The sequence below is a fragment of the Mesorhizobium sangaii genome, from assembly GCF_014207355.1.
GTDB lineage: Bacteria > Pseudomonadota > Alphaproteobacteria > Rhizobiales > Rhizobiaceae > Mesorhizobium > Mesorhizobium sangaii.
In genome coordinates, this window is the sequence record NZ_JACHEF010000001.1 from 331,374 (window position 1) to 445,156 (window position 113,783).

Annotated in this window: 102 protein-coding genes, 1 tRNA gene and 1 pseudogene (1 of these 104 only partly in view); 47 read left to right on the top strand and 57 right to left on the bottom strand. The window is 62.4% G+C overall.

Going from position 1 to position 113,783, the window contains the following annotated elements:
* Window positions 1-185 precede the first annotated feature (185 nt).
* From HNQ71_RS01785 to HNQ71_RS01805, 5 genes are all read left to right on the top strand, one after another.
* Window positions 186-851, top strand: a complete 666-nt coding sequence (locus tag HNQ71_RS01785) for an alpha/beta hydrolase (RefSeq protein ID WP_184870901.1) — start codon at window positions 186-188, stop codon at window positions 849-851.
* Between the two features lie 161 nt (window positions 852-1,012).
* Complete coding sequence (locus HNQ71_RS01790; protein WP_184870902.1) at window positions 1,013-2,092, top strand: toxic anion resistance protein; 1,080 nt, start codon at window positions 1,013-1,015, stop codon at window positions 2,090-2,092.
* An 11-nt stretch (window positions 2,093-2,103) separates the two neighbouring features.
* Window positions 2,104-3,675: a VWA domain-containing protein gene (locus HNQ71_RS01795; protein WP_184870903.1), complete on the top strand. Its 1,572-nt coding sequence runs from the start codon at window positions 2,104-2,106 to the stop codon at window positions 3,673-3,675.
* 14 nt (window positions 3,676-3,689) lie between these two features.
* Entirely contained in the window at window positions 3,690-4,304 is a 615-nt protein-coding gene (locus tag HNQ71_RS01800; RefSeq protein WP_184872197.1) for a 5-bromo-4-chloroindolyl phosphate hydrolysis family protein, read from the top strand.
* Complete coding sequence (locus HNQ71_RS01805; RefSeq protein WP_184870904.1) at window positions 4,304-5,413, top strand: type 2 periplasmic-binding domain-containing protein; 1,110 nt, start codon at window positions 4,304-4,306, stop codon at window positions 5,411-5,413. The genes HNQ71_RS01800 and HNQ71_RS01805 overlap by 1 nt, the downstream gene beginning before the upstream one ends.
* 3 nt (window positions 5,414-5,416) lie before the next feature.
* Here the strand turns inward: HNQ71_RS01805 and sthA are convergent, their stop codons facing one another.
* On the bottom strand, window positions 5,417-6,805 hold the full coding sequence (sthA, locus tag HNQ71_RS01810) for a Si-specific NAD(P)(+) transhydrogenase (RefSeq protein ID WP_184870905.1): 1,389 nt from the start codon (window positions 6,803-6,805) through the stop codon (window positions 5,417-5,419).
* A gap of 210 nt (window positions 6,806-7,015) precedes the next feature.
* On the opposite strand from sthA, the gene HNQ71_RS01815 reads away from it, so the two are divergent.
* The 3 genes from HNQ71_RS01815 to HNQ71_RS01825 all read left to right on the top strand — a co-directional run bounded on the left by HNQ71_RS01815 (window position 7,016) and on the right by HNQ71_RS01825 (window position 9,406).
* Complete coding sequence (locus HNQ71_RS01815) at window positions 7,016-7,486, top strand: RDD family protein (RefSeq protein WP_184870906.1); 471 nt, start codon at window positions 7,016-7,018, stop codon at window positions 7,484-7,486.
* Between the two features lie 140 nt (window positions 7,487-7,626).
* A complete protein-coding gene (locus HNQ71_RS01820) occupies window positions 7,627-8,391 on the top strand; it encodes an arginyltransferase (RefSeq protein WP_184870907.1) in 765 nt (254 codons plus the stop codon).
* A 118-nt stretch (window positions 8,392-8,509) separates the two neighbouring features.
* Window positions 8,510-9,406: a DMT family transporter gene (locus HNQ71_RS01825; protein ID WP_184870908.1), complete on the top strand. Its 897-nt coding sequence runs from the start codon at window positions 8,510-8,512 to the stop codon at window positions 9,404-9,406.
* 18 nt (window positions 9,407-9,424) lie between these two features.
* On the opposite strand, the gene HNQ71_RS01830 is transcribed toward HNQ71_RS01825, so the two are convergent.
* Complete coding sequence (locus HNQ71_RS01830; RefSeq protein ID WP_184870909.1) at window positions 9,425-10,639, bottom strand: AI-2E family transporter; 1,215 nt, start codon at window positions 10,637-10,639, stop codon at window positions 9,425-9,427.
* A gap of 197 nt (window positions 10,640-10,836) precedes the next feature.
* The gene (parC, locus tag HNQ71_RS01835; RefSeq protein ID WP_184870910.1) at window positions 10,837-13,089 is read right to left on the bottom strand and encodes a DNA topoisomerase IV subunit A; all 2,253 of its coding nucleotides are present in this window, start codon (window positions 13,087-13,089) and stop codon (window positions 10,837-10,839) included.
* On the opposite strand from parC, the gene HNQ71_RS01840 reads away from it, so the two are divergent.
* Both HNQ71_RS01840 and HNQ71_RS01845 read left to right on the top strand, forming a co-directional pair.
* On the top strand, window positions 13,045-13,389 hold the full coding sequence (locus tag HNQ71_RS01840) for a hypothetical protein (RefSeq protein WP_184870911.1): 345 nt from the start codon (window positions 13,045-13,047) through the stop codon (window positions 13,387-13,389). The genes parC and HNQ71_RS01840 overlap by 45 nt on opposite strands.
* A 27-nt stretch (window positions 13,390-13,416) precedes the next feature.
* Window positions 13,417-14,607, top strand: a complete 1,191-nt coding sequence (locus HNQ71_RS01845) for a hypothetical protein (RefSeq protein ID WP_184870912.1) — start codon at window positions 13,417-13,419, stop codon at window positions 14,605-14,607.
* A 117-nt stretch (window positions 14,608-14,724) separates the two neighbouring features.
* On the opposite strand, the gene aspS is transcribed toward HNQ71_RS01845, so the two are convergent.
* The 3 genes from aspS to HNQ71_RS01860 all read right to left on the bottom strand — a co-directional run bounded on the left by aspS (window position 14,725) and on the right by HNQ71_RS01860 (window position 18,948).
* Window positions 14,725-16,515 (bottom strand): aspartate--tRNA ligase, encoded by a 1,791-nt coding sequence (gene aspS, locus HNQ71_RS01850; protein WP_184872198.1) that lies wholly within the window; start codon window positions 16,513-16,515, stop codon window positions 14,725-14,727.
* A gap of 166 nt (window positions 16,516-16,681) precedes the next feature.
* Complete coding sequence (locus tag HNQ71_RS01855; RefSeq protein WP_184872199.1) at window positions 16,682-17,962, bottom strand: D-tagatose-bisphosphate aldolase, class II, non-catalytic subunit; 1,281 nt, start codon at window positions 17,960-17,962, stop codon at window positions 16,682-16,684.
* The gene (locus tag HNQ71_RS01860; protein ID WP_184870913.1) at window positions 17,962-18,948 is read right to left on the bottom strand and encodes a tagatose kinase; all 987 of its coding nucleotides are present in this window, start codon (window positions 18,946-18,948) and stop codon (window positions 17,962-17,964) included. The genes HNQ71_RS01855 and HNQ71_RS01860 overlap by 1 nt, the downstream gene beginning before the upstream one ends.
* A gap of 310 nt (window positions 18,949-19,258) precedes the next feature.
* Between HNQ71_RS01860 and HNQ71_RS01865 the strand changes: the two genes are divergently transcribed.
* From HNQ71_RS01865 to rnd, 6 genes are all read left to right on the top strand, one after another.
* Window positions 19,259-20,578 (top strand): ABC transporter substrate-binding protein, encoded by a 1,320-nt coding sequence (locus HNQ71_RS01865; RefSeq protein ID WP_425492157.1) that lies wholly within the window; start codon window positions 19,259-19,261, stop codon window positions 20,576-20,578.
* A gap of 231 nt (window positions 20,579-20,809) precedes the next feature.
* A complete protein-coding gene (locus tag HNQ71_RS01870) occupies window positions 20,810-21,580 on the top strand; it encodes an L-iditol 2-dehydrogenase (protein ID WP_184870914.1) in 771 nt (256 codons plus the stop codon).
* A 42-nt stretch (window positions 21,581-21,622) separates the two neighbouring features.
* A complete protein-coding gene (locus HNQ71_RS01875; RefSeq protein ID WP_184870915.1) occupies window positions 21,623-22,636 on the top strand; it encodes a zinc-dependent alcohol dehydrogenase family protein in 1,014 nt (337 codons plus the stop codon).
* Window positions 22,637-22,789: 153 nt separating this feature from the next.
* Window positions 22,790-23,797: a LacI family DNA-binding transcriptional regulator gene (locus HNQ71_RS01880; protein WP_246461302.1), complete on the top strand. Its 1,008-nt coding sequence runs from the start codon at window positions 22,790-22,792 to the stop codon at window positions 23,795-23,797.
* 152 nt (window positions 23,798-23,949) lie between these two features.
* Window positions 23,950-25,194, top strand: a complete 1,245-nt coding sequence (locus HNQ71_RS01885) for an MFS transporter (RefSeq protein WP_184870917.1) — start codon at window positions 23,950-23,952, stop codon at window positions 25,192-25,194.
* A gap of 75 nt (window positions 25,195-25,269) precedes the next feature.
* On the top strand, window positions 25,270-26,421 hold the full coding sequence (gene rnd / locus HNQ71_RS01890) for a ribonuclease D (protein WP_184870918.1): 1,152 nt from the start codon (window positions 25,270-25,272) through the stop codon (window positions 26,419-26,421).
* A gap of 19 nt (window positions 26,422-26,440) precedes the next feature.
* Here the strand turns inward: rnd and HNQ71_RS01895 are convergent, their stop codons facing one another.
* From HNQ71_RS01895 to guaB, 3 genes are read right to left on the bottom strand one after another with little or no spacing between them, the layout of a single operon-like run.
* On the bottom strand, window positions 26,441-26,860 hold the full coding sequence (locus tag HNQ71_RS01895; RefSeq protein WP_184870919.1) for an MAPEG family protein: 420 nt from the start codon (window positions 26,858-26,860) through the stop codon (window positions 26,441-26,443).
* 24 nt (window positions 26,861-26,884) lie between these two features.
* A complete protein-coding gene (locus tag HNQ71_RS01900) occupies window positions 26,885-27,508 on the bottom strand; it encodes a hypothetical protein (RefSeq protein WP_246461146.1) in 624 nt (207 codons plus the stop codon).
* On the bottom strand, window positions 27,459-28,961 hold the full coding sequence (gene guaB / locus HNQ71_RS01905) for an IMP dehydrogenase (RefSeq protein WP_184870920.1): 1,503 nt from the start codon (window positions 28,959-28,961) through the stop codon (window positions 27,459-27,461). Before guaB ends, HNQ71_RS01900 begins: the two co-directional genes overlap by 50 nt.
* Before the next feature lie 301 nt (window positions 28,962-29,262).
* On the opposite strand from guaB, the gene HNQ71_RS01910 reads away from it, so the two are divergent.
* Window positions 29,263-30,684 (top strand): MFS transporter, encoded by a 1,422-nt coding sequence (locus HNQ71_RS01910; RefSeq protein ID WP_184870921.1) that lies wholly within the window; start codon window positions 29,263-29,265, stop codon window positions 30,682-30,684.
* Between the two features lie 20 nt (window positions 30,685-30,704).
* Here the strand turns inward: HNQ71_RS01910 and HNQ71_RS01915 are convergent, their stop codons facing one another.
* Both HNQ71_RS01915 and HNQ71_RS01920 read right to left on the bottom strand, forming a co-directional pair.
* The gene (locus HNQ71_RS01915) at window positions 30,705-31,457 is read right to left on the bottom strand and encodes an RlmE family RNA methyltransferase (protein ID WP_184870922.1); all 753 of its coding nucleotides are present in this window, start codon (window positions 31,455-31,457) and stop codon (window positions 30,705-30,707) included.
* A 136-nt stretch (window positions 31,458-31,593) separates the two neighbouring features.
* Entirely contained in the window at window positions 31,594-32,943 is a 1,350-nt protein-coding gene (locus HNQ71_RS01920; protein ID WP_184870923.1) for a Ppx/GppA phosphatase family protein, read from the bottom strand.
* A gap of 379 nt (window positions 32,944-33,322) precedes the next feature.
* Between HNQ71_RS01920 and HNQ71_RS01925 the strand changes: the two genes are divergently transcribed.
* The 3 genes from HNQ71_RS01925 to HNQ71_RS01935 all read left to right on the top strand — a co-directional run bounded on the left by HNQ71_RS01925 (window position 33,323) and on the right by HNQ71_RS01935 (window position 36,061).
* Window positions 33,323-34,255: a lysylphosphatidylglycerol synthase domain-containing protein gene (locus HNQ71_RS01925; protein ID WP_184870924.1), complete on the top strand. Its 933-nt coding sequence runs from the start codon at window positions 33,323-33,325 to the stop codon at window positions 34,253-34,255.
* Window positions 34,256-34,432: 177 nt separating this feature from the next.
* Window positions 34,433-34,506: transfer RNA gene (locus HNQ71_RS01930), tRNA-Gln, on the top strand.
* A 583-nt stretch (window positions 34,507-35,089) separates the two neighbouring features.
* A complete protein-coding gene (locus HNQ71_RS01935) occupies window positions 35,090-36,061 on the top strand; it encodes an IS1595 family transposase (RefSeq protein ID WP_184870925.1) in 972 nt (323 codons plus the stop codon).
* Between the two features lie 45 nt (window positions 36,062-36,106).
* Here HNQ71_RS01935 and HNQ71_RS01940 read toward each other — a convergent pair whose 3' ends face one another.
* From HNQ71_RS01940 to HNQ71_RS01960, 5 genes are all read right to left on the bottom strand, one after another.
* Entirely contained in the window at window positions 36,107-36,886 is a 780-nt protein-coding gene (locus tag HNQ71_RS01940; RefSeq protein ID WP_184870926.1) for a hypothetical protein, read from the bottom strand.
* Window positions 36,887-37,168: 282 nt separating this feature from the next.
* A complete protein-coding gene (locus HNQ71_RS01945) occupies window positions 37,169-37,330 on the bottom strand; it encodes a hypothetical protein (protein WP_184870927.1) in 162 nt (53 codons plus the stop codon).
* Window positions 37,327-37,956, bottom strand: a complete 630-nt coding sequence (locus tag HNQ71_RS01950; RefSeq protein ID WP_184870928.1) for a hypothetical protein — start codon at window positions 37,954-37,956, stop codon at window positions 37,327-37,329. Before HNQ71_RS01950 ends, HNQ71_RS01945 begins: the two co-directional genes overlap by 4 nt.
* Window positions 37,957-38,008: 52 nt before the next feature.
* Window positions 38,009-38,197, bottom strand: a complete 189-nt coding sequence (locus HNQ71_RS01955) for a hypothetical protein (protein ID WP_184870929.1) — start codon at window positions 38,195-38,197, stop codon at window positions 38,009-38,011.
* Window positions 38,198-38,259: 62 nt separating this feature from the next.
* Window positions 38,260-38,469 (bottom strand): hypothetical protein, encoded by a 210-nt coding sequence (locus HNQ71_RS01960; protein WP_246461148.1) that lies wholly within the window; start codon window positions 38,467-38,469, stop codon window positions 38,260-38,262.
* A 93-nt stretch (window positions 38,470-38,562) separates the two neighbouring features.
* Between HNQ71_RS01960 and HNQ71_RS01965 the strand changes: the two genes are divergently transcribed.
* Window positions 38,563-38,886, top strand: coding sequence for a hypothetical protein (locus HNQ71_RS01965; protein WP_184870930.1), 324 nt, complete (start codon window positions 38,563-38,565; stop codon window positions 38,884-38,886).
* Window positions 38,887-39,392: 506 nt separating this feature from the next.
* Here HNQ71_RS01965 and HNQ71_RS01970 read toward each other — a convergent pair.
* From HNQ71_RS01970 to HNQ71_RS01995, 6 genes are all read right to left on the bottom strand, one after another.
* Window positions 39,393-39,677: a MurR/RpiR family transcriptional regulator gene (locus HNQ71_RS01970; protein ID WP_210333724.1), complete on the bottom strand. Its 285-nt coding sequence runs from the start codon at window positions 39,675-39,677 to the stop codon at window positions 39,393-39,395.
* A 30-nt stretch (window positions 39,678-39,707) separates the two neighbouring features.
* Complete coding sequence (locus HNQ71_RS01975) at window positions 39,708-40,718, bottom strand: Gfo/Idh/MocA family oxidoreductase (RefSeq protein WP_184870932.1); 1,011 nt, start codon at window positions 40,716-40,718, stop codon at window positions 39,708-39,710.
* Between the two features lie 32 nt (window positions 40,719-40,750).
* The gene (locus HNQ71_RS01980) at window positions 40,751-41,545 is read right to left on the bottom strand and encodes a hydroxypyruvate isomerase family protein (protein WP_184872202.1); all 795 of its coding nucleotides are present in this window, start codon (window positions 41,543-41,545) and stop codon (window positions 40,751-40,753) included.
* Between the two features lie 78 nt (window positions 41,546-41,623).
* On the bottom strand, window positions 41,624-42,412 hold the full coding sequence (locus tag HNQ71_RS01985) for an ATP-binding cassette domain-containing protein (RefSeq protein ID WP_184870933.1): 789 nt from the start codon (window positions 42,410-42,412) through the stop codon (window positions 41,624-41,626).
* Window positions 42,412-43,515 (bottom strand): ABC transporter permease, encoded by a 1,104-nt coding sequence (locus tag HNQ71_RS01990; RefSeq protein WP_184870934.1) that lies wholly within the window; start codon window positions 43,513-43,515, stop codon window positions 42,412-42,414. The genes HNQ71_RS01985 and HNQ71_RS01990 overlap by 1 nt, the downstream gene beginning before the upstream one ends.
* Before the next feature lie 107 nt (window positions 43,516-43,622).
* Window positions 43,623-44,573 (bottom strand): sugar ABC transporter substrate-binding protein, encoded by a 951-nt coding sequence (locus HNQ71_RS01995; RefSeq protein ID WP_184870935.1) that lies wholly within the window; start codon window positions 44,571-44,573, stop codon window positions 43,623-43,625.
* Between the two features lie 178 nt (window positions 44,574-44,751).
* Here HNQ71_RS01995 and HNQ71_RS02000 point away from each other — a divergent pair, with 178 nt between their 5' ends.
* Both HNQ71_RS02000 and iolE read left to right on the top strand, forming a co-directional pair.
* Entirely contained in the window at window positions 44,752-45,747 is a 996-nt protein-coding gene (locus HNQ71_RS02000; RefSeq protein WP_184872203.1) for a LacI family DNA-binding transcriptional regulator, read from the top strand.
* Window positions 45,748-45,834: 87 nt separating this feature from the next.
* Window positions 45,835-46,758, top strand: coding sequence for a myo-inosose-2 dehydratase (gene iolE, locus HNQ71_RS02005; RefSeq protein ID WP_184870936.1), 924 nt, complete (start codon window positions 45,835-45,837; stop codon window positions 46,756-46,758).
* Between the two features lie 227 nt (window positions 46,759-46,985).
* On the opposite strand, the gene HNQ71_RS02010 is transcribed toward iolE, so the two are convergent.
* Window positions 46,986-47,885, bottom strand: coding sequence for a LysR family transcriptional regulator (locus HNQ71_RS02010; RefSeq protein ID WP_184870937.1), 900 nt, complete (start codon window positions 47,883-47,885; stop codon window positions 46,986-46,988).
* 105 nt (window positions 47,886-47,990) lie between these two features.
* On the opposite strand from HNQ71_RS02010, the gene HNQ71_RS02015 reads away from it, so the two are divergent.
* The 8 genes from HNQ71_RS02015 to HNQ71_RS02045 all read left to right on the top strand — a co-directional run bounded on the left by HNQ71_RS02015 (window position 47,991) and on the right by HNQ71_RS02045 (window position 52,581).
* Window positions 47,991-48,263 carry a GlcG/HbpS family heme-binding protein gene (locus tag HNQ71_RS02015; RefSeq protein WP_281391349.1) on the top strand — a complete coding sequence of 91 codons (273 nt, stop codon included), beginning with the start codon at window positions 47,991-47,993 and terminating at the stop codon, window positions 48,261-48,263.
* Window positions 48,263-48,394, top strand: coding sequence for a heme-binding protein (locus HNQ71_RS35445; RefSeq protein WP_281391350.1), 132 nt, complete (start codon window positions 48,263-48,265; stop codon window positions 48,392-48,394). Before HNQ71_RS02015 ends, HNQ71_RS35445 begins: the two co-directional genes overlap by 1 nt.
* A 38-nt stretch (window positions 48,395-48,432) precedes the next feature.
* Window positions 48,433-49,236 (top strand): SDR family oxidoreductase, encoded by an 804-nt coding sequence (locus tag HNQ71_RS02020; RefSeq protein WP_184870938.1) that lies wholly within the window; start codon window positions 48,433-48,435, stop codon window positions 49,234-49,236.
* A gap of 55 nt (window positions 49,237-49,291) precedes the next feature.
* Window positions 49,292-49,801, top strand: a complete 510-nt coding sequence (locus HNQ71_RS02025; protein ID WP_184870939.1) for a nuclear transport factor 2 family protein — start codon at window positions 49,292-49,294, stop codon at window positions 49,799-49,801.
* A 95-nt stretch (window positions 49,802-49,896) separates the two neighbouring features.
* Complete coding sequence (locus HNQ71_RS02030) at window positions 49,897-50,532, top strand: SDR family oxidoreductase (RefSeq protein ID WP_246461150.1); 636 nt, start codon at window positions 49,897-49,899, stop codon at window positions 50,530-50,532.
* Window positions 50,533-50,670: 138 nt separating this feature from the next.
* The gene (locus tag HNQ71_RS02035; protein ID WP_184870941.1) at window positions 50,671-50,967 is read left to right on the top strand and encodes a putative quinol monooxygenase; all 297 of its coding nucleotides are present in this window, start codon (window positions 50,671-50,673) and stop codon (window positions 50,965-50,967) included.
* 238 nt (window positions 50,968-51,205) lie between these two features.
* Window positions 51,206-51,667: a VOC family protein gene (locus tag HNQ71_RS02040; RefSeq protein WP_184870942.1), complete on the top strand. Its 462-nt coding sequence runs from the start codon at window positions 51,206-51,208 to the stop codon at window positions 51,665-51,667.
* A gap of 68 nt (window positions 51,668-51,735) precedes the next feature.
* Window positions 51,736-52,581 carry an oxidoreductase gene (locus HNQ71_RS02045; protein ID WP_184870943.1) on the top strand — a complete coding sequence of 282 codons (846 nt, stop codon included), beginning with the start codon at window positions 51,736-51,738 and terminating at the stop codon, window positions 52,579-52,581.
* A gap of 70 nt (window positions 52,582-52,651) precedes the next feature.
* Here HNQ71_RS02045 and HNQ71_RS02050 read toward each other — a convergent pair whose 3' ends face one another.
* Together HNQ71_RS02050 and HNQ71_RS02055 are read right to left on the bottom strand one after the other, a co-directional pair.
* Window positions 52,652-52,957 (bottom strand): hypothetical protein, encoded by a 306-nt coding sequence (locus HNQ71_RS02050; protein ID WP_184870944.1) that lies wholly within the window; start codon window positions 52,955-52,957, stop codon window positions 52,652-52,654.
* 18 nt (window positions 52,958-52,975) lie between these two features.
* A complete protein-coding gene (locus HNQ71_RS02055; protein WP_184870945.1) occupies window positions 52,976-53,701 on the bottom strand; it encodes an SDR family oxidoreductase in 726 nt (241 codons plus the stop codon).
* Between the two features lie 166 nt (window positions 53,702-53,867).
* Between HNQ71_RS02055 and HNQ71_RS02060 the strand changes: the two genes are divergently transcribed.
* Window positions 53,868-54,749 (top strand): AraC family transcriptional regulator, encoded by an 882-nt coding sequence (locus HNQ71_RS02060; RefSeq protein WP_184872204.1) that lies wholly within the window; start codon window positions 53,868-53,870, stop codon window positions 54,747-54,749.
* Between the two features lie 224 nt (window positions 54,750-54,973).
* Here HNQ71_RS02060 and HNQ71_RS02065 read toward each other — a convergent pair whose 3' ends face one another.
* The 16 genes and pseudogenes from HNQ71_RS02065 to HNQ71_RS02140 all read right to left on the bottom strand — a co-directional run bounded on the left by HNQ71_RS02065 (window position 54,974) and on the right by HNQ71_RS02140 (window position 74,963).
* Complete coding sequence (locus HNQ71_RS02065) at window positions 54,974-56,182, bottom strand: HlyD family secretion protein (protein WP_184870946.1); 1,209 nt, start codon at window positions 56,180-56,182, stop codon at window positions 54,974-54,976.
* Window positions 56,183-56,193: 11 nt separating this feature from the next.
* A complete protein-coding gene (locus tag HNQ71_RS02070; RefSeq protein WP_184870947.1) occupies window positions 56,194-56,397 on the bottom strand; it encodes a DUF1656 domain-containing protein in 204 nt (67 codons plus the stop codon).
* Window positions 56,394-58,337, bottom strand: a complete 1,944-nt coding sequence (locus HNQ71_RS02075) for an FUSC family protein (RefSeq protein WP_184870948.1) — start codon at window positions 58,335-58,337, stop codon at window positions 56,394-56,396. The genes HNQ71_RS02070 and HNQ71_RS02075 overlap by 4 nt, the downstream gene beginning before the upstream one ends.
* A gap of 16 nt (window positions 58,338-58,353) precedes the next feature.
* Window positions 58,354-58,500, bottom strand: coding sequence for a hypothetical protein (locus tag HNQ71_RS02080; protein WP_184870949.1), 147 nt, complete (start codon window positions 58,498-58,500; stop codon window positions 58,354-58,356).
* Between the two features lie 222 nt (window positions 58,501-58,722).
* Window positions 58,723-59,184: a MaoC family dehydratase gene (locus tag HNQ71_RS02085; protein ID WP_184870950.1), complete on the bottom strand. Its 462-nt coding sequence runs from the start codon at window positions 59,182-59,184 to the stop codon at window positions 58,723-58,725.
* Between the two features lie 17 nt (window positions 59,185-59,201).
* Window positions 59,202-60,866: a fatty acid--CoA ligase gene (locus HNQ71_RS02090; RefSeq protein WP_184870951.1), complete on the bottom strand. Its 1,665-nt coding sequence runs from the start codon at window positions 60,864-60,866 to the stop codon at window positions 59,202-59,204.
* 80 nt (window positions 60,867-60,946) lie between these two features.
* Entirely contained in the window at window positions 60,947-61,912 is a 966-nt protein-coding gene (locus tag HNQ71_RS02095; protein WP_184870952.1) for a 3-hydroxyacyl-CoA dehydrogenase NAD-binding domain-containing protein, read from the bottom strand.
* 22 nt (window positions 61,913-61,934) lie between these two features.
* Window positions 61,935-62,804 (bottom strand): 3-hydroxyacyl-CoA dehydrogenase, encoded by an 870-nt coding sequence (locus HNQ71_RS02100; RefSeq protein WP_246461152.1) that lies wholly within the window; start codon window positions 62,802-62,804, stop codon window positions 61,935-61,937.
* Between the two features lie 87 nt (window positions 62,805-62,891).
* Window positions 62,892-63,674 (bottom strand): enoyl-CoA hydratase, encoded by a 783-nt coding sequence (locus HNQ71_RS02105; RefSeq protein ID WP_184870954.1) that lies wholly within the window; start codon window positions 63,672-63,674, stop codon window positions 62,892-62,894.
* A 31-nt stretch (window positions 63,675-63,705) separates the two neighbouring features.
* Window positions 63,706-64,932 carry a CaiB/BaiF CoA transferase family protein gene (locus tag HNQ71_RS02110; RefSeq protein WP_184870955.1) on the bottom strand — a complete coding sequence of 409 codons (1,227 nt, stop codon included), beginning with the start codon at window positions 64,930-64,932 and terminating at the stop codon, window positions 63,706-63,708.
* A gap of 26 nt (window positions 64,933-64,958) precedes the next feature.
* Complete coding sequence (locus HNQ71_RS02115; protein WP_210333726.1) at window positions 64,959-65,801, bottom strand: enoyl-CoA hydratase-related protein; 843 nt, start codon at window positions 65,799-65,801, stop codon at window positions 64,959-64,961.
* A gap of 62 nt (window positions 65,802-65,863) precedes the next feature.
* Window positions 65,864-67,069, bottom strand: coding sequence for an acyl-CoA dehydrogenase family protein (locus HNQ71_RS02120; RefSeq protein WP_184870956.1), 1,206 nt, complete (start codon window positions 67,067-67,069; stop codon window positions 65,864-65,866).
* A 152-nt stretch (window positions 67,070-67,221) separates the two neighbouring features.
* Window positions 67,222-68,742, bottom strand: coding sequence for a mechanosensitive ion channel domain-containing protein (locus HNQ71_RS02125; protein ID WP_184870957.1), 1,521 nt, complete (start codon window positions 68,740-68,742; stop codon window positions 67,222-67,224).
* Window positions 68,743-69,014: 272 nt separating this feature from the next.
* A pseudogene (locus HNQ71_RS02130) lies at window positions 69,015-69,625 on the bottom strand (response regulator transcription factor).
* Window positions 69,626-69,717: 92 nt separating this feature from the next.
* Entirely contained in the window at window positions 69,718-70,089 is a 372-nt protein-coding gene (locus HNQ71_RS02135) for a response regulator (RefSeq protein ID WP_184870958.1), read from the bottom strand.
* Window positions 70,086-74,963 carry a PAS domain-containing protein gene (locus tag HNQ71_RS02140; RefSeq protein WP_184870959.1) on the bottom strand — a complete coding sequence of 1,626 codons (4,878 nt, stop codon included), beginning with the start codon at window positions 74,961-74,963 and terminating at the stop codon, window positions 70,086-70,088. The genes HNQ71_RS02135 and HNQ71_RS02140 overlap by 4 nt, the downstream gene beginning before the upstream one ends.
* Before the next feature lie 189 nt (window positions 74,964-75,152).
* Here HNQ71_RS02140 and HNQ71_RS02145 point away from each other — a divergent pair, with 189 nt between their 5' ends.
* From HNQ71_RS02145 to HNQ71_RS02175, 7 genes are all read left to right on the top strand, one after another.
* Complete coding sequence (locus HNQ71_RS02145; RefSeq protein WP_246461154.1) at window positions 75,153-75,383, top strand: DUF1127 domain-containing protein; 231 nt, start codon at window positions 75,153-75,155, stop codon at window positions 75,381-75,383.
* A 93-nt stretch (window positions 75,384-75,476) separates the two neighbouring features.
* Entirely contained in the window at window positions 75,477-76,235 is a 759-nt protein-coding gene (locus HNQ71_RS02150; RefSeq protein ID WP_184870960.1) for a sulfite exporter TauE/SafE family protein, read from the top strand.
* A gap of 203 nt (window positions 76,236-76,438) precedes the next feature.
* On the top strand, window positions 76,439-77,221 hold the full coding sequence (locus tag HNQ71_RS02155; RefSeq protein WP_184870961.1) for an alpha/beta fold hydrolase: 783 nt from the start codon (window positions 76,439-76,441) through the stop codon (window positions 77,219-77,221).
* Between the two features lie 351 nt (window positions 77,222-77,572).
* Window positions 77,573-78,874, top strand: a complete 1,302-nt coding sequence (locus HNQ71_RS02160) for an epoxide hydrolase family protein (RefSeq protein ID WP_184870962.1) — start codon at window positions 77,573-77,575, stop codon at window positions 78,872-78,874.
* 115 nt (window positions 78,875-78,989) lie between these two features.
* Entirely contained in the window at window positions 78,990-79,796 is an 807-nt protein-coding gene (locus HNQ71_RS02165) for an SDR family NAD(P)-dependent oxidoreductase (RefSeq protein WP_184870963.1), read from the top strand.
* A gap of 781 nt (window positions 79,797-80,577) precedes the next feature.
* Window positions 80,578-81,048 carry a nucleoside deaminase gene (locus tag HNQ71_RS02170; protein ID WP_184870964.1) on the top strand — a complete coding sequence of 157 codons (471 nt, stop codon included), beginning with the start codon at window positions 80,578-80,580 and terminating at the stop codon, window positions 81,046-81,048.
* Window positions 81,049-81,284: 236 nt separating this feature from the next.
* A complete protein-coding gene (locus tag HNQ71_RS02175; RefSeq protein ID WP_184870965.1) occupies window positions 81,285-82,970 on the top strand; it encodes a tetratricopeptide repeat protein in 1,686 nt (561 codons plus the stop codon).
* A gap of 9 nt (window positions 82,971-82,979) precedes the next feature.
* On the opposite strand, the gene HNQ71_RS02180 is transcribed toward HNQ71_RS02175, so the two are convergent.
* On the bottom strand, window positions 82,980-83,666 hold the full coding sequence (locus tag HNQ71_RS02180; RefSeq protein ID WP_184870966.1) for a D-lyxose/D-mannose family sugar isomerase: 687 nt from the start codon (window positions 83,664-83,666) through the stop codon (window positions 82,980-82,982).
* A 291-nt stretch (window positions 83,667-83,957) separates the two neighbouring features.
* Between HNQ71_RS02180 and HNQ71_RS02185 the strand changes: the two genes are divergently transcribed.
* Window positions 83,958-85,016 (top strand): D-TA family PLP-dependent enzyme, encoded by a 1,059-nt coding sequence (locus HNQ71_RS02185; protein WP_184870967.1) that lies wholly within the window; start codon window positions 83,958-83,960, stop codon window positions 85,014-85,016.
* 33 nt (window positions 85,017-85,049) lie between these two features.
* Here the strand turns inward: HNQ71_RS02185 and HNQ71_RS02190 are convergent, their stop codons facing one another.
* The 9 genes from HNQ71_RS02190 to hutI form a co-directional block, all read right to left on the bottom strand.
* The gene (locus HNQ71_RS02190; protein WP_184870968.1) at window positions 85,050-85,814 is read right to left on the bottom strand and encodes a heme ABC transporter permease; all 765 of its coding nucleotides are present in this window, start codon (window positions 85,812-85,814) and stop codon (window positions 85,050-85,052) included.
* 254 nt (window positions 85,815-86,068) lie between these two features.
* Window positions 86,069-87,850 carry a glucan ABC transporter ATP-binding protein/ permease gene (locus HNQ71_RS02195; protein WP_184870969.1) on the bottom strand — a complete coding sequence of 594 codons (1,782 nt, stop codon included), beginning with the start codon at window positions 87,848-87,850 and terminating at the stop codon, window positions 86,069-86,071.
* Between the two features lie 515 nt (window positions 87,851-88,365).
* Window positions 88,366-96,948 carry a glycoside hydrolase family 94 protein gene (locus HNQ71_RS02200; protein WP_184870970.1) on the bottom strand — a complete coding sequence of 2,861 codons (8,583 nt, stop codon included), beginning with the start codon at window positions 96,946-96,948 and terminating at the stop codon, window positions 88,366-88,368.
* Window positions 96,949-97,215: 267 nt separating this feature from the next.
* Window positions 97,216-97,803, bottom strand: a complete 588-nt coding sequence (locus tag HNQ71_RS02205; protein ID WP_184870971.1) for a HutD/Ves family protein — start codon at window positions 97,801-97,803, stop codon at window positions 97,216-97,218.
* Between the two features lie 11 nt (window positions 97,804-97,814).
* Window positions 97,815-99,488 (bottom strand): urocanate hydratase, encoded by a 1,674-nt coding sequence (gene hutU, locus HNQ71_RS02210; RefSeq protein ID WP_184870972.1) that lies wholly within the window; start codon window positions 99,486-99,488, stop codon window positions 97,815-97,817.
* A 91-nt stretch (window positions 99,489-99,579) separates the two neighbouring features.
* On the bottom strand, window positions 99,580-99,858 hold the full coding sequence (locus HNQ71_RS02215; protein ID WP_184870973.1) for a hypothetical protein: 279 nt from the start codon (window positions 99,856-99,858) through the stop codon (window positions 99,580-99,582).
* Between the two features lie 23 nt (window positions 99,859-99,881).
* Entirely contained in the window at window positions 99,882-100,694 is an 813-nt protein-coding gene (gene hutG, locus HNQ71_RS02220) for an N-formylglutamate deformylase (protein WP_184870974.1), read from the bottom strand.
* Between the two features lie 2 nt (window positions 100,695-100,696).
* Window positions 100,697-102,235 carry a histidine ammonia-lyase gene (gene hutH, locus HNQ71_RS02225; RefSeq protein WP_184870975.1) on the bottom strand — a complete coding sequence of 513 codons (1,539 nt, stop codon included), beginning with the start codon at window positions 102,233-102,235 and terminating at the stop codon, window positions 100,697-100,699.
* The gene (gene hutI, locus HNQ71_RS02230) at window positions 102,232-103,467 is read right to left on the bottom strand and encodes an imidazolonepropionase (protein ID WP_184870976.1); all 1,236 of its coding nucleotides are present in this window, start codon (window positions 103,465-103,467) and stop codon (window positions 102,232-102,234) included. Before hutI ends, hutH begins: the two co-directional genes overlap by 4 nt.
* Before the next feature lie 98 nt (window positions 103,468-103,565).
* On the opposite strand from hutI, the gene HNQ71_RS02235 reads away from it, so the two are divergent.
* Together HNQ71_RS02235 and hutC are read left to right on the top strand one after the other, a co-directional pair.
* A complete protein-coding gene (locus tag HNQ71_RS02235) occupies window positions 103,566-104,918 on the top strand; it encodes a formimidoylglutamate deiminase (protein WP_184870977.1) in 1,353 nt (450 codons plus the stop codon).
* On the top strand, window positions 104,915-105,655 hold the full coding sequence (hutC, locus tag HNQ71_RS02240) for a histidine utilization transcriptional repressor HutC (RefSeq protein WP_184870978.1): 741 nt from the start codon (window positions 104,915-104,917) through the stop codon (window positions 105,653-105,655). Before HNQ71_RS02235 ends, hutC begins: the two co-directional genes overlap by 4 nt.
* A 114-nt stretch (window positions 105,656-105,769) precedes the next feature.
* Here the strand turns inward: hutC and HNQ71_RS02245 are convergent, their stop codons facing one another.
* Complete coding sequence (locus tag HNQ71_RS02245; protein ID WP_184870979.1) at window positions 105,770-106,114, bottom strand: RidA family protein; 345 nt, start codon at window positions 106,112-106,114, stop codon at window positions 105,770-105,772.
* Window positions 106,115-106,342: 228 nt separating this feature from the next.
* On the opposite strand from HNQ71_RS02245, the gene aztA reads away from it, so the two are divergent.
* The 4 genes from aztA to HNQ71_RS02265 all read left to right on the top strand — a co-directional run bounded on the left by aztA (window position 106,343) and on the right by HNQ71_RS02265 (window position 109,457).
* Window positions 106,343-107,155, top strand: a complete 813-nt coding sequence (gene aztA / locus HNQ71_RS02250) for a zinc ABC transporter ATP-binding protein AztA (protein ID WP_184870980.1) — start codon at window positions 106,343-106,345, stop codon at window positions 107,153-107,155.
* The gene (gene aztB, locus HNQ71_RS02255) at window positions 107,155-108,030 is read left to right on the top strand and encodes a zinc ABC transporter permease AztB (RefSeq protein ID WP_095085859.1); all 876 of its coding nucleotides are present in this window, start codon (window positions 107,155-107,157) and stop codon (window positions 108,028-108,030) included. Before aztA ends, aztB begins: the two co-directional genes overlap by 1 nt.
* A 28-nt stretch (window positions 108,031-108,058) precedes the next feature.
* Window positions 108,059-109,000: a zinc ABC transporter substrate-binding protein AztC gene (aztC, locus tag HNQ71_RS02260; RefSeq protein ID WP_184870981.1), complete on the top strand. Its 942-nt coding sequence runs from the start codon at window positions 108,059-108,061 to the stop codon at window positions 108,998-109,000.
* A gap of 118 nt (window positions 109,001-109,118) precedes the next feature.
* Window positions 109,119-109,457 (top strand): protein tyrosine phosphatase family protein, encoded by a 339-nt coding sequence (locus HNQ71_RS02265; RefSeq protein WP_184870982.1) that lies wholly within the window; start codon window positions 109,119-109,121, stop codon window positions 109,455-109,457.
* Between the two features lie 13 nt (window positions 109,458-109,470).
* Here HNQ71_RS02265 and HNQ71_RS02270 read toward each other — a convergent pair whose 3' ends face one another.
* Window positions 109,471-109,938, bottom strand: coding sequence for an Lrp/AsnC family transcriptional regulator (locus tag HNQ71_RS02270; RefSeq protein WP_184870983.1), 468 nt, complete (start codon window positions 109,936-109,938; stop codon window positions 109,471-109,473).
* Between the two features lie 138 nt (window positions 109,939-110,076).
* Here HNQ71_RS02270 and hppD point away from each other — a divergent pair, with 138 nt between their 5' ends.
* Window positions 110,077-111,189: a 4-hydroxyphenylpyruvate dioxygenase gene (gene hppD / locus HNQ71_RS02275; protein ID WP_184870984.1), complete on the top strand. Its 1,113-nt coding sequence runs from the start codon at window positions 110,077-110,079 to the stop codon at window positions 111,187-111,189.
* A gap of 52 nt (window positions 111,190-111,241) precedes the next feature.
* On the opposite strand, the gene HNQ71_RS02280 is transcribed toward hppD, so the two are convergent.
* From HNQ71_RS02280 to HNQ71_RS02295, 4 genes are all read right to left on the bottom strand, one after another.
* Window positions 111,242-111,784 carry a DinB family protein gene (locus HNQ71_RS02280; protein WP_184870985.1) on the bottom strand — a complete coding sequence of 181 codons (543 nt, stop codon included), beginning with the start codon at window positions 111,782-111,784 and terminating at the stop codon, window positions 111,242-111,244.
* A 4-nt stretch (window positions 111,785-111,788) separates the two neighbouring features.
* Window positions 111,789-112,082: a hypothetical protein gene (locus HNQ71_RS02285; RefSeq protein ID WP_184870986.1), complete on the bottom strand. Its 294-nt coding sequence runs from the start codon at window positions 112,080-112,082 to the stop codon at window positions 111,789-111,791.
* A 4-nt stretch (window positions 112,083-112,086) separates the two neighbouring features.
* Complete coding sequence (locus tag HNQ71_RS02290) at window positions 112,087-113,100, bottom strand: fumarylacetoacetate hydrolase family protein (RefSeq protein WP_184870987.1); 1,014 nt, start codon at window positions 113,098-113,100, stop codon at window positions 112,087-112,089.
* Window positions 113,101-113,190: 90 nt separating this feature from the next.
* Window positions 113,191-113,783 carry the 3' portion of an MBL fold metallo-hydrolase gene (locus HNQ71_RS02295; protein ID WP_184872207.1) on the bottom strand. 262 nt of this gene lie beyond the right edge of the window, so the window shows 593 of its 855 coding nt (coding positions 263-855); the start codon falls outside the window, past its right edge; it ends in the stop codon at window positions 113,191-113,193.

Here is a 113,783-nt window from a genome sequence, read left to right on the forward strand (position 1 = left end):
AGCTGGTTGTTCATGCCGGCAATGCGACCCCCGGCGCACCGCTTCGATTCCTCCCGCAGGAATATATCGGCGAAGAAACGGACAGTAATGCGCCCGGTTCAATCAACTTTCGCGGAGCTTGAAAATATTGCGTTTTGAAGCCGGCAAACTGACCGGAACCGTCATGAAATCAAAAGGATGAGGCCATGACCAATGAGACCTCACAAGATGGTGCGTTACGGCGTGATCTCGCCTTCTGCTACCGCATTTACAGGCCCGCGGATTCAACAGGCGAATGCTTCTTCCTGCTGCATGGGTCGGGCGTCGACGAGACGACATTGGTGCCGCTGGCACGAGAGATCGCGCCGCACGCCACGCTGATCGCAGTGCGCGGCCGCATCGTCCAGGAGGATGGTTTCCGCTGGTTCGCGCGCATCACGCCGACGCAATTCGAACAGCACAGCATCCGCACCGAAACCAACGCTTTTGCAGGCTTCGTCACCGATGTGGCCACACGCCACAATCTCGATCTCTCGCTGGCGATTTTTCTCGGCTATTCGAACGGCGCCAATCTGCTTTCGAGCCTGATGCTGCTGCATCCGGGCCTCGTCGAACGCGCCGCGCTGCTGCGGCCGATGCCGGTGCTCGACGACGTGCCGGCGACGGATCTTTCAAGCGTGCGGGTGCTGATCGTCGCCGGCGCCGCCGACCTTACCTATGCGCCCTTCGCACCGGCTCTGGTGACTTTGCTCAGCCAACATGGCGCCGTCATCGACGCCAGGATCGTTCCATCGGGTCATGAATTCGGCAGCGCCGACGCTGCAATCGCAAGGCAATGGTTGAAGGCGGTGACTGCAACTGCCGGCGAATAACTTGTCCACTGCGTCGATTGCCAACCAATCGTGCTGGTTTCAGTCCGAAACCAGCGGATTTCGCGCCCAACGTCTGACAAGCCTCTTCCCTTGTGCACAACACCGACATATCCCTGTCACATACAACCTATGGAGATACTGTTCACTGAGGGGAGGTCTGCATGGCCGACAAGAACAGCATCACTCTGCTCGACGACACATCAACATTGCCGGCAATCGTTGCCAGCCCGTCCGACATCGCCAGGATCGAAAGCACGATCGACGTCCGGGATCGCGCCGGCATTTCGGTCTATGGCGACCGCGCCCAGCAGGCCGTCAGCGACTATGCCGACAAGATCCTGGGCCAGTTGCGCAATCGCGATCTCGGCGACACCGGCAATCTCCTGACCGACATCATCATGAAGGCCAAGAACCTCGATCCCGCTTCGCTGAAGGACGAAGGGTTTCTCGGCAACCTGTTCTCCTCGTTCAAGGCGCGGCTCGAGCGCTTCAAGGAAAAGTATGAGGACGTCGCCGGCCAGATCGACCGCATCGGCCTCGAACTCGACCGCCACAAGGACACGCTGCGGCGCGACATCGCCGTACTCGACGACCTGCATGAGCAGACCAAGGATTCCATCCTCAAGCTCGACGCCTATGTGCAGGCGGGCAAGAAATTCGTCGAGGACTACCGTACGAATGAATTGCCCAAGCTGAAAGCCGCGGCGGATGCGGCCGGTGGCGATGTCGGCGGCACGCTGGAGGCACAGACCTACCAGGATGCGGTGCAGGCACTGGATCGACTGGAAAAGCGCGTCTTCTACTTGGTGCAGGCGCGCCAGCTCGGCATCCAGCAATTGCCGCAAATCCGGATCGTCCAGTCCGGCGACGAGACGCTGATCGAGAACCTGCAGGCGACCTCGGCGCTGACCGTGCCGGCCTGGAAGCAGAAAATGGTCATCCTGCTTGGGCTGACCAATCAGAAGTCGGCGCTGGAACTGCAAAAGACGGTGACCGATGCCACCAACGAAATGATCCGCCAAACCTCCAAGATGATGAAGGAGCAGGCGATCTCGATCGAGGAGCAGGCACAGCGCGGTATCGTCGACGTAGAAACGCTGGCGCAGGCCAACCGCGACCTCATCGACACGGTGCAAGGCGTGCTGAAGGTCCAGCAGGAGGGCCGCCAGAAACGGGCCGACGCCGAAAAGCAGATGGACCAGATGACGATCGATCTTAAGAAAGCGCTGACCCAGGCCTGATCGGAACCGCCATGCCGAAGACGCTGACGTCCGTTCTGCTGCTGGCCTTGGCGGTGCTGCTGGCGGCCTGCAACGCCAGCAACGTCAAGTTCTCGATCGTGTCGGGTTCGGAAAACACCGTGCTGCAGCCGATCGTCCAGGAGTTCTGCGACAAGCAGGGCGCCACCTGCACCTTCGCCTATGAGGGCTCGCTCGACATCGGCCTTGGCCTGCAGCGGACTGGCGGGCTCGACCAGGACGCGGTCTGGCCGGCCTCGAGCGTGTGGGTCGATCTGTTCGATTCCGGCCGCAAGGTGCGCAACCTGACTTCGATCGCGCAGATGCCGGTCATTCTGGGGGTGCGCAAATCCAAGGCCGCCGAACTCGGTTGGGTCGGCAGGGATGTGTTCATGAAGGACATCCTGGCCGCGGTGAAGGACGGCAAGCTGAAATTCCTGATGACCTCGGCGACGCAGTCCAATTCAGGCGCCAGCGCTTATCTGGCGATGCTGTCCAGCGCGCTCGGCGGCAAGGAAGTCATCGAGCCCGGCGATCTCGACAATCCGAACGTCCGCGAAACGGTGAGCGCGCTGCTGCAGGGCGTCGAGCGTTCGTCCGGCTCGTCGGGCTGGCTTGCCGATCTCTATGTCGACAGCGCCAGCAAGGGCACTGTCTACGATGCGATGTGGAACTATGAGGCGACGCTGAAGGAGACCAACGACAAACTGAAGCAGATGGGCAAGGAGCCGCTCTATGCCGTCTATCCGGCCGACGGCGTTGCGGTCGGCGATTCGCCGCTCGGCTTCATCGACCACGGGCGCGGCCCGGAGGTCGAAAAATTCTTCACCGACCTGCTCGCCTATCTGCAGTCCGACGCGGTGCGCAAGCGTATCGCCGACACCGGTCGGCGGCTGCCGCTTGGCGGCTCGGCGATCCAGGCCGCGGCCGAACCCGACTGGAATTTTGATCCGGGCAAACTGGTGACCTCGATCCGCATGCCCGAGCCGGCGGTGATCCGCAAGGCTCTCGATCTCTATCAGGAAGCCCTGCGCAAGCCGTCGCTGACGGCTTTGTGCTTCGACTTCTCCGGCTCGATGGAAGATCAGGGCGAGAAGCAGTTGCAGGCCGCGGCGCAGTTCCTGTTCACGCCGGAAAAGGCCAGTGAGGTGCTGGTGCAATGGACGCCGTCCGACCACATCTTCGTGCTGCCGTTCGACAGCGTCGTGCGCGCCAATTTCGAAGCGACCGGCGATGCGGCCGGGCAGGCCCAGCTGCTGGCTGCCGTTGCTGACCAGCATGCCGGCGGCGGCACCGACATGTATGCCTGTGCCCAACAGGCGCTGCAGCAGATCACGGCGACGGCCGATCTGTCGAAATATCTGCCGGCGATTGTCATCATGACCGATGGCCGCACCGACGGCAGCGCCGACCTGTTTTTGAGCCAATGGCGCAGCGCACCGGTGCGCGTGCCGGTGTTCGGCATCACCTTCGGCGACGCCGACAAGAGCCAGCTCGACAGCCTTGCCAAGGCGACTTCGGCGCGGGTATTCGATGGCAGCGGCGATCTGGCCGGCGCCTTCCGTGCCGCCCGCGGCTACAACTGAGATGCGTGGCTAGGATGCGCGGCTTCGGCAACGACTGGAACTGGATCGTGGCGGGCCTGGTCTCGGCGGCGCTGCTGGTCGGCTTGAGTTTCCTGACGCATTTTCCGTTCCTAGTGTCGGCGGTCATCGCCGCGCTGGTCTTTGCCGGGCTTGTGTTCGTGCTGGCGCCGCGCCAGCTCTTCGAAGGCCTCGACCTCAGCTCGCTCAGCGGCAGCCGGGTCGCGTTTGCGCGCGAGTTGCTCGCGCAAGCCCAGCCGGCGGCGGACCGGCTTGCCGCAGCCGCCCGCACCATTTCCGACAAGGACATGGCTGCCAAGGTGAAGAACCTGTCGGACATCGCCGCCGATGTGATCGCCAGGGTCGAAACCAAGCCTGAAAGCGCGCCCGCCGTGCGGCGGTTCCTCACCTACTATGTGCCGCAGGCGGCCGAAGTGTCGGAGGGCTACGCGGCGTTGGCGAACCGGCGCGTGCCAAGCCAGGCGCGACTGGCCAATGTCGGCGCGGTGATCACCAAGCTTCAGGACGCCTTCGTGCACTATGCCGACAGCCTCGCCGACAGTGAACTCGGCACGCTCGACGTTGATCTGCGACTCATTCAGGAGTCGCTGAAAGAGGATATCGGTCGCTGATGGCCATTTCGCGCCGCGCTTTCGGACTGGGTCTGCTGGGTGCCGCCGCCGCTGGCACCGGCGGCTATCTGACGCTCAAGGATCGCCCCGAATTCCGCGGCTATCTCGGCAACAAGGCGCATCTGTTCGGATTCATCGGAGGCGAGAAACAGGCGTTCCTGGCCGACCCGGATGTCGTCCATGCGCTCGGTGGCTACGGGCTGGAGCTCGACGCACGTGTCGCGGGTTCGGTCGAGATGGTACGCGAATCCGCGCTGTTGTCGCAGAAGCCGCAGTTCCTGTGGCCATCGTCGTCGATCATGGTCGACCTGGCGCGCAAAAGCGGCGTGGCGATCCGCAACGACCAGGTGGTGCTCAACTCGCCGATGGTCGTCTACACCTGGGGGCCGGTGGTCGATGGCCTGAAGAAGAGCGGACTGGTTACGACCGCCGCCAAAGGTGGCTACAACCAGCTCGACCTCAAGGCATTGCTCGATGCCATACTGGCCGGCAAGAACTGGTCGGATCTCGGCATTGACGAACTCTACGGCCGGTCGCGCATCGTCTCGACCGATCCCAACCGGTCAAACTCCGGCTTCATGTTCGCCGGGCTGGTGCTCAGCCTGATGAGCGGCGACGTGGCGACGCAGGAACTGCTGGCGCAGCATGGAGACGAGGCCAAGGCCATCTTCCGCAGCATGGGGCTGAAGTCGTCATCGTCGGGAAAGCTGTTCGACCAATACATCGCCGGTGGCCTCGGCGCCGAACCGATGGTGATTGGTTATGAAAACCAGCTGGTCGAATGGGCGCTCGCCGATCCGGCGCGCTGGCAAAGGGTACAGGCCGGCACGGGCGCCAAGCCTGAGATCCTCTACCCCAGACCGACCGTTTACTCGGCGCATCCGCTGATTGTCATCGATCCGACGGTCGACAGGCTGCTGGAGGCCCTGACCAGCCCGAAGCTGCAGGAGCTGGCCTGGTCGAAGCACGGTTTTCGCGGGCCGCTCGGCACCGTGACCGGCGGCGCCGATGCCGCGATCGCCGGCGTCCGGCCGGCGGAGATCGAGGCCGTGCTGCCGATGCCTTCGGCCGATGTGATGCTGGCGCTGCTTGCCCAGATGGAAGGGTAAAGCCTACCCTCGTCCCATCCGGTTCCAGGCATCCAGCCCGGCGATCTTGTAAGCTTCGGCGAGCGTCGGATAGTTGAAGGTGTTGTTGACGAAGAAGTCGACGGTGCCGCCGAGATTGATCACCGCCTGGCCAATGTGGATAAGCTCCGTGGCGCCCTCGCCGATGATATGCGCGCCGAGCAGCCGGCGCGTCTCGATCGAGAACAACAGCTTCAGGAAGCCGGTGTTGACGCCCATGATGTGGCCGCGCGAGGTTTCGCGGAAACGCGCCACGCCGACCTCATAGGCAGCGCCACTTTCACGCACCTGTTCCTCGGACTGGCCGACCGTCGAGATTTCCGGCACCGCATAGATGCCATAGGGAAAGGTTTCCGGTGGCGGCGGTAAGGGCACGCCGAAAGCATGACAGGCCGCCACCCTGCCCTGCTCCATTGAGGTCGAGGCCAGGCTCGGAAAGCCGATGACGTCGCCAGCGGCGTAGATGTTGGGCACGCTGGTCTGGAACGACTGGGGATCGACCTTGATCCGCCCCCTTGAGTCGGCGTCGATTCCGACGACATCCAACCCCAGGCTGCCGACATTGCCGGTGCGGCCGGCTGCGTAGAGCACCACCTCGGAGCGAATGGTGCGGCCATCGGTCAGTTCGACCTCGGCGGCGTCCGGCTTGGACCGGATCTCCTTCACGGCACTGCCGAGCCGGATCGTCATGCCGCGATCGCGCATCTGATGGATGAAATCGTCAACGATCTCGCGGTCGACGAAATCGAGGATGGAGTTGCGCGGCTCGACCAGCGTCACCGGCACGTCGAGCGCGGAAAAGATGGTCGCATATTCGACCCCGATGACGCCGGCGCCGATCACCGTCAGCGTTCGCGGCAAACGGTCGAGTTCCAGCATCTCGTCGCTGTCGAAGATGCGGGTCCTGTCGAAAGGCACGTCGCGCGGCCGGTGCGGCCTTGTGCCGACCGCGATCAGCGCATTGGCAAAACCAACCTCGCTATAGTCGCCGGTGTCGGTGGTCAGGCTGACCTTGTTGGGGCCAAGAAACTTCACGTCGGCGCGGGCGCTCTTGACAGTGTTGCGCATGAACTGGTGCTGCAGCACCTCGACCTCGTGGTCGAGCGTCTTGTGCAGGCGCTCGACCAGATCGCCGACCGAAATATCCTGCTTGACGCGGTAACCGCGCCCATAGAAGCCGCGCTCGCGCCAACCCGAGAGGTTGAGCACGGTTTCGCGCAGCGTTTTCGATGGAATGGTGCCGGTATGCACCGAGACGCCGCCAAGACGCCGGCCGCGGTCGACCACCAGCGCCGATTTACCGAGCTTGGCCGACTGCACCGCAGCGCGCCGGCCCGAGGGGCCGCTGCCGATGACCAGCATGTCGTAGTCCATATTGCCCCGTCCCTCTGCCCCTGAGCGCTTTGTTGCGCCGCAGCAAGCTAATGCCATCCGCGCCGCAAATTCAACCGATTCGGATTGCGTCTTGTGCCGCTCGCGTCTTGCGTGCCGCAAGAAGCTCGATCTTGATTCCGCTGCGCGCCTTCACCATTTCATTACCGAGCGGCCCGCACCCTATGTCGGGCCTTGTTACGAGGAAATGACATGAACGCGCGCGTTCTTGACGGCGAAATCATCCCCACCAGGCTCGACGATGTCCGGGCCTATGACGGCGTGCGCACGCGGCGCATCCTGGCCTTCGTGATCGACTACATCATCGTCGCGCTGCTCACCATTCCATTCGCCATACTGGTATTCTTCCTCGGCATCTTGACCCTCGGCCTTGGCTGGATGCTGTTTGGCGCCCTGGTGCCGGCCGTGGCCATCCTCTACATCTGGAACACGCTGGGCAGCGCCGCTCAGGCCACCACGGGCATGAAACTGATGGGCATCCGGCTCGACCGGCTCGATGGCAGGCCGATCGACGGTCTCACCGCCGTCGTCCATTCGGTGCTGTTCTGGGCCGGCAACGTCATCCTGTCGCCGCTGGTCCTTCTGGTGACCTTGTTTGCCGATCGCAAGCGCACGCTGCACGACCTTTTGCTCGGCACCGTGGTCAGCCGCACCGACCGCTGAAACGGCCCCCGCAAGACCAGTCACGGCCGATTGAGTGTAAATGTGAAGGCGTCTAGTCAACCACGCCCTCACAATCCTGTTGAATTTTTCGCCATCCGCGCCAAAGGTAGAGCGATTCGAAGGAGTGTTTCCAAGGCTCGATGACGCAGCATCCGACCCAGTCGCCGCAGTTCTTCCTGACCGCGCCGTCGCCGTGCCCGTATCTCGACGGCCAATTCGAGCGCAAGGTGTTTACGCATCTGGTCGGCGACAAGGCGGCGGAGATGAACGACCTGCTCACGCAAGGCGGCTTCCGGCGCTCGCAGAACATCGCCTACAGGCCAGCATGCGAGACCTGCCGCGCCTGTGTTTCGGTACGCATCCTCGCCCAGGAGTTTACCGCCAGCCGCAATATGAAGCGGGTCCTGCAGCACAATGCCGACCTCATCGGCCACATGCACAATGCCGAGCCCTCGACCGAACAATATTCGCTGTTTCGCAGCTACCTCGACGCCCGCCACCGCCGTGGCGGCATGTCCGACATGACGGTGCTCGACTATGCCATGATGGTCGAGGACACCCATGTCGACACCAAGGTGATCGAATACCGGCGGCGCGGGCCTGATACTTTCATCACCGGCAAGGGACAGGGCGAACTGATAGCGGTGGCGCTCACCGACAAGATGGCCGACGGCCTGTCGATGGTCTATTCCTATTTCAATCCCGATTTCGACGAGCGTTCGCTCGGCACGTTCATGATCCTCGATCACATCGCCCGCGCCCGGGCGATGGGCCTGCCCCATGTCTACCTCGGCTACTGGGTCAACGGCTCGCGCAAGATGAATTATAAGATGCGCTTCATGCCGCAGGAGCATCTCGGCCCGAAAGGCTGGGAGCGCTACACCAACGAAGCGGTTTCACGCTGAGTTTTCCCACGATCCACCCATAACTGGTTCAAGGCGGGGGATGCTGGTCTTTCAGCCGTTTGGCTGGAGAGTGCGCCATTGCGCCGGTCTACCTGCATTTCATTGCGAAAGTTGCTGCATGTCCTCCCACGATGACCACCAGAAGGGCCTTCTGATAACCGCCATCGGCGGCTTGGCGCTGACCGTCGACATTCCGCTGATCCGGCTCGCCGACGGCGGCGCCTGGACGATCCTGTTGCTGCGCACCGGCACCACCTTCCTCGCGGCCATGATCATCTGGTCGATCTGGCGCGCGCTCAGCCGGAACGCCCCGCAACTCATCCCCGGCTGGTCCGGCCTTGTCGTGGCGATTTGCTACGGGCTGACCTCGATCACTTTCATCACCGCCGTCTTTCACACCTCGACCGCCAACCTGGTGTTCATCCTGGCCTTCAACACCGTGTTCGCGGCGTTGCTGTCCTGGATATTCCTGAAAGAGAAGCCACGGCTGGTGACGATCGTGGCGATGCTGGTCATGATCCTCGGCGTGCTGGTCATCGTCGGCGGCTCGGTCGGCACCGGGCACTTGTTCGGCGATTTCATGGCGCTGTGCTCGGCTTTCTTCATCGCGGTCGCCATCACCATCTCGCGCGCCAGTGGCAAGGATATGGGATTCACGGCGCTGGTCGGCGTCCTTCTGCCGCTGGCGCTGGCGGCTTTCATGGTCACTGGCGAAGGGTTTCAGGTGAACGCGCCATGGTGGATCATCTTCAACGGCGCCGTCATCATGCCGATCTCGTTCTTCTGCCTAGCCAACGGTCCGAAATACATTTCAGGTCCCGAAGTGGCGATGTTCTACCTGCTCGAAACCGTGCTGGCGCCGGTCTGGGTGTGGATGATCTTTGCCGAGACACCGACCCGCAACAGCCTGATCGGCGGCGCGATCCTGATCGTCACGCTGATCGCGCATTCGCTGTGGCAGTTGCACGACGGACGCAAGCGCCGTGGCGACCTTGCGGTGCATCACCCGGCCTAACCGAGCCGGATCGCAGAATCAGGCGCTGGCTTTCTTCACCACGCTGTGTTCGGGCAGAACCTCGATCTGTGGGCCAGCTTCGATTTCAACCGGCGAACCCGACAGGATTTCGTCGGTCAGTTCCACCTCGCGCAGCCATTCGCGCCAGATCGCGACCAAAAGGGCCATCAGCACCGGGCCGATGAACAGGCCGAGAAATCCCATGGTCTTGACGCCGCCTATCAGGCCGAAAAAAGTCGGCAGGAAGGGTAGCTTTATCGGTCCGCCGACCAGCTTCGGGCGCAGCGTCTTGTCGACGATGAACAGCTCGACCGCACCCCAGATGAACAGGGCCAGCCCGGCCATCGGCGACCCGCTGGCGGCGAGGTAGATCGAGACCAGGGTGAAGGACAGCGGTGCGCCGCCGGGGATGAGCGCCATCACGCCGGTCAGGGCGCCGAGTGTCACCGGAGACGGCACGCCGGCCAGCCAGTAGGCAATGCCCAGCACCAGCCCTTCGCCGATGGCGATGACGGTCATGCCGGTCACGGTCGAAGAGATCGTCGCCGGCACGACGCGCGAGATCCGCTCCCATCGCGCCGGCAGAATGCGTTCGCCGAGGCGGTCGATCTGGCCGGCGAAATGTTCGCCGTCGCGATAGGCGAAGAACAGCGCGATCATCATGAACAGCAGCGTCAGGAGCAGGCCGAAGGCGCTGCCGCCGGCGGCAAGCACGCCGCGATAGATGCTGCCGATGTTGGCGCCGCTGACCAGCTGGATCAGTTCGCCAATGCCGCCAGGATGGCCAAAATTGGTCGTCCATTGTTCGTTCAGCCACTCGCCCACGACAGGCATGGTGGCGATCCACTGCGGCGTGACGGCCCCGTGCCGGTTGGTCTCTATCGCCCAGCCGACCCACTCGCGCACCTCGTTGATGGCGTAGGTACCGGCAAGCGCGATCGGCACCACCAGGAAGGCGAGGATGAACAGGATGGCAAAGGTCGCGGCGATGGTGCGGTTGCCGCCAACCGCGACAAGCAGGCGCCGGTAGAGCGGCCAGCTGGCAAAGGCGATGACCAGCGCCGCCAGCACCGGAAACAGGAAGCCGTGGAAGAAGTAGACACCGGCGGCGACGATCAGCACCAGCAGCCAGCGCGCCGCCGACAGCGGCGGAATGACGGCCGACCGCAGCGGCGTGGACAGGCCAAACAGGCGCTGCTGCCGTTCCGGTTTCTGGATTTTTGCTTCCTTCAAACGCCTGCCTCTCCCGGACACCTTTCCTGCTTATGCACTGATATAGTGCAGCAATCGTGACGATAGTCCAAATGGTGATGGTGAAGTTGTAAGGGTGAGATGCGGCTGCAGCCGGAGTGGGGGCGCCGCGTATGAAACGCCGACCGACCCCTCTGTCGCGTTCGGCGACATCTCCCCCTCGAGGGGGAGATTAGCAGCTATCCAAACTTCCCTGTCCTCGGAAAGCCCTTCGGCACCATGCGGCCGGCCGAGGCACGGGCGCCGATCCATTCGGCCAGCTCCTCGCGCGACCGGATAAAGGTGCGGTCGGCCGAATCCTGCCAGGACAGGCCGCTCTCCAGCGTGAACGGCTTGAGATCGAGAAGGCCGCCGTCCTTGTATTTCTGCAGGCGAACGCCCTTGCCGCGTCCCATCTCCGGGATGTCGGAGAGCGCGAACACCAGCATCTTGCGATTCTCGCCGACGATGGCGAGATGGTCGCCAGTGACCGGGATGCAGCGCTTGGCCTCGTCGGGCGCCTTGACGTTCATCACCTGCTTGCCCTTGCGGGTGTTGGCGACGACTTCCTCCTCCGGCACGATGAAGCCATTGGCGTCATACGAAGCCAGCAGAAGCTTGCGCTTCGGATCGTGGACGAAGGCGGTGACGATGTCCTGGTCATTGTCCATGTCGACGATGATGCGGATCGGCTCGCCATGGCCGCGGCCACCGGGCAGCCGGTCGGCGCCGATGGTGTAGAACTTGCCACCGGTGGTGAAGACCAGCACCTTGTCGGTGGTCTGGGCATGGAAGGCGAGCTTGAGGCTGTCACCCTCCTTGAAGGTCAGCGTGGAAAGATCGGCCAGATGCCCCTTCATCGCCCGCAACCAACCTTTTTCCGAGACGACCAGGGTGACCGGCTCGCGCTCGATCATGGCGTGCGCAATGTCGGTCAGGTCATGCTCGGGCGCATCGGCGAACTGGGTGCGGCGCTTGCCGAGCTCGGTCTCCGGGCCGAACTTGTCGCGGATGTTGGTGACTTCCCACTTGATCGTCGCCCATTGCTTTTCGTTTGAAGCAAGCAACGCCTCGATCTGCTTCTTCTCGGCGCTCAGACCGTCGAATTCCTTGCGGATCTCGAACTCTTCCAGCTTGCGCAGAGCGCGCAGCCGCATGTTGAGGATGGCTTCGGCCTGGGTGTCGGTGAGCGACCAGCGGGCCATCATCACCTGCTTGGGCTCATCCTCCTCGCGAATGATCCTGATCACCTCGTCGATGTTGAGATAGGCGATCAGGTAGCCGGCGAGAATCTCCAGCCGTCTTTCGATCTCGCCGAGGCGATGTTTCGAGCGACGGATCAAAACGTCGCGGCGGTGTTCGAGCCATTCCTGCAGCACGCCCTTCAGCGACAGGACGTTGGGCACCTTGCCGCGCGACAGGACGTTCATGTTGAGCGGGAAGCGGCTTTCGAGCTCGGTGAGCTTGAACAGCGATTCCATCAGGATGCCCGGGTCGACCGAGCGGCTCTTCGGCACCAGGACGACGCGGATGTCTTCCGCACTTTCGTCGCGGATATCCTCGAGCAGCGGCAGCTTGCGCGCCATCAGCAGCTCGGCGATCTTCTCGATCAGCCGCGCCTTCTGCACGCCGTACGGGATTTCGGTGACGACGATACTCCAGGTGCCCCTGCCCTGGTCCTCCTGGATCCATTTCGACCGGACACGGAAGCCGCCGCGCCCGGTTTCATAGGCTTCGAGGATGGAGGCGCGGCTGTCGACGATGATGCCGCCGGTCGGGAAATCCGGGCCCTGGACGAAGTCCATCAGCTTCGCCACCGGCGCATCCCGATGCTCGATCAGGTGGAGTGCCGCATCGCAAAGCTCGGCAGCGTTGTGAGGCGGGATCGATGTCGCCATGCCCACCGCAATGCCGGACGAGCCGTTGGCGAGCAGGTTCGGAAAGGCGCCGGGCAAAACCACCGGCTCCTCGTCCTCTTCATTGTAGGTCGGCCGGTAGTCGACGGCGTCTTCGGTGATGCCGGACAACAGCTCGGTCGCCACATCAGTCATGCGCGCTTCGGTGTAGCGCATGGCAGCGGCGTTATCGCCGTCGATGTTGCCGAAATTGCCCTGCCCGTCGACCAACGGGTAGCGCATCGAAAAATCCTGCGCCAGCCGCACCAGCGCGTCATAGATCGACTGGTCGCCATGCGGGTGGAACTTGCCCATCACCTCGCCGACGATGCGGGCGCATTTGGCAAAGCCCTGGTCGGGGTTCAGCCGCAGCAGACGCATGGCGTGCATGATGCGGCGATGGACCGGTTTCAGTCCGTCGCGCACGTCCGGCAGCGCCCGGTGCATGATGGTCGACAGCGCATAGGCCAGATAGCGCTCTTCCAGCGCCTTCTTCAGATCGACCGGTTCGACATGATCGCCACCGCCATTTTCAGGCGGCAAAAGCCTTTTTCCCATGGGCTGGACCTAGCCGAGCGGGTGATTCGCGGCAAGGGGCCGGCAGATGTACCTGGGCTTCTGCAACATGAAACCGCAGGCCAACGGATGTCGACCAACATCAGCCTGTTACATCAGGCCTCTATGGCCAAGCGTGATGATATCAGGCAACCGGCTCTTCATTACAAATTCACCGGTTTGCGCAAAGACGGTGGGATCGAGTTTGCCTTTCACCGTGATTTTCGACCATTGTGCCGGGACACGCCTTTTTCCCGTCCAGTTCGTCACGGAATGGTGATGGCGCAAAGAATTGAAAAATAATTTCAGGACACTCTCAGGGACCTTGCGATGACAATCAAACGCTCAACTCTCCAGAAGTTCGCCTTTTCGACCTTTTTGCTCACGCTGCCGCTGAACGCGGCCCTCGCCCAGGACGCAGCGGTCGCCGACCGGCTGAAGGCTGCACTTTCCGCCCAGGGCGTCGACATTTCCTGGACCGGCGTGACCGGCGACAACACCAGCATGGTGCTGCAGGGCGTTGCCATCAAGCCGGCGGCGGAAAAGGAAGCGCTTCCCATCGGCGACGTCAAGCTCGAGGGCGTCACCGAGGCAAATGGCGGCTATGATATCGCCACCGTTTCGACGTCGGCATTCGAACACTCGAAGGACGGCGTCACCCTTAACCTCAGCCCCTTCGTCATCCACGACATGTCGGTTCCGGCCGACGGCTCCACCGGTCCGCTGGGCTCGCTGATGATGTACAAGTCGGCCGAACTCTCAAACATGACCGTCAAGGTCGCCGACAAGACCGCGTTCTCGATGGACGGACTTGCCGTCGAGATCACGCCGCCGGCGGACGGCAAGGCGATGGAATTCACCGCCACCACGGAAAAGTTCAATGCCGACCTGACGCTGGTCGACGACCCCAAGTCCAAGGAAGTGATCAACGCGCTCGGCTACCAGAACATCGCGGGCAATCTCGAGATGGCCGGCACCTGGCAGCCCACGGACGGCAAGATGGAACTGTCGAAATACGACATTTCCGTCGAGAACGCCGGCACGCTCGGCATGACCTTCGACCTCGGCGGCTACACGATGGACTTCATCAAGTCGCTGCAGGAAATGCAGAAGAAGATGGCGGCACAGCCCGAAGGCGCCGACAATTCGGCGCAAGGCATGGCCATGCTCGGCCTGTTGCAGCAGCTTTCGTTCAACAGCGCCTCGATCCGTTTCGACGACGATTCGCTGACCAACAAGGTGCTGGAATATGTCGGCAAGCAGCAAGGCATGTCGGCCAAGGACATCGCCAACCAGGCCAAGGCGATCGTGCCATTCGGCATGGCGCAGCTCAACAATCCGGAACTGACGGCGCAGGTGACCGCCGCAGTCGGCAAGTATCTCGACGATCCAAAGAGCCTCGAAATCTCGGCCGAACCGCCGGCATCGGTGCCGTTCGCGCTGATCATGGCGGGCGCCATGTCCAACCCGCTCGAGCTGCCGAAGACGCTCGGCGTCGCCGTCAAGGCCAACGAAGACTGATCGAAGCGACCTCAATACGCGAAAAAGCCCGGCAGCGATGCCGGGCTTTTTTGTGGGATTAGCGAATCGAAAGAATCGCTTCGGGCGGTTCTTTAAAGTATCGCCCGAAGCGCGCGATCAGGCGTCCTTCTTGGGCGCGGCGACGCGCAGCGCCAGTTCGCGAAGCTGCTGCGGGCTTGCTTCCGAAGGCGCGTTCATCAACAAATCGTAGGCCTGCTGGTTCATCGGGAACATGGTGATCTCACGCAGGTTCTTCGCACCGACCAGCAGCATGACGACACGATCGACGCCGGCGGCCATGCCGCCATGCGGCGGCGCGCCGTACTGGAAGGCGCGGTAGAGGCCGCCGAAGCGCTCCTCGACCGTGGCACGATCCAGCCCGACCGTCTCGAACGCCTTGACCATGGTTTCAGGCAAGTGATTACGGATACCGCCAGAGGCGATTTCGAAGCCATTGCAGACCATGTCGTATTGGAACGCCTTGATACCGAGCAGATCCTCGCCATTCAGCGCATCGATGCCGCCCTGCGGCATCGAGAACGGGTTGTGGGCGAAGTCGATCTTCTTCTCTTCCTCGTTCCATTCGAAGAACGGGAAGTCGACGATCCAGCACAGTTCGAAACGATCTTGGTCGACAAGGTTCAGCTCCTCGCCGGCGCGGGTGCGTGCGGCACCTGCAAACGAGACGAACTTCTTCGGGTCGCCGGCGACAAAGAAGGCGGCGTCGCCGTCGGCAAGGCCGAGCTGTTGGCGGATCGCCTCGGTACGCTCCTCGCCGATGTTCTTGGCGAGCGGACCGGCGCCTTCGATCTTGTCGCCTTCCTTGCGCCAGAAGATGTAGCCCAGCCCGGGCTGGCCCTCGCCTTGCGCCCAGGAGTTCATGCGGTCGCAGAAGGCGCGGCTGCCGCCGGTCTTTGCCGGAATGCCCCACACCTCGGCCTTCGGGTCGTTGGCCAGGATGTTGGCGAACACCTTGAAGCCGGAATCGCGGAAGTGATCGGAGACAGCCTGCATCTCGATCGGGTTGCGCAGGTCCGGCTTGTCGGAACCGTATTTGCGCATGGCGACATCATAGGGGATGCGCTGGAATTTCTGCGTCACCGGCTTGCCGTTGGCGAACGTCTCGAAGACGCCGCGCAGAACCGGTTCCATGGTCGACAACACGTCGTCCTGCTCGACGAAGCTCATTTCGAGGTCGAGCTGGTAGAATTCGCCCGGCAGCCGGTCGGCGCGCGGGTCTTCGTCGCGGAAACACGGCGCGATCTGGAAGTAGCGGTCGAAGCCCGAGACCATGATCAGCTGTTTGTACTGCTGCGGCGCCTGCGGCAGTGCGTAGAAGGTGCCGGGATGGATGCGCGACGGCACCAGGAAGTCGCGCGCGCCTTCCGGCGACGAGGCGGTCAGGATCGGCGTCGAGAATTCGGTGAAGCCGACCTCGCCCATGCGCCTGCGCATTTCGGCGATGATTTTTGTCCGCGCGATGATGTTCTTGTGCAGAGTCTCACGGCGCAGGTCGAGGAAACGGTATTTCAGCCTTATATCCTCGGGATAGTCCGGTTCGCCGAACACCGGCAGCGGCAACTCCTTGGCCGCCGACAGCACCTCGATCTCGCGCGCGAAAATCTCGATCTCGCCGGTCGGCAGGTTGGCGTTCGTGGTCTCGGGCAAGCGCGCCTTGACCTCGCCATCGACGCGGATGACCCACTCGCCACGTACGGTCTCGGCAACCTTGAAGGCCGGCGAATCCGGATCGGCGACGATCTGGGTCAGGCCATAATTGTCGCGCAGGTCGATGAACAGCAGGCCGCCATGATCGCGCACGCGATGCACCCAGCCAGACAGGCGAACGGTCGAGCCGACGTCGCTCTTCCTCAACTGGGCACAGGTATGGCTGCGGTAACGGTGCATTGTCATTGGTAAGTCCGGGGTGCTGGGTTGCCGGCCGAAGCATCACAGCCCCGGCCTCAAAATTTGCGCGAAAAGCGCATGGGAGGCCGGATTTGTCAAGGCAAGCGGCGCGGGGCGCCGCCCGACAGGCACAGCGAACCCTTTGGCTATCCACCGCGCGACGGATTCAGGCGGCGTCGCCGCGGCAGGCCGCGTCGTAGTCGGCCAGCACCTGGCCGATCGCGGCGTGAAGGATAGTCTCGGGATCCCCGGCGGGGCCGAGTTCGGCCGGCACCATCGGCAGGAATTGCCGCATCAGCGTTTCGGGAATAGCGACGCCGTTGAGCACCTCGCGCAGGCGGCCGACGGCAACGCCGGCAGTGGGTTTGCTCCAGTAATAGCGGATGCGGTCGCTGTAGCTGTAGTGCCGCTGGAGGTACAGGCTCGCGTCGCTGCCGTGATAGTGACTGTGCCAATGGCCAGGTGACGCCAGCATCACCCGCTCCATCGTGCGGGCCAGCGACCTGTCACCATAGTCCGCGACCATTTCGGACGCGATCAGGTCAAGCCCGTAAAGTGCCTCGCGCAAGGCGAATGTCAGGCCCGGGCCGACCTTGAGGATGGGAAAGCCGTTGCCGACAAGTGCCGTCAGCGCCCCGCGACTCTGATAGTCGGTGGAATGCGCCTCGTAGACGAGCGACAGTTCCTCATCGAGCAGTCCGGTCAGCGCCTTCGACGCCTGTGGCCTGTAGGCGACGACGTTCTGGCTGCCGAATTCGACGCCCGGCTGCACGACCACAGCAATGACTCGGCCAAACGCTTCGGCCAGGCCTTCCCGGGCAAAGATCTCGCGATGCAAGTCGATCGTGCGGCGCGCCGCCGCCGCTTCGGTTGGCTTCAGGTCGCTGATCGTGTGATCGACGCCGCCAGGGGCCGGAACCTCGGTGCCGATGATGTAGACCGGCAATGCACCACCACGCGCGCGCGCCGCCTTTTCGGCCGCCTTGGCCAGCCGCGCCGCCCGAATGGCGATCGTCTCGTCATCCAGGGCAGCCGGCTCGCCGGCGCATCCCATCGACGCGTCGAGATGAATCTTGCTGAAGCCGGCCCAGACATAGGCGGTGACCATGGCCTCGGCCTTGCTCATCGCCTGTGCGGCCGGCTCCGCGCGCCACGGGTTCGGTCCAAGGTGGTCGCCACCGAAGATGATGCGCGAGGCCTCGAGACCTTCCCTGCTGGCGATCTCCTGCACGAAGGCGATGAACAGGTCCGGCGTCATCCCGGTGTAGCCGCCGAACTGGTTGACCTGGTTGCAGGTCGCCTCGATCAGCAATGTGGTTTCCTTGTCCTGTACGGCGCGCCTTATAGCCGTCTGGATCACCAGCGCATGGGCCGAACAGATCGAGGTGATGCCGTAAGGCGATCCGTTTCTGCGGGCGGCGGCGAGGCCTGCAAGGGGGTTGGCCATCATGTCGCCCTCTGTGTCCCGGCGATGAAACCGTCAAGCACATCGAAGCCGGTGACCCCTTCCATGGGTCCGCGCCGCGTGACGTTGCGGGCGCCGGCGGCATTGGCATAGAACAGCGCCTTGCCGGGCTCCATCCCCTGGCGCCGGCAGGTCAGGTAGGTCGCGCCGAAACAGTCGCCGGCTCCGGTCGGGTCCACTTCCTCCACCAGGAAGCCGGCGCAGTCGATCCTGCTGCCATCGGCGGCGAACCGGGACGACCCGGCCGCCCCTCGCTTCAGCACGATCTCGCCGACGCCCCTGGCGATCAACGCCTTCACCGCCTGGCATTCATCGTCGACCCCTGCCGCGGTGAGCAACTCTTCGCCGGAGGGAAGCAGCAGATCGGCATCGTCGACCAGGGCTGAAAATTGCGTGCCGTCGGCGCCGTCGATTAGTTCCTTGCGCACATTCGGATCGAAGGAGGTCGAACCGCCGCGGGCGCGCACCGCCTTCGTGGCATAGGCAACGATGTCCCTCAGCCCGGCTACGGACAAAGTGGATCCCATGACATGCAGGTGGCCGGCCCTGTCCGCCAGTTGGCGCGCCTCATGCGTGAGGCGGATTTGCCCGGCGGCGGATTCGGCGATGTTGTAGACGAAATCGCGACCGCCATCGGGCCTGTAGCGAACGAAGGCGCTTCCCGTCGGGTAGCGGTCGCTGACGGCGACGGCGGACACGTCGACGCCGTCGCGCTGGAGCCGTTCCAGATTGATCGTGCCAAAATCGTCGCGGCCGACGCAGCCGATCAGCCCGGCGCTGCCGCCCAGCCTTGCGACCTGGTCGATGAAGATGGCCGGAGCACCGCTCGGGTAAGGACCGACCAGCGTCAGCGGTTCGAGGAACCCCAGACCCCGGTCCGTCGCCATGATCTCGACCAGGATTTCGCCGGCGGCAATCGTCGGACCAACGGATTCGGACGCGATCTCCCTTCGGCGGGAAAGGCTCATTCCTGTAATTCCTTCTCTCCCCAGCCGGAGCGGACGCGGATCGCGTCGGCGTGCGGGTTGCACGAACGCCCCTGACTGTAGCCGAGGTAATTCGCATCGAGGGCGAAGTCAACACAAACTGCACGTACGTTCACTTTCCTTGCTACGCACGCACCTTTCTTGATGCGCCAAGCGGCAAGATGCGATGCGTCGGGCTCGGCCCATCCGCCAAATATCAAGTTCCATGCAGCTTGACTTGGGTGTTCTCAAGCGCAATAAAATATACACGCATGTTCACTTACACATGCGCATTCGTAAAGGAGGAGACGAAATGCCAATTGGTAAGCGTATTGGAATTCTCGCCGCGTCGGTCACCGCTTCCGCACTGACGGCGACTGCCGCGCTGTCCGCGGAGATCACGGTCGCGACGGTCAACAATGGCGACATGATCATCATGCAGAAGCTGTCGCCGGAATGGGAGAAGGCGACGGGAAACAAGGTCAACTGGGTGGTGCTCGAGGAGAACGTCCTGCGCGAGCGGGTCACCACCGATATCGCCACCAAGGGCGGCCAGTTCGACGTGCTGACCATCGGCGGCTATGAAACGCCGATCTGGGGCAAGAGCGGCTGGCTGACATCGCTCAACGATCTTGGCGACGATTATGACTATGACGATCTCATCGCGCCGGTGCGCAGCGGCCTGACGGTCGATGGCAAGCTCTATGCCGTGCCCTTCTACGCCGAAAGCTCGTTCACGCTCTACCGCAAGGATCTGTTCGACGCTGCCGGCCTGAAGATGCCGGAGCAGCCCACCTATGACCAGATCACCGAATTCGCCGACAAACTCACCGACAAGTCAAAGGAGCAATACGGCCTGTGCCTGCGCGGCAAGCCGGGCTGGGGCGAAAACATGGCGTTTGTCGGCACGCTGGTGAACACGTTCGGCGGCCGCTGGTTCGACATGGACTGGAAGCCGCAGATCAATTCGGATGCGTGGAAGAAGGCGATCGGCTGGTACGTCGACACGATGAAGAAGGATGGACCTCCGGGAATAAGCTCCAACGGCTTCAACGAGAACCAGACCTTGTTCGCCTCGGGCCATTGCGCCATGTGGATCGACGCCACGTCGGCGGCGGGTCGTGTTTATGATCCGAAGCAGAGCAAGGTTGCCGACAAGGTCGCCTTCGCCAAGGCGCCGGTGGCGGTCACGCCCAACGGTTCGGCCTGGGGTTGGGCTTGGAGCCTGGCCATCCCGGCGAGTTCCACCAAGGCGGATGCCGCCAAGTCGTTCGTGAAGTGGGCGACGTCGAAAGCCTATGTCCAGCGCGTCGGCGAGACCGAAGGCTGGGTCGCGGCACCTCCGGGAACGCGCAAATCCACCTATGCCAGCCCGGACTACCAGAAGGCGGCGCCTTTCGCCGCGACGGTGCTTTCGGCGATCGAATCCGCCGATCCGACCAAGCAGACCAAGGATCCGGTTCCCTATACCGGCATCCAATTCGTCGCCATCCCCGAATTCCAGGGCATCGGCACCGAGGTCGGCCAGGCGATAGCCGCTGCTGTCACCGGCCAGCAGTCGGTCGACGATGTGCTCAACGGCGCCCAGACCGCCGTGGAAAAGACGATGACGGAGGCGGGTTACATCAAATAGGCGGGTTCAAGCCCAAACAGGTGAGCTAGGAGGTTGAATGAGCACGGCCTCCTGGCGATCCGGGCCTGACAAGCCTCCCGTTGCAGAAGGCCTGGAGGATGCACGGATCCGCCACAGCGGGTCCGTGCGTTTCTCGGGAGGGGAAATCCGATGAGCCAGGTCTCCCATGACGTCGCGCCGGTCGCCATCCGGCCGCTATGATAGCGTTTTCAGAAACTCTCGGAATTGGACATGAAACTGAACAACAAGATTGCCCTCATAACAGGCGGTGCGCGCGGCATCGGCCTGGGTTTCGCGCAAGCCTTCGCCCGCGAAGGCGCCAAGGTGGTGATTGCCGATATCGACATCGAGCGCGCCACGCGCGCCGCCGGCGCGATCGGTCCGGCGGCCCGCGCCATCCTGCTTGACGTCACCGACCTCGGCGCGATCGACAAGGTGGTGGCGGAGGTCGACCGCGATTTCGGCGGCATCGATATCCTCGTCAACAACGCGGCCATCTTCGACATGGCGCCGATAACCGACATCACCGAAGCGAGCTATGACAGGGTGTTTGCCATCAATCTCAAGGCGCCGCTGTTCATGATGAAGGCCGTGGCCAATGTAATGATCGCGCGCGGTCGTGGCGGCAAGATCATCAACATGGCGAGCCAGGCCGGTCGCCGCGGCGAAGCGCTGGTGACGCTCTACTGCGCCTCCAAGGCAGCGATCATTTCGGCAACGCAATCGGCCGCGCTGGCACTGGTCAAACACGGCATCAATGTCAACGCGATCGCACCCGGTGTCGTCGACGGCGAGCATTGGGATGTTGTCGATGCGCACTTCGCCCGATGGGAAGGCTTGAAGCCGGGCGAGAAGAAGGCGGCCGTGGCCAGATCGGTTCCGATCGGCCGCTTCGCGCAGCCCGAGGATATTGCGGGGCTTGCAGTGTTCCTGGCATCGCCCGACAGCGACTACATCCTTGCGCAGACCTACAATGTGGACGGCGGCAACTGGATGAGCTGACGCGTCATTCAGGATAAGGTCGTCCAAGCAGGGGAGACTGACATGAAGGCCATCCGATTTACCGCCGCAGGCGTTGCCGGCATGGCGGAGCTAGAGATGCCCGCGATCAAACCGGGGCATGCGCTGGTAAGGGTCCGCGCGGCCGGCCTTTGCCACACCGACATCGAGGTGCTGCATGGCCGCTACGGCGAAGGCGCGTTTCCGCTGGTCCCAGGCCACGAATATGCTGGCACCGTCGAGGCGGTCGCCAGCGATGTCACCACCGTCAAGCCTGGCGATCGGGTCGCTGTCGATCCAAACATCCCGTGCGGGCATTGCCCGGCCTGCAGGAAGGGCCTGACCAATCTGTGCGCCAGCCTGAAAGCCTATGGCGTGACCGAGAATGGCGGCTTCGCCGAGTTCAGCATGGTTGCCGTCGACCATCTGCATGGGATCGGCGACCTCGGTTTCGCCACGGCGGCACTCGCCGAGCCGCTCGCCTGTGTCCTCAATGGTCTCGGTGCGGCCGGGCTTGGAGCCGGCAACAGCACGCCTGGCACCGCGCTGGTCTTTGGCGCCGGGCCGATCGGCCTGCTCTTGGCCCTCTCGCTCAGGGCCAAGGGCGTCGCCAGCGTGGCCGTCGCCGATATCAGCGAACAGCGCCTTGCCTTCGCAGAGGCGCTCGGGCTGGAACCGCTGGTGTCGGGATCGCAGGCGCTGTCGGCGCGGGCGCGGGGCTTCGATTTCGTCGCCGACGCCACCGGTGTCGCCAAGGTGGTCGAAGGCATGATCGGTCTCACCGCCGATGGCGGCACGGCGCTCATTTTCGGTGTCTGTGCACCCGATGCCAGGATCTCGGTCGCTCCGTTCGAGATTTTCCGCCGGCAGATCAGGTTGGCGGGGTCGCACTCATTGAACCGCAACATCCCGCAGGCGCTCGACATTCTCAGCCAAGACGACGGCACGATGGCGCGGCTTGTCAGCCACCAGCTGCCGCTTTCCGAACTGTTGCCGTTCTTCGCCAAAGCCAGCGGCGACCCAACGACGATGAAAGTACAGTTTTCCTCCGAGCCGTAATTTCAAACAGTACAGCCGCGCGCATGGACCACAGGTGGTCTCCCGCGCTCGGAAAGAACATCCCGCCTCCTTTCCGCAAAAAGGTGACTCAAGTAGACAGTGGCGACGGCAGTTCGAGCAGGGAGCCAGTGAATGGCCAAGACGATCAGGACGATGGAGGACTTCTCGGCCTTTGTCGGCTTGTCCCGCACGACGGTATCCAAATATTTCAACGATCCCAGCTCGGTACGGAAAAACACTCGAATCGTGATCGAGGCCGCGCAAAGGAAGTCCGGCTTTCGGCCGAGCATGTTCGCCGTCAATCTCAATCGCCGACGCAGCAACATACTCGGCGTCATCATTCCGAATTCGACGGATCCATTCTACATGGCGCTGACGCGCCGTATCGAAACGATCGCCAACGAGGCCGGTTTCCTGGCGTTTGTGCTGTCTTCGGACGGACGCGCCGAAATGGAAGACCAGGCGATCCAGACGTTCAAGTCGATGAACATTGCCGGCGCAATCATCGCGCCGCTCGGCGTGCAGTCCCATCACCGGATCCTGGCCGAACTCGGATCGAGCATCCCGCTGATCTATGTCGACTCGCCACTCGACGAGACCTCGTCGTTCGTCGGCACCGACAACAGGCAGAGCTTCAGGCTCATCGTCGACTATCTCTGCAGGTCCGGCGAGCCGCCCTGCTACTTCGCCATGCCGCTGGTCAACAACAACGCCCAGGCCAGACAGGACGCCTATGTCGAGGCCATGCAGCAGTTCAAGATGACGCCTGAAATCGTGCCCGTCGTCGACGCGCGGTCATGGGATTTCGAGAAATTCGGCTTTGACGAAGCGCTTCGTATCCTGAAGGGGCAAGGTTTTCCGACCAGGACCGTGCTTTGCGCCAACGACCGTGTTGCCTTCGGCGTGATCGCGGCCGCGTATCAGCTGGGGCTGAAGGTGGGCCATGGGGCGGACTGCGACATGCGGGTCGCGGGACACGACGACCATCCCTTGTCGCGCTACGCCTGCCCGCCGATCACCACGGTAGCGCAGAACTACAACGAGATCGGCCGCCTGGCCATCGAACTTCTGCTGGAGAGGCTGGATGAAAAATCCTCGGCCAAACCAGAGGGCGGGCGTATCCTGCTCAACGCGGAACTGATGCTGCGAAGCTCGGCTTGAACAGGCACAGGCTGAGCACCACGCCATGGGCCGATGATCTTCCTTTTTTTGCAACCCGGTTGTCCGCGCGCCCGGGCTTCGCTGGAATTGCCGCTGGCATTGACGGAAGCGATGGTTCAAGAAGGATCAACGACAAGCGGTTGTTTTCCTTCATGTCCTCCATCCGCCCGCTGATCCCGCTTCTGCTCGCCGCCGGCATCCTGCTTGGCGGCAATGGGCTGCAGAGCACGCTGATCGCGCTACGCGGTGCGCAGGAAGGGTTTTCCGCCTCCGACATCGGTCTGATGGGCACCTTCTATTTCGCCGGCTTCCTGCTCGGCTGCCTGGCCATCACCCGCATCTTGAAGGCGGTCGGCCATATCAGGGCCTTTTCGGCACTGGCGGCAATCGCCTCGGTCGGCACCCTGCTGCTGGTGCTGGTTCTCGATCCGGTAATGTGGTGCGCGGTGCGCTTTGCCGGCGGGTTCTGCTTTGCCGGGCTGTTCACCATCGTCGAAAGCTGGCTGAATTCCGGCGTCAGCAACAACGACAGGGCGCGCGTGCTGGCGATCTACAGGATGGTCGACACCGGTTCGGTGACCGGCGCCCAGTTCCTGATCCCGGTCTTCGGCGCCGGCGGCTTCACCATCTTCGCCATCATGTCGATCATGATCACGCTCTCGCTGGTGCCGGTCTCGCTCGGCGACCGCTCCAACCCGAGGCCGCCCGAGGACGTCAAACTCGACCTGGCGCGTGTCTGGCGGATTTCGCCGCTGGGCTGTTTCGGCTGCATGGCCGTCGGTGTCACCAACAGCGCCTTTCGCACATTGTCGCCGGTCTATGCCGAGCAGATCGGCATGTCGGTCGCCGATGTCGTCACCTTCGTCAGCGTCGGCATCTTCGGCGGCGCCATCATCCAGTATCCGCTCGGCTACCTCTCCGACCGCTGGGACCGGCGCCGGGTGCTGTTGATGACCACCTGCTGCGCGATGCTCTCGGCACTGGCGCTGGTGTTCATCGCCGGCAGCAATCCGCTGCTCAACTTCGTCATCATCTTCATCTTCGGCTGTTTCGCCATGCCGCTCTATTCGCTGTCGGCGGCGCATTCCAACGACCGCGCCGACACTGGCGAGTTCGTGCTGATCAACGCCGCCTTGATGTTGTTCTATTCCTTCGGTGCCATTGGCGGGCCGTTCGCAGCCTCGACGGCGATGCAGCATTTCGGACCGAGCGCGCTGTTCGTGTTCAGCGCCGTCGTCTACGCGATCTTCATCGCCGTCATCCTCTACCGGATGCAGGCGCGGTCCAGCGTGCCGGCAGGCAAGCGCAGCCGGTTCACCGCGCTGTTGCGCACATCGACGATTTTCGCACGGCTGGCCAGAAGAAACGGCGATTCCGATGGGCCGGAAACCCCATGACGATGGCGCCAAAGCTTGACGAAAGCGCCTCCGGCTGAAATCTAGGAAGACCTTACTCCTGTCAAAAGCGATTTGATGCACGTCATCACCACCCAGAAAGAACTCGAGACCGTTCTCGCCGCTTTCGAAAAGTCGGATTTCGTCACCGTCGATACCGAATTCATTCGAGAAACGACCTTTTGGCCGATCTTGTGCCTGATTCAGATGGCCGCACCCGGCGTGACGGCGCTGATCGATCCGCTGTCGCCCGAGATCGACCTGACGCCATTCTTCAAGCTGATGGCCAACGAGGCGGTGGTCAAAGTCTTCCACGCCGCGAGGCAGGACATCGAAATCATCGTCCATCTCGGTGATCTCGTTCCGCATCCGGTGTTCGACACGCAAGTCGCGGCGATGGTCTGCGGCTTCGGCGACAGCGTTTCCTACGATCAGCTCGTGCAGCGGATCACCGGCGCGCGGCTCGACAAGTCATCGCGCTTCACCGACTGGCGCCACCGGCCGCTTTCCGACAAGCAGCTCGACTATGCTCTGGCCGACGTCACCCATCTGATCGAGGTCTACCAGCACCTCAGCGCCGAGTTGGTGCGGGAAAACCGCGCTCACTGGCTGAACGAGGAGATGGATGTCCTGACCTCGCGCGAGACCTATGATCCGCATCCCGAGGACGCCTGGAAGCGGTTGAAGATGCGGCTGCGCAAACCGCAGGAACTGGCGATCGTGCAGGCCGTGGCCGCATGGCGCGAACGTGAGGCGCGAGAACGCGACGTACCACGCGGCCGCGTGCTCAAGGACGATGCAATCTACGAGGTCGCACAGCAGGCGCCGCGCGACGCGGCGGCCCTTGGCAAGCTGCGCACGACCCCAAAAGGCTGGGAGCGCTCCTCGACAGCCACGGCCCTGCTAGGCGCGGTCAACGCCGCGCTGGCCTTGCCCAAGGAGCAGATGCCGAAGCTGCCGAAGAACTTCCAGCCGCCCGAAGGCTCGAGCGCGGCGGCGGAACTGTTGAAAGTGCTGCTCAGGATCGTCGCCGAAAAGGAAGGCGTCGCCTCGAAAGTGCTGGCCTCCAGCGACGACATCGACCGCATCGCGGCCGAGGGCGAGGAGGCCGACGTGCCCGCCCTGCAAGGTTGGCGGCGCGCGGTGTTCGGCGAGGCCGCGCTGAAACTGGTGCGCGGCGAGATCGGCTTCAAGTTCGACAAGCGCAAGATCGCGGTTTTCGACCTCTAACGTGGCCGGCAGCGCGGCCCTATACGGCTCCGAGCAGATGCAGCGCAAACCAGATCCAGGCCAGCGCCAGCACACCCGCACCGAGGAAGAAAGAGCGGCTGCGCAGGCGCAGATTGTTGCTGGTCAGGTGGACCCAGGCGTGGAAATAGCGTGACGCGACAAAAATCCACATCAGCGCCAGGGTCAGGTAGTTGACGCCGTTGGTCACGTGCAGCGTCAGGCACAGCACGTAGAACAGCACCGGCAACTCGAACTGGTTGATGAGATTGCTGGCAACGGTGATGCTGGAGGCCGGCTCGGTCGAGCGTACCTTGTACTGACCGGCCTTGGCTTCACCTGACCTGACCGCGCCGTGTCTGCGGTGACCCAGGACGATGTAGACGATGTAGATCAGCAGCACGTGCGCCAGCATCGGCCAGAAGATCGTGGTCTGGTTCATGAACTGCCCCTGCCCTGTCTGTCGTCAAGCCTGGTGTTTCTGGCCCGCCAGCCAGAAAGCGGCGATGACGGTCAGCGGGATGGCGAGAAGCGCGAATTTGGTGACGATCAGCGCCGAGGCGAGAGACAGCGAATCCGGATTGGCCGACAGGAAATCGGACAGCAGGCTCGCCACCGCGATGTTCTGGGCATAATCGGCCAGCATGTAGGGCAGCACCAGAATCAGCGCGAAGATCGACTGCAGCTGTCCCGGCAACACGCGGAAATTCGTCAATCGCCGGCCGGTGGCCAGGATCAGGCTGACCAGTGTCACCGACAACAGCGCCGGGAACAGCAAATCGAAGGTCAGATAGTGCCAGACGAGAATGATCTCGCCGCCGCGCCGGCCGAGCGCCGTCAGCCAGGCCATGCCTTCGTCCGGCGTGAAACCGAGAAAGCGCATGTCAAGCGACGCCAGGCCGCCGCTCAACTGGCGGAAATAGAAGAATTCCAGCACCGTCATGGCGATGAAAACCGCCGCGGTCAGGAAACAAAGCGCGGCCGCGTGGCGCGACAGCCGCAGGATCGTTGCGGTCAGGTTGCGCCAGAGCCCGTACGGATCAGGCTCCGCCGGGATAGTTCGGGCTTTCGCGGGTAATCGTGACGTCATGGGCGTGGCTTTCACGAAGTCCGGCGTTGGATATGCGTACAAAAGTGGCGCGTTCGCGGAAATCGGCAAGGTCGCGACCGCCGACATAACCCATAGCGGCTTTCAGCCCGCCTGCAAGCTGGTGCAGCACGCCAGACACAGGTCCTTTGTAGGGAACTTGCCCCTCGATGCCTTCCGGGACCAGTTTCAGCGTGTCGCGCACCTCGGCCTGGAAGTAGCGATCGGCGGAGCCGCGCGCCATGGCGCCGACCGAACCCATGCCGCGATAGGCCTTGAAGGAGCGGCCCTGGTGCAGATAGACCTCGCCCGGGCTTTCATCGGTGCCGGCCAGCAGCGAGCCGATCATGGCTGCACTGGCGCCGGCGGCGAGCGCCTTGGCCAGATCGCCGGAATATTTGATGCCGCCATCGGCGATCACCGAGACGCCTGATTTGTGCGCCGTCTCGACCGCCGACATGATGGCCGAAAGCTGCGGCACACCGACGCCGGCGACGATGCGGGTGGTGCAGATCGAGCCCGGGCCGATGCCGACCTTGACGGCATCCGCACCGGCATCGATCAGCGCCTGCGTGCCTTCGGCGGTGGCGACGTTGCCGGCCAGGATGCGAACCGAGTTGGAGAGCTTCTTGGCGCGCGTCACCGCGTCCAGCACACGCTGCGAATGGCCGTGCGCGGTGTCGATGACCAGAAGGTCGACGCCGGCATCGATGAGACGTTCGGCGCGCTCGAAACCGTCATCGCCGACGCTGGTGGCGGCGGCGGCGCGCAAGCGGCCCTGCGCATCCTTGGTGGCGTGCGGGTTGAGCTGCGACTTCTCGATGTCCTTGACGGTGATCAGCCCGACGCAATTGCCTCGGCTGTCGACGACGACCAGCTTTTCGATGCGGTGCTGATGCAGGAGGCGCTTGGCCTCGTCCTGGTCGACATTCTCCTTGACCGTGATCAGGTTCTCACGCGTCATCAGTTCGTAGACCTTCTGCGCGGGATCCGACGCGAAGCGCACGTCGCGGTTGGTCAGGATGCCGACCAGGCGACCGATCTTCTGGCCGCCGGTGCCGCCATTCTCGACCACCGGAATGCCCGAAATCGAATAGGTGCGCATCAGCGAAAGCGCGTCGGCAAGGGTGGCGTCGGGGCCGATGGTGACGGGATTGATCACCATGCCGGATTCGAATTTCTTGACCTGCCGAACCTGCTCGGCCTGCTCGGCCGGCGAGAAATTGCGGTGGATGACGCCAATGCCGCCGGCCTGGGCCATGGCGATGGCAAGCCGCGCTTCGGTGACGGTGTCCATCGCCGCCGACAGGATCGGCACATTGAGGTCGATGTCGCCGGCAATGCGCGTGCGGACATCGGTCTCGCCTGGCATCACCTCCGAATGACCGGGCTGCAGCAGCACGTCGTCAAAGGTAAGCGCCAGTGCGCCGGTGGACGTTTCGATGATTTTTGCCATGGCCAGTCCTCGGAATACAGAAAAAGCGCTTGACCAGAATGGACAGCGCCGACTCGTCTTCTTCCCTTTCAGGATTGGCGCTGGCTCGTAACACGTCCCGCCGCCGATGAAAAGCCGATGATTTCACGCTCCCGTAAAGGTGACTTGACGCCGAAGGACGCCATCTGTGGTGGCGGTCGCACAAAAGTGACAGCAAATTAATGCGACATCGGCCCCAAGCCGTGATAACCGCCCTTCGTGTCGGCTCGCCCCCAAGGTCGGCAAGCAATTGACGACGAAACATTCAGTTCGGACGCGTTCCTTGAACCGCACCATTCCGCTCATCCTGGCGGTCGCACTTTTCATGGAGAACATGGATTCGACCGTCATCGCGACGTCGCTGCCGGCGATCGCCATCGACATCCATACCAGCCCGATCGCGCTCAAGCTGGCGCTGACCGCCTATCTGGTGTCGCTGGCGATCTTCATTCCGATCAGTGGCTGGATGGCCGACCGCTTCGGCGCCAAGAACGTCTTTCGGGCCGCGATCGCGGTCTTCATCGTCGGCTCGATCGCCTGCGCCCTTTCCGGTTCGCTGCCGGCTTTCGTGGTTTCGCGTTTCCTGCAAGGCATTGGCGGCGCCATGATGACGCCAGTCGGGCGACTGGTGCTGGTGCGCGCGACGCCGAAAAGCGAACTGGTCGCGGCGATGTCCTGGCTCACCGTTCCGGCGCTGGTCGGGCCGCTGGTCGGACCGCCGATCGGCGGCTTCATCACCACCTATTTCACCTGGCACTGGATCTTCCTGATCAATGTGCCGATCGGGCTGATCGGCATCTGGCTGGCGACGCGTTTCCTGCCGCAGACCGAACCGACACAGAACCCACCACTTGATTTCATCGGTTTCGTGCTGAGCGGGCTGGCGGCATCCGGCGTGGTGTTCGGCCTGTCGGTGGTCAGCCTGCCATATCTGCCGCCGATCGTCGGCATCATCACGGTGGCGGTCGGCCTGGCGTCGGGAGCACTCTATTTGCTGCATGCGCGCCGCGCCAAGAATCCGCTGCTGGCGCTCGAGTTGTTCCGCAACCAGGTGTTCCGCTCTTCAGTGCTCGGCGGCTCACTGTTCCGCATCGGCATCGGCGCTGTCCCGTTCCTGCTGCCGCTGATGTTCCAGATCGGCTTCGGGCTGACGCCCTTTCAGTCGGGCATGATCACCTTCGTCTCGGCGATCGGCGCCATCGGCATGAAATTCGTCACCGCGCTGATCTTCCGCGTCGCCGGCTTCCGCCGCGTGCTGGTCGTCGGCTCGCTGGTCGCCGCGGCGTCGATTGCCATCAACGGGCTGTTCACACCCGACACGCCCTATCTGCTGATGCTGGCCATGCTGCTGGTCGGCGGCTTCATCCGCTCGATGTTCTTCACTGGCGTCAATGCGCTTGCCTATGCCGAGGTTTCGGCTGAAGACACCAGCAGGGCGACGCCGATCACAGCCGTCTTCCAGCAGCTTTCGATCGCGCTCGGCGTGGCACTGGCCGGCGGCATCCTGGAAGTTTCGACGTCAATCCATGGCGGTCCGCTTTCGCTGGACGACTTCCACATCGCCTTCTTCATCGTCGCGGCCGTATCAGCGGCGGCGGCGCTGTCGTTCGTGCGGCTGGCTCCCGATGCCGGCAACGCGGTCTCCGGCCATGGCCGGCTGAGCACGCCCAAGACGCTGGAACCAGTGAGCCCGCCAGGCAATTGACCGGGCCCGGAAGGCAGCCGTCAGCCTTCGGATGGCTCCTGCTCAGCGCCTTCACTTTGGGCACCATCCGGCGCCGTGCGTCCCTTGAAATCCTTGGCCAACAGATAGAGCTCGACTGATTCGTCGCGCGACGCCGGCGGCTTGACGTGATGGACCGAGCGGAAGTTGCGCTTGAGCATGGAGAGCAGTTCGTTTTCGGCGCCGCCCTGGAAGGTCTTGGCGAGGAAATGCCCGCCCGGCTTCAGGACCGACAGCGCGAAATCGGCCGCCACCTCGCACAGATGCATGGTGCGGATATGGTCGGTTCTCTTGTGGCCGGTGGTGGGCGCCGCCATGTCGGACAGCACGACATCCGGATCACCGCCCAGCGCCTCGGCCAGTTTCTGCGGCGCCAGCGGATCGAGGAAATCCATCAACAGCACCGGTGCGCCGGGAACGGCATCCATTTCCAGATAGTCTATGCCGACGACATGCGGCTTGTCGGCCGTCGATTTCGTGCGCGCCGCCGCAACCTGGCACCAGCCGCCGGGGGCAGCACCCAGATCGATCACCTTCATGCCGGGTTTCAGCAGATGATGCTTGTCGTCGATCTCGATCAACTTGTAGGCCGCGCGCGAGCGATAGCCATCCGCCTTGGAGCGCTGGACATAGGGGTCGTTGATGTGGCGCTGCAGCCAGCGGCGCGACGATTCCTTCAGGCCGCTCTTCTTCTTGATCCGCGTCTTCAGCACGCGAATGCTGGCAGACCCTGGTTTTTCCGGTTTCTTGGTCATTGCCTAATTTCTTGCCTGAGCATGATCTCTGCCGAAAACCGGGCGCCACTTTTCGCTGACGCGGTCCTTCGGTTCGGGATCATGACTTCTTGCTTGAGCATGATCTCTTCCAAAAACCGGGTCCCACTTTTCGGGGTCATGCTCTGCCACGTCCATCGTTGCGCCACACGCCGTCATCGGCCATCAGTTCGCTCAATATGCCCTCGCGCAGGCCGCGGTCGGCGACACGCAGCCGCTCTGACGGCCATACCGCACGGATCGCTTCGAGGATAGCGCAGCCGGCCAGCACCAGATCGGCGCGATCAGCCCCGATGCAAGGGTTGGCGCAGCGCTGCTGGAAATCCCAGCCGACCAGCTTTTCGACCATGCGGTCGACGCTATCGCGGTCCATCCACAGCCCATCGACCCGCCGGCGGTCGTAGCGTTCGAGGTCAAGGTGGACACCGGCCAGCGTCGTCACCGTGCCCGACGTACCGAGCAGGTGGAAATTCGGGCTGGCCTTGAGATGGCTCAAGCGGTCGCGACCGTCGAAGCTGGCCAACCGGCCGGCGACGTCGTCGACCATGGCGGTAAAGATCTCGCGTGTCACGGTGCGGCCCCCGAAACGCTCGGCCAGCGACACGACGCCGACCGGCAGTGACGTCCACGACACGATATGGTGGGCGAGCCGCGGCGAACGGCGGCCGCGGAGGTCGATCAGCGCGATTTCGGACGAACCACCGCCAATGTCGAACAGGACGACGCCTTGCGTGTCGCGCTCGACCAGCGAACCGCAGCCGGAAACCGCCAGCCGCGCTTCGGTCTGGCGATCGATGATCTCGAGCTTCAGACCGGCCTCGCGCTCGACGCGATCGAGGAATTCGACGCCGTTTTCAGCCGAGCGGCAGGCCTCGGTGGCGATCAGCCGGGCTTTTCTGATCTTGCGGTTGCGCAATTTGTCGCCGCAGATCTTCAGCGCCTCGACCGCGCGGTCCATCGCCGGCTGGCCGAGCCGGCCGTTGGCTGTGAGCCCCTCGCCCAGCCTGACGATGCGCGAAAAGGCATCGATGACGCGGAACTGGCCATGCCGCGTCGGCACCGCAACCAGCAGCCGGCAATTGTTGGTGCCGAGGTCGAGTGCAGCAAACACCGGAAGCTCCTGCAGCGGCGGCCGGTGGGCGCCCGGTTCGTGCCGTGCCGGCGCAACGGCGGGCAAGACCACCGAATTGGGCAGTTTCGTCGCTCCGGCTGCCGAAGTAGCATTGCCGGGAACAGGCGATCGATTCGCTGTGGGATGCGCCTCGTCACGCGCAAAAACCTTGCGCCCGCGCCTTCGCTTGCGCCGCTTCTTGGGCTTGCCCTTCTGGTTATGGGTTGCGTCGCCCGCCTGCCCGTCGGCGGAGCGGGACTCCGTCGGCCGGCTTTGCCGCCATGAGCCTGCTGGCCCTGGGGAAGCGCTGGACGCACCCACCTCCGGCGCGCCGGCGCCGGTGTCGCGGTCTTCCACTGTCGTTCCTTCCGGCGCCGCGCGAACCGATGACGGACGCAGCAGGCGCTTTGGCGTGTTTTAAGTTGCCGCCAGACTAACAGTGCCGCGCCCGATCACCAAGAGCCGCGCGCTCAATTTTGCCGGCTCGGCGCGTGAACCGCCTTTGAGGCCGCGCCACGCAATGTTCCGGTAAGCCTCGATTGGTAGGCGCAATGCCGGCTGGCGTCCCGTTGGGCCGCCCTCGACGCAGACAATTCCCGCCAGCCGCCGCAACGCAAACCGTTCGCGGTTGAATAGCCGGCTTCAATGAGGCATTTCTGAAATGAGCGTAAGAATCCGGCGCAACCGGCCTCTCGACAGCAAAGGAAGCGGACCCGCAACGCATGGCAATCAGGCAATGAACTGGAGACGCTATTTCTGGCCGGTCGTCGGCATTGCGGCGGTGATCTTCTCGCTGCTCCTGCTCTGGCACGAACTGCGCGGCATCTCGCTCGACGATGTCTGGGGTGGCATTTCCGCGATTCCAGCCCGCCGCTGGATTCTCGCGGCGCTGTGTTCGGTCGTCGCCTATGCCTCGCTTGCCGGCTACGACCACATCGCGCTCTTGCATATCGGCAAGAAAGTGTCGTGGCTGTTCGTCACGCTCTGTTCCTTCACCACCTATGCGCTGTCGCACAACATCGGCGGCTCGGTGTTCTCCGGCGCCGTCATCCGCTACCGCGCCTATGGCACCAGGGGCCTGACCGGCCAGGATGTCGGCGTGCTGGTGGCGATCTGCTGGATCACCTTCGTGCTGTCGACGATTCTCGCGTCCGGCCTCGTCTTGGTCTTCGAGCCTGAGATTCTCGACCGATTTTCAGGCATCGCCCATCACGGCCTGTCGGAAGCGGCGGGGATCGTGATGCTGCTGCTCGTTGCCGCCTACATATTCGGCAGCTGGCTGCATCTGCGCCCGCTGAAGATCGCCAGCTTCCAGTTGCACTATCCGGCGCTGCCGATCGTCGCGCGACAATTGCTGATCGGCCCGGTCGAGCTGCTGGCGGCGACCGCGATCATCTTCTTTGCCCTGCCATCGATCCACAATCCCGGCTATTTTGTCGTCCTCGGCGTTTTCCTGGTCTCGTTCTCGATCGCGCAGATCTCGCATGCGCCGGGTGGGCTCGGCGTGTTCGAAGTCGTGTTCCTGGTGGGGCTGTCCGACATGGATCCGGTGGGCGTGCTGGCGGCACTGCTGGTGTTCCGGCTGTTCTACCTGGTCATCCCGCTGATTCTGGGCCTTGGTATCGTGCTGTTCTTCGAACGGTCGCAGTTCAGCCGAAGCGAGAGCTGAGGCCGGGTGGACTTGGCGCCGCCGGGCCACGCAATGCGTGGAACCAACTTACAAAGCGGACTGACAAAACGTTGCAATTGAACTGCCGAGCAGGCTTGACTATTTTCCGCTGGCGGCTACAAGGCAGCGCTCAAGCGGCTTGGCCGCTCGGCCCGCGCGGTTCATGACCGCGCCTGCTGGGGAATAGGTTAACGGTAGACCCACGGACTCTGACTCCGTTAGTCCTGGTTCGAATCCAGGTTCCCCAGCCAAACAATTTCAATCACTTAGCTGCCAAAACCGCGAAAAACCATGTTGCTAGGATCGTGTAACGTGTAGCAACATAAGTCGTTGAATTGTAACGATTGGTAATGGTTGCGGGAAATCGCGATAGCAACATGGTTGGCGACATGGCCCGATATGAAAAAGCCCGCCCCGTTCGATTCTAACCTAAACCTTCGTTTAAGCAGCAAGACCTTTCGCACAATTGCGGCGAGGCACTGCGGGGGTTAGTTTCCATCTGTCGGCGGTTCTTTTTCCTCCCATTCAGATCGCCTGACCCCAGCGCTCACCCCACGCCTCCCCCCGTGGTAGTGAGCTATTTAATAACCCGCTGCCATCCCCCTCGGCAGCGGGTTTTTTGGCCGTCTGGCGCCAAGGCGCTCGGCATCAGCAGCACCGAGATCGAGGAAGAGACCGTTAGCGTCTACAACACGATCTATGCAATCGTGCATTATGAGTCTGGCTTGCCCGAATAGCCATTGCCAGCGAGATCTAGGCGAGGAATATAATCCTAATTATATACGTGACAAAGTACGGGCGATCTGCTAGAAAGATGGCAGGGAGCAGATAGCCATGAAACTCGACAGCCCAATCTTCCAAGACGCCGACGCAGCCCGCATCCATTTGGAAGCGCAGCGTTGGCCGCATGGTCCTAACTGCCCGCATTGCGGCAATGCCAATCCCGACCGTATCACCAAGATGGTAGGCAAGGCGCATCGTCCCGGCCTGTACAACTGCATGGAATGCCGCGAGCAGTTCACTGTCACTGTCGGCACCGTTTTCGAGCGTTCCAAGATCGCCTTGAACAAGTGGCTTCTGGCGACATTCCTCATGGCTTCGTCCAAGAAAGGCATGTCTGCTCACCAGCTGCACCGTATGCTTGGCGTCACCTACAAGACCGCTTGGTTCATGGCGCATCGTATCCGTGAGGCGATGGCGGAAGACGTTAAGTCCGCTGGCCCGCTTGGTGGCGAAGGCAAAACCATTGAAGCTGACGAAACCTACATTGGTCGCGTCGACCGCGATTACCTTTCACCGAAGCGCAAAGGCCAGCCGCGCTTGAAGCGCAAGATGAAGCCGAAGCGCACCGTTATCGGTCTTGTCGAGCGTGGCGGCAAAGCCCGCATGGTTCACGTCCAGCACGCCACCAAGGCCGTTGTGCGCGATATCCTTGTGCGCAATGCCGACCGCAATTCGACGCTCTACACCGACCAGTCGAAGCTCTACACCGTGACTGGCGAGGAATACGCTTCACACAAGACGACCAATCATTCCGCTGGCGAATACGTCCGTTATGAGGACGGCGCGGCGATCCATTCGAACACGATTGAGAACGTGTTCTCAGTCTTCAAGCGCGGCATGGTTGGCGTCTACCAGCATTGCGGCGAGGCCCATCTTCACCGCTATCTGTCGGAATTTGATTTCCGCTACAATCGCCGCACCGCTCTTGGCGTCACCGACACCGAGCGCCACGACCAGTTGCTTGCCATGATCGAAGGCAAGCGCCTCACCTATCGGCGGATTGGTGAAGCCAGTCACGCCTAGGCAAAAGGCGGCGGCATTCATCCGCTGGAGAAAACGCCGCCAAGGCTAGTCCTTTGGCGCTGCTGCTTTGCTTATAGATTCAATGCGCGAGATAAGCGGTTCCTGCGAAAACCCAACAAAGGCCCCAAAAATGAATGCGGAAAGGCCATTTGCATCGAACTGCGACAAGTGAACCTCGCCTATCGATATCTCGAAAACGCCAGCCTTTAGGAAGGCGCCGGTTAGGAAGAGAAGTATCAGTGCGAAGATTGCCCGCATTGGCGGCGTGAACCGATCAGCGTCGATAGCATGCAGATCAAAGAACGTCACAGCACGGCAACGCAAGAAAGACGAAAAAGAGAGGCCAGCAAGAAGGCCAGGCAGCACCAGGATCAATGGCAGATGGCTTTTGATTGGATCCTGATCAATCCCCATCAGCCAATTAACTCCACAGACAGCGAGAGTTCCGGCGACCCCTACCGCAAGCAGGATGAAGAAGAGCCAACCGATGATTTTCTGCATGTGCGCGCTGATCATTCGTCCCTTCTCCGTATCGAAGACGCGCTCTTGCAGGTTCTGCAGAGTCCCCATGGCGAGAACAGGCTGCGCAGTCTCACCGACAAGCCCATATCGAGAAAGCCCCAACAATTCCTCGTAGTAACCTCGGAAGCGCGCATCCTTGGGCTGAAACATTCCTCGTAGGACCATGAGCGTGCGTTCGGCTTGATGCTTCAGAATCCCTTGCTCGCTCGGGACTTCCGTTGCGTCTTTCGTGAGCTGAAACGCAATGTCGTAGGGTTGCTCCGCATCTTTAGGATACGGATATACGATGTAGCGTCCTGTCATTTTTTAGACTTACTTGCCGCAGCAAGGGCAGTTATCTGGAGAGAATGAAATGGTAGTATCGCTCTTAATCTCGCGATTTGTGATTGACGCTCCCAATTCACGCTCCAATTGGTCCGCGATGCTGGCAATGGCATTTCCCCTAGTGGTGTTGGCCACTACTTGCCCGCTGCGAGACTGCCGCGAAAACTCACGAAGCATTCGCCTAAAGCGATCGACTTGCATAAACCCCTCCCGTTTTCAGCCCAATACAACGGGCATGCTAGAGCATTTCCAGTAACAAGGCTATCGGTTGCTCTTTGGGTTTTGGGCGTGCGCTGGTTCGGGCTTGGCCTTTTTCTTTTCGGTCGGACTCTTTGCAACCTTGTCGCTATCGTGCGCCTTTGGCGGCGTCTTCAGCATCCGCTTCAGCGTCTCGTTGAATCTTTTTTCGTCGGCACCCATCATTGGAGATCACCACTTAGTTGCTTCAATGTTTCCATCAGTTCCCATGCCACTTGCCGCACGGACGAAGCTATCAGATTTGTAACCGGTTCAATTCTCCCGTCGGCATGTTTCAGTTGCCAGCCGGCACCTTTCTTGAGGTGAACATACACACCATCAGTAAGATTGCCTATGTGACTACCGCCGTCCTGATGGCGAAGGGCAAGAACTAGACGCATGCGATTCAACTGCCCCGACGCCTTCTCCTGGTAGATCAGTTCGTTCTTCCACCAGTCATCAAAAGGAACGTGGCGATAGAGGGGCGGCCCATTTCCAAGCTTTGGAATGAAGCGAGAGCCGGCATTGTCACGCCGCATGATTAATAGCGACGGCATCGCAACGGAGGGCGGCGGTAGACCCGTCGGCATTCTGCCCGACGACACGAACTTGAGAGTCTCCTTCACGCCAAGCCGGGTTAACAGGGAAACAAGTGGCCCGCCGTCAAATACCAGATTGAAAATGGTTGTCGAAAGCCTCTCGGCTTCCCATTCCTCACCGGTATCAAAATTTGTCGAGGACGCCTCTAGCGCCTTCGTCTGCCCCTTGAACAACTGCACCAGTTCTTCGCGAGTACGATTTTGACCTGCCATGCGCCGCCCCCAAGCCGGGGTAGAGACTACATGACGGATCAACCAGATGAAACTAGCGAGTTTGCGCCTGAGACATTGCGCGAAAAACCGCAGCGGCAATTTCGCCGGCAACATCTGCTCCACAGATGCCTATGTCCTCGACAAGCACGCTTTCGCCCGCCGCAATCATTTCGGGCGTAACCAAAACTTTCTCAGTCTTTTCAGTGCCGGCCTGTCCCGGTTTGGGTATCAAATCACTCATGCTTTGTCACGTATATAATTTGGAATATAATCCTCCCGTTGCGGCGAAGCTGGCGAGTGGTATTAGGTTCCTTCCTCCCGAAAATCCTGTAGCGAGGCATGGCGTAGGTCATCCTCGCCGCGCAGGTGCTTCACATGTCCGATCAGCCCCGGCTTCACCCATTGCGTTGCCGGCCGCTTCATGCCCTTGGGCGGCGGTCCGGCGTGTTCCTGGACGCGCTTCCATAGGCGCTCGCGGATCGCGCGGCTGGAAGAGGAATTGGAGGAAGTCATGCAGACAGAGAACGGCTACTGGTGGGCGATCAGCTTTCACCCAGAAGACGACGGCCAGAAATCATCGATTTACGTGGGCAAGGAGCGTCACGTATGGGCGACGACTGGCCTTACCATGTCGGCGAATTTGAACTGCTCCAGCGCGTCGATACCAGCCGCTGGCCGCAGAGGGGAAAGCTGACGGAAGAGGAATTGCTCGATCCGGATTATAGGGTCGATCCGACTACGGTCCATGAGGGCTATTGGTGGGCGATCCACTCTGAGGAATTCCAGCCGCTTGTTGTCCGGATTGGAACGGATGCCGTCGTCTATCGGCTCGACGGTGAGGACAGTCTCAACGACTTCGAATTCCTAATGCCGATCGACACGAGTAGCTGGCTGAAGGGAACAGGACCGCGGCTCGAAAAGCCGGTCTGAACGATATCTGGACTCATCCGCCGCCAGTCCCAGAATGACCGCAGTGGGGCCGGAAACGGAACGACCGCTTTGGAGGAATTGCTTCCAACAGCCGACAGACAGTTTCCGTGCCCTAGCCTATCGAGCAGCAACACACCTGAAATTTTGCGGCTAAGACAGACAGCGACTGAATCTGACTACCGCCGCTGACTATTTAATATTTAAGATGAAACTGGCACACGGCAGGAGTCGAACCTGTGATCTCCGCATTCGGAGGGCAAGTCACTCCTAACCCAGATTTCATAGGGAGGACGGGCTCGCTTCGCCAACCGCAGCAGCGAAGCCGGAACAGGTAGCTTGATGAGTGGGCTGAAAGACTGGAGCGCTCTCCCGCTACCAAAATTCAGATAAGCTATCGAAATATATAGTAAAATATGCGCAATTTGGTATCGTCTCGGACAAAATTCCTCAATAATTTCAATGCTGCACGACTGACGCTGACCGATCCATCCCTGCATTGGTTGGAGCTAACCAGCCTTCAGGCTTGTTGCCTTCCGTAGGTGCAGCCGAAAAAAAACCCTGAAGTCTCGAAAATCGGCGAAACCGAGGCCCGTAGCGGCGCGCACCACCGTAGAGGGCGAGACGGAGCATTCGGCGGCGATCGAGCCGACGGTGCCAAAAGCTATCACGTCTGGCTTCGCCAGTGCCATCCGAGCAACTTGTTCCTGCTGCTCTGGAAGTGTGATCGTCCGTGAGGCAATCATGCCTTTGAGTTCGCTCACGTCGCTTGGTCGTTTGATGGCCTCGTGCATGACCACACTCCTCTGTAGCTCCAGAAGCTTCTATCGCAGCGGAATGGCTTGCTTCTTCGAGACGGACTCGATGCAGGCAAGCGCAATTTTTAGAGCGTTGCGCGCGTCCTCGCCCGTCGGTCCTTCAACTTTGCAGGTACGAGAGGCTCGAACGAACGAGGCGAGCTGCGCCGTGTAGCCTTGGACGAAATGGTCGGTGTCGCGGCGCCAGGTATCGTTCGACAGGCCGTTCTTGTCGAAGAGCGTCATGCTGGAGCGACGAACGTCGCCCATGGTCACCATGCCGCCGGAGCCGAAGACCTCGCCGCGGATGTCATAGCCGTAGAGTGCCGAGAAGTTTGCTTCGGCGACGGCAACGGAGCCGTTGTCGAACCGGACTGTGACTACCGCTGTGTCAAGGAAGCCGTTTTCCCTGAAATCCGGCCGCACTAAAGCGTCGGCTACAGCAGACACCTCTACCGGCTGCGCGCCCGGATTGAGCCACAACAGCGTGTCGAAGTCGTGGATGAGCGTCTCGTAGAAGATGGTCCAGAGTGGGATCCGCGCCGGATCGGCGCCGAACGGGCCTGGATCGCGCGTGAGAGAGCGAAGGAGCTGCGGCGTCCCGACTTTCCCGGCATCAATCGCTGCTCGCCCCTCAGCAAAGGCCTGATCCCAGCGCCGGTTGAAGCCGACCTGGAGCGGAACGCCCGCCGAGCGCGCCGCGGCGATTGCCCGGTCGGCATCTTCCAGGGTCAATGCCATCGGCTTCTCGCAGAAAATCGCCTTGCCTGCCTCGGCTGCCTGCACGAGGACATTCGTGTGAAACCGCGCTGGAGTGGCGATGATCACGGCCTCCAGTCCCGGATGGGCAAGGAGGTCAGCAACATCCGTGTACGCACTTTCGACGTCAAGTTTGTCGGCGAGGTTGGCTGCGGCGTTTGGCGCCGGATCCGCGATGGCAATGAGATCGGCGTCGACCAGGCGGCGTGCGACAGTCTCACCGTGGAAAGATCCGATGCGGCCGGCACCGATGAGACCGACATTGACGGGTTTGGGCATTCGAGAGGTCCTATGAATGGGTTGGTGGTAAATCAGATGGTGAAGGCGTCGCGGAAGGCTCCCAGCGCGGCTTCGGGATCGCCGGCGGCCCACGCTTCCATGCCGACGGGGCCGGAATAGCCAATGGCCTTCAGGGCCGTGGCAATCCCGCGCCAGTTGATCTCGCCAGTACCCGGTTCGCAGCGACCCGGAACGTCCGCTACCTGGATCTCGCCGATCCACGGCAGGCACTTGCGGCAAAGCTCAATCAGGTTCCCCTCGCCGATCTGGGCGTGGTAGAGATCGAGGTTCAGGCGCAGCCGCGGGTGGTTGACGTTCGAAACCAGGGCCAGCGTGTCCTCAGCGCGCCCGAAGGGCACACCTGGATGGTCGACCGGCAGGTTGAGGTTCTCGAGCGTGAAGGTGACCCCTTCCTTCTCGGCCAGTTCGACGACGCGGCAGAGTGTGTCGCGCGCCTTCAGCCACATGGCACCGGTCACCACTTCGATGGGCTGGACGGGGAGGCCCCTGTCCCCCAGACCGGTACCGTGAAGGTTGAGGCGCTGCACACCGAGCCGCTTGCCGACCTGCGCAGTCTCGCGGGCCGTTCTGATCAGTTCGGCCGCGCCTTCGTCGTCGGTCAGACGGCCGGCAAGGTAGCCGTTCATGATCGTGAAGGTCGCGCCAGTTGCTTCCAGCTTATTGAGGTCGTGCTCCGGCCAATTCCAGAGACCGACACCAAAGCCCATCTCCTTCAGGCGCGAGGCGCGCCAATCGATCGGCTTGTCGCGCCACAGCATCTCGGCGCAGGCTGCGAGGGGGAAAGGAGAGGTTGTGGATCCACTCATTGGCGGTTCTCGTATTCTGGGTATGACGACGGGTGGTGCGGCGCGATTGCGCCGCACCGACATGTGAAAAGCTCTCGATCAGATCGTTCCGCCGAGTTCCTCTGAGAGCGACTGCAGCTCCTTGCCGCCTGCCATCAGGTTCTGGAGCTCGTCGATGCCGATCTGATCTTTCCTATAAGTGCCGAGCGTCTTGCCGCGATTGAGCACCGTGAAGCGGTCGCCGACGGCATAGGCGTGACGGACATTGTGGGTGATGAAGATCACGCCGAGACCCTTGTTGCGGACCTGGCCGATGTACTTCAGCACCATGGAGGTCTGGGCAACGCCAAGAGCGGACGTCGGCTCGTCCAGGATGAGGACCTTGGCGCCGAAATAAACCGCGCGGGCGATCGCAACACACTGACGCTCGCCGCCTGAAAGCGTTCCAACGGCCTGCTGAGGGTCACGCACGTCGATGCCGATCCTGTGCATCTCGTCCCGTGTGATGTTGTCGGCGTGCTCCATATCCATGCGTTTGAAAGGTCCGAAACCGACCACGGGCTCGCGTCCCATGAAGAAGTTGCGGGTCACCGACATCAGCGGGATCATGGCAAGATCCTGATACACGGTGGCGATGCCGGCATCGAGGGCATCGCGCGGTCCCGAGAACAGGCGCGGCTGGCCTTCGACCAGGAATTGTCCGGACGTCGGCTTGTGCACGCCGGCGAGCGTGTTGATCAGCGTCGACTTGCCAGCGCCGTTGTCCCCCAATAGGCAAAGCACTTCGTTCGCATTGACGCTCATCGACACACCGTTGAGCGCAATGACCGAACCGAAATGCTTGACGATGTCTTTGACCTCGATGAGGGGCGTTTGGGACGTGGCCATCAGCGTTCTCCCGTTACGCGCTTGCGAATGACATTGTTGAAAATCACCGCGACCAGCAGCATGCCGCCGAGAAAGACGAGGTACCAATCCTGGTCGATCGAGGTGTAGGTCAGTCCGATCAGAACCATGCCGAACACGATCGATCCGAAGAAGGCGCCGATTGCCGAGCCATAGCCGCCGGTCAGCAGGCACCCGCCGATGACGGCAGCGATGATCGCCTCGAACTCCTTCTGGAAGCCGCGGCGGGCGTCGGTCGAACCGGCATCCAGAACAGTGAGAATGGCAACCAGAGTGGCGCAGAGCGCGGTGATTACGAAGAGCGTTGTCTTTACCCTTGCGACCGGCACGGCCGATTTGCGAGCAGCGCGGGGGTCACCGCCGGCGGCGAAAATCCAGTTGCCAAAGCGCGTCCGCAGCAGAACCCATGTTGCAAGAAGGGCGATCGCGATGAACCACAGGATCTCGACGGGAATGCCCGGCACCTTTGGAGCGCCGCTGGGGAATGCATCGATGATGCCCTTCGAGGCCAGCCATGAAAACAGACCAGAAAAAGCGTCTCCCGAGAAGAACGGCGCAAGCGGGCTGCCGGCGACTGCCTCCTTCATGCCGCGAAGCTGGGTGGAACCGCCGCTCGCCCATTTTAGGCCGACCAGGGTCAGCCCGCGCAGGATGAACAGAAACGCCAGCGTGACGATGAAGGACGGCAGGCCGGTGCGGATCGTGATCTGCGCGTTGGTGACGCCGATGAAGACGGCGAAGGCGACGGCAACCAGGATCGCAACGCTGAGCGGCACATGCCAAACGACGAGCGCGGTGCCGAAGACCAGCCCGGCAAAAGCCACCATCGATCCGATCGAGAGATCAAATTCGCCGCCGATCATCAGTAAAGCCGCGCCGGTGGCAAGAATGCCGAGTTGGGCGGCCGGTGCCATGAAATTCATGATGCCGGCGAGCGTGAACATCGCCGGATTCGCGGTGAAAAAGAAGAAGATTGATACGAGCACCAGGCCCGCAACGGCGCCGAGTTCGGGTCGCCGCAGAAGCGCGGTCATCGTGGAGACCTTCTTCAGCCGCTCATCGGAATGAGATGTGGTCGCAGTCATTATTCTTTCCTCCCGATTTTGGTCCAGATGCCAATCTGGCGGACGTGGTCCGCCTTCCGGCACTTGCAAAGGTGGCCCCCGCCGAAGCGAGGGCCGGCAGCTTCGCATTAGCGGATGCCTTGGGAGGATTTCTCGATGACGGAAGCGGCCGTGTCCTTCTCGACGAAGCTCGGACCGGAGGGCACATTGCCAGCGGGGATCGTACCGTAGCGGGCATAGAGCGCGAGGAACGTCACCGGCAGATAGCCTTGCAGGTAGGGCTGCTGATCGACCGCGAACAAAGCCTTGCCGTCGGCAACCGCCTTCAGGAAGCCCGCCGACAGGTCATAGGAGGCAACCTTCACCTTGTCGCCGACGCCCATCTTCTCGACGACTGCGACCGCACGCTCGCCGACGAGCGGGGCCGAGAGACCGAGCACCACGTCGATCGACGGATCGGATGTGAGCGCGGCCTGGATCTTCGCTTCGATTTCGGCCGGATCGGCCGTTGTCGGCAGCACGGTCACCTTGCCGCCCTCAAAACCCTTTTCGGTGCCGGCGCAACGCTGGTCGAGAGCGGCATTGCCCACTTCCTGGTTGACGCAGAGAACGTGCTTCAGGCCGAGGGATTTCAATTTCTCGCCGACCTTGATGCCCGCTGGGCCTTCGTCCTGGCCAACATGCAGCTTGATGCCGAGCTTCACTGCCGCCGAGATGCCTGAATTCATCGAAATCACCGGAATGCCGGCCGCGACAGCCTTCTCGATTGCCGGACCGAGCGCATCCGGGTCAGGGTCCGAGATGACGATGCCGGCAGGCTTCTGATTAGCGGCAGCCTCGATCAGTTGGCCCATTGCCACCATGTCGAAGGTTTCCGGAGCGCGATAGTCGACTTTGACATTGCTGTCCTTCCCGGCCTGCATCATCCCGTTCTTCACGATGGACCAGAATGGATCTGACGCCTGTCCGTGGGTGACCGCGATAATGGAAATATCCTCAGCTCGGGCGCTGATGGCCACTGAAGCTGCTGCACCGAGGATGACGGCACCGACTGCGAGTCTCTTTAGAATGGATTTCATCTGCTCCTCCTAACGTTGCCGTCTCCTCCTGAGGCGGCAAAAAAGCGAATGCTACCGGGTGCAAAAGTGCTTGCTACCGGGTGCAAACGCGTGCATCATAGCTTTTGATACGCTAAAAGCAAGCGTTCATTTCACGGAATCAGAAAATGGAATGGACGTTTCATTTTGTGGAGGCTTCATGAGAAGGCGGGCAACGGCGAAGAACGTGGCAGATGCGGCCGGCGTCTCAAAATGGACAGTGATCCGTGCGTTCACGCCGGGCGCATCGATTACCGAGGAGAGCAAACGTAGGGTTCTGCAGGCTGCAGCGGCGCTTAACTACTCGCCGAACCTCCTCGCCCGCAGCTTGGCCACCAATCTCACGCATCAGGTGGCGGTCTTCGTCGACGACTTTGCCAACCCTCAGAAGTTGCCCTTCCTGGAGACTTTGACCGATCGGCTGCAGGCTGAAGGGCTGGTCGCCATGCTGATCAACATCAACAATCACTTCGATCATGTGCGTGCCCTGCTCAACGCGGATCAGCGCCAAGTCGATGCCATCATCATGTTCGGCACTGCTTTTCGCAGCGAAACGTTGAATGACAGGCGGCTGGGCCGGAGCATGCCGCCGATGTTCGTGCTGGCAAGGGACAGCCAGATCGATGGCGTGCCTGCCGTTGTCTGTGACGCCGAGCTGGCATTGAAGGAGATCGTCGATCATCTTTATGAAAAGGGATACCGGCGTCCGGGCTTCATGGCTGGGGCGCCGGCCCTCTCCACGGCGCTCAGGCGCCGGCATCATTTCATCGATTTCTGGAAACAGAAGGGTGTAGACGAGACCGCGGTGATATCGGCGGAAAGGTATAGCGCGCAGGCCGGAGCAGAATCCGTTCGCCACTATCTTCAGAATACGGACGCCAAGGATAGGGTCGACGTCCTCATGTGCGAGAACGACATCCTGGCCATCGGCGCGCTTGACGAAATCCGCGGGCAGTTTGGCTTGCGTGTGCCGCAGGACATGGCCGTCATCGGCTTCGACAATTACGAGCTAGGCGGAGCATCGGTCTATGGCCTTTCCACATACGAGCAGCCGAAGGACGAAATGGTTGAGGTTGTCATCGAGATGATAACCGGGCGGCTGCCCCCTGAGACTGTCACACTGCCGGGAAAGCTCATCGTCAGGAATTCTGCCTGAGCCACTTCTCAGAGCCAAGCGGGGACGCGGCGAACGTTGTCCTGCCGAGGCCTCTCAGTTCCAATCGAACATTATGCAGGGAATGCAATGACCCAGATTGATATCTTGCTGCCGCCCTACGTGCGACTAGCCGTCAGTCCGCTGTCCTGGGCGAACGACGTTCTTGAAGACCTTGGCGAGGATATACCGCTGGAAACCTGCCTGCGTGACGCCGCCGATGCTGGATATCATGGCGTGGAGCTCGGGGGAAAGTTTCCGCGAGATGCAAACACCCTGAGCCCGCTGCTTGCTAGCCATGGTCTCGCCCTGGCGTCCGGCTGGCATTCGGGAAAACTAGCTGAACATGGCGTTGGCGAAGAAATGGAAGCGGTCGCCAGCCATGCCGGCCTCCTGCACGCGATGGATTGCAAAGTGATGGTTTACGGCGAGGTCGCGATGATGACGCCGGGATCGCCGCTCGATGTTCCGATGTCAAAGCGAGTAATCATGCCGAAGGCAGACATGGCTGCGTATGCTGCGCGGTTGACCGAGTTCGCGAAGCGTCTTGCCGAGGAGTACGATCTTAAACTTGCGTACCATCATCATCTGATGATGGTTGCCGAGACATTCGACGAGATCTCGGGAATCTTCGACAAAGTGGGACCAGAGACAGGCTTGCTGCTCGACACCGGTCACGCCGTGGCAGCCGGCTTTGACTACGTCCGACTGATCGAGCGCTTTGGAGACCGTATCAACCATATCCACCTCAAGGATATCCGCAGGCCGGTTCTGCAAGAAGTCCGTACCGGCGATCTGAGCTTCAATGCCGGTGTGCGCAGGGGAGTTTTCACAGTGCCGGGAGATGGGATCGTAGACTTCTTCCCAATTGCCCGCTTTGTCAGGGATCAAGGCTATGGCGGGTGGCTCGTGGTCGAAGCCGAGCAGGACCCAGCGGTCGCCCCACCCCGTCTCGCTGTCGCACGAGCCTTTGAGCATATGTGCGATGTTTTCGCCGACCGACCAGATGCGTAGTGGAGGTTCAGTGCTGGCGCTATCAGGACCTCTAGTGTAGTCGCAGGACAATGTCTGCTTTCAGGAAGCGGCCAAGCTGGTCCTAGGGTCGACATGCGGCGCATTGCGGCCGGGCTGCTTTTGGCCGGTAGCGGAACGACCGGTTTCACTAAAGATCTCTCGCAACCTGACGCTGTCCAAGCCGTGGCCAGCGTCAGTGGACATTTCGGTGAAGAACAAAGAATTGGTCAGGTTGGCCGGGCGTTGATCCGCAGAGCGTCAATGACAGCGCGAAGGCCAGCCGAGAGATATTTGCGCGTGGGGTAGTAGAGGTAAAGCCAGTCCTCACTTACGATCCAGTCAGTAAGGCATGCGACCAACCGCCCGCTTTCTACGTAAGGGCGTGCCCGATCTTCCCAGACATAGGCGATGGCAATGCCGGCGAGCGCCGCTTCGATCATGAGTTCGTGGTCATGAAGAGCAAGCGGGCCCCGGACGTCGACATCGATGTCCTTGCCGCCTTTGGAAAAGGACCAAGGGTAGCTCACGCCGCTCGGATAAAGGTTGCGGATGCAGACATGCGCGGCGAGGTCAGCCGGGGATTCCGGAGCCGGGTGTCGCGTGAAATAGTCCGGCGAGCCGACCACGGTGAGGCGAAGGCGCGGATTGATCTTCACCGCGGTCATGCCGTCACGCAGGCTCTCCCCCAGCCGGATGCCGGCGTCGAATCCTTCATCGACGATGTCGACCAGCCTGTCCGTCGCAACAATTTCCAGTTCGAGGTTCGGGTTGGCATCGATGAGCGGCCCGATCACCGGCCCAAGCACGAAGGGCGCGATCGAATTGGGTGCGTTGATGCGCACCTTGCCGAAAGGCGTGTCACGGAACTGGTTGAGTGCGTCGAGAGCGGAGCCGATATCGCCGAAGGCCGGCGACAGCTGGGACAAGAGCATTGCGCCCGCATCGGTCAGCGAGACGCTCCGCGTTGTGCGGTTCAGCAGACGGATGCCGACGCGAGACTCCAGGTTCGACACGGCATGGCTGATCGCCGAGGCCGTGACCCCGCGTTCTTCGCTTGCACGGCGAAAGCTGCGGTGCCGTGCGACCGCGTCGAAAGCGGCAAGTTCAGACAGGTCGGTGGCGCGCATTGATGATTCTCATTCAGGAATGATGCGAAGAGTATCTCGCTAATCGCCGCGAACGAAAAGACGCAATGTCCTCCTGTCAGCCGAGAGTTCCGGCAGGAGAACGCCATGTCACTCACCATCGAACGCGCCTTTGCAGCCATCGTAGCCGGTACCGCGCATGCCACGACGATAGGCGTTGCCGCCAATCTTGCCGTGCTCGACGCGGCCGCGCATCTAAAAGCATTTGCCCGGATGGATGGCGCCGTCCTCGGCAGCATCGAGGTGGCGATCGGCAAGGCCCGCACCTCGGCGCTCTTCCAGATGAGCAGCGCGGCAGTCTGGGACTACTGCAGCCGGGGGCTGCTGCTCCCAATCTCGATGCCAGCAACGGCGGACTGATGCCCTTTCCCGGCGGACTTCCGATCTTCGACCGCGACGGCAACCTAGTGGGGGCAATCGGCGTCTCGGGCGGCGCTCCGTCGCAGGACCTCGAGATCGCGCAAGCCGGGCTCGCCGCCCTCGGCAACTGAACGTCTCATTCCCTTTCACCCAAGCCAGGAGATCACTCATGACCAAGACAATCCTGATAACGGGAGCCGGCTCTGGCTTCGCCGAAGCCGCAGCAATCGGCATGGCGCAGCTCGGCCACACCATCATCGCCACCGCGCAGATATCGCCGCAGGTCGCGGCTCTGCGCACAATGGCTGCCGAACTCGGCCTCGACAATCTGCGCGTCGAAAAGCTCGACCTCGCGGACCCTTACGACATGGCCTTCATCGAGACCTTCGACATCGACGTGCTCTGGAACAACGCCGGTTACGGCGAGAGCGGCCCGGTCAGCGAGATTCCGCTCGACCTCGTGCGCAGGAACTATGAGATCAACGTCTTCAAGCCGCTCGAACTGACCCAGGCCTTCATCCGGAAATGGATCGCCCAAGGCAAGAAGGCCAAGATCGTTTTCACGTCCTCGATGGGCGGGCTGTTCACCCCGGCCGGCTGGGGCACCTACGTCTCGACCAAGCACGCCTTGGAATCGATCTCGGAGGCTATCGCACAGGAAGTCGCGCCGTTCGGCATCAAGGTCCAGACCATCAACCCCGGCGCGTACTACACCGGCTTCAACGAGACCATGGCTGATACTGCGTTTCGCTGGCTCGACGCAGACAGGAACTTCACCAAGCCCGCCGAGCTACGCGCAACCTTCGATGCGCTGCTGGCCTCGCCCATTGGCCATCTCGATCCGCAAGAAATGATCGACCGGATGATCGCGATCGTGCCGGCGGAGATCGGCAAGGTCCGAAACGTCTTCCCGAAAGCGGTCGAGGACATGCTGAAGCAGGCGCAGGCCGACGCCTGGTCGGCCGAAATCTGAGGCCGGTGGGAGCTCGCTGACGTCGTCCACGCATCAAGCCAAGAGGAGAATTGCCATGTCCACGAACACCTTCCCCCAGCGCGTCATTCGCGGTGGTTTGATCTTCGCAGCCGTCAGTTGCGCGGCCATTGCGCTGGCTCCCGCAGCAAACGCGCAAACACCCGAGCAGAACAAGGCGGCCGTGCAAGAAAAGTTCGACGCCTGGAGTGCCGGGACCGGCAACCCCTTCGAGCTTCTGGCTGACGACGCTCGATGGACAATCGAAGGAAACTCGGCCGCGTCGAAAGCCTATCCGAGCAAGGAAGCCTTTCTCGCCAATGTCATCCGTCCGTTCAACGCGCGTATGACGGTTGGCCTGAAGCCGACCGTCCGCAGCATCACGGCTGAGGATGACCGCGTCGTCATCCTGTTTGACGCACAGGGAACCGCGCGCGACGGGAAACCCTACGTGAACACCTACGCGTGGTTCTTCACCTTGCGGTCCGGATCGGTCGTCGAAGCCAGTGCCTTCTTCGATTCAATCGCCTTCAACGATCTTTGGTCCCGCGTCGAACCCGGCCAGTAGACCGAACTCTTCTGCGTTTCGAAGCAAGCCCCCAGGCCGGCGCGAACCCGCCTGGTCGTCCGTTCACGAAAGGACATGCAATGCCCAAGGCAATCATGATCATCGGCGCCGGTCCCGGCATCGGCCAGGCCGTCGCGCGCAGGTTCGGCCGTGGGGGCTGGACCATTGTTCTATCCGCACGAAGCCGCAAGCGGCTGACGACACTGGTGGCCGAGTTGCAGCGGGCAGGCATCAAGGCCCACGCGATCGAGGCTGACGCGACCGATGCCGCAGCCCTGCGCGCAGCGATCACTGAGGCCGACAGGCTTACCGGCGGCCTGACCGCGATCCACTTCAACGCCGCTGTTGTGCGCCAACAGGACCTGTTCAGCATGACGGACGACGAGGTCGCGCAGGATCTGGCGATCAACGTCGCGGGAGGCCTCAACACCATTCGCGCGGCGGTAGCACAGTTCGGAACGCGCGCAGGCACCATCCTCGTGACTGGAGGCGGCCTTGGCATCACGCCACACGAAGGCTGGGCGAGCCTCGGCGTCGGCAAGGCGGCCCTGCGCAATATCGTGCAGGGACTGGCCGCGCCTTTGGCGAAGCGGGATATCCGGATCGCGATCGCGACTGTCGCCACGCTGGTCAGCCCCGACACTGAGGAATCGCGTGATGTCGCCGACGTCTTCTGGACACTTGCGACCGAACCGGATGCCTCCTGGGAGGCTGTCTATCCCGCCGCCTGACTTATTCCTTGGCCGGCTTTATCCCATTCTGCCCAATCTCTCAGTCCAGGGCCGGCCGTCTACGGAAATCACACGATCCAGGTGCCGGCCCAGATGTCGGCCGCGACATCCCGGACTATCAATTCATGGAGCTTCGCAATGACTGAGCAACTCACACTGATCGCCCGCCTCACCGCGAAACCCGAACACGCAGAGGCGCTCGGCAACGGTCTGCACGACCTCATCTCCCCGACGTTGAAAGAGGAAGGTTCGATCGGCTACGTGCTTCACCGAGATAATGATGATCCCAATGTGTGGATCCTTTACGAGACCTGGCGTTCGCGCGCCGACCTCGACCTCCACTTCGCCCAGCCCTACACCAAAGCGATGCTGTCTCGCTTCCCCGAGTTGCTGACGAAAGACATGGAGCTCACCTTCGCCACGGCTGTTGGTTGAAGTCTGCGAACTGACCGCGGCCAACATCTAGCGCGGCGCGAACTTCTGGAGGCATCCTTTGCAGGCTGGCACCGGCGATTTTTTGCCGGTTGCCGGCCTGTTCCGCTTTGTCCGCCCCTAGTTCGCAATTGATAAACCGGGCTCATCAGTGATCGGAAAATAGATGAGCTAATCAAAGATCAGGCCGCGCGCCATTCTCCTCCTCGCAGACGCAATAAACCTTTAGAGGAGACCTCAAATGGCCAACTTCCAAATACCCGCCCGCAACACCCGGTCGACCTTCGCTGATATGCGCGGTCACCACGTGGCACTGCGTGTCAGCGATTTCGCCAAGGCGAAGGCCTGGTACACAGAGAAACTCGACTTCCGCGTCGTCCATCAATGGCCCTACGCCGACGAGGAGCTTGCCTATCTCGCCCCGCCCAACGACGACAACTTCATGATCGAATTGTTGGCCGGCGGCGATCCGCTGCCGATCGCGGCGCCGTCATACACCGACTTGGGCGACAGCCTCCGCCATGCGGGCTACCACCACTTCTGCATTAACGTTGCCGACATGGACAAAACCGTCGCGGAACTGAAGGCGCGCGGAGTGACCATTGTCACCGAGCCGTTCAAACTCGATGCCATCAGCCGCAAGCTGGCCTTCTTCGCCGATCCGTTCGGCAACCTGATCGAACTGGCCGAGGTAGTCGACTGAGCTGCCGAAACCAAAAGGCGTCCCCGTTGCGGACGCCTTTACAACTCACAGCCATGACGGAGACAAACATGCCCAAGACCTGGTTCATTACCGGGTGCTCGACCGGCTTCGGCCGAGCCATTGCCCAGCACCTTCTGGCGAACGGCCACAACGTCGCCGTGACCGCTCGCAATCCGGCGCAGGTCGAGGACCTCGTTGCCCGGCGCCCCGATGCCGCCGTTGCCATCAGGCTCGATGTGACGGATGCAAAGCAGATCGACGAAGCACTCGAAATAGCGACCCGGCGCTTCGGCGCGATCGACGTTCTCGTCAACAATGCGGGCGTTGGATACTTCGGTTCATTCGAGGACAGCGATCTCGCGGCCGTACACGCGATGTTCGATCTCAACGTCTGGGGGCTAGTCAACATGACGCGCGCCGTGCTTCCGGCAATGCGGCAGGCCAGGGCCGGCACCATCGTCAACATCTCGTCGATCGGCGGCCTGCGCGCCTTCCCCTCCCTGAGCTTCTATGCTGCGACCAAGCATGCGGTCGAGGCGATCTCAGAATCGCTGTCGGCCGAGGTCTCGCCGCTGGGGCTCAAAGTTCTCATCGTCGAGCCCAGCGCGTTCCGCACCGACTGGGCCGGCCGTTCAGCGGCGGAAGCGGCCAACCCGACCTCCGACTACGACCAGACCGCCGGCGCAGTGCAGCGCATGATCCGCAGCTGGAGCGGCAATCAGGCAGGTGACCCTGCACGCGCCGCAGCAGCGATCGTACGCGCCGTCGAGGCAGAGCGTCCGCCGCTGCGGCTGCTGCTCGGGCGCGGCGCGCTGGCTGGTGCACGCGAAAAGCTCGAGACGCTCAAGGTCGATTTCGACGCATGGGCCGTGACCACCGAAGGCGCGGACTTCCCCGGCACCGAACCGACCTGACGCGATCGCGCAATGCGGCTGCCGCGAGGCGGCCGCATCGTCGCGCCACGCCGTTGCGAACGCGACGCAGTCATCCGTCCAATGAATGGTGCACCTGCGAGATCGTCCAGTCGACACTGCGATGGTCGATCGTCACGTGAACCGGCGACTCCGCCATCTCCGTCATGATGCCGGCCGCCGAACGGTGGCCGTCCTCGGTGGTTTCCCAGAACACAATGTCGACGATCATGCCGTCGTCGCGCTCGCAGATGCGCCGCCCCATGAAACCGGGCTGACGTCGAATCCACGGGTCGATATCGGCATTTGCGGTGATGAAGTCGGCGATGGACAGTCCCGCCTTGAGCCTGAGCGTGGTGATCTCGATGGCATGGGTCATGGGATGCGTCTCCTGAGATCAGCCTTGTGTGGTCGGCCGGACGATCAATTCGTTGATGTCGACATCTGCCGGCTGGCTGATGGCGAAGGCGATTGCCTCCGCTATCGCCTGGGACGAGATCGACGTGTTTTCGAGCATGTCCTTGAAGAACGCGCGCGTGCCCGGCTCGGCGATGCCGTCAAACAGTTCGGTGCGTGTTAGGCCGGGGCTGATCATCGTTGCCCGGACGTGCCGGCTTTCCTGCCGCAGCCCTTCGGTGACGGCACGCACGGCGAACTTCGTGGCCGCGTAAACTCCAGCCGTCGGGTCGACGCGATATGAAGAGACCGATCCGATGTTGATGATATGGCCCGACTTGCGTTCCGTCATCGTCGGCAGGACCGCGGCCACGCCATTCAGGACGCCGCGCAGATTGACGTCGATCATCCGGTTCCATTCGTCGACGCGCACGTCGGACATCGGCGCGAGGGGCATGACGCCGGCGTTGTTCACCAGCACGTCGACCTCACCGAAAGCTGCTTCGGCCTGCGCGACGAAGGCCCTCATGTCGGCAAGGCTGGTGACGTCCAACGGAATTGCGATCGCCTTGCCGCCGGATAGGGGGATGTCCTCGGCGATGGATTGGATACGATCGAGGCGGCGGGCGCCGAGCGCAACACGATGGCCGAGCTGCGCCAGGTGGCGTGCCGCGGCCTCTCCTATGCCGCTCGACGCGCCTGTGATGAGGATGGTCTTGGTGGTCATGGGTCCATTCCGGATGTTTGCGTTGATGGTCCGCAGTACCGTCATAGAAGGCTGGATCGTTAGCTCGGTCCTGCAAGAGTCTTGCACGACCCTGCAACGCCTCGCCGCGCTGTGATGACCGGACATGCAGAATTGTGTATGGGACCGCTGGAACGTGAGCCGCCAGATGCCGCATCGCCCGCCGTCCGAAATCTACGCTGACATGGCCGATATCCTGGAGCGCCACTTGCCTCAGGATGGTGACTTGGCTTCGGCGGTCGCCGGCCTCTACCTCAGCCGCCGCTCGGCGCCGACCGAACCGGTATACCTGTCGCAATGGCCATGCTTTGCGTTCGTCATTCGAGGCAGGAAGAGCGTGACGTTGGGCGACGTCACGCACTCCTATGGTGTCGGGGACTATCTGGTCGTCTCGTTCGATCTGCCGGTCGTCTCCCGCGTCGTCGAGGCCGCAGCCGGCGAGCCGCACCTTGGCTTCGGCATGGCCATCAATCCCGATTGCGTCAGGGAACTGCTCGCTCGGATGCAGCCGCTGCCGACGTCGAAGTCCACTTTTGGCCTGACGGTCAACGACGCTTCGCAGGAGTTGCTGGACGCATCCGTTCGCTACCTTCGCTTGCTCGATAGTCCGGCCGACATTTCCGTGTTGGCGCCGGTGATCGAGCGCGAAATTCACTTTCGCCTTCTCACCGGTCCTATGGGCGGCCGGTTGCTTCAGATCGCCATGGCGGGCACGCCCGACAATCGTATCGCCCGTGCCATCGAATGGCTGCGTGGCAACTTCGCTCAACCGCTGCGCATCGAGGAGTTGGCGAGACGTGTTGGGATGAGCGTGTCATCTCTCCACCACCTCTTCAAGAGCGCTACCGCCATGACTCCGATGCAGTATCAGAAACGGCTGCGCCTGACCGAGGCGCGCCGCCTGATGCTCGCGGAACGCCTCGATGTCGGAGCCGCTGGCTACGCCGTTGGCTACCAGAGCCCGTCGCAGTTCAGCCGCGAGTACCGACGCCTTTTCGGTAAGCCACCAATTCGCGACATTCCAAATTAGACCGTTCGGAGTGGTGTTCTGCCCTGTATTCTTGGATTGCTTGGCGAGGGGTGACGTGCAGCCTAAAAGCACCCAACACCTCGCTGTATTATGTCCGCTTTCAGCAAACGCTGGGAGCGTATTGTACGGCCGAACGCAGGCGCATTGCTGCCGCTCGTGCCCGGCGACATGTAGTGTGCCCGCTTTACCGGCCCCGGAATCGGACTAGCGACGCGGCCACGGGTTCAATCATGGCGAGGTGGCGCCTGTATGCTGGAAGCCAGGCCGGAATTGATCTGGTCCGGCTCGGGCGTCGCCTGTGCTTCCCATTCCGGGACCGATTGCGCCAGCTCGCCGTCGGCCATCTCTGTTGGGATACAGTCCGGGCGGGCCGAGGGACCATCGAGCACGTTGGACAGACTTTCACGTGCGCTGTCGAGCCACGTAGAATGATCTGCGGCAGAGTGGTCCCGGATCGAGACAGTTGCGGTCATGCCAGAGACAAGCGGTACGCCGGGAGGCACTTCGTCTATCGCGATGCGAACGGGAACACGCTGGGCCAGCCGCACCCAGGTATAGATCGGATCCACATTCGGTAGTCCCTGGGCGCCGGCGGCTGCGTTGGAAACGCTGAGGCCACGTGTGATCGTGCTGACGTGCCCGATGATCGGCGCGGAGTAACCCATCAGCTTCGCCTCGACCGGGGCGCCGGTGCAGACGCGCGCCATCTTGGTCTCTTCGAAATATCCGTCGATCCAGAAACTGTCGGTATCGATTATCGAAACATTGGCGATGCCCTGGCGGGCATAGTCGCCGGCCCGCAGCAGCAGGTTCGTCACATATCCATTCACTGGACTGCGAACCTCGGTGCGCTTCAGGTTCACTTCAGCCAAGGCGACCTGGGACTGCGCCGCTTCGAATGCGGCCTCAGCCTGGATCGCATTGCCGGCATAGATCTGCTGCTGTTCGGGGGTGGTCGCAAGGCTTGACAGTTTTCCCTGCCGTTCGGATTGCCGCTGCTTTACCTGCACATCCGCTGCCCTTTGCTGCAGCGCAGCTTTACTGCTCGTCAGGGCCACGTCGAAATCGAACTGGTCGAGCACGTACAGAACATCGCCCTTGTGCACGAACTGGTTGTCGGCAACGCGCAGCTCCTTGATCCGGCCGGTAACTTCAGGAGCGACGCTTGCCACCTGAACGCGGACACGTCCGTCGCGAGTCCACGGGGCGGTCAAATAGTGGTCCCAGGCGACGACGGAAATGAGCACCGCGACCAGCGCCAACGCCAGCGTGGCAAGTCGCTTCCCTGCTGCTGCCAGCGCGAGGCGCATCCCGGCGAGCTTGAGGTTCGGCGCCAGCAATGCCGTAGCGTCCGTTTGCATAGGTGGCAAAGCGAGAGGCAGCGGGGTCGTCATCGCTTCCTGAACAAACTCTTCGTTGAGTAGCGCGTCCATAACAGTCTCCATCAAGCGAGAAGCACAAGGCCGCCAAGCACAACCACATAAAGGCTGAACTCGGCGATCGACACGTGGCTGAAGATGCTGGCGAAACCGACGAGGTGTAGGATCGGCCGAAGCCCGAGAATGACGACGAGCGCCGCGACCGCGTAGGTGATGAGAGGCGCGAACATGACCCCGCCGATCACAAGCTCATGAAAATCGTGCGTCATAACCTGGCTCCTTGAGCATCAATGGTTCCTGCCGGTGCCTGCTCGACAATTGCACTGGCAGTGACGAGCGCTGCACGCGCGGCGGCGACGGCATGATCGGTCTCGGCGCTGGCATGCAGATCGTCGGCGGCTGCGCGGATAAGCTGCGGATCGCGTGCGGCCAAAGCTGCGCGCGCGTTCACGACCAATGTGCCTAGGGAGCGATCCGTCAGCCGGGCAAGCCGGGCTGCAGAACAGCGGATTGCGGCGGCTTGATCGAAATACGCCAGAGCGTGCTCGACCGAGCTGCGGTACTCCGCCTCGTTCGGTCCGGCTGCGGCGATCTGCCCGACCCGCACGGCATCTCTGAATGCAGCCTCCTCGGGCGCGTAGCGCCGATCGGAGCGATCCAGCAGCTGCCGAAGATCATCCTTCGCCGACGCGAGCAGCCAGCGCCTGCGCTGACGGTCCGATACCGGCGGGATGAGATACTGGGTTGCGAGCAGTACGCTCATCGCCGCACAGGTGAACAGCGACGTGAAAAGGAATGCCTGCGGATTGTAGGTTTGCGGATTGCTTGCGGCGAATATCGCCGAGATGAAAATCAGGTTCACCTTTCCGAGACCCGCCCAGACCGGGTTCGGCGAGGTCGCCACGAGCGCGGCTCCGATCAGGAATGGGGCAAGGCCGAGCGCCAGCAGCGGAAAATCGGAAACGCCGTTGAGGACGACGAACTCCTGGACGAAGGTCAGAGCGACCGCGATCGGCACGCCGATAAACCCGAGCGTTGTAAACATGCGCGGCGATGGCGTCGTTGCACCCAGTCCGAGGGCGACTGCAACCAGGGACAGCGCCGAGCTCGCGCTTGGCCAGCCGGCCAACACGAAAAAGAGGGAAGCTGCTGCAACACATGCTGTCGCCCGGACTCCATTTTCTATCGCAATCCGCTGCGACCGGTAGAGTGGCGCGCGCCATGACCATTGTGGGCGCACGACGGATTTCAGCGCCATAAGGTTAAGCTGAACCTCCGCATCCCGCCGCATAAGGTCGCCGAGCGCCCAGCGATGTGGCGTTTGATCAGCATCGAGCGAGTCGGGGTGTTGATCTCGGAATGATACGTCCGAAAGGTCTTCGGAGGTCAAGTCAAACGAGCAGGCCCACTGTTCGCGCAGTGCCATATCCGGGATGGCCGGGAGCGCGGCCAAGGCACGCGCCGCCTGCAGCTCCGCCACCAGCGCCACCATCGCGCTGCGGGCTGAAGCGCTTCTCACCGGACCACTGCTCGATTCGGCTGCGAGGCTCGATATGTCCGGGCGCAGCGTGACGATCTCTCCGATCAGGGCTGTTACCGCCACGGCATCGGTGGCCTCGCGGCGAATGACCGCCCGTGCATAGTTCCGCACGCGCTGGTGAAGGGCTGCGAGCTGCGCGCCAAGCTGCGGATGACGATCGGGAGCCAGCAGCAGGTCGTTCACGAGCGTGATCGACAGCACCCCAACCGCAATGGCGGCACCGCGCTCCATGGCTGCTTCAAAGACATTCTGCGGGTTGTCAATCTGCTGGATGGCGATGAACGCAACGGTATAGCCAGACAGCACCGCGGCGTATGCGCGATAGCCGTCGAGCAGGCTGCACGCATAGATGCAAAGGCCCATCCACAAAGCGAAGGCCACGAGAAGCAGATCTCTCGTTTGCGAAAGCGAGCCGACGATCACAATCGAGACAACCACGCCCAGCGTGGTTGCAATCAGGCGAAATCCGGCCTTCTCCAGCGCCTGCCCACGCGTTGGTTCCGCCAGTATCATGACGGTGAGCATGGCTGAGACCGGCGCCTCGAGTTGAAGCCAGAAACTCGCCAGCAGGGCAACGACCGCGGCCATCCAGATGCGGATGGCAAAAGCCCACGACCGGAGAGGAAATCCGGCGATGACGAGGGGCATTTGTGTCGTGGTTGCGCTCACGGCCGGACCCATTTCCTCACTGAAGGATCACGCTTGCGGCGGAAACCAGGATCCACAATCCGAACAGCGGAATAAGTATCCACCGCGCCTGGGTGACGCTGATGTCACTCTTCGTCCTGACGATTGCAGCGACGCGTGAATTGCTAAGCCGGGGATCGCGCATGACACATCTCCTGTGTTGGATGCGCTAGAGATCGACTGTCGGCGGCCGCAAATCCATTGCACGATAGTGTCGGCAATACTTTTGGATTGGTTTACGAAGCAGCGTCTCTCGGCTTGAGGCCGAGGCAAGACAGATTGCCCCAACGGTTGGGTGCTGTTGCTTTGGCAGGGTTGCCTCAGGGTTGATGTCGTCGCGGCTTGGGAGTGGCCTGCAGCGCTTAGGTCACAGCCTTCGCGGGACCACAAGCTTGGCCGTGAGGTTCTGAACAACCTCACCACGCTGATTGATCGTCCGGCTGACGATAGTAGCGATGCCTCGACCTGGCTTCGATCGGGAGGGTGTGATTTCGACGACTTCGCTCTCCACGTGCAGGACGTCGCCGGGGCGTGTCGGCGCCGGCCAGTTTATCTCTCCTCCTGCCCCGATAATTCCGCCGGCCAGCGGCAAGCCGCCTTCGACATTCAGCCGCATGGTGATCGCGGCGGTGTGCCAGCCGCTTGCCGCCAACCCCTTGAACAGGGTGTCCCCGGCTGCCGCCGCATCCAGATGAAACGGCTGCGGATCAAATTGCGCGGCGAAAGCCTTGATCTGCGGTTCATCGATGGTATGGCTGGCGCTGACAAAGCGCTGTCCGACGTGGAGATCGTCGAGATGAAAACGACCTGCCGGGATCCGGTCACTCATGATGCAGTTCCTCCCTTTCATTCAACGACCGCCATATTGCCATAGGTCGCTCTGAGTTGCTTCTTGTCGAACTTTCCGACGCTGGTCCGGGGAAGTGTGTCTACAAACAGTATTTTGTCGGGAATGCCGACCTTCGAGATCACACCTGAATCGGCAAACGACTTCAGATGCGCCATTATCCTGATGTCGCTGAGTTCGCTGCCGGTCTTGGCATTCCTGATGACCAGAGCCAGGGGTCGCTCGCCCCATTTCTCGTCCTTGATGCCGATCACCGCCGCTTCGGACACACCCTCGCACTGAGAAATGAGGTCTTCAATCTGCAACGATGAGACCCATTCGCCACCGGACTTGATGACGTCCTTTATCCGGTCGACGACACGGAGATAACCACCGGCGTCGATGACACCGATATCGCCAGTATGCAGATAGCCACCGGACCACAATTGTTCGGACGCTTCCGGGTCGCCGGCATAGCCCTGCGTGAGCCACGGTGCGCGCACCACGATTTCGCCGGTGGTTTTGCCGTCGCGCGCCGCCTCATCCCGGTTCCTGTCGACCAGGCGCAGGTCGACAAGCGGTGCCGAGATGCCGGCCATGGTTCGGATATCGAGTTGTCTGTCCACATCGGCAGTCAGGTCCTCGGTTCTGACCTGTGCAAGTGAAAGCAGGGGCGCAGTTTCAGACATGCCATAGCCGGCATAGACGTCAACGCCGAGCGCAAGCGCTTGCCTGGCAAGCGCCTTCGGTAGCTCGGAGCCCCCGACCGCCATCTTCAATCCGGCAAGGTCGGTGTTTGCCGCCGTGGCGGCGCCGAGAAGCATCTGCAGGATTGTCGGAACGCCATGCGTGACCGTCACGCCTTCAGTCTTGATCAGCTTGACGAGCAAATGCGGATCGTACCGGCCCGGATAGACTTGCTTGGCTCCGCTAAGCGTCGCCGTCCATGGCAATCCCCAGGCGTGCGCATGAAACATCGGGGTCATCGGCATATAGACGTCGTCGCGGCCGAAACGTCCCTGTTTCGTGGCTGTGCCCAGGAAAGCCATTTGAGCGAGCGTGTGGAGCACCAGCTGTCGATGGCTGAAATTGACGCCTTTTGGCTTACCCGTTGTCCCTGACGTATAAAAGGTCGTGGCGAGGGTGTCTTCGTCGAAGTCCGGGAAATCGTAGTCGGCCGAGGCGCCGGCCAGCAGGTGCTCATATTCGCCTGCAAAGGAGAGGCTGCCAGTCTGGGGAACCGCTCGGTCCGACATCACAATCAGCGTCTTCACTTTGGGCAGTTGCTGCCTGATCCCTTCCAGGACCGGCACGAAATCATCGTTGACGAGAAGCACTGAGGGGCCTGCATGATCGATCGTGTAGGCGATCTGCTCCGGCGACAGCCGGACGTTCACGGTTTGCAGGACAGCCCCCATCATTGGAACCGCAAAATAGGCTTCCAGAAACCGATTGCTGTCCCAGTCGAGCACGCCGACTGTGTCGCCGGCTGCAACACCCAATCCGGCGAGGCTGGACGCGAGCCGGCCGATGCGTTCGCGCAACTGGCGATACGTGAAGCGCCTCACGTCGCGATAGACGATCTCCTGATCCGGTGCCTGCACGAGCGGCGTATGCCACAGCTGCTTTATGAGCAGCGGATACCGATATGCGGAGTTGGCGCCTGCTATGAGCCTGCCCGTCATGGCGGCATCCTCTGTAGTTTAGGAAAGCAAATTGCAGGAGCGGTCGCGATCGGTGATCGCGGCCGATGCCGATACTGAGCCTAAGCCGCGCGCTCGCCGGCTGTTCCCGAAGCGTTGGTGCGCAATTCGAGCAGGCCGAGCAGCAGTTCGTCGCGTTCCGCCTCAAGCTCCGCGACTGTGCGCGATCCGATCTCGGCATGGACGCTGTCGATGAGCTTCTGCTGCACCTCCTTCGTCAGCACCGGCGCGCCGAGGGACTTCCACGAAGCGGTCATTGGGCCTGCGAACTGCTCGAAGAAGTGGTCGATGCCGCCTTGGCCACCGCCGAGATGGTTGAGCATCATGTTGCCCATAATGCCCCAACGCAGGCCTGGCCCATAAGACAGAGCGGTATCGACGTCGGCTGCGCTCAGCACGTCTTCGGCGACAAGGTAATAGACCTCGCGTGCCAACGCACCCTGGAGACGATTGGCGACGTGCCCCGGCAGTTCCTTGTTGATGCGCACCGTCTTCTTGCCGATCGAGGTGTAGAATGCTTCTGCGCGCCCGATCGTCTCTTCCGAGGTCTTTGCGCCGCCGACGATTTCGACCAGTGGCATCAGGTGCGGCGGATTGAACGGATGGCCAATGACGCAGCGCTCGGGATGCGCCGCAGCGCCCAGCTGGATCTGACTCATCGGCAGTCCCGATGAGCTCGAGGCAATGATGACGTCGGGCGGCAACAACTGGTCGAGCTGGCCGTAGAGCTTCTGCTTGAAATCGAGCCGCTCGGGCCCGTTCTCCTGCACCAGATGAGCGTCTTTCACGGCCTCAGCCAGATCGGCGGTAAAGACGAGCCGCAGCGGCGAAGCTCCGGGAGCGAGCCCAAGCCTCTCGAGCGCCGGCCACGCGGCGTCGACGAACCGTCTCAAACCGGCTTCAGCATTGGGCGCAACGTCGGTTGCGACGACGTCGAGACCTTTGGCCAGGAAGAGCGCCGTCCAGCTCGCGCCGATAACGCCTGTTCCGATGACAGCGATCTGGCGAATGGTTTTGGTGTCGGACATGATCTGATCTCCTTGAGAATTGTCAGGCGTAGGCAATGCCGGTGAGATTGCCCTGGGCATAACGAAGCGTCCGCTGCTCAGTCCCGTCGAGCTTGGCGGAATACACCGACCCGCCAAGGTCCGTGATGAACATGCGGTCGCCGGCAATATCGAGGGCGATGCCGATACCCTCCATCAGGCTGGCGAGCAGGATCTCTGGCGCACGCCCACGGCCGGGGGCCGGCTCGATCGGTGCGCGATTGACCGTGTTGCCGAAGGGAGGATCGCCGCGGTCGGTCCAATAGAGGAAGCCGTTTTTGAGATCGAGTTCGAGGTCGATTGGCTCAGGCAGGTCGTCGAACAGCACCTGGATGTCGGAGCGGTTAAATCCGTCCTCACCCTTCGGGAAATCCAGGCCTGCCCGCAAAATTCTGCCGAGGCCCGCATTATCCGGCCCCTTTTGTGTCCAGTAGACGTGGCGCCGGATCGGGTCCACGGCAATGCCGACGCACCATCTTGTCGCGTCGCTTCGATCGTCTTCGCCCTGCCCGGTCTGAACCAGTGTCTCGACGTCGGTGCCGTCAAGGTTGGCACGCATAACCCGCATCCCCTCGCGGTCAGACCAATAGAGCTTGCCGCTGCGCTGCTCCAGATGAAGCTGTTTTGGCGTGTGGGTGACGCCGTTCGGTATGATGATTTGACGATTGCTTCCGTCGAGATTGGCACGCTCGATGGAGCCGTCGTTGAGTTTGAGCGTCCCCATGTTGGTCCAGTAGATATGGCCGGCTTCGGCATCGACCACGATGCCGTCGGGAAACCGGCAGCCGGTGACGATGACGCTTTGGTCGGAGCCGTCCGAATTCATGGCTTGAATGCGACCGCCGCTGAGTTCCAGCACGAACAGCCGGCCCATGCGGGCCGCGCCCGAAATGGTCTTTGCCTTGGTAGCTTCTAATATGCTCATGACCTGTCCCTTTCATGTCGCGGATGGCGGCAACGCCTATTCGGCCGCCATCGCTGACGTCTTCGTGAAATTCGGTGGACGCTTCTTGAGGAAGGCAGACAGCGCTTCCTTGGTGTCAGCGGAACGCAGGCGCTCGGCAAACTCCTGCCCTTCCGCGTCGATCGCCGCCTTGATCTGGTCGATGAAACCCCGTTTGAGGAGCCGCTTGCTGGCCTGCAATGCGCCACCTGGCTTGGCTGCAAGCTTCTGTGCCGTCTCCATCGCCGTGGCGAACAAGCCATCGTCAGGCACCACGCGGGTCACGAGACCCAGCTCCGCCGCCCGCGCAGCGCTGAACCGCTCTCCCAGCAGGAACAGTTCCGCGGCCCGAAGATGCCCAATGCGCGCCGGCAGCGAGTAGCTCGATCCAAACTCCGGCGTCAGCGCCAGATTGATGAAGGGCAGCTGAAACCGCGCACCTTCGCCGGCGTAGACCACGTCACAATGGGTCAGCATCGTTGTTCCGCCGCCGACCGCGGCACCCTGTACCGCCGCGACGATTGGCTTTTCGAACCCTACAAAAGCGTGCATCAGTTGCGTCTGCGGAGACTCCCCCGGCCCAGGCGGTGCTTTGAGGAACTCGCCTGCATCGTTGCCGGCGCAGAAGTCATCTCCTGCGCCATGCCAGAGGACAACACGGGTTTCTCCGTCCTTCGCGGCATCGATCAGGATATTCGCCAGCTGCGTGTACATGGCGCCGGTCATCGCATTCTTCTTCTCCGGGCGATTGAGCTCGACCCGCAGGATGCCGCCGGAACGTTCGGTGAGGATGTCGGTCATTGTTTGTCTCCGTACTGTCGTTTGCGATCCGCTATGCAGCGCGTTCCTGTGCCTTCGGCACGGCGCCGCTGGCACGCAGGCTGTCGATGCCCTTGGCGTCGAATCCGACCTGCCGCAGGATCTCCTCGGTGTGTTCACCAAGACCGGGAGCGCCCCTGGCAGGAGCCTTGGTTACGCCGCGCACCTGAATTGGACTGCTGATCGTTTCGGTCAGCCTGCCTCCCGCGCCCTCGAGCGGAACGACGATGTCGTTCAGCCGCAGCTGCGGATCCTGGATGACCTCCTGCGGGCCGCGAATGGCGCCGAACGTGACGTGGACACCGTTGAAGACATCGTACCAATGCGCCATCGGCTGCGCGCCAAAAACCTGGTCGAGAATAGCCGTCAGTTGCGGCCTGTTTGCCGCGAGCTTTGCGCGGTCGGAAAAGCGCGGGTCGGCGAGGAGGTCTTCGCGCCCGATCGCCTTTGCCACATCCGCGACTTTGTCGGCTGTAATGATCAGGGCGAACCAAGTCCCGTCGGAAGCTTTGTAGATGTTAAGCCCCGCATTGGCGGGATTCTCGCGATCGTGCGGGGCGGCAAACTTCGCGCCGGCCAACGCTCCCTGGATCGAGACGCTTGCCGACCAGACGCCCTCGGCAAGCAGCGAGGTCGTAACGTAGGCACCCTTGCCCGTGCGCTCACGCCGATAAAGCGCGGTGACGATCGCCGAATAAAGCCCCATGGCCGTCGCGTTGTCGCCGCTGCCGCCCACCGGCCAGGTTGGCGGCGCGCCGGCATCGCGCGTCATCGACAGCAGCCCGCTGCGTGCCCAATAGGAGGTGATGTCGAAGCCGGGCAGGTTCGCGTCCGGCCCGTTTTCGCCGAAACCCGTAAGGTCGGCGTAGATCAGCCTCGGATTCCATTCCACGACGTCGCTGTATTCAAGCTTGAGCTTGGCACGGGCGTGATGCGGCGTGTTGACGACGAAGACGTCGGCCCAGGTGACGAGCTTCTGCAGCACCTGCTGCGCGCTGGGCGATTTCAGATCGAGCGCGATGCTGCGCTTGTTGCGATTGGCGAGATGCCATTGATAGGGATCCTCTGCCAGCGGCTGCGGTGCGACCTGGTGCCCGTGTCTCCAGGGGTCGCCTGTCGGCGGCTCGACCTTGATGACGTCGGCGCCGAAGTCCGACAGGATCACGGCGGCACTGGGACCGGCGACGAAGCTTGAGAAGTCCACCACCTTCAGCCCGGAAAAGATGTTGTCGGTCGTCATTTTTCGTTCTCCTGAAATCTTGCGGTTCAGTGCCCGTGGAATTGGGGCGCGCGTTTCTCGAGGAAGGCGGACGTGCCCTCTTTCTTGTCTTCTGTTCCGGCGCTGAGGCCGAAATAGGCGGCTTCGAGGGCCAGGCCTTCGCTCTGGCCCGTGTCCAAGCCCTTGTGCGTGGCTTCGAGCGCATAGCGCACGGCTATCGGTCCGTTGGCGGCGATCTGGTGGAGGATGGCTTCGGCGCGCGCCAGTAGTTCGGCTGCCGGCACGATCTCGTTGACAAGGCCGATGCGGTACGCCTCGTCGGCACTGATCAGACCGCCGGTCAAAATGAGCTGAAGCGCGCGACCCTTGCCGATCAGACGGGGCAACCTCTGGGTTCCACCGCCGCCAGGGAGCAATCCCAGCTTCACTTCAGGTTGGCCGAATTTGGCCTGGGGCACGGCGATGCGGATGGTGCAGGCCATTGCCGTCTCGCAGCCACCGCCCAGCGCAAAGCCGTTGATTGCAGCAATGACCGGCTTGCCAAGATTTTCCACCAGATCGAGCACTGCCTGTCCAAGACGGCTCGATGCCTCCGCCTCGACCGCGCTTACATGCGCCAGCTCGCTGATATCGGCGCCCGCGACAAACGCCTTGTCGCCGGTGCCTGTAAGAATGACGCCGCGCACCGCGACGTCGTCACGGGCATCCTCGAACGCCGAGCGGAGATCCAGCCAGGTCGCCCGATTGAGCGCGTTCAACACCTTCGGACGATTGATCGTCACATAGGCGATGGCGCCTTTCTTCTCGTAGAGCACGTTGGCGGCGTACATTTCGCTTACCGGCAAGCTCGTGGCGTGCTCGAGTGTCTGTGCAACAGCGGGCGAGCTCATGGATCGTCTCCTGAGTTTCGAAGTGAATGACGGGATGTTTGACCGCTCCGGCCGTCAGCGCCTCACACGAAGGCGCTGAACCCGGTTGCGGCCTTGCCGACGATAAGGTTCTGCATCTGGAAGGTGCCCTCGTAGGAGTAGAGCGCCTCGGCGTCGGCAAACAGGCGTCCGACATTGTTGTCGACGATGATGCCGTTGGCGCCATGCACCTCACGCGCCCAGGCGACCGTCTCGCGCATACGCTGCGTCGTGAATGCCTTGGCGAGCGACGCATGCTGGTCGAGAAGCTTGCCCTCGCCGTGGAGTTCTTCGAGGCGGAACATCAGCGCCTGGCACGCCGTCACATTGGCGAGCATTTTGGCGATGAGATCCTGGATCATCTGGAACGAGGCGATCGGCTTGCCGAACTGCATGCGCTGCTGGGTGTATTTCACCGCGGCTTCATAGGCGCCCATCTGCACGCCGGTGGACATCCAGCCAACGCCGGACCGGGTCTCGCGCAACACGTGGGCGGTATCGCGGAACGAATTGGCGTTCTGCAGACGGTTGGCTTCCGGAACGCGGCAGTTCTTCATGGTGATCAGGCCGTTCTGGACCACCTTGAGCGCCATCTTGTTCTCGATCTTCGCCACGCTGAAGCCGGGCGTGGTCTTGTTCTCGACGATGAACCCCTTGACCTGGTTGTCATCCAGATCGCGCGCCCAGATGATCGACACGTCGCACCAGGGTGCGTTGCCAATCCACTTCTTCTCGCCGTTGAGGATCCACGTATCGCCTTCGCGCTTTGCGGTTGTGAGGAGTCCGCCACCCGTCCCCGAGCCAACCAGCGGCTCGGTCAGGCCGAAGCAGCCGATCATCTCCAGCCGCGCCATCGGCGGCAGCCATTTCTGCCGCTGCTCCTCGGAGCCCAGCAGGGCAATCGTCCCCATGGCCAGCCCGGTGTGAACACCAAAGAAAGTCGTGAACGACGGGTCGACGCGCGACATCTCCATCGCCACCAAGCCCTTCAGCTTCGAGCTGTAGTCGCCAACGTTGAGGCCGCCAATATTGAGTTCCTTCAGCGGTTCGATCAGCTCGAAGGGAAAAGCATCTCTCACCCAATAATCGTTGATGATCGGCGCGACCCTGGTCTCCATGAAATCGTGCACCTTTGTGAGGATCGCTCGTTCCTCGGCGCTCAACGTGTCTTCGATTTGATAGAAATCGGCGTTGGGCGCCGGCAGCGGTTTCGGCTCACGGGCCTGCTTCAAGGCAGTTGCAGAAGGCATCTCGATCTCTCCATGAATGCACCGCCGCCACAACAGTACGTCTTTGCTGTGAAAGTCGGTTCGTTGAATATGATAAATATGTAAGAATATTTCTGTGAAATCTATAGTACGATTGTATCGCCGATACTTTGGTATCGAGAGTCAGAGTTCAATCAAAGATGAAACAGATGCCGGATCCTAGCGGTCAGGCCGGGATCTGATCTCGGCAGTACAGAGCCATTGCGCTCATCCAGCCTGGACTGTTCCGCAGCGGTTCGCCTTGACAGGAGCAAGCCGAGTTCGTCCGCGATGGTGGGCCGGTCCCGCATGAGCGGTGCCAACCCTTCCTGGGTAATCTCATAGACGACGACAGGGGTCAGCGCTGTGATCGAACCGGGTTCGCCCGCGCCGGTCAGCAGACCGCCCTCGCCAAAGAAATCGCCTGGTGCCAGCCTGGCCAGTTCGGCAGCCTCGCCGATTGCACCCTCGCGCCCGCGCGTGACCACGGCCACGCCGCTGCGAAGGATCATAAGGGATTTCAGCACGCTTCCCTGTTCAACGAATACGTCGCCTTTGCGAAAGGTACGGCGCGTCATCGTCGAAGCAAGGGCTTCCTTTTCATCCTCGGTCAGATGGGCAAACAGCGGAACGGCATCGAGCAGCCGCAGCTGCGTGGCGCGCAGTCCGGCGGACAGGGAGCCAGAAGCCGATGCGGCAACAGCAAGGCCACTATCCGCAGGTGGGGCAAGAGCCAGTCCTGCGGCCTTCGCGTGGCGATAGGTTAGATCTAATATCTCGGTTTTTGCAATGCCCACCAGCGAGACATCGGCGACCCTGAACGTGACCTCCAGTTCGACTGCGTTCGCATCGAGCGAGGTTACATGAACACTGGGCTCTGGCGTTCTCAAAATGGACGTGCTGCTGAGCAGGACGGAATGCATCAACTCGATCATGGCAGACGGCGCTGTAGTCGGCCGTAGACGTATCGTGAGTGTCACCCCGTGGCTGGGCTCGGGAGTACTCAGATTTGTGAGTCTCGCCTTCGCGAGGTCGCTGTTGGGAACGATGACGAGATCATTGGCGCCAGTCAGCAGATGCGTTGCGCGCCAATTGGTCTCGACGACCTTGCCTTCAATAGCATTGCCGAGGACAAGCCAGTCACCGATCCCATACGGCCTGGCCAGATTGAGCGCGATCCCCGAGAACACATCGCTTAATGTGCTCTGCAAGGCCAGGCCAAAGATCACTGCGATGGCGCCGGAGGTGGCGATGAGAGTACCGACCGGAGCATTGAAGACGTAGGCGATCACCGACAGTGCCGCCCCGATATAGATAATGCCGACAACGAGATCTTGCAGGAAACGACCTTCACGAGCCCGGCCCTCGAAAATCACGAAAACGCGCACGAGACTGATCAGTGCCCATGCCGCGCTGATCCACCACGCGATCTTGGCGAGCCCAAGGAAAAAGCGCAGCAGACCGGAGGCATGCTGCGGCCCCGGCGCGTATGGGACGATGCCCTGCGACATCAGCAGGGCAGTCAGCGCGGCAAACAGAGCCAGTTGGCTGACCAGCTGGCGTTCGGATCGCCTGCGAAGCGCCAGCCGCGTAGACACCGTTCCGAGCGCGGCGAGCGCCCCCGTCTGCACGATAGGGTCAGCGGCCAGCTGAGCGATGTCGCCATAACTCGACATTGATCTCGGTTCCCTCGGCGACTTACCGCTCCTCCCGCCGGTCGGACCGTCAGTCAGGCCGTGAAGCCACGATGGTTCCGGTAGGATCGAGCCGAAAGCGAGTGCCAGATGCTCCCGTGTCCAAATGCATATTTGATCAGTGTGCCTGGATATCTATTGTACGTTGGTATCGACAACACTTTGGACTCGGTTTTTGTCCAGTCCTCGAAAGCTAGTGACATCGCCGACAGGGGTGTTGGTATTGAAGAAACCAAACCGTGGTCGGCGTGACGCTAGTGGCCGATGTGCAACCTGCCGGCCATGTTAACGAGATCGGCGAAGGATGCGGCCTGCATTTTTTCCATCACCCGGCCGCGGTGTGCCTTGACGGTGATCTCGCTGATGCCGAGCTCGTACGCGACCTGCTTGTTCAGCAATCCCGTGATGACATCACTTCCTGTTCGCGACGGCTGAGCGATGCGTGGCGCTCGCGCAATGCCCGCATCTCGATTTCGAGGGCGAGTGCTGTCCTGCTCCGGTCGAGAGCCTGTTCCAGGGCCGCCAACATCTCGTCTTCACCGAAAGGCTTGGTCAGGAACTCGACGGCCCCCGCCTTCATTGCCTTTACAGTCATGGGCACGTCGCCGTAGCCGGTAACGAAGATGATCGGCATCTCCGTCCGTTCCACGGAAACCAGCTTCTGCAGATCCAGCCCGTTCAAATCGGGAAGGTTGACGTCGAGGACAAGGCAGTTCGGAACCAGTGCCCTCGGGCGGGACAGGAAGTGCTGCGCCGACTCGAACATCTCAGCTTGCCAGCCCGCCGATTGGATCAGCAATTCGAGCGATTCGCGGACCGAAATATCGTCGTCTACGACGAAGACGAGAGGGATTTCCTGCGGCATAGGCGTCAGCTCCCCAAGTCACCGGGTGAATTCGCCAGGTTCGTATGCACAGCTATTACCCCCCTTGCCATGTGTCTATCAAGCGGTGCGCGTCAGTCCGGTAGCGCCGAACTCAAAGCCTCCTGCAGGGCGTCCTCTGTGAACGGTTTGAACAGGCAATCCACAGCCCCTTGCTCGATGAGCCGCGGCCGCACCGTGTCATCCTTGAGAGCCGTGATGAATATGGTTGGAATTCTCTGCCCGCGGCGCAGCAACTCGAGATGCAATTCCGGACCGGTCATGCCGGGCATAGCGACGTCGAGGATCAGGCATCTGGTTTGGCCGAGGTAGTCAGATGCCAGGAACCCTTCAGCCGAGGGAAACGCGTTGGCGCTAAAGCCGAGCTCCCTAAGAAGATCGGGGAGAGACTCGCGTACGGACTCGTCATCATCGACAATCGACACGAGGGGATGCGCAATTTTCATGAAAACTCCGATGGGATTTGGGTAGTGCCACGCGCCACCGTGGTCATGACAACATCGTCGACGGACATTGCATCCGTCGAACAATGCGGGATTGAAAACGCGAATGTTGCTCCGGGGCCATCGTTGGCTTGCGCCCAAAGACGTCCATTGTGTCTTTCTATGATCGATCGGCTGACGGAGAGGCCAATACCCATGCCATCGCTCTTTGTCGTGTAGAACGCCTCGAACAGCCGTTCAGCCCCTTCGGGGCTAAAACCGATGCCCGCATCGCGCACGGTGAGGCGAACCTGTCCATCTTCGTCATCTGCGGTCCGAACCTGCAAAAGCCGCGGCCGGTCTTTGATGTCACGCATTGCATCCGCCGCATTGCGCAAGAGGTTCATGATAACCTGCTGGAGCTGGACGCGATCGCCGGCAACCATCGGCAGTTCGTCAGCCAGCTCTATGCGCAGCATCACGCGGTTGCGTTGCAGATCCGCCGATAGCAGTGCGACGACCTCCTGCGCTGCGTCGTTGAGATCGACCGGCTCGACGGTCACCGCGCGCTTGGTGAACAAGGCGCGCAATCGCGCGATCACGTCCGCCGCACGCTTGCCGTCGCGTATCGTGCGCCGCGCTGTTTCCTGCGCTCCATCGACGTTGGGCGGGTCGCTGGCCAGCATGCGAAGGCACGTGCTGGCATTGGTTATGATGCCCGCCAGCGGTTGGTTGACCTCGTGGGCGATCGAGGCGGTCAAGGCGCCGAGGCTCATGATGCGGGTGACCTGCGCAAGCTCCGATCTAAGCTTCTCGAGCGCCTCTTCAGAAAGCCGGCGTTGCGTTATGTCGAGAACGGCGCCGATATATTCGATCTGGCCATCGCCGTGGCATCCAGCCCGGTGCGCGATCAGGTGCAGATATTTGACCGACTGATCGGGCAGCACGATCCGGGGCTGGCATTCGAACTCGCGATCGCCGCGTTGCGCCCGCTCAACCGTATTGACAATCATCGGCATGTCTTCGGGGTGGACGCGGCTGGCCATCCGATCGATCGTAATGACCGTGTCCGGCTCAAACTCGAAGATGCGGTAGAGCTGCTCAGACCAGATGATCTCGCCGCTGGTGACGTGCCAGGAAAGATTGCCCATCCGTGCGAGATGCTGGCCTTCCGCCAGGAACGCCTCGCTGCGCCTGAGGGCGTCTTCCGCTCGCTTGCGCGCCGTCATGTCGCGCGTGACACCAAGCTGTGCGATTGAGCCATCGCTGGTGCGCAGCGGAGCGGCGTGCGTCTCCATGTGCCGGCGAACGCCATGAGCATTGATGAGGTCGAACTCCAGAAAGCCTTTCTCGCCGGCGCAAATCTGCTCGTGGAACTGGTGATATTTTTCCTGATGCTCGGGAGCCACGAAGTCGAAAAATCGCTGCCCGATGACGTTATCTATGGATGGCACACCTGCCATTATCGCGCCGGCCGCATTGGTGCGCAGAACCGTGCCGTCGCGGGCTACGACTTTCACGCATTCGGGCGTCGTTTCCACGATGGCGCGGAAACCCTCTTCACTGCGCTTGCGGTCTTCGATGTCGGTGTTGACGCCATACCATCTGACGATGTTGCCATGTTCGTCGTGCAGCGGATTGGCGCGGAACAGGAACCATCGGTATTCGCCGTCATGGCGCCGCAGCCGCGCTTCGGTCTCTCCCGGCTTTCCCGAAGCCATGATGGTTTGCCAAGTATCGGCCAAACCAGTCATATCGTCGGGATGAACCGCGGCCGCCCAGCCCCAATCCTTCGCCCCTTCGGCGGTAAGGCCGATATAGTCGAGATAGTGCTTGTTAAGGAACTCGGCGGTGCCATCCAAACGCGCCGCCCAGGCAAGAGTCGGAATCGTATCGATGGTAAGCTGCAGATTGCGCTCGCTTGCCGCCAGCGCCTGCTCGGTCCTCATTCGATCCTCGATGTCGGTGGCCAGGCAATACCAGCGAATAACATCGCCCGCGGCATCCCGAGCCGGATTGCTCCGAATCTGGAACCAGCGATAGATGCCGTCGAAACGTCGCAGCCTGGTTTCGAAATCCATCGGAACATGGGTATCGAGCGATCGTTTTACGGTCTCGGTGTGACGCACAAGATCGTCAGGATGAACCGTGCCGTTGATTGGCCAATTCGCGAATTCGTCCCGTGTCTGACCGAGATAGCCAAGGAATTGCTTGCTCAGCTCTTCAGCCTCTCCGGTTGCGTCGAAAACGGCGACCATCCCGGGAATGCTGTCCAGGATCTGCCGGGACCACCGCTCGCTTACGCGCAGCGCCTCTTCGGCACGTTTCAAATCCTCGATATCCGAGGTGACGCCATACCAACGGATCACCTTTCCTGTCTCGTCGCGCATCGGCACGCGTCGGCCTATGTGCCAGCGATACGACCCGTCGGCCATGATGGCGCGATACTCGCATTCGAACGGTTCCTCGGTGGCCAGGCATTCTCGCCAGCGACTTTCGACGAGCGGCAAGTCGTCGGGATGGAAAAGGCGCCGAAAATCGGTGCCGCTGGGCTGGCCACTCAGTTCGAGCGTACGCTTGTTGACGTACACGTTTGTGCCGTCCGCGTTGTAAATGCCAACCCGTACCGGAATGCTGTCGATGGTCGCCTGCAGATTGCGCTCGCTCGCCGCCAGCGCCTGCTCGGCACGCTTTCGATCCTCGATGTCGGAGCTGACGCCATACCAGCGGATCACCTTTCCCGTCTCGTCGCGGATTGGCACCCGGCGCCCTAGATGCCAACGATATGTGCCATCCGCCATCCGCGCGCGGTATTCAGCCTCGAAGGGCTCTTCCTTGGCGAGGCTCTCTCGCCATAGCCTTTCCGCGAGCCCAACGTCATCCGGATGGAACAGCTCCCTCCAATCGGCATCCCCCGGCAGTCCACTGAGCTCGATCGCTTGCCTGTTGGCGGAAACACGGATGCCATTGGTGTCGTGTACGCTGACCCTTGCAGGAATCGAGTCCAGGATCAGACGTAATTCACGTTCGCTTGCCGCAAGCGCCTGCTCGGCGCGCTTTCGATCCTCGATGTCGGTGCTGACACCATACCAGCGGATCACCTTTCCGGTCTCGTCGCGCATCGCCACTCGGCGCCCTATGTGCCAGCGATACGTCCCGTCAGCCATGCGCGCGCGATACTCGCATTCGAACGGCTCGCCGCTGGCCAGAGATGCACGCCAGAGTTCCTCGGCGCGTTCCAGATCGTCGGGATGAAAAACCTCTCGCCAATCTGACCCAACGGCGTAGCCACTCAACTCGAGCGCTTGCTTGTTGGCGGAAATGCGGTTTCCCTCTGTATCGTAGATGCCAACCCTGGCCGGGATGCTGTCGACAATCAGGCGAGACTGGCGCTCGCTTTCCTGCAACGCTTGCTCCGCGCGCTTACGATCCTCGATATCGTGGGCGATGCCATACCAGCGGACTATCTTCCCAGCTTCGTCGCGCATCGGCACGCGGCGCCCCAAGTGCCATCGATACGTCCCGTCTGCCATGCGAGCGCGATACTCGCATTCGAAATCCTCTCCAGTGATCCGGCATTCGTTCCATCGGCTCTCGGCGAGCGGCAGATCGTCAGGATGGAAGATGAGCCTCCAGTCGGCGACGCTGGGAATACCGGACAGCTGGACTGTACGTTTGTTGACGGATACGAGCCTTCCGTCATCGCTGAAGACGCCTACCCTGGCAGGAATGGTATCCAAGGTCGCCTGTAGATTGCGCTCGCTCGTAGCTAGCGCTTCCTGCGCGCGCTTCAAGTCGTCAATGTCGGTGTACAGGAGATTCCAGCCCAAGAGCCGGTGCTCGCCATCTCGGATCGGAGAGCCACGCACCTGGAACCATCGATACACGCCATCGAAGCGGCGATGCCTCTGCTCATATTCATAGGCCTCGCCCGTCGCCATGGCGTGCTTGAAGCGTTGCAGCAAACCGGGAAGATCGCCTGGATGGACCGCGTCGCCGGTGGACCAGCGCTGCAGTTCCTCGAGGGTTTTGCCGAAGTATTCACACATCTGGCGGTTAGCAACTCTGATTTCGCCGGAGGGACTCAGCAGCGAAGCGCAGGATGGAATGCTGTCGACGATGAGACGTAACTGGTATTCGCTCTCGCGCAGTGCCTGTTCGGCCTGCTTGCGATCCTCGATATCGATCAGGAAGTGGAACCAGCGCAGGATTTGACCGCGCGCATCACGCAAAGGCATGCCGAGCACGTTGTACCAGCGATAGACTCCGTCGGCGCGACGGTGGCGACTCTCGACGTTATAAGAGCCGCCCTTCTGGTGCGCAGCGACCTGGGCCGCGATGGTGTGCTCGAGGTCATTGGGGTGGACGACCTCGGACACCTTCCAGTCTCTCAACTCCTCAAACGTTTTGCCAAAATAGTCGAGGGTCAGCTGATTGAGACCTTCGACCTCGCCTGTCGGCGTGGTCACGGCAACCGGAATTGGAATGCTCTCTACGAGCGACTGAAAATCGAACTCCTGCTGATTGAATGTCTCCTCCGCGCTCCGCGCGCCCCCGACTTCGGTTGCAACTCCGCACCATTTGCCGAGCTGTCCTGTCTGGTCGTGCACCGGGCTGCATTGGATCAGGAACCTGCGATACTCTCCGTCCGCGCGGCGTATACGCGCATCAATCTCGGCGGGCTGACCGGAAGCGATGATCGATTGCCAGTCTTGGAGTAGTCTTTCCAGATCGTCTGGATGGACAACGGCCTGCCAACCGCGGCTGCGCTGCTCGTCCCAACAGATGCCGCAGTAGTCGCACCAGCGTCGATTTATAAGGTCAATGCTTCCGTCGGGCAGCGCGGTCCACGCCATGGCCGGCAGCGCATCCAGTATGCCGCCCTGACCACTCTTCATGCGCTATCCTTTCCAGCCTGTCGGCTAAACTGCGCCAGCGTCCGGCAAACGTCTATTATGCCTTGGTGTCGGTTTTGTCGGTCTCGCCACGGACAGTCCAAAAGTATTGCCGACACCTTCGTGCAATCGATTCTTCTGCGGCGACGGGCCAGTTCTACCAAGGTTCAGTTGGAACCAAAGGATACGTCAATGGCCACGATCAAGACAAATTACCTGATGCCGAAGGGGCTGGACGACGACCTCGAACAGACCTGCGATTCGGCTTTCTCGGTCACGTCCAGGATGGCCTGGTTGGAGCGGCAGGTGAAGAAGCGGCGCTCGCGCAAGGCCCTGCTCGAACTGAGCGACGAACTGCTGAAAGACATTGGTCGGTCGCGCCTTGAAGCCAACCGCGAAGCGCGCCGCTGGTTCGCTGATTGACGTAACCGCCTAAATCCGCGGCGCTGTTGCTTGCGCCGCGGACAGCTCGGCTGAACTTCCGACACACAGTCAACGGGAAGCTGGAGTTTCCGCATGGAGCTGACGGCCGCCACGATAATTGTCGCTTTTGCCGGCGTTTTCCTGATCTCGTTCATGCGGGGCGCGTTCGGCGGTGGAGTTGCCATCATTGGCATTCCGCTGTTGTCGATTGTCATGGATCCGGTGACGGCGGGTGGCCTCCTGGCGCCGCTTTTCGTTGCGACGGACCTGGTCGCATTGCGCTACTGGAAGTCGTCGACATGGTCGAAGCCCGACCTATTGCTGTTGTTGCCAGGCCTCGTGGTCGGGATAGGACTTGGCTATCTGCTGTTTCGCGTTCTGGACCACCGCGCCATATCGATCGTCATGGCGGTGACCACCCTGATCTTCGTCGGCCTTTGGTTTGCCGCGGGAGCGAACGTCACGATTCGACCGCGCTCATCGCCGAAGGCGGTTGGCGCCGGCCTAGCATCGGGTATCACAACTATGGTGGCACATTCGGGCGGACCGCCGCTTGCCATGTATCTGCTGCCGCTCGGGCTCAGCAAGGACGTCTATGCGGGGACGACGAGCCTGTTCTTCACTGTCGGCAACTTGATCAAGGCGGTGCCTTGGCTGGTGCTGTCGAGGCCGGAGGGCAACACCTGGGTCGTGATGGCCGTTTGTCTGCTCGCCATTCCCGCCGGCGTATGGCTGGGTTGGCGGCTTCACGGAAAGCTCGATCAGCGCCAGCTTTATAGAGCCTGCTACGGACTCCTGATCGTGACGGCGTTCAAGTTGTTATGGGACGGCGTCTGCGGCTATCTTGTGTAGACCGCGCTCGGGAGATGATTGCCATCTGCCGGCGCGAGAGGGTGGCCTGGCTCATCAACACGACGCCTGTCCGTCTCTGTGATCTCGAGCCGATCCAAACGTATGGCGAATCCAATACCAATGTGCAATGGCACTGCCGTCGTTGAACGGGCATCAGTCTGGGCATCACAAGCAAAATGACGTAGCCACGAAGGAGAGAATTCATGACAAGCATCTCAAAACTTGGCATTCGGCGAGCGATCTTTGCGGGAGCCTTGCTCCTCGCCGCCGCTGCCGGTTCGACGCCAACATTGGCGGAGCCTGCCGCAACGACAGTCGTTCTCGTTCATGGCGCTTTCGCCGACGGCTCCTCCTGGGCGAAGGTCATTCCGCTGCTGCAGAAAAAGGGATTGCACGTTGTCGCGGTCCAAAATCCACTGACCTCGCTTGCTGACGACGTCGCCGCAACGCAGCGCGCCATTGCGGAGCAGAAAGGTCCGGTGGTTCTGGTCGGCCATTCCTGGGCAGGTACCGTCATTACCCAGGCCGGCAATGACGACCACGTCAAGGCGCTGGTCTATGTCGCCGCTTTCTCGCCCGGCGATGGTCAGTCGACGTCCGATCTCATCAAGAACTACCCCACCCCGCCCGGATTGGCGCATCCGCAGGTTGATGCCGCGGGCTTTCTGACACTGTCACACGACGATATCGCCAAATACTTTGCCCCGGATGTTCCCAAGGCGGAGTCCAACCTGATCGCGGTCACGCAAGGCCCTGTGCGCGGCGCGAACTTCGACGAGAAGGTGACGACGGCTGCATGGAAGTCGAAGCCAAGCTGGGCGGTGGTCACCGAGAATGACCAGATGATCGACCCCAAGCTGCTCGCGGACGGCGCGAAGGCCATGAAAGCCCATGTCACGGCCATCGCGTCCAGCCATGTTCCGATGCTGTCGCACCCAAAAGAAGTGACCGCGGTCATTCTGGAGGCGGTCGAAGCCGTCAAATGACGTTTGGAGCAGTAAAGAGCGGCGGCCTCGCCGGCTCCACGTGGTGTCGCACTGGATAGACCCCACAAATGCAACATTGCCGATCTGAGTGCGGCGGGCGCCTTGGCGCCCGCCGCACTCACGTCACGACGCGAAACTGCATTCTTACCAAGCCCCACACCCGCACGCGCAATGCGGTCGAGCTCCAGCGCCGACACGCGTGCATTGCTCCGCGGCTTCACCTCCAAGTTGCGCAATCAGGCTTCGGACCAATCCCAAAGTATTGCCGATACCTTGGTGCAATAGCCTAAGCGTCGATGGCGACAGAACTATGCATAAGTCAAACGAGTTTTCTTTGCATAGGAGGACGCTATGTCAAAAGATCTCCTTTCCCCCACGAGACGTGAGCTTCTCGCCGCTACCGCCGCGGTCGGCGCTATGAGCATGATGCCGAAAGCCCTGGGCGCGGAAGCAGCGGAAGCGATCCGTCCCTTCACGATCAATATCCCCCAAGAGCAGCTCGACGATCTGCGCGGCCGTGTGGCAGCGACCCGTTGGCCTGACAAGGAAACCGTCCCGGATCACTCCCAGGGTGTGCAGTTGGCGACGGTCCAGAAGCTCGCGCAGTACTGGGCGACCGATCACGACTGGCGCAAGGTGGAAGCGCGGCTCAATGCCCTGCCCCAGTTCGTCACCGAGATCAATGGACTGGACATTCACTTCATTCACGTGCGTTCAAAGCACGAGAACGCATTGCCGCTGATCGTGACACATGGGTGGCCGGGCTCGATCATCGAACAGCTAAAGATCATCGGCCCGCTTACCGATCCGACGGCGCATGGTGGCAGGGCGGCCGACGCGTTTGACGTCGTGATCCCCTCGCTGCCTGGTCACGGATTCTCCGGCAAACCGACGGCGCCCGGCTGGACCCCTGTCACCATCGGCCAGGCCTGGGCAACGCTGATGCAGCGTCTTGGCTACACGAAATATGTGGCCCAGGGCGGAGACTGGGGCAATGCCGTCTCCGAGATCATGGCCCTACAGCAGCCGCGGGGATTGCTTGGCATCCACACCAACATGGCTGCCACCGTCCCGGCCAACATCTCGAAGGCGCTGGCCTTCCACGAGGCGCCTCCCGCCGACCTTACCGCCGAAGAGCGCAATGCGTGGGACCAGCTGGTTGAATTCTACGGCAAGGGGCTGGGCTATGCGCTGGAAATGTCGAACCGGCCGCAGAGCCTCTACGGCATCGCCGACTCGCCGGTCGGCCTGGCGGCGTGGATGCTCGACCATGACATCCGCAGCTATGACCTCATCGCACGCGTCTTTGACGGGGCGACCGAGGGCCTGACGCGCGATGACATCCTCGACAACGTCACGCTTTACTGGCTGACGAATACGGCGGTCTCTTCGGCACGGCTCTACTGGGATACGACGCAGATCTCGAATGGCGCAGGCTTCTTCGACGTTCGCGGCGTCAAGCTGCCGGTTGCCGTGAGTGCCTTCCCCGATGAGATCTATGCAGCGCCGAAGAGCTGGGCAGAGAAAGCCTACCCGAAGCTCATTCACTACAACAAGCTCGATGAGGGCGGCCACTTCGCTGCCTGGGAACAGCCGAAAGTCTTTTCCGAAGAGCTGCGCGCTGCGTTCCGGCCGCTGCGCCAGCAGATCTAACAGCGACAGGGCGGCCTCCCCCACCGCTCACTGCCGCACGCGCGGCCGGGTCCTCCCCCCGGCCGCGCATTCCGCAATCGCCCAGCCGGCGCAAAAAACTGATCGGAGAATAAAAATGTCTACTCCTTCCAAAGGCATCGCAGTTGTCACAGGCGCCTCTTCAGGGATCGGCGCGATCTACGCCGACAGGCTCGCACGCCGCGGCTACGACCTCATCCTGGTTGCGCGCAGCCGGAATAAACTCGACGAGGTGGCGGGACGCATTGCCGGTGCGACTGGCCGCGCCGTCAACGTCATTGCCGCGGATCTCAACGACAGAGCCGACCTGAAGCGGGTCGAGACACTGCTCGCAACAGAGCCGGGCATCACCATGCTGGTCAACAATGCCGGCATCGGTTCGGTCGCCCCATTGCTGGAGGCCGATGTAGATGCGATGGAGCGGATGATTGCACTGAATGTGACCGCGCTGACCCGCCTCACCTATGCCGCAGCGCCATCCTTCGCAGCGCGTGGCGCAGGGGCGATTGTCAACGTCGCGTCGATCGTTGCCATCCGGCCCGAATCTCTGAACGGCGTCTATGGCGGCACGAAAGCCTTCGTTCTGGCGCTCAGCCTGTCGCTGTTCAAGGAGCTGTCCGCCAGTAACGTGCGCATCCAGGCGGTACTGCCGGGCGCCACCGCCACCGATTTCTGGGACCTCTCCGGCAGGCCGCTCGAAAACCTTCCAAGCGCGATCCTGATGTCCGCTGAGGACATGGTCGATGCTGCTCTTGCCGGCTTCGACCAGGGTGAGCTGGTGACCATTCCCGCACTGCCCGACGCTGCCGACTGGGACGCCTACGAAGCGGCCCGTCAAAAACTCTTCCCCAACCTGTCAAATCGCCTTCCGGCAGCACGCTACGGGGTTGCGGCAGCGGCCTGACGCAGGCCTCCGAAGGTTTTTCCCGACAATCTTCAAAAACCGATAGGAACGATCATGTCACAAGCAGCAACGGCCCCCAGGGGGAGAAGCTCCTCTATACAGGCAGGGCCGCGATCACGGCATCGCCCACAGCGACGACGGCCAGCTCGAACTCAAGTTCTCGCCGCCCGGCTCCGGACGGGCGGGCACCAACCTGGAGCAGATGCTGGCGGCCGGTTGGTCGGCCTGCTTCCCGATCGGCGTCTATTTCCATTGGTATTGAACTAGACCTACTCGTCAAACTGTTGCAGGCACTTCACCTGAATGTGGTCGCGGAACTCGCTTACGGCGCGCTCTTACAGATCGAGGGCGCATCACAATTGCATCGTTCTGACCGCCAAGGGGCGAGCCCGCCGCAATTGGCGGCGGGCTCGATTGCGAGTTGGACACGATGGGGTGCAGCTATTTGTAGTATCCGCGAGAGCTTTCCGGTGCGATGCCGCCGACGAGGTAGGTAAGCCTTGCCATTTCACCCTTCCGTAACATCATTCCGGAACACTAAACCGGAACAGTTTGATTTCAGTGGCTTGAAGAACCTTGGATTACTGTCCAGGTTCCCCAGCCAAAGAGTTGCCAAGTTAAATCAGCTCGTTATCCAGACCCGAGGCGATCGGCGGTCGCCTCCTCGCCTTGGAGCAGGTGGACGCCCAAGCGGGGTTAGCTCTTGCCAATCGCGTACCTTTGGCCGCAATCTCGGCTCGAAGAGCCGCTCATCGGATGTCGGCGTGATGGGGATTTTGCCATGACCCGCGATCAGATGCTCGCCCACCTCCGATCCGCCGACGCGGTCGCGCGCGAGGCGGCGGCGCATGGGCACCATCCGTTCGGCTGCGTGCTGGTCGGGCCGGACGACCACGTGCTGATGCGGCAGGGCAATCTCGACACGGTGCGCCATGCCGAGACCGAGCTTGCCCGACGCGCGGCGGTGACCTACGAGCCGGAGTTCCTGTGGCAATGCACGCTGGTCTCGACCGGTGAGCCCTGCGCGATGTGCACCGGAACGCTCTACTGGGCGAATATCGGCCGGCTGGTCTACGGCTTCGAGGAGAGCAAGCTGCTGGCGCTCACCGGGAATCACGCGGAGAATCCGACGATGAGCCTTTCTTCGCGCACCGTACTCGACTCCGGCCAGAAAAAGATCGAGGTCTTTGGCCCCTTCCCCGAAATCGCGGACGAGCTGATCGCACCGCACCGCGAATTCTGGAAGCGCTGACGCGGTCTCCAACCTCGGCCGGAGCGCTCTGTTAGCTCGCTATGAGGGCCAGTGTTAACAGGAGAACTCGGGTGCTTACCCTGGAAGCACCCGTCTTCATGCCGACGAGTTGGCAAGGCAACCAGTCCTCCCGCCCAGCGGTGCTGCCGCGGTGTTGCCATACCAGCCCATCCCGCACACATTGACAGCAACCTTTCCGTCCAAAGCCCCGGCCAGCCGCCAAGCACGATTGACCCATGGATCGCTTCAACCTCGGCAGCTACCGCCGCCTCATCTCCACCGGCTCGGAGGAAACCCAGCGCTGGTTCGATATCGGCCTGAACTGGTGCTACGGCTTCAACCATGAGGAAGGCATCAGGTGTTTTGAGAAGGCACTCGAAACGGATCCTGATTGCCCGATGGTGCATTGGGGCATCGCCTATACCGCCGGGCCTTTCTACAATTTGACCTGGAAGGAGCATGGCGAGGCCGAGGCGAACATCGCGACGAAACGCTGCTTCGAGCATGTTCAACTCGCACGCGCCAATGCGGCTTCCGCCAGCGAGGTCGAAAGGCGATTGATCGAGGCGCTGGCCTGCCGCTTCCAGAAGCCGCACCGGGTGACGCCGCCGGAATTCGAGCAGTGGGATGACGCCTACGCCGCCGCGATGCGGCTGGCGTATCAAAGCTTTCCCGACGACCATGACGTGATGGCGCTGCTGGTCGAGGCGCTGATGATGCGCACGGTGCGGCGGCTGTGGAACCTCAAGACCGGCGCGCCGGCGCCGAACTCGGACGTGGTCGAGGCGCTCGCGGTTTGCGAGCGGTCGAACCAGCTTGCCGACGAGGCGGGCGCAGCACAGCATCCGGCGATCGTCCACCTGCACATCCATCTCCTGGAAATGTCCACCATGCCGGAACGCGGCATGCGCTCAGCCGACCTGCTCGGCGAAATGTGCCCCGATGCCGGGCACATGAACCACATGCCGGGTCACATCTATGTGCTGTGCGGCGCGTACGAGAAGGCCAAGCTCGCCAGTGAGAAGGCGGTTCGCGCCAACGACCTCTATCTCGCCTATGCGGACGAGCCGACCTACTACCTGCTCGGCTGCTGCCACGACCTGCATCTGATGATGTTCACCTGCATGTTGCTCGGCCAGCACAGGCCGGCACATTGGGCCGCCGACAAGGTGCGCAGCCTGGTGACGCGCGATGTGGTCAGCCTGCCCGACCGGCCCAAGCTCACGCAGACGGTGGAAGGCTACCACGCGATGAAATCGCATGTTGAGGTGCGGTTCGGCCGCTGGCAGGAGATCATCGACGAGCCGCTGTCCCAGGAGCCCGGCCTCTATGTGCTGACGGCGGCCATGCAGCACTATGCCAAGGGTGTGGCGCACGCGACGCTCAGGCATTTCGCCGAGGCGGAACGCGAGCGCGAAAAATTCCACCGGCATCTGGAAGGCATTCCTGCCGAACGGCGCTTCCTCAGCAACCCGACCCGCGCTTCGCTGGCTGTCGGCGCGGCTCTCCTCGATGGCGAGCTTGAATATCACCAGGGCCGGCATGAGGAGGCGTACGTCCATCTGCGGCAAGCAGTCGAGCTTGACGACAATCTCTCCTACACCGAGCCGTGGGCGTGGATGCACCCGCCGCGCCATGCGCTGGCGGCGCTGCTTCTCGACCAGGGTCACGCGCAAGAGGCCGAACAGGTCTATCGCGACGATCTGGGCCTGAGCGGCAAGGTGCAGCGCTGCGCCCAGCACCCAAACAATGTCTGGGCGTTGCACGGGCTGGTGGAATGCCTGAAACGACGCGGCGAAACCGAAGAACTGCCCGCGCTGCAGGCGAGCCTTGCCGTGGCGCTGGCCAAGGCGGACGTCCCGATCAGCTCGTCCTGCCTGTGCAGGACGAGCGTACAGTCAGCGCCAGGCTGCTGTCACTGAGGCCCGGACCTACCCCAGCCACTTCTCATAGTCGGACACCAGCAGGTGCACCGGGGCGACGTCCTCGTCGATGTTGGAGAAACGGCCGATCGGCTCGCGGAACACGTTGTCGGTGAGATCGTCATTGACGGTCGACACCTCGCCGATCAGCACATCCTTGCCCTCGGCCCAGAAGGCATGCCAGACGCCGGGCAGCAGCGTGACGCTCTGGCCCGGATCGAGCTTCAGGAGGCCGCCCGCCGGCAGCCTGTGGATGGTTCCGTCGACGGGCACCGATACTTCCGCCTTCGGATCGATGCCTCCGTCGCGATCGTGCATGAACAGCTCCAGCACCAGCTTGCCGCCACCGCGATTGATGATGTCCTCGGCCTTGATGTTGTGGCGGTGCATCGGCGACAGCTGGTCCTTGCGCGAGATCATGATCTTCTCGGCATAGAGCATGCCCATGCCCTTCTTCATGTCCTCGTAGCGGCCGTTGCGGACGGTGAACAGGAAGAGGCCGAGTTCATCGAACTTTTCCTGGCCGTAATCGGTGATGTCCCAGCCGAGCCGTGAGGTGAAAACGGCCGAGGAATCGACCTGGCGCGCCTTCGCCTCCTGCGGCGACCAATAGGCGAAGGGCGGCATGATGTAGCCGAACGAGCGGATGAAAGCGTCGGCTTCGCGGATGATATCGTTGATGGCGGAGCGTTTCATGATCATGGTCCTTCGTGTCGATTTTGCTAAAGCGCGTCGCGTCCGACGGGGTTCAAGCAATGCGCTTCAGCTTGTTAGCATGCATGTCGTTGTCCCAAAACCGCTACGCACTTTTGGGCGACATGCATTGGCAAATCGCATAGCTGAACGCCGATCCGGTGTCGATCCATCTTGCCGCCCTGCCCGTCCTTGCGGCTTCAGCGCATGGACCACAGATCCGCTGCGCTGGCCGCGTGACATCATGCGCTTTCAGCGTCATAAACCCTGCGGATTTCCATAGGGTGACAGACGATGCCGACCATACACGATCTCGATACGCCATCGATCCTGATCGACGCGGCGCGCGCCGAAGCCAACATTGCCCGCGCCCAGGCCCATGCCGACAAGAACGGGCTGAAGCTGCGGCCGCATATCAAGACGCACAAATTGCCCTATTGGGCGAAGAAGCAGGTCGCGGCCGGCGCCGTCGGCATCACCTGCCAGAAGATCGGCGAGGCCGAGGTGATGGCCGACGCCGGGCTTGCCGATATTTTTCTACCCTACAACATCCTTGGGCGGGCCAAGCTGGAACGGCTTCTGGCGCTGCATGGCCGTGTCACGCTGTCGGTGACGGCTGACAGCGTCGACACGATCGAGGGGCTGGCGGCCACCTTCACCGATGCCGGTCATCGTCTGCCGGTGCTGGTCGAGTTCGACACCGGCATGGGCCGCTGCGGCGTGCAGACGGCCGGTGAAGCCGTTGCGCTGGCAAGACAGATCGACAAGGCCGGCGGCCTCGCCTTCGGCGGGCTGATGACCTACCCGGCTGCCGGCCGCGCGGCGGAGGCCGAAGCGTGGCTTGCCGACGTCAGGCAGGCCTTGGCCGTTTCGGGCGTCGCCTGCGACCGCATCTCCAGTGGCGGCACGCCGGATATGTGGCGCTCCAACGAGGCATCGGTCGTCACCGAGTATCGCCCCGGCACCTACATCTATCTCGACCGCTATCAGGTCGCCAAAGGCGTCGGCACTCTCGACGATTGCGCGCTGACCGTGTTGTCGACGGTGGTCAGCCATCCCACGCCAACGCGGGCCATCCTCGATGCCGGCAGCAAGGCGCTGTCCAGCGACACGCTGGGGCTCGCCGATTTCGGCGAACTGCTCGGCGTTTCGGGAGCGCGGGTGACGGGTTTGAGCGAGGAACACGGCACCGTCACGCTTTCAGACCATGCCAAGCTGCGCATAGGCGAGCGCGTCCGCGTCGTGCCCGACCATTGCTGCGTGGTCACCAACCTGTTCAACGAGGTCAATCTGATCGACGGCGACAAGGTGCTGGAAACACTGCCGGTGGCAGCGCGCGGACGGATGGGATGAGACGAGCGGTCACTAAGGCAGGATTGTTGCCGATCAGCCTGGCTGCCGCTCGGCCTGTCGTGCCGCCACACGCCGCATTGCGATAACCCGTCGGCGGCGAATTTCCGTGCGCATCGCCATCAGGTGCAGCGCGAAGAACAGTACGGTGAAGCCGACGGCCATCACCAGCAGCGGCCACAGCAGGCTGGGGTCGATGGTCGGACCGCCGAGCCTGAACACCGAGGCCGGCTGGTGCAGCGTGTTCCACCAGTCGACCGAGAATTTGATGATCGGGATGTTGATGAAGCCGACCAACGTGATGATGGCGGCGGCCCAGGCGGCGCGTCCGGCATCGTCGAGCGCGCGGGTCAGCGCGATGATGCCGAGATACATCAGGAACAGCACGAAGACCGAGGTCAGCCGCGCATCCCAGACCCACCAGGTGCCCCACATCGGCTTGCCCCAGATCGAGCCGGTGATCAGCGCCAGCGCGGTGAAGACCGCGCCGATGGGGGCAGCCGATTTCAGCGCGACATCGGCCAGCGGATGCCGCCAGACCAGCGTGCCGAGTGCGGAGACCGCCATCAGCGTGTAGCACATCATGGCGAGCCAGGCGAAAGGCACGTGGATGTACATGATGCGAACGGTGATGCCTTGCTGGAAATCCTCAGGCGCAGTGAAGCTCATATAGAGCCCGACGGCAAGGACAAGCGCGGCGATGGACACCAGCCATGGCACGACCCTGTCGGCCAGCCCGACAAAGCGCGTCGGGTTGGCAAGATCCATCCAGCCGGTCAGGCGTGAAGTCGTGTCGCTCATGCGGCTCTACATAGACCGCCGGCGCGTTTGGGGCAATCGAGCGGCAGTGTCGCACTTCCTTTCTCCCCTTGTGGGAGAAGGTGGATTGGCGCGCAGCGCCAAGACGGTTGAGGGGTGCTGGAAGAAATAGGGCGTTGGTGACCCTGTCAGCCGTGCGTCTGAAATCTCGTTTGCGTCAAGCTGACACCCTCATCCGACCGAGCTTCGCTCGGCCACCTTCTCCCACAAGGGGAGAAGGCAGAGGCACCACCTGCTCAGGCGGCGGCTTCCTGCTGTTGCTGCACGGTGCGGCTGAGGCGGCGAACCTCCTCGTCGTTGAGCAGGCCACCGGCGCGCAGCAGGCTGGCAAAGCGGCCATTGCGCATCGACAGTTCGGCAAAGCCGCCCATCTCGACCACCCTGCCCTTGTCCATGAACACGACCAGATCGGCATCGCGAACGGTGGTCAGGCGGTGGGCGATGATGAAGGTGGTGCGGTCGCGCCGCAATTCGTCGATCGCTTCCTTGACGCGGTCCTCGGTCTCGACGTCGAGGGCGCTGGTCGCCTCGTCGAGCACCAGGATAGGCGCATCCTTCAGCACGGCGCGGGCAATGGCGATGCGCTGGCGCTCGCCACCCGACAGCTGGCCGCCACGTTCGCCGACCAGCGTGTCATAGCCATTGCTCTTGGACAGGATGAAGTCCTGCGCGGCAGCCGCGTTGGCGGCGGCATGGACTTCGTCATTGGTCGCGTCGGCCCGGCCGACGCGAATGTTGTCCTCGATCGAGCGATTAAGCAGGCCCGCGTCCTGGAACACGGTGGCGATCGAATGGCGCAGCGACTTGCGGGTCACGTTCCGCGTGTCGATGCCGTCGATCAGGATACGGCCATGGGACGGCGAGAAGACGCGCTGCAGCAGATTGATGAGCGTGGTCTTGCCGGCGCCAGTCGGGCCGACGATGGCGACCGTCTGACCGGCCTGGACCTCGAAGGAGACGTCATCGATGCCCTGGCCCGAATTGGCGAATTCGAAGCCGACATTCTCGAAGCGGACATGGCCGGTGACGTTGGTAAGATCGCGCAAGCCGTCCGGCTCGGCGGAGTCGGCCGCGGAATCCTCAAGGTGGTAGAAGTCCTCAAGCTTGGCACGGGCCTCCGAAATCTGGTTGGCGAAAGCCGACATCTGGTCGAGCCTCGCGATCAGCAGCGTGGCAAAGCCGGTGAAGGCGATGACGTCGCCGATGCGCAGCTGGCCATGGGTGACCAGATAGGCGCCGATCAAAAGCACCACCATCATCGAGATCGTCGACGACAGACGGTGTAGCGCATTGGCCATCGCCCACCAGTCGAGCACCGGGTTCTGCGCGTCGAGCAGGTTCTTGACATAGCGGCGCAGCGTGTCTGCCTCGTGGCCGAGGCGGTTGTAGCTCTGCAGCACGGCGACGTTGGAGACCGAGTCCGTCACATGCGCGAACACCTTGTGGTAGTGGCGCTCAACAGCGGCCTGACCTTCCTTGGTCCGCTTCATCACCAGCCGGCCGATGCCGACATAGAGCACGCCGAGCGCCAGCAGCACCATCGACATGCGCAGGTCCATGCTGATCGCGGTCGGGATCAGCAGGAACAGCGCGACCGCCGTCGAGAGGTGCTGACGCATGAATTCTAGCCACAGGCTGAACAGGGTCTCGACCGCGCGCAACAGGGTGTGCAAGGCATTGGAGGTACCGCGCTGGTGATGCCAGGCAAGCGGCATGGTGATCACGCGCTCGAACGACTGGCAAAGCACCTCGCTGCGCCGCTTGTGCGCAAAGCGATCGGCGCCGCGCGCCACCAGCACGAAGGCAACGATGTTGAAGGCGCCAAGGCCCGCCCACAGGGCAAGCGTGGCAAACACCGAGCCGCGTTCGGAAATCGCATCGATCACTCGTCCGAACATGATCGGCTCGAGAATGGCGATGATCGCGAGGGCGATATTGGCCGAACAGATCAACGCGACGCGTTTCCTGTCTGCGGCCAGATAACCGAGCGCTCGCCAGTAGATTTGCAGAAGGGTCACCCCAGTTACTCCGCCATGCTGTTTATTGTGCACTGCATCATTTGACTCGTATCGGTTGATACGTCGCAAAACAATGGCCGTGTACCTCTTCAGTTCCCAATTCGCGAACAAAAGATGGCGACGTTCCGAAATCTGCCGTGATCACCTAACGGTTTGAGAAGACAGGTAAAATGTCAGGCATGCGGCAAAATCATGGCAGCCGGCATGTGCTGCCACAATTTTAATCAACAACCATGTCTGGCGGATGACCAAGGCCGAAATCGCCTTCTACACAGTATAGCGCGAAACAAAGCGGCCTGGCGCCCGCCAAGGGCGACGAGATACCAAGCCCAACCAGCCTGGGCGGCGTATCCATTTGGCATCAAGCCTTTGATTTTATGGGCTTCTCAGCGGCGCGCCCTTCACCCAGGGCGATGACAACGCCGGGGTTAGCACGGCGCCTTTCATCCTGCCGTGGTCCCGAAACCGCCCCCCGGGCTCTTGAGCCCGAGAGCACGCTTTCTGGGCAAAATGCCTCAGGCCGGGATCCTGATGACGACGTCGGTAACTTCGCCATCCTTCAGTTCGACTGCCGAAACCTTGGTCTTTGCCCCATTCAGCTCCAGCGAAACCGCCTTGGCCTTATTGTCGCGGACGACGCGAACCTTGAGTTCCGCCCCCAGCATCTTGAGGGTTGCCGAGTATCCGTCCCAATGGCGGGGGAGTTTTGGCTTGAACTGAACACGCTTGCCGCGCCGTTCGATGCCGAGGATCCCTTCGACCGCAGCCCGGTAGAGCCAGCCGGCCGAGCCGGTGTACCAGGTCCAGCCGCCACGGCCGCCCTTGTCGTCCCCGGCGTAGATGTCGGCCGCCACGACATAGGGCTCGACGCGATAGTGCTCGGCCGAGGCCTCGTCGGTCGCATGGTTGACCGGGTTCAGCATCGAGAAACAGCGATAGGCCTCGTCGGTCCGCCCCATCTCGGCAAGGGCGATGACGAACCAGGTGGCGGCGTGGGTGTACTGGCCGCCATTTTCGCGGACACCGGGCGGATAGCTCTTGATGTAACCGGGTTCCTTGTCCGTCTTCGAGAAGGGCGGCGTGAACAGCTTGACGATCTTGAGCTTGTCATCGACGAGCAGTTTGGTCGCCTGCTCCATCGCCGTCGTCGACCGGGCCGGATCACCCTCTCCCGAAAGCACGCTCCAGGACTGGGCGATCGAGTCGATCTTGCACTCCTGCGAGGACCGCGACCCGAGCGGCGTGCCGTCGTCGAAACTGCCGCGCCGGTACCATTCGCCATCCCATGCCGTGCTTTCAAGCGCCCGCTTCAGCGCATCGGCATGCTTTGCCCAGGCTTGCGCGTGCTTGGCGTCGCCTTCGGTCTTGGCGACGGCGGCGAAGTCGCCCAGCGTCTTCAGCAGGAACCAGCCTAGCCAGACGCTCTCGCCCTTGCCGTGTTCGCCAACGCGATTCATGCCGTCGTTCCAGTCGCCGCCGAGGATCAGCGGAAGCCCGGCGGGACTGCAGCGCTTGATGGCAAGATCGAGCGCCCGCGCGCAATGGTCGTAGAGCGACGCCGTCTTCTTGGAAACCTCCGGAGTGAAGAAGGCATCGTGCTCGCCCTCGCCCAGCGCCTGCCCATCGATGAAGGGCAGCTGCTGCTTCAGGATGGTGGCATCGCCAGTGACCAGCAAATAGCGCGCCGTGGCGTGGGCCAGCCAGACCACATCGTCGGAGATCATGGTGCGCACGCCGGCCCCGGTGCGCGGCAGCCACCAATGCTGCACGTCGCCTTCGGGGAACTGCCGCCGCGCCGCATTGAGGATCTGGTCGCGCGCCAGTTGCGGGTCATGCGCCAGCAATGCCAGCGTGTCCTGCAACTGGTCGCGGAAGCCGAACGCACCGCTAGCCTGGTAGAAGGCCGAGCGGGCGCGAATGCGGCAGGCGAGGCTCTGATAGGGCAGCCAGTGGTTGACCATGGCGTCGAGCGCCTTGTCCGGCGTCTCGACCTGGATGGTGTCGAGGAAGCCGCGCCATTCGCGCTCGTTGTCGGCCAGCCGCCGGTCGAAATCCCTAGCCCGGTGCTCCTGCACCAGGGCGCTGGCCTCCTCGACGGTCTCGGCATCGCCGAGCAGCCAGAGCATGGTCACGTCGCCGCCGGCCGGGATCTCGATGTCGCGGGCAATCGCCGCGCAGGGGTCGTCTCCGGCCTCGACACGGCCCGACAACGCAGCGCCGCTCAGCACCGCCTGTGGAAGCTCGCTGGAGCCATGCCGGCCGAGGAACTCCGAACGGTCGGTGGTCACCGAATGGACGCCACCGTCGGCGGCAAGGAAAGCCACCCGCTCGCTGAAGTCGAGCCCGTACGGGTTTTGCGCTAGCAACGCACCGGTGGCAGCGTCGCGGGACGGGACGATGGTTGCCGCCGTGCGCGACCGATGCCCGCCGAGCACCCATTCGGCATAGGCATAGACACGCAGCCGCGCCGGCACCGAGCCGGAATTCTGGATGCGCAGCCGCGAGATCTTCACCGGGTCGATCGGGTCGACGACATGGGTGAGGTCCATCGACAATGGCCCGCGCCTCGAACGGAAGGTCGAGAAACCCTGGCCGTGCCAGGCCTCGTAGGTCATCGAGGGGTCGCGTACCACGGCGGCGAGCGGCGAGAACGCCTTGCCGCTGGCCTGATCGTAGATGTAGACGCCTTCGCCCGGCCGGTTCGAGACCGGATCGTTCGACCACGGCGTCAGCTGGTAGTCGCGGCTGTTGCGGCTCCAGGTGAAGGCGGCACCCTCGGCAGACGTGTGGAAGCCGAACGAAGCGTTTGAGACGACGTTGATCCATGGCTGCGGCGTGGTGCGCCGGCCAGCCAGACGCACGACATAGTGCCGCCCGTCGCCATCGAAACCACCGAAGCCGTTCCATTGGCTGAGGCCGCTTCCATCGGCGCTGACATCCGCCACGGCCTGCGAGGCGTGCATTACGGGCACCGGCGACGGCAATTCGCGCGCGACCGCCAAGGCTGCCGGCTGCAGGGCGTCGCGCGCCTGCAGGGCGGCCGCCTCGGCCCGCTCGATCTGGTCGAAGATGGTGCCGTTGCGCGTGTGCAGGACGACGCGGGCGACAGCGAGCAGCGTCTTGTAGGTGGTCTCGTCCATCAGGTCGCGGCGCACCGCGAAAATGTGCTGGCGGGGCCCGAGTTCCTTGCCGCGCAGGCGGCTGTTTTCGCACAGGGTCTCCACTGCCCGCTGCAGATCCTGGACATAGGAGGACGCCTGCTCGTTGACGACGACGAAGTCGATCATCATTCCGCGGGTGCGCATGTATTCCTGGAAACGCAGCGCCTGGGCGACGATTTCGAGATCGGCGACGTCGCCGATCCTGACCAGGAAGATTGGGAAATCGCCCGAAATGCTGGTCGGCCAGAGGCTCGACTGCTTGCCCAGTCCCGTGGCGATGGATTCGGCCGGAAGACGCAGGAACGGATCCGGATAGATCAGATAGCGCGCCAGTTTCTGCACATTGGCGGCATCGGTCAGGCTGAGGCCCATATGGCGGGTTTGCACCTGGCTGCGCGTCCAGGCAAGCATGGCCTGGCGGGCAAAACTCTCCGGATGGTCAAGCCGGGCAAGGGCCTCTTCCAGTTCGGCGCGGCTGGCGCCGACGACGGTCCAGAAGGTCAGCGATATCTTCTTGTTGGCAGGCACGCGCACCTGCCGGCGCAGCGCGGCGACGGGATCGAGCGTGAAGCCCGAATGGCCGCCAAGCCTGGCGCCGGGATCGAAGGCGGCCGCGTCGACGATGCTGCGGCCACGACCGATGAAGGCACGCCGGTCGGTCTCGGCTTCGGCATCGCGCGCCGATCCGGAGGGATCGGTGACGAAATGCACCATGGCGATATCGGGCTCGCTGGTCTCCCGCTTGCGCCGCGTCGCAAATATCTGCGCGTTGTTCGACGCGATTTCAGTTTCGACGAACATCTTCGAGAAGGCCGGATGCGCGTTGTCCGACGCCTCCAGACCGAGCACCAGTTCGGCAAAGGAGGTGACTTCGATGTGACGGTCAGACGGCCCGTCATTGTAGAGCGTGACCCGACGGCCCTCGCCATTGCCTTCCGAAATGACGATGCATTCGACTTCGGAGCGCAACGTGCCCACCGATTTGACGAAGCTCGCCTTGTCGTCGGAGAACAAGGTCTGCGCCTTTTCCTCGGCCGCACGCTTCGGCTCGGCCGTCGCCGACCACCAGTCGCCGGTGCCGGCGTCACGCAGGAAGATGTAGGAGCCGAGCCGGTCCTCGGTCGGATCCGGTTGCCAGCGGGTGATGGAGAGATCGCCCCAGCGGCTGTAGCCCGAGCCGGTCGCGGTGACCATCACCGAATAGCGGCCGTTCGACATCACACTGGTCGACCGCAGCGACCGCAATGGATCGAGCACGATGCGGGTGTCGGGGCTCTCGACTTCTGTCTCGTCCTTGGAGCGTTCGTCGGCCTCGGTCCTGACGGTCGCGGTCGGGATGTCGCGCGGCGCCCTCTCCTGCAGCAGCAATTCGGCCGATTCGATGACCGGATCACTGTGGAAGCGATCGCGCATGCGGCCTTCGAAGATGGCGTCGGCGACGGCCACAATCGACATGCCCGAATGGTGGGCCATGTAGTTCTGCACGACGACGTGATCGGTGCCTTCCGGCACGCGCTGCGGCGTGAAGTCGACGGCGTCGTAGTAACCGTGGCGGCCAAGCGCGCCGATCTCCCGCAGCCGGGCGAGATTCTGCACGGCTTCGCGCGGATTGAACTGTGCCGCGAGCACGGTGGCGTAGGGCGCGATCACCGTGTTCTGGCCAAGGCCGCGCTTCAGGCCGAGCCCGGGTACGCCGAAATTGGTGTACTGGTAGGTCAGCTCACGGTCGCGGGCGTTGTAGGCCGCTTCCGAAATGCCCCACGGCACGTTCTTCTGGCGGCCATACTGGATCTGGCGCTTGATGATCAGCTTGCTGGTCTGGTTGAGAATGCTGCCTTGCGGCTCCTTCATCACCAGCGGCGGCATCAGATATTCGAACATCGAGCCGGACCAGGACATCAGCGCGCCCTTGAAACCGATCTCGACGATAGGCCGGCCAAGCCGGAACCAGTGCTCGGTCGGCAGGTCGCCCTTGGCGATAGCGAACAGGCTGGTTAGCCGCGCCTCGGAAGCCATAAGGTCGTAGCAGCTTTCATCGAGCTGGTGTTCTTCGACCCGGTAGCCGATCGACAGCAGCTTGCGCTCGGGCCGCATCAGGAAGGAGAAATCCATCTCGAAGGCGAAGCGGCGCGTGCGCTCGCGCAAGGTGAGCAGCTTGGCGCGCAGCGCCTCGACGGCATTGTCGTCGCTGTGCGCGTCGTGGACATGCGCCTCGCAAGTGGCCTCGAGCCTGGCCGCCCAGTCGACGATGACGTCGCTCTGAGCCGACGCCGCCTCGGTGTGGATGGCGGTGGCGAGCTTGCGGATCTCGCCGGCCAGCACGGCCAGATTGATGGTGCGGATCGACGCCATTTCCGGCTGCGCCTTGATGGTCTCGACCGCGCGCCGCATGCCGTCCAGACGGTCGACGAGGCGCTGGCGCAAGGGCCGCAGCTGGCGGCGGTCGTCGGGCAGCTCGTCGAGGCTCTCGCTGAGGATGGTCACCGTGTCGAGAATGCCTTCGAAATCGCCCTGGAGATGGACGGAGGGCGCTTCCGCCCATTCGGCGCAAGCCGCCGCCACCGCCACCAGATGGCCGGCTAGATTGCCGCTGTCGACCGCCGAAATGTAGAGCGGGTAGAGCGGCTTCAGCGTCGTCGTGTCATACCAGTTGAAGAGGTGGCCACGGTCGCGCGGCATGCCTTCGATCGTCGTCATGGTGGCGTCGATGCGGGTGATGGCGTCGGACAGGCTGATCCAGCCGAAGTCGCGGGCCGAGACGACCGACAGCAGATAGACGCCGATATTGGTCGGCGAGGTGCGCGGCGCCACGACCGGCGCAGGGCTTTCCTGGAAATTGTCCGGCGGCAGATTGTGGTGTTCGGCCGTCACGAAGCTTTCGAAATAATGCCAGGTGCGCCGCGCCACCGTACGCAGCGCGTGGATATCGGCTTGCGATATGCGCAAGCGATCCTCGGTTTCGGCCGAACGGCTGATCCAACTGGCGATGGCCGGCGAAGCGATCCAGAACAGCGCGAAGAAGAAAGCGACGAAGGCGCCGGTGGAATCGGCCAGCACCGGAATGGCGAGGCCGACGAAGCCGATGATCACGGCGCCATACATCATGCCGTAGTAGGAGCCGACATCGTTGTCGCCGGCCTTGTGCGCCTGCGAAGCGGTGCGCCATTCCAGCAGGTTCTGGCGGCTGACGAACAGCCGGTAAATCGTGCGGATGATGGCGTCGCCCATCATCCAGGCGTTGTGCGCCATCAGCACGATCTTCAGCGCCACCATGGCGGTGCCGAAGGCGACGTCGCGCGCCAGGGCCGAGAAATGGCCGCGCGGCGTCTGGTCGCCGCTCTTGGGCAGGATGGCGTTTACGATGTCGAATGTCGGCGCCATGAACAGGCTGAGGATCAGCAGCGCCTGCCATTGCGCCGCCTGCGTGAAGGGCAGCAGCGTCCAGCCGGCGATCGCCGCCATGACCCAGAAAATCGGCGTCAGCGAGCGGCGCAGATTGTCGACCATCTTCCAGCGCGACAGAGCCGGCACGCCGGAGCGCGGATCGAGCATGAAGCCGAGAAGCTGCCAGTCGCCGCGTGCCCAGCGATGGTGGCGCGAGGCGTCGACCGAATAACGGGTCGGATAGTCCTCGACCAGTTCGACGTCGGTCACAAGCGCCGAGCGCGCCAGCGCGCCTTCCAGCAGATCGTGGCTGAGGATGGTGTTTTCCTCGATGCGGCCCTGCAGTGCCGCCTCGAAAGCATCGACGTGATAAAGGCCCTTGCCGGTGAAGGACCCGTCGCCGAAAACGTCCTGATAGAGATCGGAGACGGCAAAGACATAAGGGTCGAGGCCGCGATTGGCCGAGAAGACCCGCTGGAAAAACGACGCATCGTCGCCGCTGGTCAGCGACGCGGTGATGCGCGGCTGCAGGATGGCATAGCCGGCCGTGACAACACGCCTGGCGGCATCGAAATGCGGTCGGTTGAGCGGATGGCAGAGCTTGCCGACCAGGGTCGCGACCGCGTCGCGGGTGGTGCGCGTGTCGGCATCGAGCGTCATCACATGGACGACGTTTTCCGGCAGCGGCACGTCGAGCGGCAGGAAAGTGGTGTCGCTGTCGCCGCGCAGCAGAAGGTCGAGCTCGTGCAGCTTGCCGCGCTTGCGCTCCCAGCCCATCCAGGACCCCTGCGCCGCGTTGAAGAGCCGGCGCCGGTGCAGGATGTAGAAACGCGGCGCGCCTTCAGAGGGATAGCGGGCGTTGAGACGAGCGATCTCGGCGCGGGCGAATTCGAGGATTTCGGTATCGGCCGCATCGATCTCGATCTTGCTGTCGGGCCAGTCCGACAGCAGCGCGAAATAGATTTCATCCGCCGTGTTGGCGAGATGATGTACCTCGATATTGCGGATGTTTTCCTCGACGTCGTCGCGTGAGCCGATGAGCGACGGCACCACCACCAGCGTGCGCGCCTCGGGCGGCACGCCGTGCCTGTAATCATAGCCAACGAGGCGCGTCGGTTTCAGGAACAGCGATACGACGGTGTTGAAGAAGGCGAGAGCGCCCTCGCTGGCGGGTACGGCAAACAGCGCCAGCATCACGACGATCGACGGCACCGACAGGCCGAGATTGGCCAGCGCGTTGCCGGTGAGGACGAGAAGCAGGGCCGTCAGCGCAAACACCGGTACGACGATGCCAAGCCATCCGGTCTTGCGGAAGGTGCGCTTGACCGTCTGGCTGATCGTCGGCCGGTAGCCGATCGCCTTCTCCAGTTCCAGCCGGCGCGGACCGACGAGGAAGAAACCGACATCGGTGTGGGGGGATGCAACTTGAGCGGCAGCGCCTTCATCATCGGCCGATAGGGTCTCGGTGGCGACGTCATCGGCCAGTTCGATGGCCTTCTCGGCGACGCGGTATTCCGAAAGGTCGGAGCGGCGCGCCAGTTCCTCGATCGCGGTCCGGTACTGGTCACGCGAGAAGAAGTCGAGCGCGGCGAAATCGGTGCGCTCGCGAAGCACGGTGTCGATGCGGCTGACGCCTTCAAACCACACCGTCCAGTCGACGTCGTTGATGAGGCGCAGGCCGCGGATGATGTTTCCGGTCGTCACATTGCCGCTGGACAGCGTGTGATGTTCGGAAATGATGATTTCCTCGGCGTCGGAGCCGGTCTTTTCTAGTTCGCCTTCGAGCCATTCCAGGGCCTTGCCGGCATTCTGCGATCCATCGCGCAAGCGATAGAGCAGTTGGGTGGCAAAGGTGGTGTCCTGTGCGTGAGCGCTGAATTTGGACAGGATCGCCTGCCGGTCCGGGCTGTCGTCGGTCGCCAGAACCTTGTCGGCGACATCGTTGGCGATCTGGCGCATCTGGCGGGTGCGGTTGACCCTGACCGCCAGCCGGCGGAGATTTTCGATCAGGACGAAGCGCAGAAGCGACGGCAGCGCCCAGAGTTCGCCGATCTTCAGCGGCTCGAGCGACTGGAAACCCTGGACGATGGACTTGAACATCGTCGCCGAGACGGAACTGTCCGAATGCGCCACATAGGTCCAGGCCAGCGCCAGCGCGCGCGGCACGCTGCCGCCCTCGGGCAATTTCAGATTGGGCAGCTGTCGGTAGAAGCGACGCGGCAGATCGCGCTTGACCTGGAAAATGGTTTCTTCGACCAGATAATTGTTGTCGAGCAGCCACTGCGCCGCCGGCGTGATCGTCTCGCCCCTCGCCTGCGCGGCATTGGTCGAACGGTAAACTTCCAGGATCTTCTTGGCGCTGTCGCGGATGCGGGCCTGAAAGTCGAAGGGCGTCAGGCCGAACAGATCGGTAAGGTCGCCTTTTGCCAGGCTTTCGCCAAGCAGGCGAAGACGCTCTTCGGGCAGGAAATTGGATCGGATCGGCTCTTCCGTGATGGCCGGGAAGCTCGCGCTCGTCTTCTCGATCTGGGCCGGGGTCGTCTGAATATTCATTGAAAATTCCGTATGCGGACACTGAGCGGCGTCACCGCCACGGCAATGGCCCTAAAACCGATTCAAATGCAATTGGTTGCATAATCCCACTTGCTGAAAGTTTGTTTCCGCACCACGACAGGGCGTTATCTCTCAGCACGAATTCCAAGACGAGCGCCCCTCTTCCCGTCAGGCTGGATCGACGGGGAGGATTTAGGCTTTTTCGTGATGCCACCGACAGCTTACGCTATATTTCGCCGGCACTGCGATCATGTTTGGAAACAAACGTTAATCGTTGCCGGAGATGCCGCGAATCCGGGTCACGAACAGCGTCGTCTCCTGGGTGGGCTGAACAAAGAGGCTGGCGGTGTCCGGGCCGGGCAGCAGGGTGTCGAGCGGCCCGAGGTGAACCGGCTCGATGCCGGACACGGTGACTTCGCCGTTCAAACACAGGACCAGGATCGTCCCGGTCCCCGTCCTGATTTCCACAGGGTTCGAAACCATGAGGCGTTCGACCGAATGCGTCATGCGGCTGCGGCGAGTCATGACATTGAGGTCGGTGATCGGCCCGCCGATCAGCGCGGCCGCGGTCGCCACGTCAGCCGGGAAGGAAAGCGGGTCGGTCGCCCTGGTGACTAATCTCGGCGGGCGGCCCGCAATATCGAGCACGATGCCCTCGCCTTCGAGCACGGTAAGCGTGCGATCGATACCGGCAAATTGCGAGAATGGGCCGCTACCTTCGACGCGCGCCATCGAGACCCGCCAGTCGAAGTCGTCGAGCCCGGCGTCGGCCGGCGAGACGGCGACCTCGGTCGTTACCCCGCCGCCGTTCTTCCACGGCATGGACTTGTATTCGGCTGCCCGCAGGACGCGCATCTGTCAATCCATCACCCGAGAATGCCGGGCAGGTTGAGCTGGTGCTCCTTGGCGCACTCGATAGCGATGTCGTAGCCGGCATCGGCATGGCGCATGACGCCGGTCGCCGGGTCGTTCCACAACACCCGCTCGAGGCGCCTGGCCGCTTCACGCGTGCCGTCGGCGACGATGACCATGCCGGCGTGCTGAGAGAAGCCCATGCCGACACCGCCGCCATGGTGCAGCGACACCCAGGTGGCGCCCGACGCGGTGTTGAGCAATGCGTTGAGCAAAGGCCAGTCGGACACCGCGTCCGAGCCGTCCTTCATCGATTCCGTCTCGCGGTTCGGCGAGGCGACCGAGCCGGAATCGAGGTGATCGCGGCCGATGACGACAGGCGCCTTGAGCTCGCCCTTGGCCACCATCTCGTTGAAGGCGAGGCCAAGCCTGTGCCGGTCGCCAAGGCCGACCCAGCAGATGCGCGCCGGCAGGCCCTGGAAGGCGATGCGCTCGCGCGCCATGTCGAGCCAGTTGTGCAGGTGGGTGTTGCCGGGCGTCAGTTCGCGCACCTTGGCGTCGGTCTTGTAGATATCCTCCGGATCGCCCGACAGGGCTGCCCAGCGGAACGGGCCGATGCCGCGGCAAAACAGCGGACGGATATAGGCCGGCACGAAGCCGGGGAAGGCAAAGGCGTTCTCGAACCCCTCCTCCTTGGCCACCTGCCGGATGTTGTTGCCGTAGTCGAGCGTCGGCACGCCGGCATTCCAGAACGCCACCATCGCCTCGACATGTTCGCGCATCGAGGCGCGGGCGGCTTTTTCAACTGCCTTCGGGTCGCTGACGCGCTTCTCACGCCACTCAGCCATCGTCCAGCCCTTGGGCAGATAGCCGTTGATGGGATCGTGGGCCGAGGTCTGGTCGGTGACCATATCGGGGCGAATGCCGCGCCTGAACATTTCCGGAACGATCTCGGCCGTATTGCCGAGCAGGCCCACCGACTTCGCCTCGCCTGCCTTGGTCCAGCGCTCGATCATCGCCATCGCCTCGTCGAGTGTCTCGGCCTTCTCGTCGACATAACGGGTGCGCAGGCGGAAATCGATCGAATCCGGGTTGCATTCGATCGCCAGGCAGCAGGCGCCGGCCATGACGGCGGCGAGCGGCTGGGCGCCGCCCATGCCACCGAGGCCGCCGGTCAGGATCCACTTGCCCTTGAGATTGCCGCCATAGTGCTGGCGGCCGGCCTCGACAAAGGTCTCGTAGGTGCCCTGCACGATGCCTTGCGTGCCGATGTAGATCCACGAGCCGGCCGTCATCTGGCCGTACATCATCAGGCCCTTCTTATCGAGCTCGTTGAACTTTTCCCATGTCGCCCAGTGCGGCACCAGGTTAGAGTTGGCGATCAGCACGCGGGGCGCGTCGGGATGGGTGCGGAAGACGCCGACCGGCTTGCCCGACTGCACCAGCAAGGTCTCGTCATCGGCCAGCGTCCTCAACGAGGCGACGATGCGGTCAAAGTCGTTCCAGGTGCGCGCCGCACGGCCGATGCCGCCATAGACGACCAGCTCGTTGGGGTTTTCGGCGACGTCCGGGTCGAGATTGTTCATCAGCATGCGCAGCGGCGCTTCCGTCAGCCAGGAACGGGCGCTGATTTCCGTGCCGCGCGGGCTGCGGACTTCGCGGATGTTGTGGCGAGGATTGTTCATCATTGTCCCTTTCGAATGAGGTGCGCGGCATTGCGGTGGCCGTCAGCACTGATCCAGGTGACCTGCTCATGGGCAGGGTCGGAAATATCGATGGTCATGGCGTAGCAGGCCCAGACATCCGAGGGCGGCCACAGCGAGCAGTACTGGTCGCCGCGAACATCCAACGCCCCGGCGACTGGGTGCCGCCTTTCGTGTAGATGGTGGCGCCGCCGTCATCGAAGCTCTGCGACCAGTCCGGCCCTTCGACATGCGCGCCTTTCAAGGTGGCGAGGATGTCGGCGCCCTTCATCGTCGCCTCACCGGCGGACGCACCCAAGCCCGGCGTCGTTGCGAACAGAATGGCGAGAAAGCCGATCCTGGCATGGCGGTTCATGACATCCTCCCGATGTTTCGATGTCAGCTCTGCGCCCAGGTGATAGCGGTCTCGAGTATCTTCTTCAGCTTCGCGGCCATGGGTGCGGCGAACGCGGCATCATAGGGCACCGGCCAATTGTCCGGTTCGCCCTTGCCCTCGGGCTCATGCAAGTAGCCGCGATTTGCGAGTTCCATCTGCAGCGCATGGAAGCCGCCCTGCGGATTGCCGAAGTAGCGCGTGATCCAGCCACCCTTGAAACGGCCGTTGATGACGTAGCTGTCGCCGCTTTCGGCCATGATCTGGCCGACCAGGCCCTGCAGCACCGGATCGGCGGTCTGGCCGTCATTGGTGCCGAGATTGAAAACCGGCAGCGTGCCATAGAACAGGCGAGGCAGAACCGAGCGGATCGAGTGGCAATCATAGATGACGACCTTCTGATGCAGGCCGCGCAGCCTGGTCGCCTGAAACCCGAGCATTTCATGGTAGGGCGCGAAATACGACTGATAGCGCTGGCTGATTTCCGCCGGCGTCGGTTCCTCGCCAGGGAGGTAAAGTGGATCGCCGTCGAAAGTCTCTGTCGGGCAAAGCGTCGTCGTCGTCTGCCCGGGATAGAGCGAGGCGCCGGAGGGATCGCGGTTGACGTCGATGACGGTGCGCGAGATCGAGGTATGCACGACTGTCGCGCCAAGGCCGGCGGCGAAATCGTAGAGCTGGTCGATCCACCAGTCGCAGTCGCGGCGGCCGAGCCAGGGCGAGACCAGCCGGTTGTCGATCCCGGCGAGATCGATGCCGGTATGCGGGATCGACACCACCAGAGGTGCCGTGCCTTCCGTCACTGTCAGCCAGTCGGTCATGTTCAGGCTCCCGAGATCGAAGGCAGCGTTACCGCGCCGGCTGCCTTGACGGTCGCGCCGCTGCGCACCATGGCGATGGCTTTTTCCATATCAGGATGGAAGTGGCGGTCATTGTCGAGATGCGGCACCTCGGCACGGACCAGCTTGCGTACCGCTTCCAGCGCATCGCTCGATGCCAACGGCGCATGGAAATCGCAGCCTTGCGCCGCGGCGAGCAATTCGATGCCGATCACCGCCGTCGCATTCTCGACCATGCCGATCAGCCGGCGCGCACCGTGCGCCGCCATCGAAACGTGGTCTTCCTGATTGGCCGAGGTCGGGATGGAATCGACGCTGGCCGGATAGGCTTTCTGCTTGTTCTCCGAAACGAGGGCCGCCGCCGTCACCTGCGGGATCATGAAACCGGAATTCAGGCCGGGCTTGGGCGTCAGGAAGGCCGGCATGCCGGACAGCGCGGGATCGACCAGCATGGCGATGCGGCGTTCCGACAGCGAGCCGATCTCGCAGACCGCGAGCGCGATCATATCGGCGGCGAAGGCAACCGGCTCGGCATGAAAATTGCCACCGGAAAGCGCCGTATCGTCCTCGGCGAAGATCAGCGGATTGTCGGTGACGCCATTGGCCTCGGTACCGAGCGTGTCCGCTGCCTGACGCAGAACGGTGAGTGCCGCACCCATCACCTGCGGCTGGCAGCGCAGGCAATATGGATCCTGCACGCGCTCGTCGCCGACACGATGTGATTCACGGATGGCACTGCCGGCCATCAGATTGCGTAGCGCATCCGCCGTCTCGATCTGGCCGGGATGCTTTCTCAGCAGATGGATGCGCGGATCGAAGGGGGCATCGGAGCCCTTTGCCGCGTCGGTCGACAAGGCGCCGGCGACCAGCGCCGACTGGTAGAGCACTTCGGCCTCGAACAAAGCGGCGAGCGCATAGGCCGTCGAGAACTGCGTACCGTTGAGCAGTGCCAGGCCTTCCTTGGCACCCAATGTCACCGGCTCCAGCCCGTGCGAGACGAAGGCGACCTTGGCCGGGAAACGGCCATGCGGGGTAAAGCATTCGCCGACGCCGATCATCACCGCCGTCATGTGCGACAGTGGGGCAAGGTCGCCGGAGGCGCCGACGGAACCTTGCGCCGGCACCACCGGGATGACGTCGTTGGCCAGCATCGCCTCAAGCAAATCGATGGTCTGCGACCGCACGCCCGAGGCGCCCTGCGCCAGGCTGGCGAGCTTCAGCGCCATCATCAACCGGCAGACAGCGACCGGCATCGACTCTCCGACGCCGGCGGCATGCGAAAGCACGATGTTGCGCTGCAGGGTCTCGAGGTCCCCGGCGGGGATGCGGACGCTGGCCAGTTTGCCGAAGCCGGTGTTGATGCCATAGACCGGCTCGCCCTTGGCGACGATCCTGGCGACGGCCTCGGCGCTCGCCTTGATCTTTGGCCTGCAGGCATCGTCTAGCTTGGGCACGGCGCCACGGTAGATGGCGCGCCAGTCGGCCAGCGATGCATTGCCGGGCTTCAGGGTCAGTTCGGTCATTGTCCTCTCCAGATGCGGGCATGCAGCGGGTTGAAGCCCATGCGGTAGACGAGTTCAGCGGGGCGCTCGATGTCCCAGATCGCCAGATCGGCGGACTTTCCGGCTTCCAGCGTGCCGGTCTCTCCCAGCAGGCCGAGCGCTCGGGCGGCCTCTCGGGTAACGCCGGCCAGGCATTCGTCGACCGTCAAGCCGAACAAGGTCGCCGCCATGTTCATGGTCAGCAACAGCGAGGTCAGCGGCGAGGTGCCGGGATTGTTGTCGGTGGCGACCGCCATCCTGACGCCGTGCTGGCGGAACAGGCCGACCGGCGGCTTCTTGGTCTCGCGAATGAAGTAGTAGGCGCCGGGCAGGATTGTCGCCACGGTTCCCGCCTTCGCCATCGCCACGGCGCCTGCCTCGTCGGTGTATTCGAGATGATCGGCCGACAGCGCACCATAGCGCGCTGCAAGTTCGGCGCCATGCAGGTTGGACAGCTGGTCGGCATGCAGCTTGACCGGCAAGCCCGCCGCCTTGGCGGCATCGAACACGCGCGCCATCTGCTCCGGCGAAAAGGCGATGCCTTCGCAGAACCCGTCGACGGCGTCAGCCAGCCCTTCGGCGGCAACCGCCGGGAGAATCTCCTTGGCGACCAGATCGATGAAGGCGTCCTTGTCACCCTTGGCTTCCGGTGGCAGCGCATGCGCGCCAAGGAAAGTCGTGCGGATCGTCACCGGCCGCTCACCGCCCAGCCGCCGCGCGGCGCGCAGCGACTTCTTTTCGTTTTCCAGATCGAGCCCATAGCCCGACTTTACTTCTACGGTCGTTACGCCCTCGGCGATCAGCGCATCGAGGCGCGGCAGCGATTGCGCGACCAGATCGTCTTCGCCGGCGGCACGCAAGGATTTGACCGAAGAGACAATGCCTCCGCCGGCCCTGGCGACCTCTTCGTAGGTGGCGCCGGCCAGCCGCATCTCGAATTCATTGGCCCGGTTGCCGGCATGGACCAGATGGGTATGGCAGTCGATCAGGCCGGGCGTGATCCAGCGCTGCTCGCAATCGATCGTCTCGGCACCTTGGGCAAGCGTTGCGGGCATCCCCGATTCAGGGCCGGCGTAGACAATGCGGCCGTCGCGCACGGCGACCGCGCCGTGTTCGACGACACCAAGTCCGGAGGCCCCCTCGGCCATGGTCGCCAGGCGCGCATTGCGCCATAGACGAAGACCCCCTGCCCGGCTTTTGCTCTCTGCGGCCATCATCTTTTCCGTTTCAATCGGTGGCGATTATGTATATACATATTGAAACGCACTGCAAGTGCCATCATCGCATATGAGACAGGGAACCGGAGAGAAAATTGACTGATATCTTCGCGGAACAGGCGCTCCTCCCCAATGGCTGGCACAGCAATGTGCGGATCACCTTGGCCAAGGGACGCATAGCCACTGTCGAACCAGGAGCCACCGCCGTGACCGGCGACGAACGCCACGCGATCCTGCTGCCCGGCATGCCCAATTTGCACAGCCATGCCTTCCAGCGCGGCATGGCCGGATTGGCCGAGCTTCGCGGGCCCTCCGCCGACAGTTTCTGGAGCTGGCGCGAAGTGATGTATCGCTTCGCGCTGTCGATGACGCCCGACCAGGTCGAGGCAGTTGCCGCGCAGCTCTATGTCGAGATGCTGGAGGCCGGCTTTTCACGCGTCGGCGAATTTCACTATCTGCATCACGACCGCGACGGACAACCCTATGCCAACCCTGCTGAGATGGCCGAACGCATCGCAGCGGCGGCCGGCGAAACCGGCATCGGCCTGACGCTGCTGCCGGTGTTCTACGCGCACTCTTCTTTCGGAGGTGCGGCGCCAAACGAAGGCCAACGGCGTTTCATCAACGATGTGAATCGCTTCTCCATGCTTGTTGAGAAAAGCCGGGAATGCGTTCGCGCTTTGAATCAAGCTGTTGTCGGCGTTGCCCCACACAGTTTGCGCGCCGCGACACCCGAGGAATTGACCGAGGTGGCCGCCATGGCGCCGGAGGGGCCGATCCACATCCATATTGCCGAGCAGGTGAAGGAAGTCGAGGATTGCCTTGCCTGGTCGGGCGCGCGGCCGGTTGAATTCCTGCTGGCCAACGCGAAAGTAGACCAACGCTGGTGCCTCATCCACGCCACGCACGTGACCGATGCGGAAACGGTCGGGATCGCGAAGAGCGGAGCGATCGCCGGCCTTTGTCCGATCACCGAGGCCAATCTTGGCGACGGCACTTTTGCAGCGCCGCTGTTCGGGGAGCATGGCGGCCGCTTCGGCGTCGGCTCCGATTCCAATGTGCTGATCGGCCTGCCCGACGAGCTGCGGCAGCTCGAATATTCGCAGCGCCTTGCGCACCGCGCCCGCAATGTGCTGGCGGTGGCCGGCGGCTCGACCGGACGCGCGCTGTTCGACGCCGCGCTCGACGGCGGCAGCGTCGCCCTCGGGGCCGGCGCCTCGCAAATCGCCGCCGGTGCATCCGCCGATTTCGTCTCGATCGAGGGCAATCACCCCTCGCTGGCCGGCAAGACAGGTGACGCGATCCTCGACGCCTGGATCTTCGCCAATGGCAGCAAGGTCGACTGCGTCTGGGTGCATGGCGACAAACAGGTCAGCGGCGGCCGGCATGCGAGGCGAGAGGCCATCGCCGAGCGGTTTCGCGGCGTGATGACGGCACTTTCGGCATGACCATGATCGAGACAGCGGATGCGGAAGGCGGCGTCTCGCTGCACCAGCGCATCCTGTCCGACATCAGCGAAAAGATCCTGTCGGGCGCCTGGGCGCCCGGCCATCGCATCCCGTTCGAGCACGAACTGAGCGCGCAATACAATTGCTCGCGCATGACGGTGAACAAGGCGCTGTCGCAGCTTGCCAAGGCGGGACTTATCGAGCGCCGGCGCCGCTCCGGCAGCTTCGTCCGCCAACCGCAGTCGCAAGCGGCGGTGCTGGAGATCCATGACATCCGGGTCGAGGTCGAAGCACTTGGCCTGCTTTATCGCTACGAGCGCGTGGCGCGCCACAAAAGACGCAGCGACGCCGAGGATCGCGCCTTGCTGGAGCTCGGTGTCGCCGGGCCGGTGCTGGCATTGGAATGCCGGCATTTCGCCGGCAAGCGGCCGTTCGCGCACGAGCAGCGGCTGATCAACCTCACCGCCGTGCCGGAAGCATCAGACGAGGAATTTCTGACCATCGCGCCCAGCCCGTGGCTGATCGGCCGCGTGCCGTGGAGCGAGGCCGAGCACCGCATCCGTGCGGTCGGCGCCGACAAGCCGGTCGCGGCGGCACTAGACATTGCTGCCGGCGCGCCCTGCCTGGTGGTCGAGCGGCGAACCTGGAGCGCGGAACACCCGGTCACCCATGTGCGCTTCACCTATGCGGCCGACAGCCACACGCTGGTGGCACGGTTCAGGCCGTCACAGGGGTAGGTTTCTTACCCTCCCCCTTGTGGGGAGGGTCGCTGCGAAGCGGCGGGGTGGGGGTGCGGCGCCGGCCCCCACCCGGACCTTCGGTCCGACCTCCCCACGAGGGGGAGGTAGAAGTTAAGCCGCTGCGGTAATAATGATCTCGACCAGGTATTCCGGTCCGGCGAGCTTTGCTTCGCCGGTGGCGCGGGCGGGCGTGTTGCCTTGCGGCACCCACTTGTCCCATTCCGCGTTCATCTCGGCAAAAGTGCTCATGTCGGCCAGCCAGATGATCGCCTGCAGGATCTTGGTCTTGTCCGTACCGGCCTTTGCCAGCAGTTCGTCGATGGTCGCCAGGACATCCCTGGTCTGCGACGCTACGTTGCCGCCCGGCTGACCAACCTGGCCGGCCAGATAGACGGTATTGCCGTTGATGACGATCTGGCTCATGCGCGGGCCAACATCGATGCGACGAATGCTCATGGGAGGTTCCTTCCTTTGTGGTCGCGCCTCTTTAGAGTTGCGGCCGGCTTCGGGCAAGGTCGCCCAATCAAATCCCCTTGGGCCAAGAGCGAGTGATGTCCACACACACGGCAAGTTGACCCGGCTGTCGCAATTCCGCCCCATTGGCTTGTTGACTAATGTAATAACATCACATATCCAATCGGCCGCTGCCAGCAGCCGGATTTCGCTGCCCCCACGGACCGCAGAATGACAAATACCTGCCTGACCTTCCGCGACCTGACGCTTGGCTACGGCAGCCACCCGGCGATCCATCATCTTGACGGTACGATTCGCAAAGGCTCGCTGACTGCCGTGGTCGGCGCCAACGGCTCCGGCAAATCGACGCTGATGAAAGGCATCGTCGGCGTCCTGAAGCCGATGGCCGGCGAGGTCATCCGCGCGCCCGGCGTGCGTGCCGCCTATCTGCCGCAGCAATCGGAACTCGACCGCTCCTTCCCGGCGCGGGTGGTTGACCTGGTCTCGCTCGGCCTGTGGCCACGGCGCGGCCTGCTCGGCCGCCATACCAGGGAAGATCGCGATTCCGTCAGCCAGGCGCTGATGGCCGTCGGTCTCGGTGGCTTCGAAAAGCGGCCGATCGATACGCTATCAGGCGGCCAGTTGCAGCGCACGCTGTTTGCGCGGGTCTTGCTGCAAGACGCCGACCTCATCCTGCTCGACGAGCCGTTCAACGCGGTCGACGCCAAGACGGTCGGCGACCTGATCGCACTGATCAAGCATTGGCATGGGGAGGAACGCACCATCCTGGTCGTCGTTCACGATCTGGATCTGGTGCGCCAGAATTTCCCCGAAACGCTGCTGCTTGCCCGCCAGCCGATTGCCTGGGGCGAGACCAGGGAGACGCTGAAGCCGGAGAACCTGTTGCGCGCCCGCCGCTTCCACGAAGCCTGGGAGGAGAATGCGCCCTGGTGCGAGCCAGACGGGCACGCTCATGGTCACGACCATCATGGCCACGCTCATGATCATGAGCACCACCACGACGCCGGACCGAGGGCTGCCTGATGGATACGCTTTACGGTCTCTTCATCGCGCCCTTCGCAGATTTCGGCTTCATGCAACGGGCGCTGATCGGTTCGCTGATGCTGTCGCTCGGCGCCTGCCCGGTTGGCGTCTTCCTGATGTTGCGGCGCATGAGCCTGTCGGGCGACGCCATGGCGCATGCCATCCTGCCAGGTGCCGCCGCCGGCTTCCTGCTCTACGGCCTGGAAATCCTGCCGATGACCATTGGCGGCCTGATCGCCGGCGTCATCGTGGCGCTCGGCGCCGGCGCCGTCTCGCGCTTCACCATCCAGCGCGAAGATGCCTCGATGGCGGCCTTCTACCTGATTTCGCTCGCCATCGGCGTCTTGATGGTGTCGATCCGCGGCTCCAGCGTCGATCTCATGCATGTGTTGTTCGGCACCGTGCTGGCGCTCAACAACGAAGCGCTGACGCTGATCGGCGGCATTGTTGCCGTGACGCTGGTCAGCCTCGCCATCTTCTGGCGGGCGCTGGTCGCCGAATGCCTCGATCCGCTGTTCCTGCGCTCGGTGAGCCGGCTCGGCAGTCCGGTGCATTTCATCTTCCTCGGCCTCGTCGTGCTCAACCTTGTCGGCGGCTTCCAGGCACTCGGCACGCTTCTATCAGTCGGACTGATGATGCTGCCGGCAGCAGCCGCCCGTTTCTGGACCGTGCGCGTCGAGCCGATGTGCGTGCTGGCGGTGCTGATCGGCTTTGCCTCCTGCATCGCCGGGCTGCTTCTGTCCTATCACGCGTCGCTGCCTTCCGGCCCGGCCATCATCCTGTCGGCCGGCGTCGTCTATTTCGCCTCGATCCTGTTCGGCACGCGCGGCATTCTGCGCGCCCGCATCGTCCATCACCGTCACAGAACGGCCTGATCCCCCGCCCCTAGAAGGAGACCCGTCCATGCTGAAATCGATCCGCGCCGCCCTGGCGATGAGCGTTATAACATTAACCACCATCGGCGCCTCGCCGGCCTTCGCGGCACCGCTGAAAGTGGTTGCCAGCTTCACCGTCATTGCCGATTTTGCTAGAAATGTCGGTGGCGACCGCATCGATGTGACCACCATCGTCGGACCGGACGGTGACGCCCATGTCTACGAGCCGAGCCCGGCCGACGCGGTGGCGATGGCCAAGGCCGACATCGTGCTGGTCAACGGCCTGCATTTCGAAGGTTTTCTGCAGCGGCTGGTCGATGCCAGCGCCACCAAGGCCTCGATCGTCACCTTGACCAAGGGCGTGACGCCGATCGATTTCAAGCCTGAATTCGCCGACGCCGACGCCGCCGAAGGGGCCGGCACCGGCGGCGGCAAGACGGTCACCGATCCGCACGCCTTCCAGTCGATCGCCAATGCCAAGATCTATGTGAGGAACATCGCCGAAGCCTTCTGCGCAGCCGACTCCGACGGCTGCGTCAGCTACCAGACCAATGCCGCCGCCTACACCAAGAAGCTCGACGCGGTCGACGGCGAAGTGAAGGCCGCGATCCAGTCGATCCCCGAAGCGAAGCGCGTTGTCATCACCTCGCATGACGCCTTCGGCTATTTCGAGCACGAATACGGCCTGACCTTCCTCGCCCCGCAAGGCATCTCGACCGACTCCGAACCGTCCGCCGCCGATGTCGCCAAGCTGGTCGACCAGGTTAAGCAGGACAAGGCGGCGGCGATCTTCGTCGAGAACATCACCAACCCGCGCCTGATCGAGCAGATCGCCAGCGAGACCGGCATCAAGGTGGGCGGCACGCTCTATTCGGATGCGCTGTCGCAGCCCGACGGCCCGGCCTCGACCTATATCGACATGATGCACAACAACATCCGCCAGATCAAAGGCGCGATCCTCGGCAGCTGACGCGCGCGTCATTCCATCCGGTCGGGCTGAGCCCGGCCGGATTCTACCTGATGGGTGTTGCCGGTTCCGCCGGAGAGTGGCAAGACTTCTCGCCAAATCAGATTGCGAGGATACTGCCATGGAATACCGCGAGATCAGCGAGGCCTATTCGGTCTCGGGCCAGATCCAGCCCGAAGACGTCACCGCCATCAAGGAGGCCGGCTTCAAGAGCGTCATCTGCAACCGGCCCGATGACGAGCAGCCCGGCCAGCCTTCGGCCGACACGCTCAAAGCGGCGGTCGAGGCCGCCGGCATGGCCTTCCGCTACATTCCCGTCATCAGCGGCCAGATCACGGCCGAGAATGTCGAGGATCAAGCCGAGGCGCTCGACGAGCTCGAAGGCCCGGTGTTCGCCTATTGCCGCTCTGGCGCGCGCTGCACCAACCTCTACGGGCTGATCCAGCAGTCGAAGGGTTAAATCGACCCAAGGTTCAGATCGGCAACGCGCCGGTTTCCTTAAGCGTCTCGAGCACGATCGCCGTCTTCACATGCTGCACGGACTCATGTGGCAGCAGCACGCCGTTGACGAATTCCGATAGCGACTTCAGGTCGGGCGTCACCACTTTCAGGATGTAGTCCATCTCGCCGGTCAGCGCGTGCGCCTCCTGCACCTCGGGCAGCCGCGCCACCAGTTCGCCGAAGCGCCTGGCATTGTCGCGATTGTGGGTGGCCAATGTCACCGAGATGATGTTGACCAAGGAAAACCCGAGTTTGTCGCGGTCGAGCACGGCGTGATAGCCCTTGATATAGCCGTCCTCCTCCAGCCGCTGGCGGCGGCGAGAGCATTGGGACGCCGACAGGTTCACCCGCTCGGACAAATCGTTGTTGCCTAGCCCCGCGTCGCCCTGCAAGAGCGCCATTATCTTGCGATCAAACTGATCAATGCGCGTCTCATCCATGGATTTCTGTCCTTACGTGCACGCTTTACGCATGAACTGATCATTTCAAGCGTTTGAATGCAAGCACCATGCGCCGGCTCCGCGCTATGATGGCGTCAGGTGGCCGCTTCAGGCCAAGCCAGCTTCCGGAGGACTATCATGGGCCCCTTCCCGCACGACGCCCCACCCGCCAAAATCAGCAAGGACAACCCCGCCGGCACCGACGGGTTCGAATTCGTCGAGTTCGCGCATCCGGAGCCGGAAAAGCTCGCCGAACTGTTCACCCGCATGGGCTATGTCGCGGTGGCCAAGCACCGCACGAAAGACATCACCGTCTGGCGCCAGGGCGACATCAACTATGTCGTCAATGCCGAGCCGGGATCGCATGCGATGAAGTTCGCCGACAAGCACGGTCCTTGTGCGGCCTCGATGGCGTGGCGCGTGGTCGATGCCAAGCACGCTTTCGACCACGCCGTTGCCGAGGGCGCCACGCCTTACGAAGGCACAGACAAGGCGCTCGACGTGCCGGCCATCGTCGGCATTGGCGGCTCACTGCTCTATTTCATCGACACCTATGGCAAGAAGGGCTCGGCCTACGATGCCGAGTTCGAGTGGCTCGGCGCTCGCGATCCGCGGCCGCAAGGCGTCGGCTTCTATTTTCTCGACCACCTCACCCACAATGTCTATCGCGGGCAGATGGACAAATGGTGGGATTTCTACCGCAATTTGTTCGGCTTCAAGCAGATCCATTTCTTCGACATCGACGGCAAGATCACCGGCCTGGTCAGCCGCGCCATCACTTCGCCCTGCGGCAAGATCCGCATTCCGCTCAACGAATCCAAGGACGAGACCAGCCAGATCGCCGAGTATCTGAAGAAGTACAATGGCGAAGGCATCCAGCACATTGCGGTGGGCACCGACGAAATCTACGCCGCCACCGACAGGCTGGCCGAAAACGGGCTGAAGTTCATGCCCGGCCCGCCGGAAACCTATTACGACATGTCCTATGACCGCGTGAACGGCCATGACGAGCCGATCGAACGCATGAAGAAACACGGCATCCTGATCGACGGCGAAGGCGTGGTCGACGGCGGCATGACCAAGATCCTGCTGCAGATCTTTTCGAAAACCGTGATCGGGCCGATCTTTTTCGAGTTCATCCAGCGAAAAGGCGACGAAGGCTTTGGCGAGGGCAATTTCCGCGCCCTGTTCGAATCGATCGAGCAGGACCAGATCAAGCGCGGCGTGATCAAGGTCCAGGCGGCGGAGTAGGCTTCAGGTCGAGCGGTTAGCGCATGATCCAGCTTTCGGGTCACGCGCTAAATCAGATCTTGAGGCCCAGCCGCTCGACCTCTTCTTTCCTCAGCTTCACATCGTAGTCGAGCAGGAACTCGTCGAGTTGCGGCGGCGCGACCGACGTGCCGGAGAGCATGGCGTGCACCTGACCGCGATGGTGGATGTCATGCAGGAAGACATGAGCGAGGATGTCGCCGATGCGTTCGGGGATCATGCCGTCCGCGCGCCGGTCGGTGAAGACCTGACGATCGAGATCGACCGCCGAGAGCCGGTCGCAAAAAGCGATCAAGCGACGGTCGGCAGCGAGCTGGGCGGCAAACAACGCCTGCGGCTCGTCGATCGGCACGAAATCGTCATGGGCGGCGGCGCCGACGCCGCCCTCTTCGAGAAAATCGAGATAGAGAAGATCGACCGCAAGGATGTGGTTGAGCGTCGCCTCGATCGATGGGAAGAAACTGGTGCGTTCGGCTGAGAATTCGCCGAGCTTGAGCTGCAGAACAGCACGGTACAGCCGATCATTCGACCAGAGATTGTTACCGGCCATGCGGCGCAGATGATCAAGCAGGGTCATCACCTCATCCCGCGGATCGAACCAAATACAGACCCGCCCACATAACCGCAAATCCGGCGAGAACGATCAGCAACAGCCTGTTCATACGCCGCCGCATTGCCTGTGTTTCCTCGTCCCGCGCGACTTTCATGTTGGTGACGGTGTGGAACATCATCGCCTTGCGCGGAAAGCCGCTGCGGTTGATAAGGTCGGGCGAGCGCGCCTCGATGCGGTAGCTCAGCCGGATCGCCAGGATGAACACAGCCAATATAGCAAGCGCCCAGACGCCGGCCAGCAGATAGAATGCTTCCCCCGTCACTCCCTCACCTCTCGTATTTCTCGACCTTCTGCTCGATGGCGCCGAAGATTGAATTTCCGCTTTTGTTTTTCATCTCGATGCGCACCGTATCGCCGAAGCGCAGGAATGGCGTTTTGGGCGCTCCAGTCTCGATGGTCTCGATCATGCGCAGTTCGGCGATGCAGGAATAGCCGGCGCCGCCAGCCGAGACAGGCTTGCCCGGCCCGCCGTCGAGCTTGTTGGAGACGGTGCCGGAACCGATGATGGTGCCTGATACCAGCGGCCTTGTCCTGGCGGCGTGAACGATCAGGGCCGGAAAATCGAAGGTCATGTCGACGCCGGCATTGGCCCGGCCGAACGGCTTGCCGTTGAGGTCGGCAAGCAGCGGCAGGCTGACCTTGCCGCCATCCCAGGCGTCGCCCAATTCATCCGGCGTCACCGCGACGGGCGAAAACGCCGAGGACGGCTTTGATTGGAAGAAGCCGAAACCCTTGGCGAGTTCCGGCCCGGTGAGTGCGCGCAGCGTCACGTCGTTGACCAGCATCACCAGCCGGATCGCGGCGCGTGCCTCATCGAGGCTAGCGCCCATTGGTACATCGTCGACAATAACGGCGACTTCCCCTTCCATGTCGATGCCGAAGGCTTCGTCGGCCATGCGGATCGGATCACGCGGCGCGATGAAAGAATCCGAGCCGCCCTGGTAGATCAGCGGGTCGGTCCAAAAGCTTGCTGGCATCTCGACGCCGCGCGCTTTGCGCACCAACTCGACATGGTTCACATAGGCCGAGCCATCGGCCCATTGATAGGCGCGCGGGAGCGGCGAATGGGCGTCATGCTCGTGGAACCGCTCCGACGGCATCGCATTGTTTTCCAGCGATTCCGCTATTGTCGCGAGGTGCGGGGCGATGCGCCGCCAGTCGTCGAGCGCCGCCTGCAGCGTGCGCACCAGGAACGAGGCGTCGGTGAAGCGTGTAAGGTCGCGCGAGACGACGACGAGTTTTCCGTCGCGCGTCCCATCCTTCAATGTGGCAAGCTTCATGCGGTTTCCTCTCCTGTTGCGGCTTTGGCGCCGCTTAGATTTTTGTTTTACGCATGATCTCCAGCGAAAAGCGGTTTCCACTTTTCAGGGTCATGCGAACTCCACAACAAGGCCGTCGCTGGCGATCGTCAAGTCGCCGACCCATGTTTTCCTGACAGCCGCGATCCAGTCGGCCTCGACAATCCCGGGATCGTCGGCCGGAATGAGGTGGTTGAGCACCAGCCTCTTTACGCCGGCATCGCTGGCGATGCGCCCGGCCTCCTCGGCAAAGCTGTGGCTGGCGAGCAAATGCTCCCGCAGCCGCGCGCCATTGCCGGTTTTGGCCACCAGCCGCTCGATGCCTTCCTCCAGCATGGCTTCATGAACGACGATGTCGGCGCCTTGGGCAAAATCGGCGAGCGGTGGAAAGAACGCCGTATCGGCGGAGAACACTACGCTTTTCCCGCCATGTTCGAAGCGCAACGCAAAGCAGTCGGTCACCGGCGGATGGTCGACGCGTAGAGCCGAAACCTTGAGGCCGCGTTGCTCGACAACCAGGCCTTCGGCGAATTCGTTGATCGAAACCAGTTCGCGAATATCCGGCCGACCCTCGTCGACGATGCGGATCTCGATGTCAAATTCCATCGCCTGGCAAAAGCGCCGCCAGTAGTGGCCCATGCCTGGCGGACCGAACACGCCGACGG

What these genes read in the sequence shown, in the direction of transcription:
- HNQ71_RS01870 (WP_184870914.1), top strand. Translation starts at nt 20,810, where the DNA reads ATGAAACTGAACAACAAGATTGCCCTCATAACAGGCGGTGCGCGCGGC.
- HNQ71_RS01950 (WP_184870928.1), bottom strand. Translation starts at nt 37,956, where the DNA reads ATGGCAGGTCAAAATCGTACTCGCGAAGAACTGGTGCAGTTGTTCAAG.
- HNQ71_RS01980 (WP_184872202.1), bottom strand. Translation starts at nt 41,545, where the DNA reads ATGAGTGGATCCACAACCTCTCCTTTCCCCCTCGCAGCCTGCGCCGAG.
- HNQ71_RS02245 (WP_184870979.1), bottom strand. Translation starts at nt 106,114, where the DNA reads ATGAGCATTCGTCGCATCGATGTTGGCCCGCGCATGAGCCAGATCGTC.
- HNQ71_RS02080 (WP_184870949.1), bottom strand. Translation starts at nt 58,500, where the DNA reads ATGCGCGATCCCCGGCTTAGCAATTCACGCGTCGCTGCAATCGTCAGG.
- HNQ71_RS02170 (WP_184870964.1), top strand. Translation starts at nt 80,578, where the DNA reads ATGACCCGCGATCAGATGCTCGCCCACCTCCGATCCGCCGACGCGGTC.
- HNQ71_RS01915 (WP_184870922.1), bottom strand. Translation starts at nt 31,457, where the DNA reads ATGACCAAGAAACCGGAAAAACCAGGGTCTGCCAGCATTCGCGTGCTG.
- HNQ71_RS01860 (WP_184870913.1), bottom strand. Translation starts at nt 18,948, where the DNA reads ATGAGCCTTTCCCGCCGAAGGGAGATCGCGTCCGAATCCGTTGGTCCG.
- HNQ71_RS02180 (WP_184870966.1), bottom strand. Translation starts at nt 83,666, where the DNA reads ATGAAACGCTCCGCCATCAACGATATCATCCGCGAAGCCGACGCTTTC.
- HNQ71_RS01790 (WP_184870902.1), top strand. Translation starts at nt 1,013, where the DNA reads ATGGCCGACAAGAACAGCATCACTCTGCTCGACGACACATCAACATTG.
- HNQ71_RS02160 (WP_184870962.1), top strand. Translation starts at nt 77,573, where the DNA reads ATGTCAAAAGATCTCCTTTCCCCCACGAGACGTGAGCTTCTCGCCGCT.
- HNQ71_RS02055 (WP_184870945.1), bottom strand. Translation starts at nt 53,701, where the DNA reads ATGACCACCAAGACCATCCTCATCACAGGCGCGTCGAGCGGCATAGGA.
- HNQ71_RS01945 (WP_184870927.1), bottom strand. Translation starts at nt 37,330, where the DNA reads ATGATGGGTGCCGACGAAAAAAGATTCAACGAGACGCTGAAGCGGATG.
- HNQ71_RS01960 (WP_246461148.1), bottom strand. Translation starts at nt 38,469, where the DNA reads ATGACTTCCTCCAATTCCTCTTCCAGCCGCGCGATCCGCGAGCGCCTA.
- HNQ71_RS01885 (WP_184870917.1), top strand. Translation starts at nt 23,950, where the DNA reads ATGTCCTCCATCCGCCCGCTGATCCCGCTTCTGCTCGCCGCCGGCATC.
- HNQ71_RS01795 (WP_184870903.1), top strand. Translation starts at nt 2,104, where the DNA reads ATGCCGAAGACGCTGACGTCCGTTCTGCTGCTGGCCTTGGCGGTGCTG.
- HNQ71_RS02025 (WP_184870939.1), top strand. Translation starts at nt 49,292, where the DNA reads ATGTCCACGAACACCTTCCCCCAGCGCGTCATTCGCGGTGGTTTGATC.
- HNQ71_RS01975 (WP_184870932.1), bottom strand. Translation starts at nt 40,718, where the DNA reads ATGCCCAAACCCGTCAATGTCGGTCTCATCGGTGCCGGCCGCATCGGA.
- HNQ71_RS02035 (WP_184870941.1), top strand. Translation starts at nt 50,671, where the DNA reads ATGACTGAGCAACTCACACTGATCGCCCGCCTCACCGCGAAACCCGAA.
- HNQ71_RS02115 (WP_210333726.1), bottom strand. Translation starts at nt 65,801, where the DNA reads ATGAGCTCGCCCGCTGTTGCACAGACACTCGAGCACGCCACGAGCTTG.
- HNQ71_RS01785 (WP_184870901.1), top strand. Translation starts at nt 186, where the DNA reads ATGACCAATGAGACCTCACAAGATGGTGCGTTACGGCGTGATCTCGCC.
- HNQ71_RS02155 (WP_184870961.1), top strand. Translation starts at nt 76,439, where the DNA reads ATGACAAGCATCTCAAAACTTGGCATTCGGCGAGCGATCTTTGCGGGA.
- HNQ71_RS02190 (WP_184870968.1), bottom strand. Translation starts at nt 85,814, where the DNA reads ATGAGCGACACGACTTCACGCCTGACCGGCTGGATGGATCTTGCCAAC.
- hutC (WP_184870978.1), top strand. Translation starts at nt 104,915, where the DNA reads ATGACCATGATCGAGACAGCGGATGCGGAAGGCGGCGTCTCGCTGCAC.
- HNQ71_RS02175 (WP_184870965.1), top strand. Translation starts at nt 81,285, where the DNA reads ATGGATCGCTTCAACCTCGGCAGCTACCGCCGCCTCATCTCCACCGGC.
- rnd (WP_184870918.1), top strand. Translation starts at nt 25,270, where the DNA reads ATGCACGTCATCACCACCCAGAAAGAACTCGAGACCGTTCTCGCCGCT.
- HNQ71_RS02060 (WP_184872204.1), top strand. Translation starts at nt 53,868, where the DNA reads ATGCCGCATCGCCCGCCGTCCGAAATCTACGCTGACATGGCCGATATC.
- HNQ71_RS02290 (WP_184870987.1), bottom strand. Translation starts at nt 113,100, where the DNA reads ATGAAGCTTGCCACATTGAAGGATGGGACGCGCGACGGAAAACTCGTC.
- HNQ71_RS01995 (WP_184870935.1), bottom strand. Translation starts at nt 44,573, where the DNA reads ATGAAATCCATTCTAAAGAGACTCGCAGTCGGTGCCGTCATCCTCGGT.
- guaB (WP_184870920.1), bottom strand. Translation starts at nt 28,961, where the DNA reads ATGGCAAAAATCATCGAAACGTCCACCGGCGCACTGGCGCTTACCTTT.
- hutH (WP_184870975.1), bottom strand. Translation starts at nt 102,235, where the DNA reads ATGACCGAACTGACCCTGAAGCCCGGCAATGCATCGCTGGCCGACTGG.
- HNQ71_RS01990 (WP_184870934.1), bottom strand. Translation starts at nt 43,515, where the DNA reads ATGACTGCGACCACATCTCATTCCGATGAGCGGCTGAAGAAGGTCTCC.
- iolE (WP_184870936.1), top strand. Translation starts at nt 45,835, where the DNA reads ATGACCCAGATTGATATCTTGCTGCCGCCCTACGTGCGACTAGCCGTC.
- HNQ71_RS01900 (WP_246461146.1), bottom strand. Translation starts at nt 27,508, where the DNA reads ATGACGTCACGATTACCCGCGAAAGCCCGAACTATCCCGGCGGAGCCT.
- HNQ71_RS01955 (WP_184870929.1), bottom strand. Translation starts at nt 38,197, where the DNA reads ATGAGTGATTTGATACCCAAACCGGGACAGGCCGGCACTGAAAAGACT.
- HNQ71_RS02185 (WP_184870967.1), top strand. Translation starts at nt 83,958, where the DNA reads ATGCCGACCATACACGATCTCGATACGCCATCGATCCTGATCGACGCG.
- aspS (WP_184872198.1), bottom strand. Translation starts at nt 16,515, where the DNA reads ATGCACCGTTACCGCAGCCATACCTGTGCCCAGTTGAGGAAGAGCGAC.
- HNQ71_RS02145 (WP_246461154.1), top strand. Translation starts at nt 75,153, where the DNA reads ATGGCCACGATCAAGACAAATTACCTGATGCCGAAGGGGCTGGACGAC.
- HNQ71_RS02280 (WP_184870985.1), bottom strand. Translation starts at nt 111,784, where the DNA reads ATGACCCTGCTTGATCATCTGCGCCGCATGGCCGGTAACAATCTCTGG.
- HNQ71_RS01820 (WP_184870907.1), top strand. Translation starts at nt 7,627, where the DNA reads ATGACGCAGCATCCGACCCAGTCGCCGCAGTTCTTCCTGACCGCGCCG.
- HNQ71_RS02020 (WP_184870938.1), top strand. Translation starts at nt 48,433, where the DNA reads ATGACCAAGACAATCCTGATAACGGGAGCCGGCTCTGGCTTCGCCGAA.
- hutU (WP_184870972.1), bottom strand. Translation starts at nt 99,488, where the DNA reads ATGATGAACAATCCTCGCCACAACATCCGCGAAGTCCGCAGCCCGCGC.
- HNQ71_RS02135 (WP_184870958.1), bottom strand. Translation starts at nt 70,089, where the DNA reads ATGAAAATTGCGCATCCCCTCGTGTCGATTGTCGATGATGACGAGTCC.
- HNQ71_RS02270 (WP_184870983.1), bottom strand. Translation starts at nt 109,938, where the DNA reads ATGGATGAGACGCGCATTGATCAGTTTGATCGCAAGATAATGGCGCTC.
- hutG (WP_184870974.1), bottom strand. Translation starts at nt 100,694, where the DNA reads ATGACCGACTGGCTGACAGTGACGGAAGGCACGGCACCTCTGGTGGTG.
- HNQ71_RS02265 (WP_184870982.1), top strand. Translation starts at nt 109,119, where the DNA reads ATGGAATACCGCGAGATCAGCGAGGCCTATTCGGTCTCGGGCCAGATC.
- hppD (WP_184870984.1), top strand. Translation starts at nt 110,077, where the DNA reads ATGGGCCCCTTCCCGCACGACGCCCCACCCGCCAAAATCAGCAAGGAC.
- HNQ71_RS01845 (WP_184870912.1), top strand. Translation starts at nt 13,417, where the DNA reads ATGACAATCAAACGCTCAACTCTCCAGAAGTTCGCCTTTTCGACCTTT.
- HNQ71_RS02015 (WP_281391349.1), top strand. Translation starts at nt 47,991, where the DNA reads ATGTCACTCACCATCGAACGCGCCTTTGCAGCCATCGTAGCCGGTACC.
- hutI (WP_184870976.1), bottom strand. Translation starts at nt 103,467, where the DNA reads ATGGCCGCAGAGAGCAAAAGCCGGGCAGGGGGTCTTCGTCTATGGCGC.
- HNQ71_RS02040 (WP_184870942.1), top strand. Translation starts at nt 51,206, where the DNA reads ATGGCCAACTTCCAAATACCCGCCCGCAACACCCGGTCGACCTTCGCT.
- HNQ71_RS02045 (WP_184870943.1), top strand. Translation starts at nt 51,736, where the DNA reads ATGCCCAAGACCTGGTTCATTACCGGGTGCTCGACCGGCTTCGGCCGA.
- HNQ71_RS01840 (WP_184870911.1), top strand. Translation starts at nt 13,045, where the DNA reads ATGATCGCCACCGCCATTTTCAGGCGGCAAAAGCCTTTTTCCCATGGG.
- HNQ71_RS02050 (WP_184870944.1), bottom strand. Translation starts at nt 52,957, where the DNA reads ATGACCCATGCCATCGAGATCACCACGCTCAGGCTCAAGGCGGGACTG.
- HNQ71_RS01925 (WP_184870924.1), top strand. Translation starts at nt 33,323, where the DNA reads ATGAACTGGAGACGCTATTTCTGGCCGGTCGTCGGCATTGCGGCGGTG.
- HNQ71_RS01825 (WP_184870908.1), top strand. Translation starts at nt 8,510, where the DNA reads ATGTCCTCCCACGATGACCACCAGAAGGGCCTTCTGATAACCGCCATC.
- HNQ71_RS01865 (WP_425492157.1), top strand. Translation starts at nt 19,259, where the DNA reads ATGCCAATTGGTAAGCGTATTGGAATTCTCGCCGCGTCGGTCACCGCT.
- HNQ71_RS01805 (WP_184870904.1), top strand. Translation starts at nt 4,304, where the DNA reads ATGGCCATTTCGCGCCGCGCTTTCGGACTGGGTCTGCTGGGTGCCGCC.
- HNQ71_RS02100 (WP_246461152.1), bottom strand. Translation starts at nt 62,804, where the DNA reads ATGGGCCGGCTGTTCGTGCTGGAACTCAGCGGCGGTCGCATTCAAGCC.
- HNQ71_RS02085 (WP_184870950.1), bottom strand. Translation starts at nt 59,184, where the DNA reads ATGAGTGACCGGATCCCGGCAGGTCGTTTTCATCTCGACGATCTCCAC.
- HNQ71_RS02200 (WP_184870970.1), bottom strand. Translation starts at nt 96,948, where the DNA reads ATGAATATTCAGACGACCCCGGCCCAGATCGAGAAGACGAGCGCGAGC.
- aztB (WP_095085859.1), top strand. Translation starts at nt 107,155, where the DNA reads ATGGATACGCTTTACGGTCTCTTCATCGCGCCCTTCGCAGATTTCGGC.
- HNQ71_RS02010 (WP_184870937.1), bottom strand. Translation starts at nt 47,885, where the DNA reads ATGCGCGCCACCGACCTGTCTGAACTTGCCGCTTTCGACGCGGTCGCA.
- HNQ71_RS02165 (WP_184870963.1), top strand. Translation starts at nt 78,990, where the DNA reads ATGTCTACTCCTTCCAAAGGCATCGCAGTTGTCACAGGCGCCTCTTCA.
- HNQ71_RS02110 (WP_184870955.1), bottom strand. Translation starts at nt 64,932, where the DNA reads ATGACGACCGACAACATCTTTTCCGGGCTGAAGGTGGTGGACTTCTCA.
- HNQ71_RS02090 (WP_184870951.1), bottom strand. Translation starts at nt 60,866, where the DNA reads ATGACGGGCAGGCTCATAGCAGGCGCCAACTCCGCATATCGGTATCCG.
- HNQ71_RS02095 (WP_184870952.1), bottom strand. Translation starts at nt 61,912, where the DNA reads ATGTCCGACACCAAAACCATTCGCCAGATCGCTGTCATCGGAACAGGC.
- HNQ71_RS01815 (WP_184870906.1), top strand. Translation starts at nt 7,016, where the DNA reads ATGAACGCGCGCGTTCTTGACGGCGAAATCATCCCCACCAGGCTCGAC.
- HNQ71_RS02215 (WP_184870973.1), bottom strand. Translation starts at nt 99,858, where the DNA reads ATGAACCGCCATGCCAGGATCGGCTTTCTCGCCATTCTGTTCGCAACG.
- HNQ71_RS01855 (WP_184872199.1), bottom strand. Translation starts at nt 17,962, where the DNA reads ATGGCCAACCCCCTTGCAGGCCTCGCCGCCGCCCGCAGAAACGGATCG.
- HNQ71_RS01970 (WP_210333724.1), bottom strand. Translation starts at nt 39,677, where the DNA reads ATGCACGAGGCCATCAAACGACCAAGCGACGTGAGCGAACTCAAAGGC.
- HNQ71_RS01985 (WP_184870933.1), bottom strand. Translation starts at nt 42,412, where the DNA reads ATGGCCACGTCCCAAACGCCCCTCATCGAGGTCAAAGACATCGTCAAG.
- HNQ71_RS35445 (WP_281391350.1), top strand. Translation starts at nt 48,263, where the DNA reads ATGCCCTTTCCCGGCGGACTTCCGATCTTCGACCGCGACGGCAACCTA.
- HNQ71_RS01880 (WP_246461302.1), top strand. Translation starts at nt 22,790, where the DNA reads ATGGAGGACTTCTCGGCCTTTGTCGGCTTGTCCCGCACGACGGTATCC.
- HNQ71_RS01875 (WP_184870915.1), top strand. Translation starts at nt 21,623, where the DNA reads ATGAAGGCCATCCGATTTACCGCCGCAGGCGTTGCCGGCATGGCGGAG.
- HNQ71_RS02205 (WP_184870971.1), bottom strand. Translation starts at nt 97,803, where the DNA reads ATGCGCGTCCTGCGGGCAGCCGAATACAAGTCCATGCCGTGGAAGAAC.
- HNQ71_RS01940 (WP_184870926.1), bottom strand. Translation starts at nt 36,886, where the DNA reads ATGACAGGACGCTACATCGTATATCCGTATCCTAAAGATGCGGAGCAA.
- HNQ71_RS01895 (WP_184870919.1), bottom strand. Translation starts at nt 26,860, where the DNA reads ATGAACCAGACCACGATCTTCTGGCCGATGCTGGCGCACGTGCTGCTG.
- HNQ71_RS01965 (WP_184870930.1), top strand. Translation starts at nt 38,563, where the DNA reads ATGGGCGACGACTGGCCTTACCATGTCGGCGAATTTGAACTGCTCCAG.
- HNQ71_RS02140 (WP_184870959.1), bottom strand. Translation starts at nt 74,963, where the DNA reads ATGAAGAGTGGTCAGGGCGGCATACTGGATGCGCTGCCGGCCATGGCG.
- aztC (WP_184870981.1), top strand. Translation starts at nt 108,059, where the DNA reads ATGCTGAAATCGATCCGCGCCGCCCTGGCGATGAGCGTTATAACATTA.
- HNQ71_RS01935 (WP_184870925.1), top strand. Translation starts at nt 35,090, where the DNA reads ATGAAACTCGACAGCCCAATCTTCCAAGACGCCGACGCAGCCCGCATC.
- HNQ71_RS02000 (WP_184872203.1), top strand. Translation starts at nt 44,752, where the DNA reads ATGAGAAGGCGGGCAACGGCGAAGAACGTGGCAGATGCGGCCGGCGTC.
- HNQ71_RS02105 (WP_184870954.1), bottom strand. Translation starts at nt 63,674, where the DNA reads ATGACCGACATCCTCACCGAACGTTCCGGCGGCATCCTGCGGGTCGAG.
- HNQ71_RS02065 (WP_184870946.1), bottom strand. Translation starts at nt 56,182, where the DNA reads ATGGACGCGCTACTCAACGAAGAGTTTGTTCAGGAAGCGATGACGACC.
- aztA (WP_184870980.1), top strand. Translation starts at nt 106,343, where the DNA reads ATGACAAATACCTGCCTGACCTTCCGCGACCTGACGCTTGGCTACGGC.
- HNQ71_RS02150 (WP_184870960.1), top strand. Translation starts at nt 75,477, where the DNA reads ATGGAGCTGACGGCCGCCACGATAATTGTCGCTTTTGCCGGCGTTTTC.
- HNQ71_RS02125 (WP_184870957.1), bottom strand. Translation starts at nt 68,742, where the DNA reads ATGTCGAGTTATGGCGACATCGCTCAGCTGGCCGCTGACCCTATCGTG.
- HNQ71_RS02070 (WP_184870947.1), bottom strand. Translation starts at nt 56,397, where the DNA reads ATGACGCACGATTTTCATGAGCTTGTGATCGGCGGGGTCATGTTCGCG.
- HNQ71_RS02120 (WP_184870956.1), bottom strand. Translation starts at nt 67,069, where the DNA reads ATGCCTTCTGCAACTGCCTTGAAGCAGGCCCGTGAGCCGAAACCGCTG.
- HNQ71_RS02030 (WP_246461150.1), top strand. Translation starts at nt 49,897, where the DNA reads ATGATCATCGGCGCCGGTCCCGGCATCGGCCAGGCCGTCGCGCGCAGG.
- parC (WP_184870910.1), bottom strand. Translation starts at nt 13,089, where the DNA reads ATGGGAAAAAGGCTTTTGCCGCCTGAAAATGGCGGTGGCGATCATGTC.
- HNQ71_RS01800 (WP_184872197.1), top strand. Translation starts at nt 3,690, where the DNA reads ATGCGCGGCTTCGGCAACGACTGGAACTGGATCGTGGCGGGCCTGGTC.
- sthA (WP_184870905.1), bottom strand. Translation starts at nt 6,805, where the DNA reads ATGGACTACGACATGCTGGTCATCGGCAGCGGCCCCTCGGGCCGGCGC.